Source organism: Bacillus cereus (genome assembly GCF_007678085.1).
Classification (GTDB): Bacteria; Bacillota; Bacilli; order Bacillales; family Bacillaceae_G; genus Bacillus_A; species Bacillus_A cereus_BE.
Genome location: NZ_VEDW01000001.1, coordinates 115,344 through 230,686, shown reverse-complemented (window position 1 = coordinate 230,686; position 115,343 = coordinate 115,344). Strand labels below are relative to the sequence as shown.

Sequence of the window (115,343 nt, the reverse complement as noted above, 5' to 3'; positions counted from 1 at the left end):
CTGTAATCGGTCCGTATCCTCTTTCAAAGCGTGTACTAACACCGTATGTTCTGGTAATAATGTATTTAACATCTCTTTCACGTCTCTTATACTTTGGTGAACTTTATACGGAACTCGCTTCACCTTACATTCTTTATCTACACATTCTTTCAAAACTTTTTCTGCAAAACTCCCTTTAGCAATATGTCCAGTAAATATAATGGAATTTCGTTCTTCATGCTGGAGTTGTTCATAATATAACTGCGCTCGCTGCGTTTGCATATTCGCATCACTCATTACAACTATTCCATAACTATTTTGCGTACGGCTGTCATGATCCATAACGATTATGTTTCTCTTTAAATTCTCCATAAGCCGTTCAAGTTCTTCATTGTTTTTGATCCAATCTTTATATACGAACATCTCTTGGAATCCATCCAAAATTTCTTGATCTACTATAATGGGAAGTTCTTTATATTTTTCATATAAATACAATACGATATCTTGCGCCCTACCTAGCGGTGGCAATGGTAGTAACGCTATTCCTTTCTTTTGAACAACTCGTTCAATTTCTGTACACAGTTCGTTTACTCGTTCATATTGCGAAACATCATCAGTATGATAAGCAGCATCTACAATTGCGACTTTTATATCGCCGCGCAATTTCTCAGGTAAATTAGCTCGCAATATGTTAGACTCCGCTGAATAATCTCCAGAATAAAATACATATGTATGGCTCATATCCACTAAAAACCAAACAGCCCCTAATACATGCCCACTATACCCCCATTGAAAACGCAATGTAGGTGTAATCTGTATCCATTCATTCGGATTACTAATCTCATCAATATATACATAATTTAAATCTTTAACATTTTGGTCGTTATAAGGTAAATGCCATCCTTGTACCAAATTGTAGTTTCTCCATTTTTCATAATAAGCGGGAAGTTGCTCCTTCGTATAACGAGTCGTCCAAATTTTTTTCTTATATCCATACTTCGCTAATAAAGGTAAACCCATCGTATGATCTTCATGAATATGTGATAAAAATACTGCATCTAAAAACGGTACAACTTCCCTATCTATTTTCGGATAACTATCCTCATATGATCGATTAATACCACAATCAAACAATATTTTCGTCTCTTTATTTTTTACGAAGTAACAGGAACGACCATATTCTCCCGCTCCTCCCCATACTTCTATCCTCATCATGCTACCCCTTTTCGTTTTTGCTCCATATGTTGCAGAAGTAATAAACATATTGTTGTAAGTCCAACTGAAACGACAGCCATCGCCATTCCGATAGATACTTCTCCTTGTTCAAATTGAGCAAAAATAAATGTTGCTGACGTTTCTACTGATGGAGGTAATACGAGAAGCGATGCTACTAACTCTCTAATCGAGATTGTAAATGTCATCGCCCATCCAGCGAGAATACCCGGAATAAGAAGAGGTAATATTATTTTTCTAAAAATATAAATATAATTTCCAGAAAGAATACTTCCTGCCTGCACGAGAGAATCATCAATTTGCCCGAGCGACGCTTTTACATACTGCACCGTATAAGGTAAAAAAAGAACAACGTACGTTACGATAACCATGACTGGTGTATTGTAAATTGACAGGGGCATATAGGGTGAATTCCAAAATAAAATAAGCCCTACAACCATCACGATTCCTGGTACCATATTCGGTAACATACCGCACATATCAAGCCATTTTTCATAGGACTTTTTCCCTTTTCGAATCATAAGCGCCAAAAAGACTCCAATCATAGCGGCAATAATTGCTGTTATAAGTGAAAAGAGAAAACTATTCCATAAAGCTTCTAATCCTGGAGAGCCAATTGTAAACAATGCCTCATAATGACTCGTTGTAAAGTTATTTACATGTAAGCCGCCGCCTCTTAATTTCGATAATGAAGCAATAAGTATAGAAAAATACGGGATTCCAATTGATACGATTAATAAACCAATTACATAAACCCATGCTACAATGCGCGTAAAGATAGACAATGTATACCTTTTAGATTTCACACCTTTTCCACTAACCATTGCATATGAGTACTTTCGGTTCAATACATTTTGCATATACCAAATGAGCATACATGCGCTAAGTAATAAAGAAGATAATGCTGTTGCACTACTAAAATCAATCGGCCAACTCGAAATAAATTTATGAATCTCTGATGTTAACACATGAAACCCTATTCTTCGTCCGAATGTAGCCGGTGTTCCAAATTCAGCAATCGTCTTTACGAAAATAAGTAAAGCACCCATTACATAACTTGATACTAATAACGGCAATATTATTTTTCTTAGACGATAGAAAAAGCTTCCACCATGAACTGCTGCAGCTTCTTCTTTACTACTCCCAATTTGAAGTAACGTATTCTTCAACATGAAGTAAAGGAATGGGAATAAATGCAGACTCATAATTAAAACCATACCTCCTAAACTAAAAAACGAAGATGAAATCGTCTTTAGCATCGGAAAAAACTGTTCGAAATATCCGTTCGGCTGCATGAACAAAATCCAGCCCATCGATCCAATATACGGCGGTGTCATAAATGGAATCATAAAAACAATATCTAACTTACTATACTTTCCAACGTCTGTTTTGCTCATAATAAACGCTAATGGAAATGCAAATAGAGTTGCTCCTATTACTACGAGTACACCTAAAAGCATCGAGTTTAGAAAACTCCCAGCTAATCCACCACTCTGCATCACTTCAAAAGGCTTTAAAAAATTCCAACTACTATTTTCATATACACTAGAAAATAAAATGAGAAAAAGCGGAATGACGATTAACATCGCCACAAGTAACAACGCTACCGTCATTCCAACTTGTCTTACTGATACGAATCGATTTACCATGTAATCACCATCTTATTGAAATACTTTCTTAAATTGTTTTCCGATTTCATCTTGTTCTTTCTCAACTGTTTTCCAATCAATATTTAATACTGGAATCTCTTCTACATTCGGTCTATTTTCTGCTTTTATATCTGTTCTACCCGGTAATAAGTACGCTTTAGAAACTTGTTTTTGCACATCATCTGATAATAAATAATCAATAAACTCTTTTGCACCTTCTACATTTTTACTTTCCTTCATAATACCTGCTGCACGTGGGCTAATAACTGTTCCGCTTTTTGGATAAACAATATCAACCGGTTCACCCTTTGCTTTTGCGCTGTAAGTCATATAATCAACACCAGCAATGACCATGTCTTTCGCACCCGTTACTACTGGATCTAACGCTTCTTGATTTGCCCCTGCTACTGTAACTTCATTTTTCTTAAGCTGTTCAAATAAATTCCATCCATCTTTTCCATTCTTTTTCACATATCCTGTTACAAAGTCTAAAGCTGAACCTGAAAGTGCTGGATCTGGAAGATTCACTTTTCCTTTCCATTCCCCTTTCGTTATATCACTCCAATCTTCAGGCGCTGTCTTCACACTTTTTGTGTTATACACAATTCCTAACGCTGAAGCACTATATCCAAAATAATGTCCTTTATCGTCCGACCATTCAGAACGAAGCTTATCAGCTTGTTTCGCTTCTTTATAAGCTAACATTTGTCCATCCTTTTTTAATCCTTCCATCGCTGGTAACGATGCAAGTACGACTACATCCACGACTGGATTTTTCTTTTCAGCTTCCATTCTCGCTAAAATCTTACCTGTTGTTCCTTGAAACATTTCTACTTTTATACCTGTTTTCTTTTCAAAGTCCTTTTGAATTTTTTCTGCTAATCCTTTTGGTCCTGCGCTATATACAACAATTTTCTTTTCATTCGTAGTTTTACTTTTTGCATCTGCATTGCCTGTCTTTGAACTACACCCTGTTACTACAACCGAAAATAATAACGTACATACAAATAAAGACTTAAGCGAACTGAATTTCTTCATACGATTCTCCCCCTATATGATGAATACATTTTTTTGGTACATATAACGATACTGGTTTACCTATGCTTAATTTACTATTGTGATAAGCTGTCCATATTCCAAGTGCACCCATATTTACTTTTATTTCATACCGTTCTCCTACATATGTAACGTGCTGAATTTCACCTGTATACATTTCGCACACTTCATTTTTTGTCCAGCTCACATGCTCTGGACGAACCATTTGTTTCCCCTCTACAAGCCAATTTGCCTTACCAACAAATTTTGCAACAAATTCATGAGATGGCTTCACATAAATATCTTCTGGTGTTCCTTTTTGTAATACTTCTCCTTGTTTCATGACAATAATTTGATCTGACATTGACATCGCTTCTGTTTGATCGTGCGTGACATACAATGCCGTTAATCCAATCGAATGAACGATATCCATAAGCTCTAATCGCATTTCTTCTCGCAAAATTGCATCGAGTGCACTCAGCGGTTCATCAAACAAAATAAAATGCGGTTTCGTTACAATCGCTCTAGCAAATGCGACACGTTGCTGCTGTCCACCAGAGAGTTCATGCGGATATCTTTTCTCCATCCCTTGCAAGCGAACTCGCTTTATTGCATCTTCTACTTTTTCCCGTAATTGATTCGTTTGCTTTGTAGCTCTTAAACCAAATGCAACATTTTCAAATACAGTCATATGCGGCCATAAAGCAAAATCTTGAAATACCATGCCGATATTACGTTCATGAGGAGATGTTTTAATTTTTTTAGCAGAAGAATACATGCACTTATCCCCAAAATATATTTCACCTTTATCTGGCTCTTCAAGTCCTGCAATCATTCTAAGTAAAGTCGTTTTCCCGCATCCCGAAGGTCCTAAAAGTGTGGTGAATTCACCTTGTTTCATAACAATTTGTAACGGTTTTAACGCCTGCGTTTTTCCAAAGTTCTTTTCTAATCCATGAATTTTAATATCCATCGTATCACCTCTCTCCCCTCACTCTTAACCTGCTTTCATTCTATCTGGAAGATTTATACTGAATGTTAATGTACTGTAAAGATTAAATTAAAAAACCTCTAATAAACTATTTATTTCTATTGATTTTTTCTATAGTTAAAAGAAAAAGGGGCAACTTGCCATGAATCTCTTAAAATTAGAAATCGTAGTACTTATTAAGAAATATAAAAAACTTACGATTGTTGCAGAAAAACTTGGTGTTAAACAACCTACTATTACATTCCATATAAAAAGCTTAGAAGAAGAACTCGGTGTTCCTTTATTTGAATTACGTTCAGGAAGGTATTTCTTAACAGAGGCTGGTGAGGCACTGCATCATTATGCTTGTAAAATAGATGCACTGATGAAAGAAGCTAGGCGGGTTACGCAAGAGTTTAAAGATTTTCATAAAGGCGCTATAACAATTGGTGCTAGTTATGTACCAGCGACTTATCTCTTACCAGAAATTATTCACCAATTTCAATGCAAATTTCCAAATATAAAAATAACACTTATGGTAAAAACAGCTCCTGAAATTCGAACGATGCTACAAAACCATGAAATTGATCTCGGGGTAATTTCTGCAGCACCGTTTGACGAATCACTTTTAAAACAGACGACTGTAATGCCTGATACACTTGTTCTCGCTTTCTCAAAAGAGCATCATTTTTCAAAAAAAGAAAATGTATCATTACAAGATATCGAAAAAGAACGTATACTATTGCATCGTAATCCATCTACAACGAGAGATTTACTTACAAAATGGATGTTAGAACACAACATTACGTTCCAATCTGAAATTGAATTAGATTCATTAGAAACGATGAAACAAATTTTAAAATATGGTAATGGAGTTGCTTTTATTTCTAAACTCGCTATTGAACAAGAAGTACATCGAAATGAACTATGCTATATATCCATCCCTGGATTTGAATTTCAACGTAACATCTATACGATTCATCATGAGGACAGATGGAATTCTAAAATTATTTCTTTTTTACTACATAGCATCACTTCTTATGCAACAAAAAATTAAAAGGCTATCGTTATACACGACAGCCTTTTAAACTATTACTCTATTTATTTTTCTTCGCTTCAATTTTTGCTTTTGCCTCTTCAGCCTTATCTAATGCTTCTGAAATTTTTTTCTCTTTTTCTTTCACATCATCTATACTATCGACCGCTTTAATGAGTTTATCGATTCCTTCTTCTTCTACTTTTCTCCGCTTTGCTACTCTTTCATTCACTTTCTCTTCTACATCTTTTGCTTTTTGAAGCATATTCTCTGCATTTGATGTTACAGCTGTTGCAAGTACATCATCTTTTTTCATTTGTAACACTTCATTTGCAATGTCTTTCGCTTCTAAATACTTACCGTCTTTTAATGATGTAGCTCCGTGATCCATTTTCTCGGAAACTTCTTTATATGATTTCGCTTCATTTCCTGATTTTTCTTTTTCCGCTTTTTCAAACCACATCGTTGCATCACTATATTTTTCATCTTTCAATGATTGCATACCTGTACCAATATACGTGCCATAATTACTACATCCAGCCATTACGGCTAACAGAAAAAGCATAACAAAACTTAATTTTTTCATGATGTTTTCTCCTTTTCTTTGCCTGCTCACTTTACTGTAACATACATGAAAAAGAGTTTCAAAAACTAAAATACTAATTCGGTCATTTTTATGATGATAAGTCAAATTTTTATTATTTTCTTATTTTTAAGCCGACACATCCACTTGTTTTTTCGCCATATGTTGCTTTACTCCAACTAATACAACTAACAATAATCCTCCACCTATCGTCATCATAACAATGCTAGTTGGCAACATATCTAATAATAATCCATATACAATCATACCGAGTGGCGCGATTGCAGTAGCAATTGTTTCAAGTAGACCAAACACACGTCCTAAGTAGCTCGGATCTGTCGTTTTTTGCATATGTACTTGCATCGGAATATTTACAATCATAATTGCTATACCCGTTAACATCATAAAAGCAATATAGTAAATAAAACTTGCCACTTTTGGAATCGTAACTAGCAACGGGAAGACTGTACATAAACTTAAACCTGCAAACAAGAACAGTCCCGTATAAATAGAACGAAACGGATTATTCACTTCTTTACGCACTGATAAAGCAATCGCCCCCATTAGCATCCCGACCGCTAACATTCCCTCTACAGTACCGAGTTGCCTTGAAGATAAATGCAATGTATGGACGATAATATATGGAAGTGCAACGGTTAGCCCACACGCAAAAAAGTTTACCCACAGTGCTATTTTCATTAAACCATATATTTCATGTTGTCGTTTTACATATGAAAAACCTTCTTTTATACTCGTCAAGAAGTGCTCCTTACTTTCAACCACTTCTTTTTTAAATAAATCAAATACGATAAATAATTGCAAAATAACCGCTAAAAAGAACGTAATACTATTTAATAAAAAAAACAACTTAATAGAAAAGAAACCAAATACAACTCCGCCAATAATCGGCCCTAAAATATTTGATAAAGAAGCTGCCGTTTGATTTAAAGCACTCGCTTTTTGAATACGTTCCTCATTTACTAAACTCGGAATAGACGAAGTTAATGCAACAGAATAAAAACTTGCACAAATTGACAATAATGCTGCTGAAACATAAATAAAAAGAAGTGATGGTCCAAATATAGTAGCAAGAATAAACATAATCAGCATCGTTAAGCTACTTAATAAATCTGTACCAATGACAAGCCACTTTCGATTCACACGGTCAGCTACAGCACCCGCAATCGGCCCACAGATCATCCTTGGAAGTGATCCGCAAACGAGCGTAGTTGCAAAACCTATTCCTGAACCAGTTGTCTTTAAAACGTATAACCCCATGGCAAATGTATAAATTCCTGCCCCTAATAAAGACGTCATCTTTCCAATCATCATTAAAATAATATTTCTCGTTGCAATCTTCATTTTCCAATCATTTTGACCTATACTTATATCTCCCATAACGACTCTCTCCCCTTAAAAGTTAAATTGTGTTAAACTTATTATATAATCGACTTTCCAATTTTTACAACAAAAAGTTTAATTGTATTTAACTTTTTAAATTATAAAGGAGCAATAATATGGCAACTCTCGGTGAAAAAATTAAAGCGTTACGTAAAGAAAAAAAACTTACACAAACAGAGCTGGCAGGTTCGAAACTTACAAAAAGTATGCTTAGTCAAATTGAAAATGGAAAAGCTACACCTTCTATGAAAACATTACAATATATCGCTGAAAAACTTGAATGTGAAGCTAGTTTTTTATTAGAAGATGATGATGGAGAAATTGTGGAACTCATTACAAAAATGGAGCAACTCATAAAAGAAAACAAATGTGATGAAGTGTACGAGACTTTACTACCTATCGTTCAAAAAGAGCTCCCTTCTACTTTAAATACGGCTCGTATATACAAACAATTCGTAACTGCTGCGGTGATTGTGAAAGATTACAACATTGAATCTTACGTAGAAAAAGCTGTTTCTATTTTCGAAAAATATAAGTTATACCGCGACAGTACGGAAACAAAATTAAAATTATCTTTTGCGATATTCACACGTAAAAAGTATGCAGAATGTTTACAACTTATATCTAATATTAGAAATGATTATGAAGAGAAACATTTAGAAATGGATCTTATTATACATATTGATTTATGTTTATATGAAGCCATCATATTACTAGCATGTGGCGATTATGAAAAATGTGAAGAAACGATATTAGAGACACTCGCATTTTCAAAAAAACATCAAGTGTATTATAAAACAGATGTATTTTACCGGATTTTATCTTACCAAAAAGTCATTACAGTTGATAAAGAGCGTTATTTATATTACATAAAAAAATCTGAGCAATTTGCCATTTTTACAGAAGATACTCTATCCATTGCGATGACTAATATTTTAAAAGCCTACTATTACAACACGATTACTAATGAATATACAATCGCATTAAAACATCTAGAACAATATCGAGAAAAACTAAAAGATCAGCCCATTTTTCAAGACGACGGATTGTATTATCTTGAAAAAGGAAAATCTTTATACGGATTAAAACGTTACGAAGAAGCTTTAGAAGCATTGGAACGTGGTATTATACCAGATTATATGAACCATCCACTTGATCAATCGTGGCTTACAACAGCAGGTGCATATCGTGCACTTTGTTACGTCAAACTGAATGATAAAAAAAGAGCTCTTGAAGAAGCCACAAAAGCAAATGAAATGATACAATCGTATCCGGATTCTATTTTCTCTGCATTTATTAAAGAAACATTACAAATAATACAAAAACTTTAAGAATGTCTCGAAATGGTATATTATTCCTCTTTTTTAGCAAAGATAATAATGATGGGAGGAATATAAATGAATATTCAACGTGCAAAAGAGCTTTCTGTGTCATCAGAACAAGCGAATGTCAGTTTTCAAGGCATGCCTGTTACCATTCAACACGTCGACGAAAGCAACGAAACCGCCCGCATATATGAAGTTAAAAATCCAGGACGCGAATTAACGGTTCCAGTTAATAGCTTAGAGGAAATATAAAAAATGCCACTTCGATTTTGAAGTGGCATTTTTCTTATGAAGCACAGATGCCACTATCATTTCTTCATCTTATAATAATAAAATGTAAATTTTATACTCTTGTTCTATATTTTGTGATATTGTATAATTTGGAAATAATTAAATCTTTATAGATAAATATTATACACTTCTGAATCTTTCATTTCCCACTTTATGCATGAAGGAGGAATTTTATGAACCTTTCTATATACGAAGGTTTAGGTATTATTTTTTTCATAATCATTATTACATACGCTCTCGCCCACAAATATTTATGGTCGAAGAAACTGCTCATTATTCTATTTCTCGTAAGTAATGCCATATACCTTATTTGGCGAACTTTTTACTCGCTACCAACTATTAACCTGATAAGTATGATTGCTGGCATTATATTGTTACTTACAGAATGGGCTGGTTATTTACAATCTATCGTTTTTAGCATCATTTCATGGAAGCCGTATAAACGGAAAGAAGTCCCGTTATCTGCTTTCAAAAAATTGCCTACCGTCGATATTTTTATCGCAACTTACAATGAACCACTCGATTTATTAAAACGAACTGTCGCAGGTTGTACAATGATTACTTATCCGAAAGAGTTACTCAATATTTACATTTGTGATGATGGCCGACGGGAAAGTGTTAAAAATCTTGCTAGTGAATTTTCTGTTCACTATATGACTCGTACTGAAAACAAGCATGCAAAAGCAGGAAACTTAAATCATGCCATGGCCCATTCGACAGGTGATATTATCGTTACAATGGATGCTGATATGGTACCAAGAGCTAACTTTTTAGAGCGAACGATTGGCCATTTTTCTAAAAATAATGTTGTATTTGTTCAAGCACCACAAGTGTTTTATAATGCTGATCCATTCCAATATAATTTGTTTTTTGAAAATAATATCGCCAATGAACAAGATTTCTTTATGCGTCAATTAGAGGAAGGAAAAGACCGATTTAACGCTACGATGTATGTTGGTAGTAACGCTCTATTTCGCCGTACTGCGCTAGAAGAAATCGGAGGATTTGCAACTGGCGTTATTACTGAGGATATGGCAACTGGTATGCTACTACAAGCGAACAAATGGGAAACTGTATTTGTCAATGAAACATTAGCAGTTGGATTATCCCCAGAAACTTTTAGCGATTTATTAAAACAACGTGATCGCTGGTGCCGAGGAAATATTCAAGTCGTAAAAAAATGGAATCCTTTCACTATAAAAGGATTATCCTTTATGCAACGGATTTTATATGCAGACGGAATCCATTATTGGTTTTTCGGCATTTATAAAATGGTATTTTTACTAGCACCGCTATTATTTTTAGTATTTGATATTTATAGTTTAGAAATTAACTTTATGCAATTATTTATGTTTTGGGCTCCCGCCTTTTTAACATCACAGCTTATTTTCAAAGCTGTTTCTAATAAAAAACGAACAACTACGTGGAGTCACGTATATGAAGTAGCTATGGCACCTTATATGGGATTTGCTATTTTATCAGAAACCTTCTTACGCAAAAAGTTTCAATTTCATGTAACAAGAAAAGGTGTTCAAAACAACACGAGACATTTTTTATGGATTGCAAGTGTCCCTCACCTCGTGCTACTTATACTAACAATTATTGCACTGATTCGGGCAACACTTATGCTCTTATATCCTGAGCAATATCATATTGAAAGAGAAAGTTTATATATTAACATTTTCTGGGTACTGTATAATGGGGTAGCTATTGTCACTTCATTATTTGTTGCGTTTGAAAGACCGCGTTTCCGAAACTCTGAACGATTTTTCGTTAATTTATCAGGGACTTTATATGCAGAAGATATGACCATTTCTTGCCGCGTTCTTGATATTAGTGAAACTGGTGCACGTTTTGAGGTGGATTCATCTATTCCATTTGAAACTTTATCAAGCATATCTTCCTATACATTATCTTTTGGTGAGGTAGAAAAGATTCATAGTACAAAAAAATGGATCCGGAGACAAGCAAATTCCGTGCAAGTTGGCATTTCATTTAATGATGTATCCCATGAGCAATATTGTAAACTCATTCTTCATCTATTTAGTAAACCTGTTAATGACCGTGTTGAAAAGGTGTATGATAAAGCGTATCTTATTCTTGCAATTGCATCTTTCGTAAAAAACACAAAAAAATCACCAAGGCAATTTCGCAGGCAACATATACGTGAAGAACTGATGGCTCCTGGGACATTGCATATGAACGGGTTGCCAATTGAAGCGACCATTATTGATTATAGTTCCGGTGGATGCCAAGTACAAACGAACACCCCACTCGCCATTGACCAAATTATACAAGTAACAATGAATGAGCGTAATATTCAAAAGAAAAAAGCTCAAGTATGTTGGATTCAAAAAAAGGGTCGTAAAATATATGCTGGATTAAAATTTACAGCGTAAAAAAGAAAAGAAGCCTCGTGCTTCTTTTCTTTTTTTATATGCTAAACTATGTATTAAAAGGGGGAAATCATATGAAAAATGCTCCACAAAAAACGAGCCAGTATTATGCAGTTATATTCACTTCTCATTTATCAAATGATACAACAGATTATAGCATCGTTGCCGACAAAATGGAGAAACTTGCAAAGCAGCAACCTGGATTTCTAGGTGTAGAAAGTGCACGAGATCATTCGGGACTCGGAATCACAATTTCTTATTGGGAATCACTTGAAGCAATTGACAATTGGAAACAGAACGCCTTACATAAAGAAGCGAAAAAAAGAGGCCGCGAGCAATGGTATGAAAACTTCCACTTGCGCATCTGCCTTGTTGAGAAAGAATTTAAGTTTCATAGAGGTACATTGTAACGATGAAGAAAAAATTAGTTCTCGTTGCTGTTCATGAAATATATGGTGTGAACGACCATATGCATCACGTTACCCACTACTTCACTTCATCTCATATAGATGTATTTTGTCCTAATCTTCTACAATCGCAACCTGCATTTCATTATAGTGATGAAGAAAAAGCATATCATTTTTTTATAAATCATATTGGATTTGATAATGGAAAAAAGCAAATTGAAAAATTCATTACCCGTCTCTCTAGTAGTTACACACATATTGGACTTATTGGCTTTAGTGTTGGCGCTACGATCTCATGGCTATGTAGTAACAATCCAAAAATAGATTTTATTATCGGATGTTACGGTTCCCGTATACGTGACTATATTCATATAAAACCAACATGTGCTTCCCTACTTATTTTCCCTGAAAAAGAAGCTAGTTTTTCAGTACCCTCTTTAATTCAAACATTGCAGCAACAAAAAAATCCTTTACTAGAAATACAACAACTACACGGTGAACATGGATTTCTAAATCCGTACACGGAAAAATATAACGGGCACTCTACAAAGCAAGCATACAATTTCATAAATGCATTTCTTGTAAAAAACACTTTTATAAAGGAGATCTAAATGACCCTTACATTACTCTTACTTCTTTTCATACTCATTACCTTTATCTCAGCGTTAACTAGCATTTTTATAACCGTAAAAAAAGGGGCGTTTGAAAAACGCCCCAACTTACAATCTATTATCGTTTGCATTTTATTCTTTACAAATTGGATTTTATATTTAACATCTTTTTATACGTTACTTCCAGAGAAAGTTAGTGAGTTCATATTCTTGCCCATTTGGTTTTTTCTTTGCATTTTAGGTTGTATCGTTATCTGGCGCGAATGGAGAAACAATCGTGTGTTCGCAATATGTATCGGTTTTCTTTCCTGTATTAGTTTTCTATTTGGGTTATTGTTGTTAGTTCTTTCGGGGATGTAATAACAAAAGGAAGAAAACCAACTTTCAACTTTTCTTCCTTCTATCTTTACCTTTAGCTTCCACTGTCACTGATTCACAAGGTGTATAATATATTTGAGGTGTCGCCTTATCAACAAACATCATAAACGTGATGAAACCGATAATAAAGAAAATAAACAACGTTAACAAAATGGCTCCTATCGTTAAAAGTATCATAACACCACCCCTATATTTTTCATGTTATTACACTTTTCGCTATTATATGAGCGTAATCCTTTTTAGAAAAAGAAACGTAACAAAATAATCACAATCACTCCTGTTAATACTGTACCTAATAAACTACGAGTATATATCGCAACAAGAAATGTTGGAATTGCTGCGATCAGGTAATCCCATTGCATCGTCTCATGCATAAATAATACTTGTGCTAAAAGTGCTGCTAATATCGCAATTGGTATGTAATTTAACCATTTTAAACCCCAGTCTGGAATTTGTAGTTTGCTAAATACGAGTAGAGGTAAAATACGTGGCACGAGTGTGACAGCTCCAGCTGCTAGTAAAAGTAATAGTACGTCCAATCTCATTTCCATTTTTCAATCACCACTCCAATCGTCGCAGCTAGTAATGTTGCGAGAATAACTGCTATACTATCTGGCATAAATAAGTGTGAAACGTATGCAATCATAATTGCTACAATTGCAACAGTAAGATGAATTGCTAGCTTCGGTTTACTACTTATGAGCTGAAGGACAAATAATCCGATAAACATTGCTGGTAATGCATAATCCATACCGTATGTATGCGGATCAGGTATCCACTCACCAAATAACCCGCCAATAATAGTAGCAAGAATCCAATTTAAATATGCTGTTACATTTAACCCCATCATCCATCTGTCGCCTACATATCCTTTTTGCGCTGCGTGTTGCACTGCAACGCCGAACGTTTCATCTGTAATTTGAGAACCGATCACTACGTTTTTTAATAGAGGTAGTTTCGTAAAGTACGGCGCGAGCGCAGCACTCATTAAAAGGTGGCGTAAATTAACAAAAAAGACGGTGAAAATGATTGCTGAAGCAGGAGCACCGGCTGCATACATACCAGCTAATATAAATTGGGCAGAACCTGCATAAATTAAAGTGGACATAAACGCAATTTCAATGATGGAGAAACCTGCTGTTTTTGCAATTACACCAGCTGCTATACCGATGCTCAAATAACCAAATACAGTCGGTAAACAATCTTTTACTCCTTGCTGAAATGTATCATCGCTCTGCAAAGCTACATGTGCCTGAGCTTTACTCATCCATATCATCCTCCATTCCTTTCATCATTCGTTTTCCTGTTACGACATGAACTAAATCAATATTTTCACGCCATAACGTATCTAGCTTATCAGCTCCAAATTCCTTTGTGATTTCTTCAATCATAATATCGTGCCGCACATACTCTGTAGCAACGAGAACTAGTGCTGGGTCATATGTTGTAACGGCCCATGAAGTACTATCATTTGAGAAGTTCGCAATTAATACTTCTTCTCCATCACGAGCAATAACAGTTAAATGACCACCCATTCTCTTTTCAACAACGTGGGGCGTCATATAATTATGGTGAAACGTCGCGCCTATTTTTGTATTTGGAGCACCAAATAAGATTGAAAATATATGTACACCTTCCTTTTCTTTTTGATGAATATACGGTTCAATTTCATGCACTTGATCCTCCCATACAGAAATCCATAACTCTTCCTTTGCTCTATTAATTATATTGCATATTTCTTTTACAACACGATCATTTGAGCGAATATGCGAAATTACATCTATTTGTCGTTCTTGTTCTAAACAATTTAATTTTCGGTCTAAAAATTCAAAGGACTTTTCGAAATCTTTTCGCATTCGATCCATTAACTCCGTAGCTGGTACTGGTACATATTTCACTGGTTCAGTAGGAACAATATGCACTGCTCCTTTATCCATTAGCTTACCGAGTACCTCATAAATCATCGAACGAGGTACTCCTGTCTGTTTACTCACTTCATACCCAGTTACTGGGGAATGTTTTAGTAGCCCAATATATGCTTTACATTCATACTGGGAAAAACCTAACTTTTGTAATTCCTTTATAATTTCATCCATCGGCAATCCCTCACATTCTATATAACTCCCATTTCAAAACGATACAAATATATTAGTAGTTATTAGTATACCTACTAATATAGAAAAACAGACACATAAAGTCAATTGATAATTCTGAAATTTTAACCATAAATAAAAAGCCTTCTTATGAAAGGCTTTTTATACATATACTCTTATTTTAACTGCAATGATTTTGATGTATTTCCCTCCAAGTGCTCCCGTAAAGTAGAACCTGTATATTCTTCCCTAAATACACCGGCCTTCACGAATAAAGGAATAACTTCACTAAAGAATAGATCTAGTGACTTGGGAGGTCCTCCTGGGATAGCAATAAATCCATCTAACGCTCCTGCCTCAAATCTATCCATAATTTGTTTCGCAACGTCTTGCGCTGTACCAACCGCAACCCAATGAGCCGAGCCAACAACTTCTGGTCGTTCTAGTATTTGTTCAACAGTTGGTTCATTTTTAATAATATAGTTGCGTAATAATTCTGCGTGTGTTTTACTTCGAACAGTTTGATCACGACTTGGTAACATCTCTTCCGTAATCTTACTTTCTAGCGGAATCCCTCTCGCGTCTAGTCCGAGAACCATTTCGAGTAACGAGTATCTCTTCTCTTTTGTGAGATGTTGATGTGCTTGCCTATGCATTTCTAACGCTTCTTCATATGTATCACCGATAAAGAAATATAACCCAGGCAATACGCGTATATCATCTTGCTTTCGACCATGCTGTTCTGCTCTTCTTCTTAAATCTTGACGCAGTTCCATTCCTGACTCTACATCTGGCGTTGCAGCAAAAATTGCATCCGCAACAGAAGCAGCAAAATTCCGCCCTGACTCTGAAGCACCAGCTTGGAATAATGGCATTTCCCCTGAAATATGCTGCGGAATATTAAGTGGACCTTTCACCTTAAAGTATTCGCCATTATGCTCAATAGGCTTTACCATCTCTCTAATCACATCAGGATTATCTACTTTCAAAACTTCATTAGGATGACTTCCCCAAAGTTTTCTTACTAACGCTGTACATTCTGCCGCTTTCGCGTATCGTTCCTCTGATGATGGCATCCCTTCCTCACCAAAGTTTTCAGCGCCGTCAATGGATGTAACAATATTCCAACCAACTCGGCCGTTACTAATCCAGTGTAAAGATTGTAATTGCCTCGCTAATATATATGGTGGGTAAAACGAAGTTGAAGCAGTCGTAACGACTCCAATTTTTTCTGTTGCATACGCAATAGCTGTAAACAATAACGTCGGATCTAAAATGACATTTCCCTTATTACGAGCAATTAAATCTGGGTGCGCCACTAAATAATCTGCTTTAAAAACAAAATCTAACTTAGCCTTTTCTGCCTGTAGTGCCAACTCTACTTGCTCTTCAATTCCCGAATTAAACTCACTCTCTTGCTCTTTCTTTCTAGAAATTAAACATAATCCAATGCAAAGTTGTTTTTTTGTAGACATACACACCATCCCCTTATTTTTAATTCACTTAGTTAAACAAATATCGCTTTCATGATGAAATTCCATTCTTATGAAAATAGATAAAATGATATTGATAATCATTATCATTTTATGACGTAACTGTAATAAAAGCAATAATAAAAAAAGACTTCCACTATGGGAAGTCTTTTATCTTAATATTTCATTTGCTTCTTTTTCATAAATTTTATCAAATGAAGTCATAACGCGTTGTGACGCTGAAATCATTTTTTGATCTGTCATAAGATCAGCCATCTCTTTCGTCATATCTACATTTGAATTTTCTAGCATATGGTTTTTTACTAATCCTGTTCCATTCGGTAAATCAGCAATGTTCCCTTCTGCTAGTGCAAAGCTTTTGTTCTCTCTTTGCATTAGACGGGCATTCGTTTCTGTGTCTACTGTCTTCGTTTGCAAGCGGGCAATATTATTTTGTGTCACTTCATCATATAATGTACCATCTGCTTGTACAGCGACCTTTGCTCCTTCTGGAATACGAATACGTTCATTATTCTCTCCCATTACAAAAGCACCTGAAGATGTTTGTAAATAACGATCACTATTTAATGTAAAACTACCGTCTCTCGTTAAAAATGTTTCATCATTTTTAGATGTCACGAAAAATGATGATGTGCCGGCCGCACCGTCATCTAAAAAGAAATCCGTAGCACTATTTGTCATTTGTATATTTCCTTGTACTAAGTTCACATGCGTTGCGGCTGGTACTACAGCGTAATCAGTTGAACCGATATTTGTCACAGCCCCATCTCCGCGGCGATATGTGTCTTGTACATCAAATACTTTAGAAGTCATATTTTCTGCTTTAAATCCCGTCGTTTGAGCATTTGCAACGTTATTCGAATGAACATTAATACGCTGCATGTAATTCATCATACCCATAGAACCTATATAAAGACCGTTCATACTCGTTTGAATAAGGCAGTTGCCTTATCCTTCACCTCTTTTCTATGATGTTTGCAACATTTGTTTCGCTAAATGTTCAGCTGTAGCGATATGTATATGTTGCTTCACGTCTTGTCCGTCTGTCATTAATACAATTGGAGCTGATGATACTGCTGGAATTTTCAATAATTCACCACTACTTGCTGTTTCATCAAATTTCGTAAATACGATACCATCAATATGAATATCTTTAAAATTCGTAATGATTTCAATCATATCTTTACTTTTCATCGAAGCTGATAACGTTAAACAAATATAATCTGGCTCTACTTGTCCCATCGTTTCAATCATTTCTTCCACTGTTTCTGACGCACGATAATTTTTTCCGGCTGTATCAATTAAAATATAATCGACGCACGCTTCTTCTTTAAAATACGTAAGCGCTCTTGTCATTGCAGCCTCATCACGTACAGCGATTACTTCAAACCCCATTGTTTTTACGTAATCTTGCAGCTGCTGTACTGTTCCAATACGCGAATGATCTGTCGTAATAAAACCGACCGTTTTTTTCTTACCGTGAAACTGCCATGCCATTTTCGCAAGTGTCGTCGTTTTTCCAACTCCAGTTGGACCGATTAATGCAATTGTTTGTACTTCTTTTTCAAAAACGTTTTCTGTGTTGAAATGAGATCTCATATCTTCCAATATATATCCGATCACTTCTTCTTCTGTAATCATCGTTGCATTCTCAAACTTCACTTTTAACTTTTCAGCATATGCATGAATGAAGTATTGTTCTACATCGTTTTGCTCTAGCATGCGAATTACTTTTTGAATAATAAACGGTACAGATTCTTGCTTTTCTTTTTTTACAACCACTTCTTCTTTCTTGACAGGAACGACTTTTTTCACAGCTTTTTGCTGTTTCGTTACTTTCGTTTCTTCCGTCTGTTTCACAACGACGATACCTTTTTCAAACAACTTTAATAGTTTCTCTTTCTTTCTTGTCCATTCTTCACTATTTCCTGTTTGCATCGCCGCGTATGACATAGCAGTCGTCACGTTTTCTAAATTGTGCAGTACCGATTGAATTCCGTTCGCCTTCACAATTTGTTCTGAAGGATCGTTCACAACTTCCATTAATTGTTCATGAAATTGAGCTGTGTCTTCATTCACTTCTTCCTGTTTATCCTCTGGAAAAGCAACTAACATTTCATAATTCTTTTTCCAAAAAAACGGGATATTACGTTTTACACTTTCATCGACAACGTAATAATAATCTGTACCATATTGGTCAAATAACTTTCGATACAATTCATTTTTCGAAGCTGCTTTTATTCGCATTAACGCTTCTTTCTTTTCTGTATTTTCCATTACTTCACCCCCTACTATTCAATGTAAGCAATTTGATCTACAACAATTTCTGGAGCTAATTCACTAATACAAAGTACTTGTGCTTCTATTTGATAACGCTCTAGCAGTCTTACAATCGCAAACCTGAAATCTTTTCTACGCGTTAATAATACTGGTTCTCTTCCCATTAAGCGGGCTTGTTTAAATACGCGTTGTACTTGCTCAACGACTCGCGATTCTAAATCTAAATCCCAGTTTAATAAATAACCTTGATAAGAATTGTTCACAACGTCCGCATCTAACTCGATTGAATCTGAGAAAAGCGCCGCATAAATTTTACCGTCAGGATTTTTCGCATTTTCACAAATAACTTTTGAAATACATTCACGGACGAATGACGTTACACCGTCAACGTGGTTTTGATAAATTTCTTTTCCGTCAATAATCCCTTCAATAATGGTCGGTAAATCACGAATAGAAATACCTTCTTTTAGAAGTTGTTTAATAACATTTTGAACGAGTGATAAGTCGATTTCTTTCTTCTTAATCTCCTCTAATAAAACGCCGTTATCATTTTCAAGCGAGTTAATTAAGTCTTTTACATGTTGACGCTGAATTAACTCATGAAGATTACGTCTAACGACAACATCTAAATGCGTAATTAATATGCTAAGTGGCTCCAATACTTGATAGCCTTTCATCTGCGCATCTTGTACCATATGTTCTAAAATCCAATATCCATCTTCACCGAAAATCGGATCTTTCGCTGGCTCTGCATCTAAATCGGCCATTACATTCGGTGTTTTCAGTGCTAATAAATACCCTGATTTTAAAACTCCTTCAGCTGCCTTCGCACCTTTAATACGAATAATGTAACGTCCGCGTGGTCTAAAACTCGTATTATCTTTAAAGTTAATGCCAGGAACGTTAATACCAAGATCGGTAATAATCGACTTCCTCATGAGAACAACTTTATCACGAGCTGTTTCTCCGTTAATTTTCTGCTTTACAAGTGCTGCTAAATCTAAACCGAGTTCTACTATAATTGGATATTTATCTGTAAATACTCCGAATGAATCTTCCACTTGTTGCAGTTGTTCATCTTCGCCTTGAATCATTTCTAATTCTTTTTGAAGCTCGTCTTCTTTTTCTTTCTTTATTCGGGTTTTATTACGAATTCCTAAGAAGATAATTGTTCCACCAACGAGTGCGAATGGTAGGAATGGTAACGGAGTAAAAATACCCATTGCTATAAATAAACCACCAAGCGCATATACAACGACTTCATGCGCTAATAACTCTTTAAAGATTCCTTCTGTTACTGTATCCGGTGAACCGTCAAATACACGCGTTACGATAATACCAGTTGAAATCGCAAGCATTAACGAACCAATTTGGTTTACGATTCCGTCACCGACAGTTAACTGTGTATAGTGAATAGCTGCTTCTGCAAAGCTCATGCCCTGCTGCATCATGCCGACAATTAAACCAAAAATAATGTTTACGAATAAAATGACAATCCCGAAAATAACGTCCCCTTTAATGAACTTCCCGGCACCGTCCATCGCCCCGTAAAACTCTGTTTCCATATTTAACTTTTTTCGTTTTGCCTGTGCATCTTTTTCAGTAATAATACGCTGGTTTAAATCTGCATCGATTGACATTTGTTTCCCGGGTAAAGAATCAAGTGTAAAACGAGCCGCAACTTCAGCAGTACGAGACGCACCGTTTGCAACGATAAACTGGAATATGATTAATACTATGAAAATAACGATACCAATTAATAAGTTCCCGCCAATTACAAACTGACCGAACTCTTCAATAACATGCCCCGCATTTCCGTCTGTCAAAATCGCTCGCGTCGTCGATACGTTAATCGATACGCGGAAAATCCCGATTAATAACAACATCGTCGGAAATGACTTTAATTCATCCCACTCGTTAATACTTGTTGCTCGCATATAAATAAGCACTGACATACTTAGTAGAAAAACGATAACGATATCAAGTATAAATGGTGGAAGTGGAATTAAGAGCGCCACTACGAATGACGCTGCTAAAAAGATAGAAAAATAGGTTCTTGCAGAATCTATCTTAAACACAAGAGATCTCCTCCAACCGCGCTATTATACTTCAAGTTCATTCGTTTGAATTAAATAGCGCATAACTTCAATTACAGCTACGTATAAATCTTCTGGAATCGTCTCATCTTCCTCGACTTGATAATATAAAGAACGAGCAAGCGGACGGTTTTCCACCATTGGTATTTCTTGTTCACGGGCAAGCGTTCGTATATATAATGCGAGCTCATCTTCCCCTTTTGCAACGACAATTGGCGCCGCATCAACCTGTTTATTGTACCGAAGTACGACCGAAATATGAGTCGGGTTGTTTACAATAAACGTTGCGCCATCCATTTTCTTCGCAATTGTCCCTTGCAAGATGGCATGCATAAAGTTTTTTCGTTTTCCCTTTACTTGCGGGTCCCCTTCATTATCTTTATGCTCTTGTTTTACTTCTTCTTTTTTCATCTTAATATCTTGCTCGTACTCCCATTTTTGATAAATAAAGTCAATAATAGAAAGAACGATTAATATAATTAAAATAGCTAAAAAGATAAATTTAATTTGCCTAATAATTTCAGTAAGTGACGCAGTCCAGTTAAATCCAATCATACTTACGATTTTCTCTAAATTCTTTTTAAAGAGAACGTAAGAAACGTAACCGATTAATCCCATATAAAACAGTGATTTCAAAATATCTACTAAACTTTTACGACTAAACAATCTCGTAAAATAGTTTTTTGGGTTAATACGGGACGCTTTCGGCTTAATGACTTTAGAAGAAAATAAGAAACCGACTTGAATCATATAGTTGAATAAATGAAAAGCGTATACGAGTATTAATATCGGAGCTGATACTTTTAGTAATAAAATACCCATTAAATAAAAATAATCGGTTGAATCTGTATTTTTTCCAATTTGATCAAACAGCACCGCTACAGAGTTTGCAATCTCAAACCCTAGCCAATCTCCGAAAAAATAAACGACAACTGCTAACACAAGTATGGAAAATAAATTATTTAAATCTTTACTCCGGGCAATATTCCCTTCTTCACGCGATTTCTTACGCTTCTGCGGGGTGGCCTTTTCTGTTTTATTATCCTTTGCCATGCGCGTCCCCCTACTTCGTTAAGAAAAAGTTAAATAGTTTCGTATATTCCTCAAGCAATACGTCCGTCATATTTTTAAACACATAACCGAGCATCGGTACACTCATCGCAATAAACAAAATACCACATGTGATTTTAATGACATATGCATTCATAAAAACGTTTAATTGCGGAGCGTTTTTTGCGATTAAAATTAAAACAAAGTTAATGATGAACAAACTTCCCATAAGCGGAAGAGCAATTTCAACCGCTGATGTTATCGCAAATAATAACGTTGCGAGTAGACTATCTAGAAAACTAGTCGTCAGCAATTTTGAAATCGCCTCTGTATATTGAAACGACTTTAAAATCGTGGCAACGAAATAATTAATGCCGCCAAGTGAAATAAAAATAATGAGAAAAAATATATCAAAAATGGTTGAAAGTAAAGTAGACTGTGAACCTGCATTTACATCAAACAAACTTGCCTGTGATAAACCGATATCAAAGTCTAAAATATGCCCTGCCATTTTTGGAATATTCCACAGCATTTCTACAATTTTTGAAAGTGATAATCCAATTACAATTTGCGTACCTGCATAAGCTGCAACGTCCCAAGTTGTCTTTATGTGAGAGACATCAACTTGATCGGCAACTGTGATCGAAAGAGCAAGTCCAACTGTAACCTTCGCCATTGCTGGAATGGATCGACCTGAGAAAAACGGTAAAAAATATAAAAATGAAGTAATACGGCAAAACGCAAAAAACGTCGCCGCCCATAATTCCATATTCATTTCATTCCACCTATCTTAGTACGAACGCAATAGCGATGGGATTTTATCAAATAAATCTAAAATGAGCGTCGTTAACTCTTGAAACATCCACGGACCTAAAATGATAATAACGAGTACAATACTCGCCATTTTCGGTAAGAACGTCAGCGTTTGCTCTTGAATTTGCATCATCGCCATAATGACAGCGATGATAATAACGACAATCATACTTACGCCGGCAACCGGCATTAAAATCATAACCCCTTTATAAAAAAAGGTTTGAAAAATATCTATAATTGGTGACGTATTCATTTATATGACTCCTATCACATAGCATCAAACGCTTCAGGCGACCGTTTTAAACATAATGTCGACGATTTTTGTATATCCACCTAAATATACGAAAACGAGTATTTTAAATGGTAAACTTAAAATCATCGGCGGTACCATCATCATTCCGAGGTACATTAAAAGTGTACTAATAATCAAATCTATAAATACAAACGCTAAATAAATGAACATCCCCGTTAACAATCCTTTTTGAATTTGCGTTAACGTAAAGGATGGTACGAGCGTAAATAAAGAAAGATCTTTCAAATCTTTCGGTAACTCTTCTCCGCGCACTTTCAGCATCATCTTTAAATCATGCTTATACGTATGCTTTGACATATACTCTTTCATAATCGGAGCTGTCGTCTCTGCAGCTTGACTTACTGTTATTTTCTCTTTCGTCATCGGATCCCACACATCGCTCTTCAGCTGCCCGAGTACAGGCTGCATCGTAAAGAGTGATAAAAATAAGGCAAGTCCAACGAGCACTTGGTTCGGTGGTAAATTCATTACCCCAAGTCCTTGACGTGTAATCCCAAGAACGATCATAAAATAAGTAAAATGTGTAAATAATAGAACGATAGAAGAAGATAATGACAAAAGGGTAACGAGTGCAAATAACTGTACACTTGAATTACTCGTAAACTCTTTTCCATTTTCGAAATTAATAAAACCGTTTTGGGCCGCATACGCTGGATTTACAAAAATAATTGAAAAAACGATAGAAAATACGAAAATAACGGCTAATAATGATAACTGTTTCTTTATTCTCATGATGGATCCTCTACTTTTTTCGTTTCACTCTTCACCGCGTCTTCTAGCGCTTGTTGAAACTGATTTCCTGTTCCTGTTAATTGCACAGATTGTACACCGTTATTACTAATAACAGTGAACACTTGCTTGCCGTCTACTTCAAATAAAAAGGCGCTCGTTTGATGATTTAAATACACGCCATCTTTCACTTGAATATGTCCATTTTCACCTTGTTTAAAAAACTGCTGTTTGCGCGTCTTTTTCGTCATATAATATGCACCGTAGCCGAGCGCGCCAAACAGTAAAACGACTTGAAATAAGGTCGTCATATACGACATATGACTCCTCCTCTACTCTTTATCTAGCATTTGACTTTGCGCTTTCATAAGCGCAGCTTGCTTCTTGTCAGCTTCAATTTCAGAAATGATAATACCGAACTTCTCGTCCATTACGATCGCTTCCCCAATGCCGACTTTCATATTACTTAAATACACATCTACTTTATGTCCTAAGTTTTTCTCTACTTCAAGAACATCGCCCACTTTTAATTGCTTCACATCACCGAGCGTAATAGATGACTTTCCAAGCTTTACACCAAGTTCAATCGAAATATCCGAAACAGTTTCAATATGTGCTTTACCCGCTTCATTTCGCTTTCCTGCAAATTCTTCTAATCCCATTAATGACACAGGAGATACTTCATGCTTCATATGGATCCTCCTACTCTACAAAACTTTTAAATAGGAGCGCCTTACGCGTTCCATCTTTTCCAATAAAACAATTAAATTTATGTTTTCCATCTACAAAACCAAGCAATTCATCCGAAACTTTCGTATGAAGCGGAATAATATCGCCTTCTTCAATTTGTTCAATATCACCCATTGTCATCTTCTGCTCACCAATCGCAACGTGAACAGGTTTATACACTTGATTTACTTTCGCTTCCACTTCAGACGTATACTTTTTACGCTTATCCGAAGAATGTTCGACAATATTTTCAGACGTTAACTTATCCATAATTTCTTCAACAGATAAGAACGGAATACCGATACGCACCGTCGTATTCCAAAAATCCGTTTTCATATTTACGTTTAATAATGAAATGATATCACTCGCTGTCGTAATCTTTAATGCATTCGGATCTGTCTCTGTCGTTACAAATTTCGGTTTAATTGCCACAACACTTTCAAACGATTGCTCTAAATTTTTACATAGAAGTGCAAAAATATTATCAAGCGTTAAAAACTCGAATGCAGTTAACGGTCTACGCATCGTAAAATTACGCTTACTATCTCCGCCGAGCCAACACTCATGAATGTAAATAACAAATGCTAAATCAATCTCAATAACAATTTCTCCAAGCTCTGGAAGTCCGAGGTCAATGACGCAATATAAATAGTAATCTTTCGGCATTTTCTCCACATACTCACTCGTAAATGGAACTTGCTCTACTGTCGAAGGCTCTAAGTCAATTGGAATACGCATACGCGCTGACAACGTCTGTGACGTCTGTTTACCAAACGTAGAAGCAATCGCTTGCAAACTACGTAAATGTTCCACACCGAACTTCTCCGGTCTATTAAAATCATACTCTTGAAATTTATCTTGCTTCCCTGCTTCTTGTGCGAAAGCTGGCATTTCTTCACCTTCATTTACCGCCTTCAGCAGGGCATCAATTTGCTCTTGGCTTAATTTATCGCCACTCATGAAAATCCCCTTCCCTACCTTTTCAATTCAACGATTTCAACGTACATCTTTCCATTCTTCGTCAAAATCTTTCCGGTTCCAATCTCTTCATTCTCAAGCATAAGACGCACCGTATTTTTCGTTGAATTTTCAAGACGATACAATGTACCTTTCGTAATATGAAGCAGATCTTCAATCTTCTTTTTCGTATTTCCGATTTCAAAATAAATTGTTAACGGAATATCATCTTGTAATTTCAAATCTAGCCAACTCCCATATCATGTTCACGAAAATTTCATGTTCTCTCTATATAATGAAATCTCTTATTTTGAAACGTCGATATTTAATATTTTTTTAATATATCCTTGCGTTTCTTTAAATGGAGGTACGCCTCCGTACTTTCTCACATTACCAGGACCAGCATTATAAGAAGCAAGCGCTAATACTAAATCACCATTATTTTTCTTTAAATAACCGCTTAACTCTTTCACGCCGCCTTCAATACTTTCAGCTGGTGAAAATGGATTTTTTATACCCATCTCTTTCACATTCGCCGGCATAAGCTGCATAAGACCCATCGCTCCTGCATGCGACACCGTTTTCGGATTAAAATTAGATTCTACTTCAATCATTTTTTGAATTAACGTTTTCGGAATTCCGTATGAACGGCTAACACGATCAATAATATCCTCATACTTCCCTTCATTTGAAGAACGTATTTTTTGAATATTATACTTCTTCGTTAATCCCCACGTATCAGCAGCCTCATTTTTCGTTTCCGGGAAACGTCGTTCGAACTCTTTTTGTGCAACTTGCACTTCATCGACTTTCTTCGTTTCAGGCTTTTCTTCTGGCTTACTTACTTCCTCTACTTTATGAATAGATTCTGCCGGTTTATTCACAACCGCTTCTATTTTCGTAGATTGTACCGGCTGACTCATATCCTCTACTTTTGCCGGCTGCGTAGTAGCCCTCGTCTCCTTAGCAGGCTCGCTTTGCAACTTTTCTTGAAACCTACTACTAACGAACGCCTGCGGACTACTTAACTTTTGTTGAAACTGTCCCTTTTTATATGCAAGTACTTCTTTTACTATATTTCCAACTACCATAATATCACCTTTTCGGTAAACAAAGATAATCTAATATTAGAGTTTTTTCGTAAAGTTTGCAATAATCCTTTGCAATAAAAAAATGAATAGATTGTTAAACTGCTATTTTCCCATATTCATTAATTACAATTATTCGTTGACACGATATATACCACGGATTACAATTAATTCGAAATTGATTTTTTTGCATATTTACGTTTATTAATTAACAGAAAAATCAATATAAAAAAATGGGGGTTCTTGACATGAGAATTAATACAAACATTAATAGCATGCGTACGCAAGAATACATGCGTCAAAACCAAGACAAAATGAACACTTCTATGAACCGTTTATCTAGCGGTAAATCAATCAACAGCGCTGCTGACGATGCGGCTGGTTTAGCTATCGCTACTCGTATGCGTGCAAAGGAAGGCGGATTAAACGTTGGAGCGCGTAACACACAAGACGCTATGTCTGCTTTACGTACTACTGACTCTGCTTTAAATTCTATTTCTAACATCTTACTTCGTATGCGTGACCTTGCTACTCAATCTGCAAACGGTACGAATGGTACAGACGACCAAAAATCTTTAAACTTAGAATTTGCAGCACTAAAAACAGAAATTGATCATATTGCTGGTGAAACTAATTTTAATGGTAAAAAATTACTAGGCGGCACAGGAACTGATATTGCCATTCAACTTTCTGATGTATCTGGTGATAACCTTACGATTTCAAGTGTTAATGCAAAAGCTGCTGGTCTTAATATTACAAAAGATATTACTAATGCGAAAAACGCTAGTGAAGCTATTACTGAGCTTGACAAAGCTATTCAAACAGTCGCTGATAATAGAGCTACTTTCGGTTCTCAATTAAATCGCTTAGACCATAACTTAAACAACGTGAACAGTCAATCTACTAATATGTCAGCGGCCGCTTCTCAAATTGAAGATGCTGATATGGCAAAAGAAATGTCTAACATGACGAAGTTTAAAATCTTGAACGAAGCTGGCATCAGCATGCTTTCTCAAGCTAACCAAACTCCTCAAATGGTTTCTAAATTATTACAATAATTCATTTGATGGTTAATTACTCTCTGTAATACAGAGAGTAATTATATATATTTAAAAACTATTGGGGGTTCTTAACATGAGAATTAATACAAATATTAATAGCATGCGTACACAAGAATACATGCGACAAAATCAAGACAAAATGAACACTGCAATGAACCGTTTATCTAGCGGTAAATCTATTAATAGTGCGGCTGACGATGCGGCTGGTTTAGCTATCGCTACTCGTATGCGTGCAAAAGAAGGCGGATTAAACGTTGGGGCTCGTAACACACAAGACGCTATGTCTGCTTTACGTACTACTGACTCTGCTTTAAATTCTATTTCTAACATTTTACTTCGTATGCGTGACCTCGCTACTCAGTCTGCGAACGGTACGAATGGTGGTAAGGATCAAGATTCTTTACAATTGGAATTTAAGGAATTAAAAGAGGAAATTGATCATATTGCTGGTAAGACTAACTTTAACGGAAAGCATTTATTAGCTGAGGCTGATGCAACTAAGAATATTAACATACAACTTTCTGATGTATCTGGCGATAATCTTACAATTACAGCTGTTGATGCAACAACAGGTGTTAAAGGATTTAACCTTACGAAAACTATTGGTGATGCGACAAAAACCGCTGATGCTGCGGAATCAATTAAAGAGCTTGACGCTGCTATCCAAAAAGTTGCTGACATGCGTGCAACATTCGGTTCTCAATTAAACCGTTTAGATCACAACTTAAACAACGTGAACAGCCAATCTACTAATATGTCAGCGGCCGCTTCTCAAATTGAAGACGCTGACATGGCGAAAGAAATGTCTAACATGACGAAATTTAAAATCTTAAACGAGGCTGGTATTAGTATGCTTTCTCAAGCTAACCAAACTCCTCAAATGGTTTCTAAATTATTACAATAATTCATTTGATGATTAATTACTCTCTGTAATACAGAGAGTAAATTTTATATATTATCAACTATTGGAGGTTCTTAATATGAGAATTAACACAAACATTAACAGTATGCGTACGCAAGAATACATGCGACAAAATCAAGACAAAATGAACACTTCTATGAACCGTTTATCTAGCGGTAAATCTATTAATAGTGCAGCTGACGATGCAGCTGGTTTAGCTATCGCTACTCGTATGCGTGCAAAAGAAGGCGGATTAAGCGTTGGAGCCCGTAACACACAAGACGCTATGTCAGCTCTACGTACTGGTGACTCTGCTTTAGGATCTATTTCTAACATTTTACTTCGTATGCGTGACCTTGCTACTCAGGCATCAAGCGGGACAAATAACCTTACAGATTCAGCTTCTTTAAACAAAGAGTACCAACAGTTAGCTACAGAAATTGACCATATCGCTCAAAAAACTAACTTTAATGGTAATTCTTTCTTAAATTCAAACGGTGACGATAAGGATCCTTTGAAGGGGCCAAAGGGTACAGACATTAAAATTCAACTTTCCGATGCAGCAAATGACAATCTTGAAATTAAAGCTATTGATGCAACTACAACCGCACTACTTGGTAAGGCAATTGGAAGTTTAACAGACGCTACTGATCCAGCAGCTGCTATAGCTGCTGCAACAGCCGAAATGCAAAAAATTGATACAGCAATCCAAAATGTTGCTGACGCTCGAGCTACTTTCGGTTCTCAATTAAACCGTTTAGACCATAACTTAAACAACGTTACAAGCCAAGCTACTAATATGGCGGCAGCCGCTTCTCAAATTGAAGATGCTGACATGGCGAAAGAAATGTCTAACATGACGAAGTTCAAAATCTTAAACGAAGCTGGTATTAGCATGCTTTCTCAAGCTAACCAAACTCCTCAAATGGTTTCTAAATTATTACAATAATTCATTTGATGGTTAATTACTCTCTGTAATACAGAGAGTAATTATATATATTTAAAAACTACTGGAGGTTCTTAATATGAGAATTAATACAAACATTAATAGCATGCGTACACAAGAATACATGCGACAAAATCAAGACAAAATGAACACTGCAATGAACCGTTTATCTAGCGGTAAATCTATTAATAGTGCGGCTGACGATGCGGCTGGTTTAGCTATCGCTACTCGTATGCGTGCAAAAGAAGGCGGATTAAACGTTGGGGCGCGTAACACACAAGATGCTATGTCTGCTTTACGTACTACTGACTCGGCTTTAAATTCTATTTCTAACATCTTACTTCGTATGCGTGACCTTGCTACTCAATCTGCGAACGGTACGAATGGTAGTAAGGATCAAGATTCTTTACAATTAGAGTTCAACGAATTAAGCACAGAAATTGGTCATATCGCAGGAAAAACTAACTTTAATGGTAAGAATTTATTAGCTGCAAAGGGAGCAGATATTGATATCCAACTTTCTGATGTATCTGGCGATAAACTTACAATTAAATCAGTTGATGCAACAGCAACTGGGCTCAATCTTAAGGAAACTATTGGATCTACCGGGAAGGCTGCGGAATCAATTAAAGAACTTGATACAGCTATCCAATCCATTGCTGATATGCGCGCAACATTCGGTTCTCAATTAAATCGCTTAGATCATAACTTAAACAATGTCAACAGCCAATCTACTAACATGGCGGCTTCTGCTTCGCAAATTGAAGACGCTGACATGGCAAAAGAAATGTCTAACATGACAAAATTTAAAATCTTAAACGAAGCTGGTATTAGCATGCTTTCTCAAGCTAACCAAACGCCTCAAATGGTTTCTAAATTATTACAGTAATCTATTTTCTAATTAATTACTCTCTGTATTACAGAGAGTAATTATATATATTTAAAAACTACTGGAGGTTCTTAACATGAGAATTAATACAAATATTAATAGCATGCGTACACAAGAATACATGCGTCAAAATCAAGACAAAATGAACACTGCAATGAACCGTTTATCTAGCGGTAAATCTATTAATAGTGCGGCTGACGATGCGGCTGGTTTAGCTATCGCTACTCGTATGCGTGCAAAAGAAGGCGGATTAAACGTTGGAGCGCGTAACACACAAGACGCTATGTCTGCTTTACGTACTACTGACTCTGCTTTAAATTCTATTTCTAACATCTTACTTCGTATGCGTGACCTTGCTACCCAATCTGCAAACGGTACAAATGGCGGCAACGATAAAGATTCCCTAAACTTAGAATTTACAGCATTACAAGAGGAAATTGGCCACATCGCAGGAAAAACTAACTTTAACGGAAAAAGTTTATTAGCTGCGCCTGGAGCAGCTAATAATATTAGCATTCAGCTTTCTGATGTGTCAGGCGACAATCTTACACTTACAGCTGTTGATGCAACAGCTACTACAGGGCTTGGTCTTACAAAAACTATCGGAGCGCCAACACCGCCTGTAACACCACCTGTAACACCGCCTGTAACACCTGCACCACCTGCTACAGATAACGACGCTGCAGGTGCCATTGTACAACTAGATAAAGCTATCCAAACAGTTGCTGACATGCGTGCAACTTTCGGGTCTCAATTAAACCGTTTAGACCATAACTTAAACAACGTGAACAGCCAATCTACTAATATGGCAGCGGCCGCTTCTCAAATCGAAGATGCTGACATGGCGAAAGAAATGTCTGAAATGACGAAATTCAAAATCTTGAACGAAGCTGGCATTAGCATGCTTTCTCAAGCTAACCAAACTCCTCAAATGGTTTCTAAATTATTACAATAATCCATTTGAGTTAGTTTCATGAATAAACCTCTCTGTATGCGGAGAGGTTTATTTTTTCTATATAGATGAATTATTTGTAAGTTCCTTCTTTTTAGGTAGAAGAGAGCGTTCGTGTGGCACAGAAGTGATCAATGCCTATCTCTATTCCCCCTCTCATGTTAAAACAAGATTAGAAGATTAGAAGATAAGCATAAGTCCCTTTTTCTTTTCGCAATTATTTATTGACTTTAAGACCATATAAAAATCTATAAGATAAGGAGTGTATATTATGTGTATTAGTACGAACGTTTTAAGTATGAATACTAGGCAATCGTTGTATGAGAATGAAAAATGTATGAATGCTACGATGGGGTATTTAGCAACTGGTAAGAAGTTAAACCATACATCTGATAATCCAACAAATGTTGCGATTGTGACTCGTATACATGCAAGAGCGAACGGTATGTGCATTACGATTCGAAATAATAAGGATGCAATATCAATGCTTCGCATAGCGGAAGCTGCTCTTCAAACTGTTACGAATATTTTACAGCGTATGCGTGATTTAGCTGCACAATCTGCAAACAGTACAAACTCAAACCATGATTCACTAAATAAAGAGTTCCAGTCTTTAACAGAGCAAATTGACTATATTGATGCTAAGACTGGTTTTAATGATTTATCTGTATTTGACGGACAAAATCGTCCTGTTTTGTTAGATGATATTGATCATACAGTAAATATAACAAAACATATTCCCCCTTCCCCTACACAACATGACATTAAGATTTCAACTGAACAAGAAGCAAGAACGACGATTCACAAAATTGAAGAGGCACTACAAAATGTATCACTTCATCGTGCCGATCTTGGCGCTATGATTAACCGTCTGCAATTTAATATCGAAAATTTAAATAGTCGAAGTATAGCACTAACAGATGCATCTTCTCAAATAGAAGATGCATCTATGGCGCAAGAAATGAGTAGCTTTATTAAGTATAATTTATTTACCGAAGTTGCACTTAGTATGGCTTCACAATCAAATCAAATTCCGCAAATGGTTTCTAAGTTACTGCACTCATAATTACCATTTGCTCCTTCACTAAGCTTCCATACAGAACAAAAGGGAGATACATATAAACTATGTATCTCCCTTTTGTTCTGTACCCAATACTTCTATGGCGCTATCGTCATAACTTGTCCTCTACGGTCGATCCTTATTTTCATCTTTCCGTCTTGTGCGTTATATAATCCTAGTTTATGTAATTCTATTTTACATTCTTGTACGAAGGTTGGTAATTTACGAATTTGATCGACATCCGAACTTTTAATGAAATAAGTTAAATGTTGCGTCATATCTTTCACATCTTGCACAAGTTCTTCTTTTTCTCGTTTTAACCTTTCATTTTCCAATTGTAGCGCTCGCAATTCACTTTCTAGAATACTCCTACTTGATTCCTCTTTGAAGTGCCCTGCGGCCATGCTAGAAAGCTTATAAATACCTTCCATAAACTGATGTAATTCATTTTCTTTTCTTTCACTATGTTGACTAATTGTTTCAAAGTTATCAACGATACCAGATATAACTGTTACAAGGCTTTTTTCATTCTCTTTATGCTGTACTTCCTCTATTAATACGTGATTGTTTTCTTTTTTCATTTCAACGATTGCTTCTTTTACAGGTGTATATTTTCGCTTTCGTCCAGGTTTTTGCTTTTCAATATTTTCAAACGGTATTTCGCATTTTTTTAATTTGTAATACGTATTTTGTAATTGACTTTCTGTTTTCGGGAAAAGATTTAGTTCGTTTTTACTAACGTATTTTGAAATATTAATAATGTTTAAACCGTGACGTTGGCAAAATTGATACACTTCATACAGTAACTCTAGTTCAGACTTCAGCCATGTAATCGCTGACTTTTCATATACTCGCATCCCGCCATGTTTTTCTATATCTATTTGAAATAATACCATTCTATTATGTAAATCAACTAGTTCTTCATACTTTACTTGGAATTGTTTTTCTATTTTTTTTAATTCCGCTTCTAGTTGCGTATCGTTCATTTTATTATTTGACATGTTTTGTAAGAGACTTAATACATTGATTGCTGTGTGGTGATACATAATCTGTGCCACTCCCCCTCATCCTTTCGCAATTCTCATCTGACTCCCATGTCTTTTCAGAAAATAGCAATTTTTACATATCCATATTATAACATTTCGAAATTATCTGTCAAATAATAAACATACAAAAATGTATAGAAAGTATAGAAATAGAAAAAAGGATTTTTCAATTAATATGTATAATTGCATATTAATCACATTTAATTATATTATATGGTATTTAGAATGTATTTTCACCGAAAAAGTTTGCGTTACCACGAAATATTTCTAAAATAATCCAAAGATACGTTTTCTTATATTTTCAAATAAGAAAAGCCTATTACTTATTCATTACACCACTTGAAAATCCCAAAATAAGGACTATACATACAGCTACAAACACTCCAGACACCTTTTATGTTTTTGCCTGTACAGCGTATAGAATAAGAAAAAGGAACTAGCCAATACTACACATGGCTAGTTCCCTTCTCTCCACTAAAAGAATAGAGTTGTAAATAGAATCTGCAAATCCTCACTTCTTCTACTTACCTAAAACTACTCCATATCTCTGGTCTCACATCGCTCAGGGCTCTATTAAGCACTAAGCGCTCCCACACATGCTAGAGCTTCTATTCAAGCAAAAATAACGCTTTTAAACCTCTTTTACAACACTAACTTATCTACTAAGCCGATTAACTCTTGAATATCTGGCTTACTTACTTGAGCATTTGCTCCTACAGCTTCGCCTTTATGGAATAATTCATTTGTAATTAATGAAGAGAAAATAACGACTGGTAAACGATTCATTATTTCACTATCTTTAATTACTTTCGTTAAATGGTGTCCATCCATTTTCGGCATTTCAATATCCGTAATTAGCAAGTGAATATGTTCAAACATTTTTTCCCCTTGCTCTTTCGCTAGCTTTTCAATTTGCGCTAACGCTTCTGCACCATTGCTGAAGAAGTTCATTTTCGTATATCCAGCTGATGATAATGTTTCTTCTAATATTTGACGAAGCATCGCTGAATCTTCCGCAATATAAATAACTTTTTCAGCACGATCTGTTTTTTGCTCTAAACCTGCAAGTGATTTATTGTCATAACCAGTGTTGCTAATTTCGCAAACAATCTTTTCATAATCTAATAGTAAGATGATTTTTCCATCTAGTTTTACAATACCAGATGTCGTTTCTTCTAGTCCCATAGACAATGAAGCTGGTTCATCAATTTGTTCCCAAGAAATACGTTGAATACGATGCACTTCATCCACACGGAAAATAACTTTCATTTGGTTTAATTCTGAAATGATAAATTTCGTTTGATCAAGCGGCTTTGTCGATTTTAAATTAAGAGCTGTCGCTAAGTTAATAACAGGTAAAATTTCACCACGTACTTGAACAACACCTTCAACTGCATGATGAGATTCTGGAACAGTTGTAACAGGGAATGGATTAATGATTTCACGTACTTTCATTACGTTAATACTAAATAGGTTTTCACCAACAGTATATGTAACAATCTCTAATTCATTTGTTCCGCTTTCTAATAAAATACTTTGTGCTTGTGACATAAAGGTGTCGCTCCCCTTTCATTATTTCCGTATATCTAATTATTAAGCTTTATTAAAACGAAAAAGTCAACTACCTATACGAAAAATATAGATAGTCGAACCATTCATTTCTTTATTTAAAAAGTCGATTAATCTTGTATAAACGAAGCAAGCGCCTCTAATAACACTTCTTGTGCTCCTACAATTTCTGTCGGCATTGCTTCCCATTTTTTCGAAAGCTCTGTTTCTACTCTTATTCTTAACTCTGCGTTCATTTCTTCTAGCACATATTCTTTCGTTGCTATATCAACATCCAGTAGCGCAAGCGCATATAGTTCCGGATCATTTATTTTTTCAAATAATCGTTTTAATACTGCCGGTGCTATATGTTTTAATTTTTCAATATGAATTTCTTTATCCGAAAATAGTAACTCATATTGAATAAACGTAACATTTTCTTTAATTACTTTAAAATAGCAATTATTTTTTTTATCATTTACAAAATAACCGTTCGAATCTGCAATAATACTCTCTACTTTACGAATTAAATCCGGCAAACTACTCGCCGCCATTACAGTCCGCTGCTCAACCTCACTCGGCGAAATGAATGTAACGCGATACTTATTCTGCGCCATCCTCCTCACCTCTCCTTTTATAGAAATTCAGTCTAATTGTATATAACTTAAACGTATTTTATACCACTGCTTCTAGACTAGGATAAATCCTATCTTCAACCGCTTTAGAACCAATCGATATCTCCGGCCTTACATACCAGTCAAGAATCTATTAAGTACTAAGCGCCACTACACTTCGCTTACCTCTTCTTCAACTATCCTAGCAACTCTACATATCTCTGGTCTTAAACACCGGTCGAGACTCTATTAGGTACTGACCGCTCCAAAACACCGCCAGGACCTCTCTCAAAACCTAAAAAAGAGCTTTTAAGATCTTTTTAAGAGCTTTTCAGTAACTCGATGTTATTGAACCAAAACGCTATCTGCTGATCCGCAATATCCGGCAACGTAACAAAAAACTCACGACACTTCATCTCATCTTTAAACAGTTGATACTTCCAAACCTCATCGCTACCAACACTTAAGAAATAAAATTCGTGAATACGACCAATGATTGCTTGTTTTTCACCAAATGAGTACGGAGGTACTTGCTTAATTTCAAATTGATCTGGTAAATATACATGCTCTTCTCGTTCCATTTTTAACACTTGCTCGGCAAGTTCACGTTTATTTTCGAAAAAAGGCAATTGTAAAATTCGCTCTTGTCTTGTCATACGAATAAAAAACCCTTTCTACTACATTACAATTTTTCTTTATTATATATTATCGAATTAAGTTTACAACTTCATTTAATACTTCATCTGATACTTTAATTACTTTCGCATTTCCTTGGAATCCGCGTTGGTATAACATTAAGTCAACGAATTCTACAGATAAATCTACGTTTGAACTTTCTCTCGCACCACCACGTACATTACCTGCACCATTCTCACCTGCAACCCCTACTCCTGGGATACCTGCTGATGGTGTTGCAATATAATTACCGTTTCCTGATTTCATTAGCCCGCCTGCATTCGGGAATGTAGATACTGCTAATTGTCCTACAACTTTCATACTACCGTCTGAATATCTCATCATAATGAAACCACCGTCAGAAATCGAGTAATCATTTGCAATAGCTGCTGGACGTCCCGTTACTTCTGTCGCTGCAATTGTTTTTCCAGTTGGGTAGTTCGTTAAACCACTTAAATTTAAATCCAACTCACCAGCCCCAAAAGGAATTTTAACAGTTCCACCATTTATAATTTCATCTGTTTGAGGATCCCTTTGTACATCCACATCCAGTTTTTCTAACTTACCTACTTTATCGAATTTAAGCTCTTTTATTAATGGCGTACCACCAGCCCCATTAATAGGCGAAAATTCTTTTTCATTTTTGGAATTATTTCTTAAAGATAAAGTATAAGTATATTCCCCAGCAATTGGTGTTTCTACTGTTTTATCTCCTACCGTCTCTGTTCTTGTTTTTTGTTTAATATCCATACGTAATGTTAATGAATTTCCTTCATCATCATATACTGTAAAATCTTTTGATGCTGTTAATTGATTACGAGATAAGTTCCCACTAATTGACGCTTTGTCAGTTTGAATACCACCAACAGCTGTTCCGACTGGAATTTTAATTGGATTTGGTTGTGAGGAGAAATCTATATCTTGTGTTCCCGGTTTTACACCATATCCTAATACGTATTGACCACCCGTAGTCGTTACAAAGTTATCCATCGATACACCGAATGTACCTTTTCTTGTATATTCTACATTTCCACCATTTCTATCACCGACCATAAAGAAACCAGTTCCTTCAATTGCCGTTTCCATTTTATCGCCTGTTAAAGAAATTGAACCATCACTGTAATCTGTAGCTGTCCCACTAAATTTCACACCATTACCAATACTTTTTGGATTCGTACCAGCATAAGAACCATCACCACGAGAACCGACAGTGTTATTATATAGTAAATCATCAAATATAGCTTTTTGCTTCTTATATCCTGTTGTTTGTGCATTCGCAATATTGTTTGAAGTAACACTTAATGCATTTTGCGTCGCATTCATTCCTGTAATACTTGTATATAGCGCTTTAATCATAACTTATGTACACTCCTTATTTATTTTCTGAAACCTCTTCCGTTTCTCCAGTCGTTTCTGTATTTTCTTTTTTCTCGTCTTCTGGATTTGTTTCTGCTATCGGTTTATCTGAAACTCTTTCTACAAAACGAAGTGAGACAACTTGATTATCAACTATAAGTTGCACATCGTTATTTTCGGCAAGTCGAACTGTTTCCACCTGGCCAGTCACTTGCTCTCCCTTATCATTTACACCTCTAACGTACTTTCCTAAAAACTTCATCCCTCCATCAAGAGCTGTCGAATACATCGTTGATTGCAGTTTATCTACTGCTTTCGTCATATTCTGTACTTGCTCCATAAGAGATAGTTGTGCTGTTTGGTTCATCATTTGGTTCATATCCATTGCATTAAATGGATCCTGGTGTTGAAAACTAGCTAAAAACAGCTTTAGGAAGTCATCTTTATTCATAATACCGGGTGTTTTTTGATTACTTTCTGCTACCCCATTTGTTTGTTGCACTGGTGATTGCACACCGTTACTAGACGTATTATTATTCTGTGCTCCTGCTTGCAATGGAATATGATTTGTACTCGTTGTATTTAATCCAACTGTTGGCACGCTTTATTCCTCCAATAATCCCGCAAATTCTTTTGATTCTTGTTTCTCATGTTTCGTACTTGCTAATTGTTGTTTTTGCCTTTGTTCTTGCTCTCGCTGTTCTTTACGATTTTCATCTTTATCTGAATAGCTAATTTGAATATTGATTTCTTTTTCTTTTAACTTCAATCTCAATTCATCAAAAATGATTTCCACACGTTTTTTCGCATCGTGTTTTTCCATTTCCACATGAACATCAATTTGATCTCCATGTTTTTTCATAAACACTGTTAATGTACCAAGTTTTTCTGGATTTAACTGAAATAAAACACGTTCTTGTTTCACTACAAATTTTTGTAGTGCTTCTACTTGTGCTTCCATTTTCTTTCCTAAGTCAGGCAATGAAACTTTCTCACCGCCACTATTGGATTTTCCTATTTGATTGGTACTCGTCGCTTTATTTAATAACTCCGCACCCGCAGAATTCGAATCGTTGAATACATCGCCTTCTGGCAACTCTATCTTTACATCCTCGCTCTCAGCTGTCGGAAGATCTACATCTTTAGAATCTTCTTGTTTCTTTGCAATATTACAAGTCTCTGTTTCTACAACTTTCAATACTTGCATCATTTGCTCCGGCATCTTCACTTTATCTAATGCCATTTGCATTGTATCTTCTAAACATATAGCATTTTTGATATTCATATTAGAAAGGAGTTCTTGTAATTGTTGTAATTCACCTGCGGGTAATTCGTTAAGTTTTATATTTCCATATTCTTTATATAGCTCTTGTATTTTTTGTATGTATTGATATAACAATTCTGGCTGCACACGTAATTGCTCAATTGCAACCATTTGCTCAGATACAGCTAATAATAACTGTTCTGTCTCTTTTTTTTCTTCTTTCTTTACATTAGGCTCTTCTTTCGTTGCCGATTTTTTAGAAAGAATGTTTTCTTTTCTATCTTCTGGTGCATCTTCTCGCTTTGTTTTCTCCGTTTTCGGCTGCTGTTTATTTTCCATCCTCATCGCACGATCGAATGAAGAATCTTCACTTTTGGATTGTACTTCTAGCCCTTTTTCTTTTTGCGGAGGTAAACTTTGTTGCACCGGTAATACAGACTGTATCACTACATTCACCTCATCCATTCATACACATTTTCAAATCAAGAAGCATTTTTTCTTCCTGCTTTTCTCGTACTTTTGCAAGCTTTCTACAATCTTCTTGATACATCTCATCAATGACACGTTCTTTTTCTTTTACTTGTTCTAAAAGGCTTTCATTTTTTCGAATAAAATCTTCTGTTTTTTTAATTTTCCGATTCCATTCTTCTATTCTTTCAGGTGAAAACGTATGTGAGGAAAGCATACCAGCCATAATACGTTGCCCAGTTTGTACGACTTTACTACGCGATTTTACAACATATAAATCATATTCTTTTTTTTGTTCTATTTTTCTTTTTTCAGCTGTTAATTCATACACTTCTTTCAAAATCTGTTCTTTTTCTTGATTTATTTGCAATTTTATCGTGTCGTACTGCTGCTTATCCACCTGTTTTCATAGCCCCTTCCTATTATAACGCTCTCTTTTTCTATTATATAGTTTTTTTACAAAAAAATCTGTGAAATATTAAAAAACAAAAAAATAAGACCTGCAGGGCGCGAGGTCTTATACAATATGGTGCACCGCTTGAACAATATCGTCAAATTGGAAACGATCTGATCGACCTTGTTTTAAAAATGAATTTATACCTTCTACTTTATTTTTGCATTCAAAAACATAAGCATTTTCTTCATTTTCTTGAATCGTTCCTAATTTGAAATATAATTCATTTTCTTTATAAATTGATAAAATTTTTCTCATTTCATTTGCCAGTTGCCAATGGGTTGGCGAAACGATTTCTTCCATAATCCTACTTACTGAATCTAACACCGAAATAGCAGGATAATGACTGAGAGTTGCAAGTTCACGTTTTAATACAATATGTCCATCTAAAATACCACGTGCTAAATCTGGTACAGGACCGTTTAAATCGTCTCCATCAACGAGTACAGTGTAAATACCTGTTATAGACCCCTTTTGCGTTTTCCCGGATCGCTCTAACAGCTTTTTCATATAACTTTCCATTAAGAGTGTTTTACCACCAATCGGTAACTCTTTAACGGCAATATCAACACTCCTACGCGCATCAGCAAAACGAGTAACAGAGTCCATCATAAGTAGTACGTTATTGCCTTGGTCTCGGAAGTATTCAGCGATAGATGTTGCAAGCTTAGCTGCGCGAAGTTGCATAAGGTGACTTTCATCTGACGTCGCTACGACAACGACGCTTTTCTTCATGCCTTCCTCACCTAATTCTTTTCGAATAAAGTCTTTTACTTCTCGGCCACGCTCTCCTACTAAACTAATAACGTTTATATCAGCTTTTGCATTTTTGGCAATCATTCCGAGTAAAGTAGATTTACCAACACCTGATCCAGCGAAAATACCAATCTTTTGACCGATACCAATTGTTAGCATAGAATCAATAGATTTAATTCCTGTTTCAAATACGTCGGTAATCTCCTCACGTTCAAATGCATGAATAGGCGGAGCATCTAACTTTATTTTTTGCACTGGAATGTTTTCAGCATTTTCATTTAATACTTCGCCATTTGCACTTAACACTTTTCCGAGTAAATGATTCCCACGAGGGATAACAACATCTTCAGCAATTAATGTAACGGAATCTCCGTAACATACCTTTTCTGTCTGTTCAAATGGGAGTAACATATTGTTTTCTTTTTCAATCGCAATTACTTCACATAAGACGCTATGTTCTCCAACGAGACAAACATCTCCGATTTTCGCCTTTGGCCCCTTCGCTACGAAAAACTGCTCTTGTACACTATGAACTTTACCGACTTTCGTATAAAACGGCGTTTCAATAAATGTATTCCATTTTTGGTTTTCATTCATTAACAGTCGATTCATACATTTTGCTCCTCAAACAACTTCTCTTCTTCCCATTTCTGGCGAAGTTTCGCGAATATAGGTGCAAATTTAAATTCAAAGAACTCTTTCTCTTCTTCCAGAACAAATTCACCGAACTGTAAGGAAAAATCGTATTTCCATTCTACTAATTGTAGTAACCAATATTCTTTCGTATTTTCCTTCTCTTCTTGAATACGTTCAAATGTTTCTGGATGTACGGTAATGACTAATTTTTCAAAAGAAGTAGGCAATGTTTGAACGATGCCAGTTAAAATAGGTAACACATCAAGTAATCTAGCATCTACAGCTTGATTCACAATTTTTTCTGCTAGTTGAAAAGATTGATCCCATAACAATTCCGTCCATTCGTATGCTGTTTCTTGTTGATCTTTTTGAAACTGCATATGTGCTGATTCTATCTCTTGCATCTGTTGCTGAACATGCATTCGAAATTGTTCTTGATCCTGTAATAATTGTTGACGCTCTCGCTCTAACATTTGTTGTTCTTTCCTTAGCTGATTGAGTTCAACATGTAATGATTGTTGCTGCGCAAGAAGTTCTTCATGATCTACTTGGATTTCTTCTTCTACGTGAGCTACTATTGGTTTTGGAAATTGTAATTCATACGTTTCTTCAGAAAAAGAAACAGAATTCTTCGGAATTCTGTTTTTAAATAAGGACATCATCTTCACCTCTTTGAACGATAATTCTTCCTTCTTTCTCTAGCTTTTTCACCGTACCTGTAATTGTTTGCTGTGCTTTCTCAGCATCCGTCATCTTAAGCGGTCCTAAGCCATCTAATTCTTCTAGAATCATCTCTTTACGGTTTGAAGACATACATGTAAATAGTTTCTCTTTAATTTCTTCTTTTGCAATTTTAAGTGCTTTCGCAATGACACCGTTATCTGTAATTTCCTCTAATACACGGCGAAGCGCAAGATCTTCAAGACCAAGTAAATCTTCAAAGACAAACATATTTTCTTTAATTTTCTCAGATAACTCATAATCAACTTCATCCAGCTTTTGAAAGACTGTTTTTTCAACGCCTCGTGAAACGTTATTTAAAATGTTCACGATTGTTTTTAAGCCATCTGTTTTATTGATTGCACTAAATGCCATATTATTTAATTTCGCTTTTAATAACTCACCAATTTGATTAATGAGTTCACCGTCAACTTGTTCTAGTTTCGCAATGCCCATTACCGTTTCTACTCGCTTATGGTCTGGCAATCTCTCAATTAACTGCGAAGCAAGCTGCGGTTTAATGTAAGAAGCGATAATTGCAATTGTTTGTGGTGATTCATCATTAAGCACTGTAAGAAGTGGCTCTAAATCTGTAAGTGAATTTAAGAATTCAAATGGATTATCTTTGTTATACCAAAGGTCTTCCAATAATTTTTCAAGCTCATCTTCTGGCATATTTTTAAATATGCGACGAATGTACTCTTTATCTGGAGTGACTAAGTTCAATTCTTTTACATTAAGTTCATATAAGAACTCCCCTAGTACATTCTCTAACGTTTCTGGTTTATATACACGAAACTTCGCGATTTCACGAAGTAACACTTCTTTTTCCTCAGCCGTCATATATTCAATGACTTTCGCTGCCACCTCTTCATTTAATGTACGAATGAGGATGGCAGCTTTTTCTTTGGAGGAGATTTCATCTAACATCGTTGTTCCTCCCTTACTGTCCGTTTAACCATTTTTTAATTACTTTTGCAGTACCTTCTACATGTTCCTTCGTAGCATCCTGTACTTGTTCATCTAACGTCGGTTCTTTCGGCTCTTCTGGTTCAAGTTTTACTTTTGGCTCTGGTACTATTTTCTCTTCAGGAATTTCCATAATACTTTCACTACTTGCAGCAACTTCCTCTTCTGCTAAGTATTCTTCATATTCCTCTTCTTCTTTCTTTCTCTTACGTCTTGCTAAGAAGAACCATATTAGTCCAACAAGCGCTAATAAGCCACCTGTAATTCCACCGATTAACCACCAATTCATACCACTTTCTTCTGGCTCTTTCTTCTTCTCTTCTTTCGGTTGATCAAATTGAACAGTTACAACATTAACTTGACCATTTGTAAAGTTGCCATTTGGATCAGCTTGAAGTCCAGCCGCTGTACCAATTGCTTCTTTGAAAGTTGTCATATCAATTCTTCGTTTTACTAACGTATCATTATCTACCCATACAACAACATTTGTTTTCGTTAATTCTGGATGCTTCTTAATCGTTTCAACTGTTTTATCTATTTCATAGTTTTCGATTTTGTTGCCATTTTTATTATCGTAGACGATTTTGCCATTTTGATTATTGTTCGTACCGTAGTTTGGCACTTCTCCATTTGCTGTAATACCAGCACCTTGCTTCGTATCAGCTCCTTCTTGCGCAGTAGAGCTTTCTTCTTGCTCTTGCTTACTACGAAGTACACCTTTATCGCCATACTTTTCAGACTGACGTGTAACTTCATCGTAGTTTACAGATACTTTCGTATTCACTTTATATTCATTCGGCTTAAACATCGTCATTAATGTTGCATCGATATCTTGCTTTAATTTACCTTCAATTTGGTGTTGCATCTCTACTTCTTTCTCATAAGAAGAAGAACTACTAGAATGTGCTTCATCTGCCCCTTTTGAGATAACACCTTTTTTGCTATCGATAACACTCACTTCTTCGGCTTTTACACCAGGAACTGCCGCACTAATCATTTGCTGTACACCCGCAACTTGATCAGCTGTTAATAGTTGACCACGTTTCACACCAACCGTAATCGCCGCTGTCCCCTTTGCTTTTTCTTCATCAAAAATTGTCTCTTTTTCAGGTAATGTAATTTGAACATTTGCTGTTTCTATAGCCGCAAAGTTCCGTACAATATCTTGCTCTAATTGCTTTTTCGTACCGACAATTTGCTTCATTTTTTTATCTTGCTCACTTGAACCGAGCGAGCTTTCTAATAAAATTTCCTCACCGCTTTTTGAATTAAACGGTAATCCCATTCCATTCATTTCTTTTCGAACCCATGGAGCATCATTCTTTTGCACACGAATCGAACCATCGGCTGCTAATTGGTAATCGACACCTAGCTTCGATAATTCTGCTGTAATCTCTTGCTTGTCTGCATCATTTAAATTTTGATATACAACAACATATTTATCTGGCAAGGTGAAGTATAAAAGTGCTCCTGTTACAATTGCTAAAAGCGCAGCACCAATGACTAACTTATGCCACGTTTTTAACGATTGGAAAACATTTTTTAACTTTTCCATTTAAACACACCCGTCCATTTTCCTAAATTTGCATATTAATTAGTGACTTATAATTTTCAATAAGATTATCACGTACAAGAGCAGCCGTTTTCATTTGAGACTCAGCTTTCTTTTGCTGAATTAAAACGTCATGTGTTTCTCCTACCCCTTTTGTTAGTAAATCATAAACCGCTGTTTGCGCATTGTTTTGTGTTTGATTCATATCTTCCAATAAATCGATAAACTTCTTCCCTTCGACTACAGGTGTTTCTGAAGTTTTCGGTGCGCCAATTGACTGAATCGCGCCAAATGGCTGTGTATGTAACATTGGTTGGATTTTCATCTTCCCCTATTCCCCCTCTATCCTCGACCGATTTCTAAATCTTTATCAAGCATTTTTTTATTCGCATTTAATACACTTGTATTTGCTTCGTACATTTTTTGAGCAACCATTACATTCGTCATTTCAGCAGTCACATCTACATTCGGATAACGTACATATCCTTCTTCATTTGCATGCGGATGCGTCGGATCATACACTAAGTTTTCAGTTTTGTCCGCTTCAATACTTTTTATTTTCACTCCGTTAGTAGGTGTACCGTCTAACATATTTGCAAAACTATTATTTGATTCAAGTACTACACTGCGGCGCTCATACAAATCTGCCTCCGGAGCTGCCGTTGTATTTGCATTTACAATATTATTTGAAGTAACTTCCATCCACTTTCTCGCTGTTGTCAGCCCTGATCCACTTGCATTAATTGCCTGAAACATCGTTGTCTCTCCTTCTACTATTAACGTCCACGCGCTGCTTGGTTAATTGCGTATTGTGTATTAATCGCGTTAATTGAAACACCATATAATTGGTTTGCTTTCATTAAATCTAGCATTTCCGTCGTTACATCCACACTATTTCCATCTTTATTCGTTTGCATTGATTTCGTTTGAATCTTTGCATAAGTATTTTTCGTATTTACTGTCGGTAAGTGCATTTCATTCGTTTGATATAAATCTGGATTGCTTTTTAAATCCGCAGCATTGCTCTTATATAATGCACTACTCTTATTCATTTGCTCAGCAAATGTAACGTCTTGTGCTTTATAGCCAGGTGTATTCGCATTTGCAATATTACTAGAAACGGTATTACGTTTCGTCACTAAATAATTCATATAATGGCTTACATCACTCACTAAATCTGGCATATTCCACACCCTTCCTTTTTAACTTACCATTTTGAACATAATGTGATCCACTGATGGAAGTTTCACTTCATTATTTAATTTTCTATATGTATTTATTAAAATATTAACTATTATGTACCCTTACATATTTTATTCCATTTTTACATTGTTGTCTTTAGAAAAATACAAAAATATAAAAAAGAATACAAAAAACTGTACACGCGTAGGAATCTATATAACATTTCAATATATTTACGACTAGTCGAATCTTATTTTTATATTATTTAGATTACTCCTATTTTTTACAGTCATAAAATGAAACCTCAACCAGCGGAACTCTTTATTTACACAGAGGAATGGATCCCCTTTTAAAAAGGGGGATCCGTTCTCGCACATTATTATTAATATTTACCGTAAAATGAATTTGCTTTCATTCGCCCATCATTTGTCATAATCATTTCTTCCAAAATCTTTTGCTTATCACGAATATGCTGTGCTGCCTTAATAATAAATGGACTTACTTCTGCCGCAACTCTCTCGCGTGTTTCTTCATCCAATGTCATCATCCAACGATTTAACATCGCACTCTTCTCAGCAAACTCTTCATCTGACACTTGCAATTCACCGATTTCATTAAAACAACCGACAAACGCTCGATAAATGTCATTGTTCATTTTCGAGTGCTCCGCGGTAACCATCGATTAAATCTTGTAATACTTGCACAATTGCATCAATGTCTTTTGCTTCACGCGTTACTTTCATTGTCTGAATTTGAATGCTAATCCAATCGTATAATCCATAAAGACTATCATATAAATCTTTTGTAATATCTGGATTTAATTGAAGCTTTAATTCTTCAAAAATACGTTCGAGCTTCTCAAGAAGATCGTCGCCTTCTTGTAGTTTAAAAGCATTTAAAAGTTCTTCTACTTTACGAAATTCAACAATACATCTCTCATAAATAAAAATTGTATTTTTAATCGGATTACTCGTCATAATATCATTTTGCATATAACGTTGCCATGCTTGCATACGATCACTTCCTCATTTTTCATTAATCATCATTTTTTGTTTTTGTCATTGCCTGAATTGTTTTCAATTGACTATCTAGCAATGCTAACTGGCTTTCTAGTTTTGCATATTTATCAATAATTGTTTTTTGTTTTTCCTTATTAACCGTATCTATATCTTGAATTTTTCTCTCTAAGTCTGTTACTTGCTTTTCAATACTTTTAGAACGTTTTCCAATAATCCCCTCATCACCAAATATTCCCTCAAATTTTTTCTCTGTATTATGCCCTAAACCATTGAGGCCAAAGAAAAATTGTTTCGTAGATTCCGGATTCTCTTTAAACGCCGCTTTTAATTTTTCTTCATCTAGGTTCATATTCCCAGATTTATCAATTTGAACCCCAAACGAAAATAAAAATTTATCATCTTGAGAAAAGCTAAAAATACTTGTCATTGCATTTTTGATTGCAAACGAAACATTATTACCTTGCATCACGCCATTTTCACCAGCAAATAAATCTAGACTTTTAACAGCCTTATTATACTCATCTTTCATTTTTTTAATTAAATCTATCGAATTTTTTATATCAGAATCTTCGATAGTTAATGTAATTGACTCTGTAGTCACCTTGTCTAAATTAATGGTTAATCCTGGAATCGCCTCTATTTTATTTGTCTTACTAGTCCCCTTGATTCCGTTTATTGTATATTCAGCGTTTGTCGCTGCTGTCACCTGATGCGCAATGGTATTCACTCCATCCTTACTTTCAGAAGTAACCAGCCCGATTTTTTGTAAAAATCCATTTGGACCATCAGATAATTTTAGCTTACCTTCTTCTCCGGCAGTAGTAGCTGAAAAAAACAGTTGATCTCCCAATGTATATACTGATGCACCATAATTTCCATTATTAATTTTATTGACAAAATCTTTATACGTCATGTCTTTCGTGATTGTAATTTCTTTTCCATTTATCTTAAATACATCGTCTACTCCAAGTTTTAAATCTAAACTAAATTTTTGTTGCATACCTTCAGGAGTTTTTGTTGGAGTAAGTGACGCTGTAGTTATTTGATGCCTTTCCGCTAATCGTTCTACTGTAATTGTATGAGTTCCAGGAATAGCAGTAGCATCCGCATGTGCTGTCATAAAACCATCTTTCGATAGCATTGTTTTCTTTTCGTCACCTTTAAATGTGTGCAAATCTTTAAATACTTGCATCAAGTTTCCAAATTCTTTTTTCATGCTTGCATACACATTTTTTTCATTTGTTAATGTTTGACGTTGTGTAGTATATGGTGATTTTTTCATCTCCAAAGCTTGTAGCTCTAAATCTACTAACTTAGATGTATCTATCATGTTATTTCCTAAATTCCATATTTGTTGTCTTCCGCCATAATCAGATATTGTTCCTGCCATAATGTCCCACTCCTTATCTTTTACATGTAGTCTAAAATACTCGTTTTACTCATCGTGCTAACTGCTTTAAGCGTCGCTTCATATGTTGCGTTTATGTATGCTAACTCTGAAATTGCTGCTGCTAAATCAACATCTTCAATCTCTTTACGATTTTCTTGAAGTGCTAGATTTTGTTCACTTAAAATCGTTTTAAACGTATCAACCGTATTCATCGTTGAACCAACTTCCGTCGTACGGTTAATAACACCATCTAAATTTTTCTTATTTTCTTCTAAAAATGGTTGTAATGCTTTTTGGTCACCACTTTCCAAAGCATCTTTCATCTGTACTAACGTTTGAATTACAGGTGTTAATAAATCATCACCTTTACGAAACGCTTTAATTTCATAGCCATCATTCAACTTCCACATTACATCTTTTTCTCCACCTTGGTATGTTCCATCTTTTGTAAATGGCGGTTTTTCAGCACTATCTCCACCAAAGAGGTAGCGCCCTTGTTCCTTCGTATTCGCTAAATAAACGACATGTTCTAAGATTTGATCAATTTCTGTTCCAATGGATTTTAATTCTTTTTCACTATTCGTTCCATTTAATGCTTGTATCGTTAATTGATCCACTCTCGTTAAAGACTTCACAATACCTTGCAATGTATTTTCTGTCTGACTTAACACATTTCTAGAATCCGCTATATCTTTTTGCATTTGTTCAATATTCGCCAATGAATGTTGAATCGCAAATGATTTACTTGCTGCAAGCGGATCTTCACTCATAAGAAGATTTTTCTTGCCTGAAGTTACTTGATTTCGATGATATTGCTGTTGCACATTCAAATCCATTAACTGATTCTTTGCCCAGTTTGCATTTTGAAACGTAGATACTCTCATCTCTATCTTCTCCTTTATCTATTTTAAATTGATTTGAAGAAGGAACAGGAACGATTTCCGGCTCTCTTCTTCCCTAACTTATCCTGCAACCGTTCCATATCTCTTGTCTCACACCAATAGGTCCACTATTAGGTACTAACCGCTTCTACCCTCTGCTGACCCTCTCTTCAAACATAAAAGAAAAAATTCCTTTATCTAATAATCGAAAACAGACTATCAAACACTTCATTCATAGTTGTAATAGCTTTAGAATTCGCTACGAAATATTTTTGGAAGGCCATTAAATTAACCATTTCCTCTTCCATATTCACGCCTTCGACACTCATCTTTTCTTGCTGAATACCTTCTAATAAGTCTCCATGAATTTTTTGATACGCATTTACTGAACTTTTATCAGAAGCTACCCCTACTAAAAGTTGATCTAAAGCCTTCTTATATGTAAGCCCAGGTTTAAAGTCTTCCTCAGTAATACCTGCAAGTCTGTTTGCAGTTTCAGCTGAAATTTTCATTTTCGAAATATCTTTTGTAAAATCAGGGTTTATTTCAAGCTTTTTCGCACCTTCTCCAACAAAGAAATCTTTATTCATAACTGTATTCACTTGTTTTTTTAATGAATTTACAAATTCATTTAGATTATCTTTATAACTAGTAATTTTTGCTTTCGTATCAATTGCCGATTGAATTGCTCCGCCATTTAATGGGATATCAGTTCCGTATATTTGTACCGACATAGGCTCCTTATCCTTCTGCAATTGAAGTGGATATGTATCTTGTCCATTTACTGTTAAAACGCCATTCATTCTAACGCTTGCGATATTAGGATTTGTAGATTCATATGATACTTCTATATCTGCATACTTAGCCATTTCTGTCATAATACGATCACGTTCATCTAATAGTTGATTCGGTACTTGTGTGCCAGCTTGTCCAATTTTTTTATTCGCTTCTGCTAAACTACCAGCAAGCCTATTAAACTCATCCACGTGAGCTTCTATATCTGCCGTGGTTTGCATTTCTATTTCTTCAAACTGTTTCGCAAGTCGATTTACTTGATTCGTAAACTTCCCTGTTTCAGCAATTAATGTATCGTAATAGTTCGATTGCTCTGGATTTTTTGCCACTTCACGAAAGGCATTAAAGAATCCATCCATTAAACTAGATAATGAGTTTTTGCTTGTCGTTCCTACCATAGACTCTACTCGTGACAAAGTAGAATTCATATATGCATAGTAAGAGAACTGTGACATTTGATCGTTAAACTGTTTCGTCTTAACTTCATCTGTAATACGATCAACACCTAACGTTTGTACACCATAACCAATTCTCTGCTCCGGCGTATGACCATTACTTGCTCCAGCAGAACCGAAATTCACTGCTTGACGCACATAGCCCGGTGTATGAATGTTAGACAAGTTTTGTTTCGTCGTTTGTAATCCCATTTGTGCTGCTAGCATGCCCGATAACGGGGTATTATAATCAGATAATCTCATAATGCTTCACTTCCCCTTTACAATAGTTCGTTCATAAAGATTTGCGAATTATTGTTTCGTTCTAAGTTATATTCAGAAACGGAATCCACAATACTTTCTGTAGTTTTTAATAGTACGTTTAAGTAATATTGATTTTTCAAAAGAAGCATTTTTACATTCTCTTCTAATTCAGTTAAGTTTTTTTGTAATTTTTCTATTTTTTCAATTTCTTCTTGAGAAAAATACGAAAATAACGCACTTACGCGAAATGATTCCACTCCCTGTTCTTTACAAAATTGAACAACCATTTCTTCAAATGAATTTGATAACGTTTTTAAACCATCAATGTATTGCAATTGCTCTACTTGCAGTTTTTGAACCACATTTACATTTTTATGTTTTACATTCTCATATATTTGTTCTCCAAGCGTTTGAATGTTTTCATATGCTTTTTGAATAATAACGAGCTTTTCATATAATTGTATATACATATAGCTTCCTTCCCTTTTACAAGACTAAATTTACAATTAAACCGTGGATTTCTCCAATTTGATTTAACATTTCTAAATGTCCCGTTTTTGTATTAATTAAATTCATTACATCTTCTAACTCATTTAATCCCATTTCCGCCTGCTTCACAATCGTCATTTTTTGTGAATATCCATAACGCGGATGACGAGACATGACATCTTTGTATTGCAATACATTATCAACGTAAAAATTCAAAAATGATTTTACTGTATTTTTGTATTCCATTACGTTATCAAGTGTTAATTCCATTTCAATTTTCTCTTTAATTTCTCCAATATTATCAACGAACGCTTCCATTTGTTCTAACAATTTATCTTTTTTCGGATCTGCATGCAAATTATCCGAAAATGCAAGTCCTGTCCTGACATTTGCTTCTTTCGGCATTTGAGTAGCAGGCGGTATATGCGATAAGATTGGATTATGCGAGATAGAACGTAGCATATATATCACCTATTTATTTTTTTATTTCTTCCTAAAGTTAATCGTAAAATCTAGTTATTTATAATTATACTCTGAACACTAATATTTTGCAGTTATTTTTTATAGAAGATATGTTACAATTTAGCATGAGGTGGCACAATTCTATGAATATTTTTCTTTGTGGTTCAAATCAATTAACAGCATTAGATCAAGAAGAAATTAAAAAATTTTTAACTGACTATGCTCACAAACATAAAATTTACATATTATGTTATAAATCTATTGAAAATGAGGTACTTCGTTTTTTCGTCGAAAACGAAAGACTCGCTCAAAATTTATGCCTTTACACGCTACAACCGTTACAAGCAGCAACAGATGAATTTCAAGAAATCGTTGATTATTTAAAAAAACACGGAGCCGATTATGTTGCTTTTGATCATCCTTCCGACTCTATTTACCGATCAGATTATATGTTTTTTGTTAAACAAATTATTGAAGATACCGATTTAGTTCTCTGTTTTTATAATGGAGACAAACATACATCTGTCATTCCCGTTGATATTGCAAAAGAAGCTGGGATTGATGCTGTTATTTATGATTTACCAGGTTTACATGAAAAGCAAATGAAAAAAAGCTTTGAACAAAAAATTCGTATGATGTAAAGGGGGCGGCACAATATCATTATTGTGCCCAGTGTAAATATGATAATTGAACAAGATTATGATCATTTTATCGCGAGTTTTAAACAACAATTCAATATGGATATCGCTTCGTATAAACAAGATAGAATGCGCCGTAGAATCGATGCTTTTATTTCAAGAAAAGGCTTTGAAAACTACACTACTTTCTTAAGTACTTTACGTGCTGATCAAAGCTTATTTTTAAGTTTTATTGACTATATTACAATAAACGTTTCAGAGTTTTTTAGAAATAAAGAACGTTGGCAAACGTTAGAATCGAAAGCACTGCCAAAATTACTCGAACAAAATAACGGAAAATTAAAAGTATGGAGTGCCGCTTGCGCTGCCGGTGAAGAGCCATATACACTCTCTTTAATTTTATCGAAACATCTATCTCCATTTCGCTATGAAATACTAGCAACGGATCTTGATTTTCATATTTTAGAGACTGCAAAACGTGGTCAATATACGGAACGTTCTTTAAAAGAATTACCTAGCGATTTGAAAGAGCGCCATTTCACAAAAGAGGATGATATATACTCATTGCATCAAAACATGAAGCAAAACGTCACTTTCAAACAACATGACCTGTTAATGCAGTCATTCGATACAAATTATGATTTGATTATTTGTCGTAACGTAATGATCTACTTCACAGAAGAAGCAAGAGTCAAACTTTACGAAAAGTTTAGTCGTTCTTTACGAAAAGGCGGTGTGCTATTTGTTGGTAGCACAGAACAAATTTTAACACCCGAACGATTCAATCTTCAGCGCTTTGACACATTCTTTTATATAACTCGAATTAAAATAATACAAACAACCCATATAAAGAGAAAAAGAAACGTTATTGACCATTTATGTTCTTGCATCGTTCGTTTCAACGCCTGCGATAATTGCGTCATATTCATTTCTGCAAGTGCTCTCCATACACTTGCATCCCGCTCTTTAGCCGTGCGATCTGTAACGCTAATTAAAATGGTTTCGTTAGACAATTTCGTTATATAAGCAGTAATAACTGTTACCATTAAATTTATATTTCCTTCTGAAGAATCACTTTCAACTCTAGAGATAAGTGCACTTACATCTAGTAATGGAATATGTACCTTTCTACCAAATGATAGTTGTACTTCAGCAAAATCATATGTCCCATCTAACAAAGGAAGCTCTTTTATATGCGCCTGCTTAACAAGTCCTTGCAAGCTTCTCATTACTTGTTCAAATATTTTTTCTGTTTGCTTTCCTTCTCCAGATAACGTATGTAACTTTTTAAAGAGTTGTAACACTGTATCCATCTCTTTAGAAAGCATTTCCTTCATAACCTTTCCATCACCTAAACTCGCAAGTAAAATTCCTATTTCATTATTTTTCGAAATAATCTTAGACTGTCCAGTAAACACTAGATTACTATGCTTTCGTTCTTTCTGGATTTCATGTTCTGAAATTGCTGCAGGCTTTTTTAATGGTTGTAGCGTCTTATTTTCAATTGTCGTACGTTTAATCTCCATCTAAGCGCCTCCACTACTATGAAATTATTAGCCCCATTCTTTATTACTCTTTAAAACTAAAAACAGTACGAATAACCCTGACATAATAGCAAACACATTAGAAGCTTGTACTCCTTGATCACTATTATCTTCTTTTTTCTTTTGCGGTTCTTCTATTTGTTCTTTCTTTTTCGAAACGACTCCATTGTCATTTCTACTTTTTTTCTCTTTTTGAGCCTTTCCATCACTTACTTCCTTATGAACTGCTAATGGCTCTTTTATAAAGTAAGTAATTTCTTCTTTCTCTTTCAGCGGCTCTTTTATAAAATTGTTTATTTTCTCTTCTTGCTTCGGAATTTGGACAACTGGCTGTTTTTCTTCCTGTAGCGGAACCTCTTCTTTTGAGTCTTCCTGCTTCTCAGGTTCTTTCTTCTCTTCTAATTTGTCTTCATTCTCTCGTTCTTCTACCTTTTTATTCTCTTCTGTTTTTTTCTCCAAAACAGAAACGATATACGCACTTGCCTCAACCAGTTTATTGCCGGCCGCATCTACTACTTCTACAAGTAGCTCGTATGTGCCAATTGGCAACGCATCCGTTATTTCAAATACTTTTTGCCATTCCATGTCGCGCTTATTGTAATCTAATAAAATTGTAATCTCTTTATTATCTTTCCCTTTTAATGTAACTCGAACTTCTTTCACAACCGATTCCACGTCTGCCGCCTTCACTCGTACACGTATAGAATCGCCTTGTTTTCGTTCAATTACGTTCTCCTTCGCTTCGTCAACAGTAACTTTATGCAACTTCGGCAACTCTTTATCTATTGTTGGCGTTTCATTATTTATACGAATAAAAGGCACTTTTACTTCATTTTCTATAAGCTCCTCTTGCTCATTTTCTTTATAACTTTGAATGAGCTGCAGGTTCCAATCACCTTGCAAATCAAAAGTCCCGACCTTATAGTTAGCAATCCATCGCTTCGTTTCTTCTTCATAGTCAAAAGATATCATTCTTTCTTGCTCATACGGATTGCTGTTTTTTGGCAACCGCAACATACCTTTTATACTTTGAATATTTTTCTCTTTTGGCTCTACAATAATCCGCACTTCTTCGCCAACCTGTAATTCTTGCTTATTTACTGTAATAACCTCTTGATCTGTCTCTATCTTTTTTTCGGTTTCTTGTTCATTTTTTGCTTCTTGTTGTCCCTCTTTATCTTGCTTCATTTCCACTTGTTCTGGCTGTTCTTGAACTTCCTTGTTTTCTTCTTGCACATTCACTTCATTTATTTTTTGCTCTGGCACATTTTGCTCTTCCGCCTGACTTTGCAGCGGGAAGAGCAAGCACACATGTATGCATAGCCAGCAAATTAGAAAAAACTTTACGTTTTTCATCCGCCTGTTCAAACTCCTATTTCAACGCCTTATAGTGATTTCGTCACTTTCACTCCGAAAAATCCATCTACATTTACAAGTTCACCATATGCCACCAATACATCATTTACATAAATTCGAATTGGTTCATCAATATCTTCATCTAAAACAACGGCTTCATTTTCTTGTAAACTTAATATATCTTGAATTGTTTTCACTGTACTTCCAAATACAAATTTCACGTTCATTTCTACATTTTGTAGAATGGATGTATCCATATACACTGGCTCAATTTGTTTCACTTCTTTAAATTCAATCGGTTGTACAACAGGTTCTACAACCTCTTCTTCTATTTCTTCCTCAGCAATCTCTTCTTCTGCTTCCACCATTGGATATAGCAGTCGTCTTACCATTTCTTTCGCTTCTGAAATTGGTAAGATTTGATACATTTTTGATTGAAGCAGGTCACCGATTTCAAGATTGAACGTAATTTGAACGAGCTCGTCCACTTCCATTGCTTCTCCCAAATATTCCATTTCTTCTTTTAACGTAACAAATTTTACGTCTGGCGGTGTCATGTCCATCTTCTCTTTAAACATTTCTGACATCGCTGTTGCAGCATGACCCATCATTTGGTTCATGATTTCTTTAATACCGCTCAGTTCTAATTCACTAAGCTCTTTCTCTGGGTCAATCTCCCCTGTTCCCATCATCATTAAATCTACCATTGTCAACGCAACATCTTTCGTAAACACGAATACGTTCTCATTCTTTAAACCTTCAACAAAATCGACATTTAAAATAACAAAAGGAACTGGTACTCCGTCATAATGACGCACATTAATCGCTTCTACATTTGGTGTACTAATCGTAACCGGTTGATTTAAAAGCGTTGATAATACAGTTGAGGCTGAACCGATAGAAATGTTTGCAATTTCCCCAAGCACATCTTTCTCTTCTTGCGTTAACTGCTCTTTTTCAACATGTTCTTCTACAATCTCAGCTTCCACTACTTCTGCCGGCTCGTCTTGCTCTTCCGCCTCACCAGACAATTGTAATAATTTATTTATCATCTGTTTCGTATGTTCAACTGAAACAATTTGTACGAGTTTAGAGTTTACAAGATTATCTATTTTAAGGTCAAACGACACTTTAACAATCGTATTATTTCCAGTTATTCCAGAGATTTTCTCCATCTCTTCTGATAGCTTTACAACTTTAATTGTCGGCGGAGACATGTCTACTGTATCTTGGAAGAATTCCGACATAGACGTCGCTGCGAATCCCATCATTTGGTTCATCGCTTCTTGTACAGCACTTAGCTCTAATTCGCCAAGCTCTTTCCCTTCTTCCACTTCACCTGTCCCCATCATCATTAAATCAGCAATCGATAAAGCAACATCTTGCTGAAGGACAAGTAAATTCTCCATATCTAACCCTTTTGTAAAATGAATGTTTAATACAACATGAGGAACCTCAACATCACTTGTATCATATAAGTCCACTAACTCTACATGAGGAGCAGTTATACTTACTTGCCTATTTAAAATTGTTGATAATACTGTCGAAGCTGAGCCAAATGATATATTTGCGATTTCGCCAAGAATATCACATTCTTGAGGCGTTAAAAGCTCCTTTTCTTTATCTAGCACAATTGTGCTCGTATCCCCTTTTGTGTGTTGCTCAGGCATTTTCCCTGCCTCCTCATTTTTGTTTTTCTATCAAATGAATACACTTTAACTCATTCTATTTTAACAAACTTCCTACACTAATCGTGAATATGTATTTATTTCCATTTATATATAATTTTTCTTATATTTGCATAGTTAACAAAAAGCTCCCCAATTGTTTACAAGTGGGGAGCTTTCCTTCATTCCTATTATAAACCTTCTGGGTTTAAAATGAGGACCACTCGTCCATCGCCGAGAATCGTCGCGCCAGAGAAATAGTTCGAACTATCTGCAAAGAAGTCGCCTAATGACTTTAACACTATTTCTCTTTGACCGATAATTGTGTTTACAATAAGTCCATAGCTACGATGTGTATTACGAACAATTAACACAGGAACCATTTGACTATCATATGACCCAAACGCCTCATCTACTGTTTTTTCACCAAATACAGTACTTAAATGCTTCACTTCAATAATTTGATCACGATAGTTTAACACATCTTTTCCTTGTACGGATTGGATGTCTTCTCTCTTAATTCGAATCGCTTCGACAATGTTACCAAGAGGTAGAGCATAGCGCGTGTCATTTGTTTGAACAAGCATTGATTGAATAATAGATAATGTTAACGGAAGCTCAATTCTAAATGTACTTCCTTTTCCTTCCTCTGAATCAATAATTAAATGCCCACCTAGACTATGAATTGTATGTTTTACAACATCTAATCCAACGCCACGTCCTGAAAGATCCGATACTACTTCAGCTGTACTAAATCCCGGTTGGAAAATGAGATCATATACTTCACGATCTGTTAATTTATTTGCCTCAGATTCTGTTACAACACCATTTTTAATCGCTTTTTCTAATACTTTTCCTTTATGAATACCATTTCCGTCATCCGTAATTTGAATAACGACATGATTTCCACTATGAAACGCTTCTAACTTAATCGTACCTGTCTCATTTTTTCCTGCATCACGACGTTGTTCAACAGTTTCAATCCCATGGTCAATCGCATTACGAATTAAATGAACGAGTGGATCACCGATTTCATCAATAACAATTTTATCTACTTCAGTGTCTTCACCTGTAATTTGTAAATCAATTTTTTTCCCTAAATCTTTCGCTAACATACGTACCATACGAGGGAAACGATTGAAAACAGTTTCTATCGGTACCATACGCATATTTAATAGTACATTTTGAATATCTTTTGAAATATCGCCTAATCGATTTAAATGCTCAATTAACTCCTTGTTTTGAATCGTTTGTGCCAATTCATCAATACGCCCACGTTCAATTACACTTTCTTCAAACATGTTCATTAATCGTTCAATTTTCTCTAATTGAACACGAATGGAACGATTCTCACCTTTAGCATTTTTCGTTTTGGCAGCGCTTTTCGTTGTCGTAGCACTCGCTGGTTGCTTCGCTGCCTCCATAGGCGCTTCGACTTGCGTAACTACATCCGGTTGTATTATTTCTTCTACTTGCACAGCTTCCTCTATAGCAAACTTCGAATCTACTTCCTGTAAAGATTCTCCTTGTTTCACTACTACTTTCTCAATTTCAGAAACGTGAAGCACTACCTGTTTTAATTCTTCTACACTACGATCCGTATTCATAAATACTGTGAACTCAAATCCGAAAGCATCCGCTTCGATTTCTTCAATACTCGGAACCGTTTTTTGTATATCACCTATATTTTGCAGTGCTTCAATACACATAATGGCACGTACTGCTTTTAAAATAGCTTGCTGTTCAACGGTTATATGCACTTCATGCGAAACTACATCATCTATGCTTATAGACTCTTGTTCTACATGTTCCGCAATAGTTTCTACATTTCCGTTCAATAAAGCTTCTAATTTATTTTTCGTTGAGACTACATCAATATTACCCATTCCGCCTTGTTGCACATCTGCAACCATTTTCTCTAAATTATCAATGCACTCAAAAATCACATCAATAATCTCTGCATTTACAACTATATTCCCATGACGAATTTCATCTAAAACATTTTCCATTTTATGCGTTAAATCCGCCATTTCCGTAAATTCCATACTCGCAGACATACCTTTGAATGTATGGGCTGAGCGGAATATCTCTCCTACTACACCCATATCAGCAGGATTCTGTTCTAAAATTAGCACATTTTCATTTAGCGACTGCAAATGTTCTTCCGATTCCTCAAAAAATATATTTAACAGATCTGTTTGCATTTTCATCCCCTACCTGTCTAACAAACATTTCATTCATGTATAACAATTTAGTGTTTTAAAACGAGAAAAAAGGGGGCCACACATCTTTCCGTTATCACTGTTTTGATTCCTTGTGGCGCCCCTTTTATATTAGCTGTTTGCTACTTTTGTTAAAGCTTCGATTACACGATCTGCTTGGAATGGCTTGACAATAAAGTCTTTTGCTCCGCCCTTAATCGCGTCTAATACCATACCTTGTTGTCCCATTGCTGAACAAATAACAACCTTTGCACTTGAATCAATTTTCATAATTTCTTTTAACGCTTCAAGTCCGTCCATTTCCGGCATAGTAATATCTAATGTTACAATATCAGGTTGAAGTTCTTTATATTTTTGAATCGCTTCCACCCCATTCTCTGCTTCTCCGATAACCTCAAATTCAGAATTACTTTTTAATAGGTTTTTAATCATCGTTCGCATAAACATTGCGTCGTCTACAACTAAAATTTTATGTGCCATTCTATTTAGTTCTCTCCTTCTATGTATAAATATATCTTAATATTTCACCTTATCATTCTCACTCATTATACAAAATAAAACGATAAAATTTAATATTTTTTTAAAAGAATTTCTGTATTTTTATTATTTTATTACTAAAATAAAAATATACTATTCTTTAATATAAATGACAACGCGACGGTTTTTCTCCCAATTTTGCGGTGAATCATTTGGTACAACTGGCTTTGTGTCTGCATATCCTACCGCAGCTAGCCTTTTATCCTCCACATTATACACTTCAATTAAATGGTGGATCATATTCGCTGCCCTTGCTGAAGATAATTCCCAATTGGAAGGGAACTTTTCGTTATGGATCGGTCTACTATCCGTATGTCCTTCCACAACAATCGGGTTTGGTACAGATTGAAAAAATCCGACTAATTGACTAATGATCTCTTTTGCTTCAGGTTTAACGTTCGCATCACCCGTATCAAATATTAAATTATCTACTATAACGACGCTTACCCCTGTATCCTCTCGATATACATTCACTTGACTAATACCGTTATTGTCTACATATGCTTTTAACTTTTTGTACAAGTCATCCATTCGCTTTTTTGAAATCATTTTTTCATCATTTTTTTCATGTGAAATATCTGGTATTGTATTTTCCATTACTTTCCCATCAACTTGCTCCGCGTCACTAAACTTTTCAAGCATCTTTGATAATTTTACTGTATCTTGCTTTGATGTAGCAACTAGTAATACAAAGAAAGTTAATAATAACATCGTTAAATCTGTAAAAGTCGTCATCCAACGAGGCGATCCCTTTTGCGGTCGTTTTATCATCACCATACCACTCCTTGCAATATTAGGCTGCTCGTTTTACTTTTTTTATTTTTGTTTCGTATACGTATGTATCCAGTTTCAACTTTAATTTAGAAGGAATTTGTCCACGATACAATTCTGAAATGGCTTCAATAACAAACTTCTTCTCTGTATATAGATCCTCAATACCACGATACACTTTTTCAGCAAGAGGGATCGCAATCATATTTGCAAGTACTGATCCATACAATGTCGTTAACATCGCAACTGCCATCCCTGTACCAATTTGCGACGTGTCTTGCAAGTTTTGAAGCATAATAATAAGACCGATTAAAGTCCCTATCATGCCCCAAGCTGGAGCGAAATCACCAATTTTATCTAATAGTGTCGCTCCCTTTCTTAACTCATACACTTCCGTTTCAACATCTTTCATTAATACTTCTTTTAATTCCTCTTCATCATAACCACTTAACATAAGTTGAATTCCTTTTTGAATAAAAGGATTGTCAACTTGCTCTCCATCAACTTCTAAAGAAAGCAACCCGTGTTTTTTAGATTTTTTTGAAAAATCAACAAACAAATCAGTTAACTGTTCTAAATCTTCTTCTCTTCTATGTAAAACAGTAAAAATACTTTTCGTATATTTTTTTATTTCTCCAAATCGATATGCCACAACAATTGTCGCTGTAGTTCCCCCTATGACAATTAAAATAGATGAAACATCTAAAAAGTTTTTAAAAGCTTTTATTCCGCCGCCGCCAAGCATAATTGCCGCTATTACTATGGCAAAACCTACTATAATGCCAACTGGGCTAGAAATGTCAAACTTCCTTTTCCTTCTTTGTGGTCTAGCAAATCCTTGATTTTCGTCTCCCATATTCCTGCCCTTTCTTTTTCATTTTTATAAAACATTTTTTTATTTTAATAATACGTTTTCACATATAATGTTTATTATACTCTCGTCATCTATTTATCGCAATATACTCATAAAATTGACACATTTCATTTCCATATTAGAATTATAGTATGGAAATATGAGGAGGATCACGATGGAACATAACATTTTACAAGTCATTGCACTAGCAGAAAAACTAAAATATGAAATGCGACATAGCTGGCTTTCTAACGGACGTCAAGAAAGCGTTGCTGAACACACGTGGCGCATGTCTCTAATGGCCATTTTAGTTGAGCCTTATTTAGATCAAAAAGTAAGCATTGAAAAATTACTTAAAATGGTTATTATTCACGACCTAGTCGAAGCTGAAGCTGGTGATATTCCTGCTTTTGATACAATGAATAGTCATGAATTACAATTACAAAAACAAAAAAATGAGCAAGAAGCCATTTTAAATATTAAACGAACATTAAAAGGTTCTCTCGGTCAGGAATTATATGATTTATGGATGGAGTTTGAAGCGAAAGAAACGTACGAAGCAAAAGTAGCTAACGCACTTGATAAGCTTGAGGTGAAAATTCAGCATAACGAAGCTGATATTGATACGTGGCTACCAATTGAGCATAAAATGACATTCCAAGTAGCAAAGCATACTAACTTTGATTCTTTCCTATCTAAATTACAAAAAATCATCGAGCAAGATGGAGAAAAGAAATTACTAGCTGCCGGCATTGACGTCGAAGCTTGCAAATAATAATGAAATAAGACACTCATATTGAGTGTCTTATTTCATTATTGTTGATATAGCCTGCTTATATATAAGTTGTTGTTTTCCATCAACTAACATTAAAACGGTAAATTTGTCTATCGCAACAACTTCTCCTACTATTCTAACGCCACTCTTTAAAAAAATTGTAACAATGCCTTTTTCTTCTTTTATTTGTTTATATAGCTCTTCTTGTAAATGTTCCAAATACTGTTCTCTCCCTTTTTTACAAAATATCTTAATATAAAAAACTACAAATTACTTATTTATGTACTTTATCTTTTACATTCATAAACTTATTAATAAGTATATCTAAATCTCGGCTAAATAACAAAACTTTATCATGATCCAATCCGTGTCTAGCAACAAGTTGAATTAGCTCTTTCTTTTTGTTTTCTATTTTATTGTGTAATTTTCCCATCTCCATCTCTTTACTAAAACTCCCTTTTCCCATAATATTACTTGTAAAATTATAGTACAAATTCTCTCATAAAAAAATATAAAAATGGTTTTTTTTACAATTTTTATATTTTTTTATGCACAAATTGTAAAATATGTAACGATTCATTCACATATCCCTAGCACAATATACAATCAAAATGACCATACAGGCGTTTGTCTAATTACTCAAGAGACTGGCTCCTTTTCCATACAAAAAACATACTGTATACAGTAGTCCATGAATTATATAGATTTAACTTACTCAAAAGGAGGAAAACATATGAGCTATGGTGGAAGTTGTGCTGGTTTCGGCGGTGGATTTGCTTTGCTTATCGTACTATTCATCCTTCTAATCATCATCGGATGTAGCTGTTGGGGTGGCGGCGGATACGGATACTAATATATCCTATCCTTAACAAATGAACGAAAAACTATACGAAAACAGCTCATATTTGAGCTGTTTTTTCATACTTTCGTATGAAGTGATATCCCTCTTTTTTATGATTTCAACTAATAAAAAAAACGTTTACCATGAAATTAGAAATATTTTAATAAGGAGGATTACAATGATTAAAGGTCTTTACGAAGTACATTTACCTGTCCGTAACTTAGAGATATCAATATCTTTTTATGAATCACTTGGACTGAAATTATATAAAAGAGGAGCTGATATTGCTTTCTTTTGGATTAAAGAAAATGAAAGTTGGCTCGGCCTTTGGGAAGGCACAGAATACAAAGTTAATTATCACCCCTCTTTACGACACATCGCCTTTCAAGTAAGCTTACATGATTTAGAAAATGCGATACACTGGCTAAACCAAAAAGGCATTTCAGCACGAAAAGATTTTGGAATGGAACCAATTGAACCGATTGTTTTTCCAGAATTAGCACATGCCGCCGTATACTTTAACGATCCTGACGGAAATAGTTTAGAATTGATTGCACAATTACCTGTTGGACTTCCTACAGAGGAGAAAGTGTACTTAAGCGAATGGAAAAAACAAGTTCAAGCATCATTATTACATAAGGATTAATCTTTTATGTCAGTTTCTTATTCTGCGCTTCTTAAAACAAATAATGACTTCAAAAAACTATTTTACGGGCAAACATTAAGTGTACTTGGAGATTGGTTTCATACTGTAGCTCTATTAACGTTCGTCTATAGCATAACGGAATCTCCATTTATGATCGCACTCACCTTTATAAGTAAAGGTTTACCTCAGCTTCTGCTTAGTCCTTTCGTAGGCGGAGTTGTAGATCGTTTTTCTAAAAAGAAGATTCTGATTTTTACAGATATTTTACGAGGTATAATCGTCCTCACTTACTTATTTGCACTATATAAAATTGAGATTATTTTCATTTCTAATATATGTTTATCCGCACTTTCTTGTTTATTTGAGCCGGCTAAACAAGCAACCTTAAAAAATGTCGTACACCAACATCATTTCGTAACTGCTAACTCTCTTTCTAGTACAATGAATGGTTTTATGTCTATTATGGGGGCTTCTTTAGGCGGGATTCTTGCACAATCTTTACATATTGAGTTCGCTTTTTTAGTAAATAGCATGTCATACTTTATTTCAGCCTATTTTATTTATAATATGAGTGTCTCTTCTCATGATACTTGTAACAAGAAAAAAGCATTTTTTACTGATATAAAAGATGGTTATACATACATATTACAAACAAAAATCATTTTTACATTAATTCTAGTCGGCATTTCATGGGGTATGATTGGAGGTGCTTATCAGCTACTTTTAACGATCTATGCAGAAAAAATTCTCCACACGAATATTGGAATTTTATATACGGTTCAAGGGGCTGGGCTTATGATTGGGAGCCTCCTCGTTACTCTTTATATGTCTTATAATAAAGAAAAAATGAAACAAGCATTTGGCTGGGCCTATTTGCTACAAGGAATTTTCTTTCTCGGATTCATTTTATCCGATCAACTTATTATCGGTATCATTACATTATTCTGTATGTGCATAGCAGGAGGAGTCATCGTTCCACTTGATACGACATTACTTCAAATTTACACGAAGGACAATATGATGGGTAAAGTTTTTTCATTCCATTATTCCATTTACGGATCTCTTATTCAGTTATCCATGTTTTTTACAGGGGCGCTTTTAGAAATTCTTTCTCCGCAAGTTATTGGTACCTTGCTAGCTATATGCTGTATTTTTGTTAGTTTTATATGGCTGTTCTTGTATTATCGCGGGAAACTTAATGAAGAATCTACTATTACTTAATAGCATGTTTATGTACATGCTATTTTTATTTATGTCGAAATATAAAGAAAAAAGGCGATTTATTTCCCTTACGTTCTAATTTTTTAGAATGTACAATAATTTTAGATTATAAGAAAGGAGATGTCATAATGTTTGACGATAGACTTACTATTTCAGCTGAGCAACAGAAGCTCATTTCCAACGCAACTCGCATTCAAATTCTTCACCTTTTAAAAGACGAAGCACTCACTGCAAAGCAAGTAGCTACTAAACTAAATAAATCTGCTGGTAGCGTACATTATCACGTTCAAATTTTATATGATGGAGGGTTACTTGAATTAGTAGACACGAAAGAAAAACGAGGAATTATTGAAAAATATTATAAGGCAAAATCTGCTCATTTCTATATTGAAGAAAGCGGCACAGAAGGAACGAATACAGGTAGTCATATTGTATCTCATTTATTTTTAACTCCAGAGGAATTACAACAGCTTACTTGGGAAGTTTCACAAGTTTTATTACGCTGGGAAAACAAAACCGCTCGTCAATCAAACTCCGAAGAGGAATACGCTATTTCCTGCAGGATTAAAAAACAATGAAAGAAAGGTCCAGCTGCTCATGAAAAATAAATTATTATTATTGTCGGGAACAGGAATTTCTCGTTTAGGTGATTTTATGTATCTCATCGCCCTAAACGTAATGGTGTTAAATAGCACAAACTCCCCTGCTGCTGTAGCAGGATTATGGATTGTAGGTCCAATTGCGACCGTTGTTACAAAAATATGGTCTGGTAGCATAGTAGATCGATTAAACAAACGGTCCATTATGCTCAGCACAGATATAATTCGGGCAGCTCTTATTGGCTGTATTCCACTATTTGATTCTATTTGGGCCATTTATATTTTTATCTTTTTAACTCGCATCGCTACATCATTTTTCGATCCAGCATCATTTTCTTATAAAACAATTCTCATACGAGCTGAAGAACGCGCTCAATTCAACGCTTGGAATAACTTTTGTACAAGTGGGGCTTTTATTATCGGTCCAGCCCTTGCTGGAATACTTCTCACCACGTACTCAGCATCCTTTGTAATTTACTGCAACTCACTTTCCTTTCTACTTTCTACTATTCTCATTTATTTCTTACCAAACATTACACTACAAACAAAGCAAAACGAAGAAGTGGCAAATACTTTCGTACAAACATTACGAATTGATTGGAAACAAGTTTTTTCATTCGCTCGAACTGAAACTTACATCATTCTCATATTCGTTTTATTTCAAGCTACTATGCTTGTTTCTATGGCACTCGATTCACAAGAAGTTGTATTCACAAAACAAGTACTGTTTTTATCCGACATGGAATATAGCATGCTTGTTAGTATAACTGGTGCTGCATATATTTTTGGTTCATTTCTTGTTTCTCTCTTTGCTAAACGATTACCGATTCAACATTGTATCGGATTCGGTACGATATTCACAGCAGTAGGTTATGTAATATTCGCCTTTTCAAATTCATTTATAGTCGCAGCAGGCGGTTTCATTTTACTTGGCATTTCTTCATCATTGGCTGGTACTGGCTTTATCACATTTTATCAAAATAACATCCCGGTTCATATGATAGGACGTATTGATAGCGTATTTGATTCTATAAAAAATTTCATCCAAATCTTTTTCATTTTAGCAATTGGAGCATCCGCACAATTTCTTTCCGTTCAAATTACTGTAATCAGTAGCTCGTTACTCATTCTTTTCCTTTCCTGTTTATTAGCACTCCGGGTAATGCCCCCTTCACGTGAAAAATATTTTAAGACTACAGGATCGTCATTGGAATATTAAATGCAACATAAAAAGCGGCTATTTAGCCGCTTTTTTCCCGTATTAAAGAACAGTAAGCCTCCCCACTGATTAAAGTTTCACTTTATGTTAAAATATGTATTGGATTTAATTACGTAGGAGGGCTATTTTGGATATTATATTCATTTTCATATGTATTATATTAGTAGCTTCTATTTTACAAACGAGTACCGGTTTTGGCTTTTCTATTATGGCAACACCTTTCTTACTCATGTTATTTCTACCACAAGAAGCTATACAAATAAATATCATTTTATCATTAATTATTTCCATATCACTCATCTGGAAAATAAGAATGGACATTGATTTTATTCTACTGAAAAGATTAATTTTCGGAAGTATAGTTGGTGTTCCTTTTGGTATTATCATTTTCACTTCTATTAACATCAACACATTTAAATTAGCAATTAGCATCCTACTCTTACTATTAACGTTGATGCTAATATGCAACTTTAAGATTCAATCAACAAAATCTAGGGATTTCATAGTCGGCGGATTATCCGGTCTTTTAACGACAAGTATCGGTATGCCAGGACCTCCCCTGTTACTTTATTTTACAGGAACTGATACAAAAAAAGAGAAATTAAGAGCAACTACTTTAGCTTTTTATCTATTTATATATTTCATTAGTCTACTAACTCAAATACTCTTTACTGGCACAAACAAAACAATTTGGGAATCAAGTTTTTATGCTATTCCAATCGTATTTCTAGGTTTGTATATAGGTCAAATTATTTTCAAATGGCTTAATCAACGGATCTTCAAAATATTTACGTATATCCTTTTAAGTTGTACGGGTATGTATCTTCTTATTGAAAGTTTGCATTTGTTATAAGTAAACTTTTCAAGATAATAGATGCTTTAAATTGTACAAAAACTCATAGATTTAAACGGTAAAAAGCGGCTATTTTGCCGCTTTTTATATTCACTTACACTAACGTTTCATCACAAACCTCTGTTATATTTTTAAAGTACTGCAAGTTCTCCTTCACTTCAGTTTCATTAAATAAATTAAGCTGCTTCATTATTTCAGCAGCAAATTCAACGTACGCAGACCCTACCGCTGTTATAATTTTTCCATCAACGGTTACATCTTTATTTTGTTGATATTCCCATTCATGTAAATGCGCTAATTGTTTTTCATCTGGTGTTAATGATGTTGAGAATTTCTTCTTATTAAGTACTCCTGCCGCATGTAGTAAAGATGTCCCTGCACAAATACCTGCTATCCATTTATTTTGCTTATGTAATTCGTTCAAGATAGTTAACAATTGTTCATTTTCTAAATGGTCAAAAATATGTCCCCCTGGTACAATAAACACTTCATAGTCTGCCACTTCAATACGCTCGATAGAGACATGTGGTTGACACAAAAAACCACCTTCTCCTGTAACTGTTTTTCCATCTATTGTTGCTGTTATTATTTCAAATTCCTTACTTATCAAAAATAAACTCGCTATATTCACTTCAAATTCTGCAAATCCATTAAATAAAAAGATTAAAGCTTTTTTCATAGTATCTCCTCCCCCTATACTTATTCGAAGACAATCCTATTTCTCCTCCAAAAAAGGCAGACCTGCATGCAGGTCTGCCTTTTTACTCATTTCTTATTTAATCCTTTTTCACTTAAAAACTCTTTCATATGCATTCTTTTTTCTTTAGACATAAACGAACTCATTGATTCCGTCCATGTTACGTTTTTCTTATTTGATGATCTTGCTTTGTAATACGAACCCATCGTTTCATCGTATTCGTTTAATAATTTATCATATTTCTTTTCATCATAACCATTTTCATGAAGGATTGCTGCTACTGGTAAACGTGGTTTCACTCCATGATTTTCATCTGGTACGCCAACTGTCATTCCGAATACAGGGTATACTTTATCTGGTAAACGAAGCAATTCACTTACTTCCCTCGGATTATTACGAATACCACCAATATAACAAATACCGTATCCTAACGATTCTGCTGCTAGTGCTAAGTTTTGCGCGAAAAGTGAAGCATCTACCGTCGCAACGATAAAGTCTTCTACTCCTTCATGCTTTATTTCTGTACCATGCTGTTCACATGCCATTTCAAGTCGTTTTAAATCCGCACAACAAACAAAGAATGCTGCGCAGTCTTTCACGTGACGATTTCCGGATAACTCTGCTAGTTTAGCCTTTAGGTCTTGATCTGTTACATATATAACAGAATACGCCTGTACAAAATGTGAGGAAGCGGCATGCTGCGCAGCTTGTACCATCCTTTCTACTACATCTTTCGGGATTAATTCTTCTTTATATTTACGAACTGAAACGTGTTGCTCCATTTTATGTATAATCTCATTCATGAAAAACACTCCTTTTTTCTCTTCATAATGAAAAATTAACATATCTTTTTCAATATTCACAACTTATAAGCACAAAAAGAGCAATTCTTTTTGAATTGCTCTTTCTAAAACGTCTATCAATACGGTAAATGAAATTATATAGACGATAATTTAAATATATCAGCGATTTTTCAGATATATCGACTTACCGACAAATAACGACAAGCTTACATTGAATTATTCCTTATTTTATTACGCTGTTTTCAAAACTTTAATACCTTTTACGATATTCCAAATGAAGTAATAAATTCCTACAAGTATGAACACCGCATATGTGATCATCATTCCAATTCCAGCACCATCAGATTGATTGAAGCTTAAGCCATATATGCCGGATACTGCTAATCCACCAAATAAAACCGCATACGGGAAAATATGTGACCAAAATGCTTTTTTCGCGTGGTATTTCACTTCATCCTCCGCAACGAAGTATACGATAATTGGCAGTAAAAATGGTGCAAAAAAGATACTAAAGTAACATAGTGAAGATAATATATTATTTCCTTTCATCCGATTCACCTCTAAATAGTTTTTGTTATCTTCATTATGTCAGGAATCCATTCTAGAAACTATCGCTTTACCTTTCATAAACATGACATCTTTGTAAGATTTTTATCAAAAGTAATCCCGCCTAGATTTCCAGGCGGGATTACTTCTCTCTATATTCGATTCATAAACCAATATTGCGTAATGGCTAAATACTCTCGTATATTCGATGGAATGACAATTCGCTTCGGTGTTTCGGCCGGAAGACCTTCTAATTGTAATCCTTGTTTTGCTGCTATTTTTTTCGCTCTAAACATATGGAAATCGTTTGTTACGATCATTCCTTTTTCCATATTGTCTGGAATTAACGGTTTTGAGAATGTAATATTCTCATCTGTACTTGTTGACTTATCTTCCATAATAATGCGGTCTTCTGCAATTTTTAGTTTCATTAATCCATTTTTCATTGCTAATGCTTCTGAAATATCTTCGCCTTTTCCTTTCCCTCCAGACACAATCGCAATTGTTTTTTCATGTGATTGTAAATACTCAGCTGCTTTATCAATACGATATTGCAATGAGTACGACGGTTTCGTTCCGTTTACTTTCGAGCCTAATACAATTATATAATCCGCATCGTAGGTAGCATTCATTTGCCCATGCTTATAAATGTTATATTGTAAAAATCCCGCATAAACGGCACAAACCATTATAATTCCTATTATATACTTCATTATTTTCTTCTTTCTCATATCCATATACCCCTATGTTCTTTTCTTCTTTCATGATAATATCCATTTATTTGTTTGTATACAGACAAATTCCAACTCACCCTAATTTATCCTCCGGAAAGTAATATTTATATTTTCTTTCGGGAACAGTAAGTACAACTTTGCACGAAGGAGTGTCTCTATTGCTTCTCTTTTTATGTAACGTATCGTTCTTTTTTATCTTATTTTTACTATCACTTAAGATGCTCGGTAAATCTGCTTTAGCACAACTAACTCCTCATGATTTTGGTGCTATTATCTTTTTATCTTATTTAGCTTTTCAGGCCATACCAGTCTCTGGTGCTTTGCAAGCTTTTCTCGGTATGGTCGTTATTACATGTTTGCATTTACTTCTTACAAAATTAAGTTTACTAAACAAGCTAAATCGTTTTATTCTTGGACACCCTATCATTTTAATTAAACATGGTGATATTATTTTTGAGAACTTACAAAAAAGTAGATATCCAATTGCTGAACTACTGTCTAACCTTCGCGTCGCAGGATACCCAAGTGTTCATGAAATTGAATACGCTATTTTAGAAGCGAATGGAGCCATTAGCATTTTACCAAAGCGTGAACTTGTACCACTAACTCCAAAAGATTTGAACATAGATGTTACGTATGCCGGATTACCAATTGCCCTTATCGTTGATTCACAAATTCAATACGATAACTTAAAGTTAATTCATAAAGATGAAAAGTGGCTATATAAAGAATTAAAGGAAAAAGGCATTACAAATATTAAAAGCGTTGCTTTCGCATCTGTTCAAGAAACAGATGGATCTTTTGCAATTAGTTTAAAGGAATAAAAAAATCCCATTAATTGCTTAATGGGATTTTCTTCATTATATCGCTTCTTTCTTTCCTGCCATATTTAATGGAACAGGATGTTTCATACGATTCATCGTAAATACGATAATCGCTGTCAATACTTCAGCTACTGGCATCACGAGCCAAATTCCGTTTATCCCAAATAATTTTGGCATAATCCATAATAATGGAATAATAAATAGTAACCCTCGGCTCATTATAATAAGCACTGATTTCGTCGTTTGTCGCACTGATTGGAAGTACTCTCCATACACAATGTTATAGCCTAAAAATACATATTGGATAAAGAACAAACTAATACCCGTTAATGTTAGCTCTAATAACTCTGGAGATTGGACATCAAATAGACCAATAATATATTTCCCGAAGAATAATCCGATAACTATTGCTACGCCTCCAAGTACAACTGCAATTTTTACAGCAAACTGCAATCCTTCACGTAATCTTTCTGCTAAATTTGCACCGTAGTGGAAACTAGCAATTGGTTGCAATGCTGCGCCAACACCAAAGAATAATAGTAATGTCATCGCATGAATACTATTCACCATCGCATAGGAAGCGACTCCTACTTCTCCTGCATATTGAACGAATGCAATGTTAAAACCGATTGTTACAATTGCAACTGTACTTTCTGCTGTAAAGCTCGGGAAACCGATTATCATAATTTGTTTAACTGTATCCCATTCAAAATGGAATTTCGTCCACTTTAAAATACTACTTTTTCTAAAGAAGTGCGTTAATAATACAAGGAAACCAATTGCTGCCGAAAGAATAGTCGCTGAAGCAGCACCTGTTACGCCCCATCCAAAAATGAAAATAAAGATATAGTCAAACACTATATTTAATAGAGCAGTTACAACTAGACCTGCCATTGCTAAATTAGGATTTCCATCATTTCGTATAAATGTACTTAAAATATTTTCTAACACATATATCATTCCAAATGTTAATAGCACGTGTAAATAGTCTAACGCATACGGCAAAATCACTTCGTTTGCACCGAATAAGTATGCTATATCTTCTATTCTCCATAAGCAAATTGCTGCTAAAACACCTACGATAATTACTGCTACCGTCATGGATTGAGTAAAAATAGACCTTGCTCTTTCTACTTTATTTTCACCTAGTGCAATGGAATATAACGTTGCCCCGCCCATTCCAATCCATAATGAAATTGAAAAGAAAATTGAAAACGCTGGAATAGCCACGTTTACTCCTGCTAATCCGTTCGCTCCAACTCCCCTACTAATCATAACCGCATCAATTACAATGTTAACTGACATTAATACCATTCCTAGAACGGCTGGTATTAAATATGAAATAAATAAGCTTTTTATCGGTTTTTCTCTTAACTTTTCTGTTGCTTCCATACTATTATGCTCCTTTTTTCAACTCTCTTTCCTTAGTTTAAACCTTCAAGTAACTTGAAGGTCAATAGAGAATTTAAAAAATAGGTAACTTAATTATCGAGGTTAATGCCAATTTGTAATGATACGAATCCTACAACTTATTGCTTTGTTTTTTCATGATAGGAATTTGAATTTCAGTTACTTGCTCCTCTGGATTTTCTGTTACAGACCAATCAATTAATGCAATCTCAATCGCATCTCCACTTACTTCGTACCCTTCTTGATCAATATATTCCATTAACTTCTTATATGTTTCATCAGTTTCTTCATATGGTCCATGATGATATACACAGGCAAATATGCCTTCTTTAATTTCATCTGAACTATGTATTTGAAAAGGCATGTAATCCAAAAGAATAAACACACTGCTATATGCTTGAAACTCATTTTGCAGTAATCCTTTTTTCGCAACTGTTACACCAATATCTCCAGAAAATAAGCTATCATCCATTTGCCTCATATTTTTTTGTAACGAATGAATGTAGTACTCAAACATATCATCCGTCGTATCCGGAGCAACAGCAATTGCTGTAATTTTTCGCTGCGGGATCACTTTCATTACCATTTGTTCAGCTTTTGCTTTTGTCGCTTCCTTAATTAAATGAATTTTATGCTCCATTTTCGCCAAAGCGTACTCAATTTCTCTTTGTTTTTTCAACATCATTTCTTGTTGTTTTTCCAGCAAATTGAGTGCGTATGCTGGATTTCTTTCATCAATATATTTCTTAATTTCCTTTAATGGAATATTTAATTGGCGTAAAAACTTAATCGTATCTAATAGTGAAAATTGATCGATTGTGTAATAGCGATAATTTGTTTGCGGGTCCACAATGGACGGATGAAAAATCCCCTTTTCATCATAATAGCGTAAAGTAGATTCCGCTATATTATGCATTTTTGCCATTTCTCCAATTGTAAAACGTTTATTTAATAACATCTTTTATTCCCTTTCATTTCTATTTATTTCATTATATGTTCATTCTGTCTTCAAAACAAAAAAGAATTCCCATACGAGAATTCTTTTTACTAATTATTAAACCTCTATTATTATAGGAAGAATCATCGGTTTTCTTTTCGTACTCGTATATATGTACTTCCCTAAAGCTTCTCTTACTTCTCTTTTCAAAATACCCCAGCTATTCACATTTTCTTTCTTTAAATTATTAATCGTAATAACAACTAATTTATTTAATTCCTTCAAAAATTCTTCTGAATCACGAACATAGACAAATCCACGAGAGATAATATCAGGACCTGAAATAATTTCCCCATCCACTTTATTAAAAGTAATAACTATAACGAGCATTCCATCTTCTGAAAGTTGTTTTCGATCACGTAATAAGGCATTTCCAACATCACCAATTCCTAATCCATCTACATATATATTCCCCGCCTGTATTTTTCTAGATTGAACGGCCACTTCGTTACTTATATCTACAACATCTCCATTCTGAACGATAAAGATATTCTCTTTTTCAATACCTATTGATTCTGCTAACAAACTATGATGATGTAGCATTCTAAACTCTCCATGAATTGGGATAAAATATTTTGGATTCATTAAAGTGAGCATCAATTTCAATTCTTCTTGATATGCATGACCGGATACATGGACTCCAGTAGAACTACCTGATCCATAAATTACTTTTGCTCCTAATGCAAATAAATTATCTATAATTCGTGAAACGTTACGTTCATTTCCTGGAATAGGAGTTGCGGCTATAATAACCGTATCTTCTGGTAAAACGTCGACTTGCCTATAGTTTCCACTAGCTAAACGTGCTAAAGCTGCCATCGGTTCTCCTTGGCTTCCTGTGCAAAGTATCGCAACCTGCCTTGGATCTAAACGATTTATCTCATTCGCCTCAATTAACATACCGTCTGGAATATGTAAATAGCCTTTCGCTAGAGCAACTTCTACTACATTTACCATACTTCTCCCAAGCAAAGCCAGTTTTCGATTTGTTTTTATACAAGCTTCAACTATTTGCTGAACGCGATTCACATTAGAAGCAAATGTAGAAATAATTACTTTTCTATTTGCTTTCATAAATATTTCTTCTATTCGTTCTCCTACTGATCTTTCTGATGGAGTAAAACCTGGTCGTTCTGCATTTGTACTTTCAGATAGTAAAGCTAGTACACCTTCACTACCTATTTTAGCCATTTTATGAATATCAGGATGTTGGTTATTTACTGGTGTTAAATCAAATTTAAAATCCCCGGTATGCACTACAGTACCTTCTGGTGTATGAAACACAATACCGAGACAATCTGGAATACTATGATTCGTTTTGAAAAATGTCGTCTTAATAGAACCGAGATCGATTTCTGATTCAGCGTGAATAACAATTAATTCTGTATCATTTTGAAGATTATGCTCTTTTAATTTAATTTCAATTAAACCTAACGTTAACTTCGTCGCGTAGATTGGTACGTTTAGTTGTTTTAAAAAATATGGTATTCCACCAATATGGTCCTCATGTCCATGTGTCACGACTAACCCGCGAATTTTTTCTTTATTTTCTTGTAAGTATGTGATGTCTGGGATTATTAAATCAATTCCTAATAAACTTTCATCTGGAAATTTAGATCCACAATCAATAACGACAATATCATTTTCATATTGAATAGCATACATATTTTTCCCTATTTCATTTACTCCACCTAAAGCAACAATAGACAAGTTTTTCTTTAATGAATTCAAAGGATGGCCCTCCCTTTCACAATTATAATTCTTGAAATAGCATTTAGGCTTTATTATTTGTAATGAAAAAGGACTTCATACTATTTTATACATATAAAAATTCACACACTACTCTTATATGTATATCCCCAATAACACAGTCTCTCTCTAAAAAAGCTCCCATTTTTTCATTGATTTTTTGTAAAATCTATTATATATTAATTACAGGTTCAAATTACGAGTTCAAAAGAACTTGTAATCAGACCCTTTGTTTAATGGGTTTTACATATTTTCATTAGGCAAATTCCGAGAAATCGTATGATAAAAATAAAAATGATGAGGAGAGGATCCGATGGAATTCGAATTTTTCTTTCAAATTGCACTTATTTTATTAAGTACAAAGCTTGCTGGTGATCTTAGTGTTAGACTAGGTCAACCTTCTGTACTAGGTAAATTAATTGTCGGTATCGTTATCGGTCCAGCTGTATTAGGTTGGATTGAAAATTCAGAGCTTCTAACACAATTAAGTAATGTCGGTGTTATTCTTTTAATGTTTATGGCAGGACTTGAAACAGATTTAGAGGAATTAAACGCAAATCGTAATTCTTCTTTAGCTGTTGCACTTGGGGGTATCATTCTTCCATTCGTAGGTGGTTACGTTTCTGGTCTTGTTATGGGAATGGAACAAGGAAATGCTGTATTTTTAGGACTACTTCTATGTGCGACAAGTGTTAGTATTTCCGTACAAACACTTCGTGATTTAGGAAAGATGAAAACACGTGAAAGTACAACGATGCTGGGTGCTGCTGTATTTGATGACATTCTTGTTGTTATTTTATTAGCATTTGCAATGAGCTTCTTAGGTACAGACGATGTTAACTTAACAATGGTTATCTTGAAGAAAGTTGTATTCTTCGCTTCTATTATTTTAATCGGATGGAAAGGTGTTCCTGCGATTATGCGCTGGTTATCACCACTACGCGTATCTGAATCTATCGTGAGCGCGGCTCTTATCATCTGTTTCTCATTCGCATATTTCGGCGAATTATTAGGAATTGCTGGTATTATCGGTGCTTTCGCAGCTGGTATCGCTATTTCCCAAACGAACTACAAACATGAAGTAGAAAAGAAAGTAGAACCAATCGCTTACGCTATGTTCGTTCCAGTATTCTTTGTAAGCATCGGTATGAATATTACATTTGACGGTATTGGCGATCAAATTTGGTTCATCCTAGCATTAACAGTAATCGCTGTATTAACGAAACTAATCGGGTGTGGATTCGGTGCACGAATGACTGGATTTGACGCTAAGTCTTCTGCCATTATCGGTGCTGGAATGGTTTCTCGTGGTGAAGTTGCACTTATCATCGCAGGAACAGGACTTTCTTCAGGTCTACTAGCACAAGATTACTTTACAGCTATCGTTATTGTCGTTATTCTAACTACAATGATTACACCACCAATGTTAAAATACACTTTTGGTGCTAAAGATAAAGCAATGAAAGCAAGTAAATAAGCTTTCTACAATAAAAAGAGATTACTATCTTATAAGATAGTAATCTCTTTTTTCATTTATCTTTACACAATCTCGTTCTTTTTTAACCATTTTTCAAACATAATGCGTGCTTCTTCATCATCCAAATCATTACTAAATGAATATACCATAATGCCGTAATCATCTATATATTCACCTAGTTTCATTTCCTCCACTTTTTTATAAAAGTCGTCTGCCTCATAGTGCGGAATATAAGCATCCCAAACTGGTTCATTTATTCTTTTATACGCTGTCACTTCTAAATCATACCCATCTTCATAATATCCGATATGATAATGTTGACTAGGATCATATTTCTCCATAATAATTCCCCACCCTTTGAAAATTTACCATACTTCACCTAATAAACAAAAGTGAGCTGTAATCTACAGCTCACTTTTGTTTATTAAATACGTTCCATCGCTGTCTTCAACGTTCCAACAACAAAGGCAATTTCTTCACTTGAAATAACAAGCGGTGGTGCTAATGTTAAGACGTTATTATATCCTGCTGTTGTCATGCCGTTTCGTCCTATAATTAATCCTTTTTCTTTACAAGCATTTACAACACTTGCAATTTTGTCGTTATCAATTGGCTCTTTCGTCTCTTTATCATTTACTAGTTCGATTCCAACTAATAGACCTTTTCCTCTAATATTCCCAACAAGTGGATGCTCTCCAATTTCTTCTTTTAATTGCTCTAATAAAAACGAACCCATTTGTGCAGATCGCTCAATTAAATTTTCATTTTCCATAATCTCTAAGTTTTTAAGTGCTAATGCACAAGCCGCTGGGTTTCCACCAAATGTATTAATATGACGGAAGAATTCATATTCTCCCTTCCCTTTAAATGCTTCATATATTTCTTTTTTCACAGCTGTTGCTGATAATGGTAAATACGCGCTCGTAATCCCTTTTGCCATCGTAATAATATCAGGCTTCACATCATAATTCATAAATCCAAATGCTTTTCCTGTACGTCCGAAACCACAAATTACTTCATCGCTAATGAGCAAGGCACCGTGTTTTTGACACGTCTCATGAACGGCTTTCATATAGTCGTGTGGAGGCATTAAAATGCCTCCGCCCGTAATAATTGGTTCCATAATAAAAGCTGCAATCGTTTCACTTAATTCCCATGTCATAACACGATCTACTTCTTTCACACATTCTACATCATAAATGTTCTCTCTTTCTATTCCAGGCATACGATAACAATCTGGCGGTGTTACATGTAAAAATCCTGAAGCAAATGGCTCATATTGATATCTACGCTGCGCTTGCCCCGTCGCTGCCATCGTTGCCATTGTATTTCCATGATACCCGCGGTAACGTGACATAAATTTATAACGATGTGGTTCACCTTTTTGCGCATAGTATTGCCTTGCTATTTTAAAAGCTGTTTCGTTCGCTTCCGAACCACTATTAGAGAAGAAAATAACATACTCTCCTCCAAGCCACTCATTTAATTTTTCAGCAAGCTTTATAGCCGGTTCATGCGATTGTGACATCGGAAAGTATGATAATGTTTGTAATTGTTTATAAGCCGCCTCTGCGAGCTCTTTTCTACCGTATCCACTATTCACACACCAAAGACCACTCATACCATCTAAATACCTTTTCCCCTGTATATCTTCAACCCAGCACCCTTCTGCTTTTGCCCCTACCATTGTACTATTTGGACTAAAGGGACGCATTCCGTGCCAAACATATTGCTCATCTTTTGCTAATAATTCATCAGTCTGTTTCGTTTTCATCATTTCTTCCACCTTCCATAACAACTTATTTTTCACAAAAGCTGCGCTGGTGCCATGATGATTTAATTTTCTCCCTGCTTATTTTCATTCCACAAAATTAAGACAAAATCCTACTTACAAAGCAGTATTATTTACAAGAAAATGACAAAAGAAAAGGAGCTTTTCTTATATATCGAAAAGCCCCTCTTTTTTAATGTGAAGACGCATCACTAATACCATGACCAGTATTAGATTTCACAAGAATTTCATCAAACTTAGCAGCATCTTCTTTTTTACTAGATAACACCGTTCCTAAATATGCTGCAAGAAATCCGAGCGGAATTGAAATAATTCCAGGTGTCGTATATGGGAATAGCGCTTCCCCAACAAATATAGCTTTTCCAGCTACAGGGTTCCAGACATTTGGACTTAACACTACGAGAACAATGGCTGATACAAGACCAACAACCATACCCGAAATGGCACCTGTCGTATTGAAGCGCTTCCAATATATTGTGAATAATATAACTGGTAGATTTGCACTCGCTGCAACTGCAAATGCTAATGAAACTAAAAATGCTACGTTCAATGTTTGCGCAAATAACGCTAGTATAATGGATAATACCGCTACTCCAATAGACGCGTAGCGAGCCATTGACACTTGCTCTTTTTCCGTTGATTTCCCCTTGCGAATAATTTCATTATAAAAATCATGTGCGAATGCTGATGCTGCTGTTAATACAAGACCTGCCACTACAGCTAAAATCGTTGCAAAGGCGATTGCTGATACGAAAGCAAATAAGAAATCTCCACCTAATGCTTTCGCTAATAAAGGTGCTGCCATATTACCAGCAGGATTTGCTTTAATAATTGCCTCATTCCCTACAAATGCCGCTGCCCCAAATCCTAAGAAGATTGTCATAATATAAAATGCGCCAATTAACCACGTAGCGTATACAACGGATTGCCGTGCCGTTTTTGCATCACGTACTGTAAAAAAGCGTACAAGAATATGTGGTAATCCAGCAGTACCAAGGACTAGTCCTAAATTTAAAGAAAGCGTATCAAGACCATCTTTATACTTTACTCCTGGATTTAAAAACGAATCTTTTAATGGTGTAGCTGTTTTCATTTGCGCGAACATTTCAGTCACACTAAAATTAAATTTTGCGAAAACGATAATAGAAATAATAAATGTACCAGCCATAAGTAGTACAGCCTTAACAATTTGTACCCAGCTCGTCGCAGTCATTCCGCCAAAAATAACGTACACTGTCATTAATGTACCAACGATTAAAACTGATGTCGTATATTCGATTCCTAATAATAATTTAATAAGTGCACCAGCCCCAACTAATTGTGCAATCATATAAAAAATCGAAATTGTCATTGTATTAAGCGCTGCAACTCCGCGAACTTTTTTCGCATCAAAACGCGCCGCAATCATATCTGCTAACGTGTACTTCCCTAAATTTCTAAGTGGCTCTGCAACTAAGTACAATACAACTAAATAAGCAACTAAGAAACCTATACTATAAAAGAATCCATCAAACCCAGTTAATGCGATCGCTCCGGCTATACCAAGAAAGGACGCAGCAGACATATAATCTCCCGCAATGGCCAGACCATTTTGCCAACCAGTTAATCCCCCTCCAGCTGTATAAAACTCACTCGCATTTTTCGTTTTCTTCGATGCAAAATAAGTTATGACGAGTGTACCAAGAACGATGATTAAAAATAGTGCGAAAGCCGTTATATTCAAAGTCAGCCCCTCCCTTTTTGCATATCTTGTAGAATTTTTTGCGAGATTTTATCAAAGGATTCTGCTTTTTTGCTATACATCATACATAATGACCACGTCATGATAAATTGCGCAAATGCAAACACCCATGCCCACGTAATATCCCCAAATGCTGGTGTATTGAGCACCTTTGAATACGATGTTAAAATAGGTAATGCAATAAAAAAGCTTAAAAAGAAAATACTCATCGGAACGATAAACTTCTTTTTCGTATTTAATAGCAATTGAAATTCTTCTGACTGAACAACCTCTGTATAATTCACCTCATTTTGTAACTTACGTGCTGACGTATCATCTCGTTTCATTCTCCGATCCCCTCTCTTACTAGAAATACAATTCCCCCTTGCATACCTAAAGAATAAATTTTATAAATATTCAGAAACTTATTTCCGTTTTAGACAATCCATACATTCCTGCAAAGATTTTTCGATAGACATTTTTCGGCATTTTCCCCTAAGTTTTTAATATACTTTTTCACCATAAAAATTACGCACTTCAATTCCGTACCAATCAAACTTTCACAGGAAGTTAGGCGGTAGTTTTGCCGTCCTGCAAATATCTGAATAAAAAAAGTAGTGCTTATCGCACTACTTCTGTCTTTTTCTCTTTTTCTAAATTACGAGCTGTTTCGCTTAATTCAACGTCTTTTCCATCTTTAAGCGTTCCAAATATGAAATCGAATACTGGATTTGAAACACCAAACCAAAACTTTTCATTTTTATAATGGTGTAATATGTGCTGTTTTTTGAGCCATCTTCCAAACTTAGTGACGGGACGAATTGGCTTATGTGCAATATAATGTTTCCATTCATAAACGAGAAGCATAATAATCATTCCGATTCCGAATGAAAGTGTAATAGTAACACTTTTTGCTATAGCGTATGATATAAGTAAATATATAGTAAAGCTTGGTATGCTAAACCATACTGGCAAAAATAAAAGTTTTAAATCATCTGGATACACGTGATGATCATAATGTAATCTTCTTAACATTTTTAATAAAAAGACGTTTTTAGGCGGTTTTAAGTGAAATAAAAACCGATGTGTCATATATTCGTTAAGCGTATAAAAAACAATTCCAAACAAACATGCCAACATACCGATCCATGTGAAAAATTGCATTTTTAAAATAATGATGAAAATAAATAAAATACTATACATAATAACGATATCATGTTGTAAAAAGAACTCTTTCCCCACCCTCTTCATCTTCCTTCCCCCTTTTCCAAAAAAACAGCCGCAACATATCGTTACGACTATTTCTTTTATTTTTTATTTTATTCTATTCTATTCACTTTACAAATTTGCCTGCTGCTCTATTGTCGAGAAAAAATTGTTCGATCCAAATATATTTTGCTTTGGAATAATATGTTCCACCGCAAACACTGTTACTTCTCCTCTTTGTACCTCTCCAATAATGAGCCCAAATACTTCATGATTTACCGCAAACGTTGGTTGCTTTGTTTGTAATAATCTTGCTGCAGTATGAAATACCGCTTCATATAGTGGATTCCTATCAGTGATTTCTTTTCGGATTTTTGGTGCTAACGTAATAATAATTTCTTTTCCGTCAATAGTGGTTCGATACATAAAAATCTCCCCTTCAATCTTATGTGAACAACTGTAAAGCTTTGTATGCAAAATGGATAGAATATCCTACTAAAATAATACCTGCTCCGGCTGTTATATAGCCAAGTGCTTTTTGCTTTAATAAAGTTCTGCCATAATGGACAGAAAAAGCAATATTTAAATTCCATAAAATAATACCAACGATAATACAAAGACTGTACAAAAAGGCTTCTTGTTTCGTTACCTTCGTAAGCAATGAGCTAAGTGTACTTCCGTATACACCAAACCAAAAAACAAGATTTAATGGATTGGATATCGCAATTAAAAAACCTGCCATAAACGATTGTTTAAGGCCACCTACCTCTTCTTTTTTATATTCCATATTCGAGTGGGAAATTCCTTGTTTTACACTTTGAAATCCTAAATAAAATAATAAGAAAAACCCTATGCAATACATAAAAGCTTGTACATATGTATACATAAACACAGAAGATAAACCGAAGTAGATGAGAAGCATAAACAAAATATCTGCAGTCATTCCACCAATTCCAACAACCCACGCATGCCAAAAACCTCGTTCAATTCCACGTTTTAACATTTCAATATTAATTGGACCTACTGGTGCAGCTAATGAAATACCTAATACAATTTGTTGTATAATCGCTCCAAACATCGCTCTATCCTTTCTACTTCCTTTACTATTAAGTAATGATGTAATGATTAAAAATAGACTAGCTTTCATCAAAATATTTACTACTAAAATACCCTTTTTTATCCAAAATATGCAAAAGAGCCATCTAGAGGATGGCTCTTACTTTTCTATCTTATGAAGAAAAGGACATTTTCCTTTTATCGGTTCTACATCGTCTCCTATGAAGTATTGTTTCCATTCGCGATGATCTGGATCACCATAATGACTAATGTTAGGATGTTTCGGCAGCTGATCCCACTTTTCAACTCGCTCCCGGACCGTTTGTCTTGAATATGCCCCTTTAGGACGATCCCCTTCTAGTCCATCAAATATAGTACGTGGCTGAAATCCAATAACGAGAGAATTTCCTAAATGTCTCGTTTTTCGTTGTTTATAAGCTGGTGCATTTCCAAATGCGAATATCGGTTCCCCACCAAATGAAAATTCCCATAAGTAATGGTCTGGGTCTTCTGGAATTTGCTTCGGCCATATTTGATCATCGTTTTCATGTAAATATTGTAGTACTTTCCAAAAGTAATCACGATAATATTCTAGTGATTGTTCTTCACACTCCGGTTCTACAAAAAGAAAAAATCCTCTTCTTACAATTGGCCGCTCTTTCATCAACTCTAAAAAAGATAGCATTGTATGTGGCAAATGACTCCAATCATTATGAGAAAGAAATGAATAACGAAGTTCATTCTTTTTCAAAGCCGTTAAACCGAAATAGCACGGGAAAGTTGGGTCTAACACGACACTCGAAAAATTTTGAAATTCTTTTGCAACCCAATTCGGTATGTCAGTTCTTGTTCTCATTCCTTCATTATCTAATAAATAAGACTCATTCATTCTTTCTTTCACCTCATTATGTATAGCATTCAATTAAGAATATTACACACTCGGCCTGTCCTATACCTATTTAAAAATTCGGCCGAAAAATTATTTAAAAATACAAAAAAATAAAATCGCTTACTTGACTAATTTCTACCAATTCGTGTATATTTGAATTAATCATTTAGCAGAATATTCAAGATTATAGCATTTTTAGTTTATATTATCTTTCAAATGAATTTCACTAAATGAAAAAAGCAAATGTTTTTAGGAGGAATTGTAACATGCAAGGAAAAGTAAAATGGTTTAACAACGAAAAAGGTTTTGGATTTATCGAAATGGAAGGCGCTGACGATGTATTCGTACATTTCTCTGCTATTCAAGGTGATGGCTACAAAGCTTTAGAAGAAGGTCAAGAAGTATCTTTCGATATCACTGAAGGAAACCGCGGACCTCAAGCTGCTAACGTAGTAAAACTTTAATCCAACATATGACAGGAGGTTACCTTACTTGGTAACCTCCTTTGTTATTCCTTTGTATATTTCCGTTTTACAGAGCAAAAACTATATGAAATGCGCAATATACAAAGGAGGAATTATCAATGGGATCAGAAGTAAATGATTTTGAAGAAGTAAAATTCCGTGTAGAAACAGCACAAAAAATGGTAGGATCAGCGACAATTTCAATGGATCCAGATACATTAGAGCATGCTACTACTGCTGTAGAAGCCGCTCGCTCTCAGCTTGAAATTATGAAATCTGTTGCGACAGATTTAGATGAACCATTTCTAATGAATGAGGAAAAGAAATTAAGTAAATGCGAGCATCAATTAAATGAAGCGAAGCACTAAAAAAACATCCAGAGAATTTTCTCTGGATGTTTTTTATGATAACTGTTCTCCATACTTTTTCAATGTTTCTCCAACTGTACATTGCCTAATACAAAAGGAATGAGCATAATACTTACTATTTGTCTTTCGATTATGTTCTCGCAAGAAACATCCTTCACAATACGTTTCTAATAAGTCATTTACCTCTGTAATGAGTTGCTTTTTATCCACCTTTGCACCTCTCTATTCGGTTATTTCTTTATGACTATCAATGACTGTTCCTTCTAATGCTTGCGTAGCTAATTGGTGTGCTTCTTTGTTTTGTTTTCTAGATATCGGCTCACATACAAGTTTTAATTTCATTTGCTTCGCCTTTTGTTCAATTTGATCTAAGTAATGATTTAAATGCTCATCATAACACGGCCATTCTCCAGCCAATTGCTGCAGTACAACTTGAGAATCACCGCGAAGCGTAACTGCTTCATACTTAATCCCTAATTCCTCGAGTATATTCATTCCGTATAGTAATGATGCATATTCCGCTTCATTATTATCATATATACCTTCTATATATGCATTACGGCGAATTCGGTATTTGGTATTTCCTTTTTTATAGTATACACATATACCTACTCCAGCTTCTTTCGTCTGAACATCATATCCCCCATCAAAATAAACGAGTATTTCTTGGGGCTCTTCCTCCACTTGTTTACTCAGCTTTTTCATTTCCTTTAATGACCATTCTGCATCCATTTCATCATAAAATGATAGTTCTTTCACTCTTCCTGTTTTCTCGAAATCATCTGCAAATTGTAGTACATCTTCTATGTTCATATAATCTGTCGTTAATTCCGTCTGCAAACCGCGCTTCGTTTTATACAACCAATGAATTTTATATTTCATACTAGATTCCCCTTATATAAGACTTCTTATATGTAGCCAGCTAATGAAAGCCTCACTTTATTTTATTATATTGTATCAAGAGTTACAGCATTATATTCAATGTGATTACATACAAAAAGAGCTATCCCTTTAGGAATAGCTCTTTCATCTATTGCATAAATCTTTCAAATTGTACTCGCTTATTAATCCAGTACATTACAGGCATACCGATCGCCATGACAACAAATTCACCGACTGCACATGTTAACCAAGACAACATAAATGGTAAACCCAATGCAAGATGAAGTTCAATTGCAATCATAAACATTGTAATCGTAAAAATAACTGTATTAAAAATCATACGAGCCCAAACACCTTTAATAAATCGCATAGAAATAATCGTTGCAACTAATGCAAGAATAGATTGCCCTACTCCAAATACTAAATCGTAAGCGATCATTGGTGAGAAAAAGAGATTTGTTAAAAATACACCTAATACAATCCCGTAAATTGCTTTCTTATTAAATACAACAAGATGATTAAACATCTCTGAAATACGAAACTGTACATTCGTAAAGCCAAATGGCTGAATAAGCATAGAAACAGCAATATATAATGCCGCTAAAATACCATTACCGACTAAAGTTCTAATATTCATGACAAAATCTCCTTAGTTTTTTTACGTGGGATGGTTTCGAACCACGTTATTCGTTTTTTAAGCAACAAGATTATATTCTACGCAATACACACTCTTTCGTCAATAGATTCCTATCATTAACTACCTTTTTTCTTTTAGACAACGTATAATAAAACATATGAAAGATTTAGGAGGTTTCACTTCATGACAGCAACAATTCAAAATGAAAAAGTGATCGTTTCCATTTCTGACAAAGGTGCAGAATTACAAAGCGTTCGCTTAAAAGAAGATAACACTGAATATTTATGGCAAGGCGATTCTACTTATTGGGGGCGCCGCTCACCTATTTTATTCCCAATTGTTGGCCGATTAGTAGATAATACCTACTACGTAGATGGTAAGCCATATTCTTTAACACAACACGGCTTTGCTCGTGATCTTACATTCTCTGTAAAAGAACAAAGTGAAACGAAAATCACTTATATTGTAACTAGTAATGAAGAAACATTAAAAAAATACCCATACGAATTTGAATTACTCGTTTCTTATGAGCTAGACGGACAAATCGTTCATGTAATATATGAAGTACATAACCCTACTTCAAAAGAGATGTTCTTCTCAATCGGAGCACATCCTGGTTTCAACTTCCCGTTACTAGAGGGTGAATCATTTACAGATTATCATTTATCATTTAATGGTTCTGAGCGCTTAGAAACAAGCGTATTAGAAGGACCTTACCTTTCAAGTAAAAAGCAATTAATTGCTGAAAATACGAATGAATTACCACTTACATACGATTTATTCAAAAATGATGCACTTATTTTTGAAAATATGAATACGGATGAAATCTCTATTCGTTCTCATAAACATAATAAATTTGTAAAAGTAGAATTTGATGGCTTCCCATTTGTCGGCGTATGGACACCAGGCGAGAACGCACCTTTCTTATGTATTGAACCTTGGTACGGTATTGCTGATGAAGTAAATCCGGCAAAAGATTTCAAGGAAAAAAAAGGAATTCAATCTTTACAAGCGAATGAAACATTTACATGTCGTTATAGTATTACAATCGGCTAAGTTACTCTATCCCCTACTCCAAGAAAACATATAAGTAGGGGATCATCTTATAATTTGGAGGTTTCTCATTTTGATTGAAGTATATATTGATGGTGCATCAAAAGGAAATCCTGGTCCTTCTGGTGCAGGCGTGTTTATTAAAGGGGTTCAACCAGCTGTACAATTATCATTGCCCCTTGGGACAATGTCCAATCACGAAGCAGAATACCACGCTTTACTTGCGGCATTAAAATATTGCACAGAGCATAATTATAACATTGTCTCTTTTCGTACAGATTCGCAACTTGTCGAGCGAGCTGTTGAAAAAGAATACGCGAAAAATAAAATGTTTGCACCACTATTAGAGGAAGCACTGCAGTACATAAAAAGTTTCGATCTCTTTTTTATTAAGTGGATTCCAAGCAGTCAAAATAAAGTTGCTGATGAATTAGCTAGAAAAGCTATCTTACAAAATTAACGGGGGTATGAGTGTGAAAAAAGATTGGATTGCTCCTCTTGCGTTATTATTCGTCTCTTTTATTTGGGGAGCTACGTTTGTTGTCGTTCAAAATGCAATGTCGTTCGTTGGTCCATTTACTTTTAATGGTATTCGCTTTTTATTCGCTGGAATTATTTTATTATTCGTTCAAATGATTTTCTCAAAAAACACTTCAAAACAACATATAAAACAGAGTAGCCTCGCTGGATTAATCGTTGGATTCTTTTTATGTGTTGGCTATGTATTACAAACATTCGGCTTACTTTATACAACTTCTTCAAAAGCAGGCTTCTTAACAGGGCTTAGTATCGTTATGGTACCAATTCTATCTTTTATCTTTTTAAAACAAAAAGCTACTATTTTTATCGTACTTGGTATTGCTGTAGCAACAGCAGGTTTATACTTATTAACGGCTGGTGATTCTTTTCAATTAAACATCGGCGATATACTCGTTCTCGGTTGTGCAGTTGCTTTCGCTGCTCATATTCTCGTTAACGGCTTCTTTTCTAAGAAAATATCACCTTTATTACTAAGCACATCACAAGTATTAGCTGTCGGTATGTTTTCTTCTATTTGCGCCTTTTTGTTTGAAGATTGGGAAAAATTATTTTCAATAGCACTATGGACGAATTCTTCCTTTTTATTCGCCCTATTTCTAACTTCCCTATTCGCGACATCTATTGCTTTTTTCATTCAAACATCAGCGCAAAAACATACGTCTCCAACGAGAGTAGCAATTATTTTCGCAATGGAGCCCGTTTTTGCTGCATTAACAGGCGTTCTCGTTGCAAACGAACAACTTTCTCTTTCTGCTATTATCGGATGCCTATGTATTTTCCTAGGCATGGTTTTTGTTGAATTACCTTCCAAAACAAAAAAAGAAGCGCAGGCTGCGTGAAGTTACGCTTGTAACTTCCGCATAAAAGCCTTAGCGCTTTTTTTATCCGTAATCTCTTCTTCTTTCAATCGTTCTAATAACGCAACAAAATAACTCCCATCAAACTGTAATTGATGTTTAATTGTCGCTTCTATTGCTGCGTTCACAATTCCATCAGATGCACCAGTATATCCTTGTCCGAACATAATAAATCCTTGTGCTTCCTCTGATAATTTAAATCCCTTCGTATGTAAGAATGAAAGATAATCTTCTACTGTTTGCATGTTATTCCCACCTACTCAAAAATTCTCCATCTCCTATCATACATGTTTTTACATGCTATGAGAATGAAATTTCTTTGACAACTTTGTAAATCTATCGTCTACTTCGTAGACAATAGAGGATTTCCCTACAATCTGAATGAATATGTATAATAGCACTTATTTCATATTAAAGGGGAGACACGATGAAACAAGCACTATTAATTATCGATGCGCAGCAAGAATTAATGGATGGGAATGAACAAGAAAATGAAGTTTTTCGTAAAACCGAGTTATTATCTACACTAAATACAGCCGTACAAAAAGCAATAGATGCAAATGCCCTTATTGTTTTCGTAAGAGATATCGATGTTGCTTCTGGCAGCGGAGAAGGATTTGAAGTACATAATCAAATTAAAGTACCTCAGTCTGCAATCCTTATTAATAAAGCAGCAACAAACTCATTCTATGGCACTTCTCTACTCGAACTTTTAAAAGAAGAAAAAATTAACCATATCGTTATCGGTGGATGTAAAACAGAACATTGTATTGACACTGCTGTTAGAACTGCTACTGTACAAGGATTTGACGTTACATTAATTAAAAACGGGCATTCCACAACTGATTCTAGCGTATTGTCTGCAGAGCAAATTATTGGTCATCATAATAAAACTTTACATGGCCATTATAACGTTGATCATTTTTCTATGGTGAGAGATATCGAGGAAGACCTCTTTCAACCAACTCACAATCAGTATCGTGATTAACGAAAAAGAATCCTTCGTTCAGAAGGATTCTTTTCAGCCAAAAATTTGCGCTGCAATGCTATATAACTCATTATTCCTTTTTAATAATTGATCGCTATTTTTCAACATAATTGGTGGTATATTCGCCTTTTTAAAACCAGCAATCTCTAACTCTTTCAGAAAATCGTCCTTTCCTTCTGGTACATCAATTCTCAATTTACCATTATGATCTCTTGCTAAATAATGTACAATTCTCATTGCCATTGCATCATTTTTAGCAACGACTGGACCTATTATTTTATTTTCGGGTGTTTGTACACTCAAACCATATCCTAATGCATTTTGTTCCTTATCCTTTACAACGATACACTGTTCACTTTGCATAATTCTTTTCGTTAAAAACTCTTCTCTATTTGTTCCAAACGCATATTCATCTAATTTTATTATTTCTTGTAAATCACACTCTTTATAATTCATTATATAATCTTCATTTCCTATACAATAATCATTCACATTGTACGAGTTACATATGTATTTAGAAACATAGCTTACTGCTCTAAATCCTAATTTTTCATATAAAGGTTTTCCCTCGTCCGTAGCAATAAGCATAATGGAAGTTTGATCCGATACGCTCTTAATACATGAATTCGTTATCGCCTTCCCAATCCCACTTCCCTTATAATTTGGATGTACAATCACCATTCCGATAGACGCTACTTTCTCCCCATATAATATTATTGCCGCGCTAGCAATAAGTTCCTTCCTCCCATTCCACACACCGTATACAATACCTGAGTCAAAAATAGTCTCAATTTCTTCTTTGTTATAATCCCACCCAATATAAGAAGATAATGCTATAATATCATCAATATTTTCTTTTCTAAGACGCTCCACGCTAAATGCCAATTCACCCATTCTCCACCTCATTATTTAGACGTTTACATCAATCTTCCCTATTCAACTCGTACATGTTTCCCTTTATTTGTCACATACATATCCTATTTTGACCAAGACTATATTGTAAATGAGGTGAAAACATGCCCATTACGAATCGATTTTCTACCACCACTAACGGGGCACTCGCTATTACAGGAAATACACTAGGCTTAAGTAAAATTAGTAATCAAAATCGTGCTGGTACAATCGGGGCAATTGGTGCATTCGCAACTACGAATACCGCTTTACAAGTACCTACTTTTCCTGCTGGTACAACATTAAACTATACACAAAATAGTTCTACCGCTATATTAAATATACCTGCTGGTAGTACTATTCTTTACGCAGAACTTGTTTGGGGGGGAAACTATTTATCTCGTGATCAAAACATTACGAGTGTATTAGGAAACCCTGTTTCTTTTACAACCCCTGTGTCAACATACTCGATTACCCCTTCAGCTGTTACAGCTTCTAATCAAACATTCGTTTCTGGTTCTGTCACATTTGGATTCTATACACGATCCGCAGATGTAACCTCGCTCATTCAAGCTGGAGGATCTGGCTCTTATACAGCCGGCTCTGTCCCTGGACTTGTAGATCCTATAGATGCTTCTAATGGAACAATTAATTCAGCTGGCTGGACGCTTATCGTCGCTTATCAAAACGGGACATTACCAGCAAGAAACTTAACAATTTACGTAGCTGGAAACCGTGTTTCTGCTGATACTGGTAGTGCAGATGTAGCTGTTTCTGGATTCTTAACACCTTCAGGAGGACCTGTAAGCGGGAGATTATTTTTAAGTTCTATTGAAGGAGATGCAGATATTACAGGGGATCAAGCGTTATTTGGACCAAATTTCAGTTCATTAAATGCTTTATCCGGGCCAAATAATGCTATAAATAATTTCTTCGGTTCTCAAATTAATAATGCGGCTGGAAACTTAGATACAACTGGGACATTCGGAACACGCAATCAAAGTGCCGCTACAAGCACAAATATCTCCGCAGGCCGGCAAGGTTGGGACATTACTTCTATTGATATTTCTCCTTATTTAACAAATTCCCAAGTCTCAGCTGCAATCCGTTTAACAACTAACGGAGATGCATATATGTTAAATACAGTCGGGTTACAAATTAATATAAACTCACCTAACATACAAGCAACGAAAAGCGTGAATAAAAGCGTCGCTGCAATTGGAGATGTCCTCACTTATACCGTTACTATCCCTAATACCGGCCTTCTGCCTGCTAATAACGTTACTTTTACAGACATACTCCCTAACGGCACTTCCTTCATACCTGGCACTGTAACAGTAGATAACATACCACAAACAAATGCAAATCCGGCTGCTGGTATATCTCTTGGAACAATTAATAACAGCGCTTCTCGTACAGTAACTTTCCAAGCAACTGTCGTTTCTCTTCCAAATCAAAATCCAATTTCTAACACTGCGAATATTACATTTCAATATACACCAATTGCCGGTGGAACTACTTTTAACGGTCTTGCAACAAGCAACTCTGCTGGAACACAAATTAACCTGGCAGATATTAATGGTACAAAATCAGTTAACAAAATCTTTACTGATATTGGCGAAACGTTAACTTATAGTATCGCCTTAGCTAATATAGGAAATATTGCAGCAACGAACGTTATATACACGGATCCGATTCCTAGCGGGACTACTTTCATTCCAGGAAGTGTAACTGTTAACGGAGTTACTCAAGCTGGCGCAAATCCCGCTAATGGTATAGCAATTGGATCTATTGCTGCTAATTCTACGACTACTGTTGCATTTCAAGTACTCGTTCCTTCTATCCCACAAACAAATCCAATATTAAATAGTGGCACGACAACATATCAATACATTCCTGTACCAAATCAACCTGCAGTAAGCGGGACTGATACGACGAATATTGTCTCCACTCAAGTGAATAACGCTACTGTCACAATGACGAAAGCAGTAGATAAATTTTTTGCAGATATTGGTGATACACTAACTTACACAGTTTCCTTTACTGGCACAGGGAATACAAATGCAAACAATGTTATTTTTACAGATATCATTCCTACCGGAACAACTTTTGTCCTTAACAGTTTAACAATAGATGGCACGACACAAGTGGGCGCAAATCCCGCTAACGGTGTGAACATTGGATCAATCCCAACTGGTACAACAAAAACTGTTTCATTTCAAGTAGTAGTAAACACAATACCCGCGTCAAATGTCGTATCTAATGGTTCAAGCGCTTCTTATCAATATACCGTCAATCCTAGCCAATCACCCGTTACAAAAAACATTTCTTCGAATCTCGTTTCCACTCAAATTAACAATGCGAACTTAACATTAACAAAATCAACAAATAAACAATTTGCTACAATTGGCGAAACGATAAGTTATACAATCCTCATTACAAACAGTGGAAATACAGCTGCTACGAACGTACAACTAACAGATCCACTTCCAAATGGAACGATATTGACTCCTGGTACTGTAACACTAAACGGAGTTTTACAAAATGTAGATTCTCTCGTTGCTTTACCTATCGGAACAATTCCTGGCGGAGCTACTATTACACTCTCTTTCCAAGTAACAGTCATCAATATTACCGCCCAAAATCCTATCATTAATAATGCTTTCGCTTCTTATCTATATACTGTAAACCCAAGTCTGCCACCAACTTCAAAAACAGCAAATTCTAATTCTGTTACATCAACAATTAGACTAGCAAACCTTCAAGCTACTAAGTCTGTAAATCAAACGTTTGCAGAAGTTGGTGACATATTAACTTATACCTTTTCTCTTACAAACGATGGAAATGTTGCGGCGAACAATGTAGTACTATCCGATTCAATTGCGAATGGTACTGCCTTTGTGCCAGACAGTGTTACGATTAACAATGTTACTCAACCAGGCGTTACACCAACTAGCGTTACTATTGGTAGTATTAATGCCGGTACTACAATTACAGCTTCATTCAAAGTATTAATAACTAGCATCCCAAATCCAAACCCTATTTCAAATAGCGCTTCTATTTCCTATAACTTTATCGTTGATCCAAATGCTCCCCCTGTAAGTAAGAACACAACTTCAACCACTATATTTACTCAAGTAAATGACGCAAATGTCATTTCAGCAAAAACAGTGGATCGAGCATTTGCTACTGTTGGGGATGTATTAACTTATACCATTCTTTTAACGAATGCAGGAAGCGTTACAGCTGATAGTCCAACTTTCGTAGATACAAATCCAGATGGCACTACCTTTATTCCAAACACTTTCCTTATTAATGGTGTGCTACAAAATAATGCAGATCCGAACATCGGCGTTCCGTTACCTTCCATTCTTGCTAACGGTGAAATTACTGTTTCTTATCAAGTAACTGTCACCTCTTTACCAGCGCAAAATCCAACAATAAATTCATCTAGTACACAGTATAGTTTTATTTTAAACCCAGGAGATCCACCAACTATAGAAACCTCTTTAAGTAATACTGTAAGTACACAAATTAATTTAGCAAATGTAATTATTTTCAAGGATGTAGATTTAACTATCGCCAATGTTGGGCAACCAATCACGTATACAATTGCCCTAGCTAACCCTGGAAATACTCCAGCAAATAACGTAGTCGTTACCGATATACTCCCTCCCGATACGACACTCGTACCAAATAGTATTTTTATAGGCGGCGCTTTACAACTAGGTGCGGATCCAAGTGTTGGTCTTCAAGTTGGTACGATTCCAGCAGGCGGCATTACAACAATTGTTTTCCAAATTAGTGCAAATAGTTTACCTTCACCAAATCCAGTTCAAAACAGTGCTGCACTTCAATATAGCTTTATCGCAGATCCAAATTTACCTGCTGTTGTTAGAAATGCTACTAGCAATATAGTAACGACACAAATTAATACCGCTAATATTGTTGCTACGAAACTAACAAGCACAAATTTCGCTGATGTTGGCGATATCATAACGTATGCTACAATTTTAACGAATAACGGCAATATCCCTGCCTCTAATGTAACGTTTACAGATATCATTCCAGCTGATACCATCTTCCTTCCTAATACTGTAACGATTAACGGCGTCCCTATAGCCAATGCAAACCCTGCTAACGGCATTCTTATCGGTACGATAGGAGCAAATTCATCACGTACTGTTGCATTCCAGGTTTTTGTACCAACTATTCCTAGTGAAAATCCAATTACAAATCAATCAAGCACTACATTCCAATACACATATGATCCATCCAAACCAACCGTCATGCAGATGGTTGCCTCCAACACCGTACAGACAACTATTAATAACGCTACGATTACCTCTGTAAAATCTGCAGATAAACAGTTTGCGAACGTAAATGATATCATTACGTACACGACTACTTTAACGAATAACGGAAACACACTTGCATCAAATATAGTGTTTACCGATGCCATTCCAAGCGGGACGTCTTTTATTCCAAATAGTGTAACAGTAAATGGGAATATACTCTCTAATGTAAATCCAGCGAATGGAATAGCGATTGATCCAATAAATCCGAATGCAAATACGATAATTTCGTTCCAAGTGCAAGTAAATTCCATCCCGAATCCGAATCCAATCCCTAATCAAAGTAATACAACGTACCAATATGTTGTAAATCCTAACTTACCTCCTATATCCTCTAATGCGCTAAGTAACGTAATAACAACCCAAATCAATAATGCTACGATTATCGCTACCAAGTCAGTGAATACACCGAATGCTGCAATTGGAGATATCGTTACTTATACGATTGCAGTTACAAACACAGGAAATATCCCTGCTAGTGCTACAGTTTTAACAGATGGACTTGGACCAGGTGCATCCTTCATCCCAAATTCCGTTACGATAAATAACGTATCTCAACCTGGAGTAGACCCTTCACTAGGTATTCATTTAGATGATATTTCACCAGGAGACACTACTTTCATTACATTCCAAGTGAAAATCCTTGCTATTCCACCTAATGGCACTTTAACGAATAATGCTCTAGTAAACTACGAATATACAGTGAATCCAACTGAAACGCCAGCTGTTGGAAGTACCGTTACAAACACGACAGTTACACCGATTGTTGACGCTACTTTAGTAATAAATAAAAATGCTAGTACAACTTCCGCTACAATTGGTGATACGATTACATTCACTTCATCTGTTACAAACACAGGAAATACTACTGCGAACAACATTGTATTTACAGATACAATTCCAAACGGTACCGCCTTTGTCCCAAATAGCTTTAAGATAAATGGTGTAACAATCCCGAATGCAAATCCACAAAACGGTATTACTATTGGTAACTTGAATTCAAATGCATCGGTTACACTTAGTTTTCAAGTAAATATTACAACTCTTCCAAAACCTAATCCAATTCAGAACAAATCATCGCTTCAATATAGCTTTATTGTTGATATAAATGAGCCGCCTGTTTCACGAACAGTTCAATCCAATACAACTTTTACACAAGTAAATACTGCCTCCGTTATCGCAACAAAAACTGCAAGCAGTGCATTTGCTGCTGTTGGAGATACAATTACGTATACAACTACACTCACTAATAACGGAAATACTACCGCTAACACACCTGTTTTTATCGATATATTACCCCCTGAACTTTCATTCGTGCCTGATAGCGTACAAATTAACACTATCCCACAACTCGGCTTTAGACCAGATAGCGGGATTTCTTTAGACGCAATTCCAGTTGGAGGAACGACAACAATTAGTTTTCAAGCGATCGTCGGCTCAATACCAACTACAAACCCAACATTGAATCAATCTAGCACAACTTATTCTATCATTGTGGATCCTACCGAGCCGCCAGTAACAGAAACGGCTACAAGTAATCCAACTTTAGTGCAAATTAACGAAGCAATCATCCAAGCAACGAAAAGTGTAGATCGTCTATTTTCTGACATCGCACCTGGAAATTCATTTTTAACGTATACAGTTTTATTAGAAAATATCGGGAACACAACTGCTACGAATATCATTTTTACAGATCCAATTCCAAATAACACAATATTCATAGAAGATAGCGTTCGAGTAGGCGGAGTTTTATTACCTGGAGTAAATCCAGCGAACGGGATACCGATTGGGGATATTATTGCAGGAGATTTTACAAACGTCACCTTCCGCGTGCAAGTAGTTAGCATCCCAAATCCTATTTTTACAATCGGACCTGGAGGACCAAACTCGCCGGTTGTAAACGGTGCTTCCATTGATTATCAATTTATGACAGGACCTAATTTACCACTTGTTTCACGAAGTACGACATCTAATGCTGTTTCAACACAAATAAATTCTGGGGAAATTGTGGCAGTTAAATCTGTAGATAAAACTTTCGCTACAATCGGGGATACACTTTCTTATACAATTTCATTAAGTAACCCTGGAAATGTCACTTCCCAAAATATAATTTTCACGGATATTTTACCTGAAGGAACAACATTTATTTCCGGAACACTTACAAACGATTCTGGTACACAGCAAATTGGAAATCCAGCTAGCGGAATTCAGATTGGAAATATAACCCCCGGTAATATAGCTACTATTACGATAAACGCACTTGTAACAAACATTCCAAGCATAAATCCTATCTCTAATTTTAGTTCCGTACAATTTGAACATGTGGTTGATCCTAGCCAACCTTCTGCATTACAAACAACTATATCTAATACAGTTTCAACGACCATTAATAGTGCAATATTAAATACAACAAAAACTGTTGATAAATCTATTATTTCCGTCGGTGATACACTTACGTATACGACTACGATTACGAATACAGGAAATACAAACGCTACAAATATAACTTTTACAAGTGCCATTCCTCCTAGCACTACTTTCGTACCAGATTCGGTCACAATAAATGGTATCCAACAGCTTGGTGCACAGCCAGCACTTGGAGTAACTATACCAAATATCGCTCCAGGTGAAACAGTAACTGTTACTTTCCAAGTAAATGTTATTTCTGTTCCCCCTTCAAGCTCGATTATGGGTAACGATACGATTTTATACTCTTATACTGTTGATCCAAACGGAGCTCCTGCTACTACTTCTACTTCAACGAATATCGTTACAAACCCTGTATTAGATGCTATGTTAACGATGGTAAAATCGGTCGATCAAACACTTGTAACGCTAGGTGATACTATTACCTATACGACAATCTTAACGAATAACGGTAATACAAACGCTACGAATATTACGTTCACTGACCTTATACCAGATGGTACAACGTTTATTGCTGATAGCGTTACAATTGATGGCATCACACAAATTGGACTTAATCCTAATACAGGCATAACAATTGGAGCAATTGCTCCTAACAGCTCAATAGCAATAGCATTTCAAGTTACCGCTACTTCTACTCCTGTTCAAAATCCTATTTCCAATTCCGCTAGTGCTTCTTACACATTTATCGCTGATCCTAATGCCCCTATTGTTTCAAAGAATGTCAATTCAAACACAGTGTTTACTACAATTAACACAGCTACCATTCTTTCATTAAAACAAGTCGATAAATCCTTTAGTCGTATTGGAGACACACTCACCTATACCGTCACTCTATCAAACAATGGAAATTCCGCCGCACAAAATGTCATATTCACTGATACAATGCCAAGCGGAACCACATTTATTACAAACTCTTTTTCTATTAATGGCATTCCCCAAAGCGGTGCGGACCCATCGAACGGTGTAAATATTGGGACTATAATAGGTGGGACTACAGTAACAGTTTCGTTCCAAGTTACTGTAACGTCATTACCAATCGAAAATCCAATTGTAAATTTCTCATCAACATCGTATCAATTAGTTTCACCGCCTGATGCAGAAACTTCAATTAGTAATCCTGTTTCAACACAAATTAAAGAAGCTATATTATCCATGACGAAAAATGAAAGTGTCTCCTTTGCAGATATTGGGCAAACTGCTTTTTACACTACTTCTATTTCGAATATAGGAAATACAGATGCAGCCAACATTGTATTCACGGATGTATTACCGAGCGGACTCACATTTGTTCCTAACACATTAACTGTTGATGGTGTTTTACAACTTGACGCGAATCCAAATACCGGTGTATTACTTGCAGCACTTCCGCCTAATGAAATATATAGTATCGTCTTTCAAGTTGCAGTGAACAACATTCCACCTATTAATCCAGTACCGAATACCGCATCCACGAATTATGAGTTTACTGTTGATCCAAATAATCCTCCCGTTTCAAGTACAGCTAATTCTAACACGACCCTTCTTCAAATAAACAATGCAACTATTATTAGTACAAAAGCAGCAAATCTTACTTTTGCGGATGTTGGTAATACAATAACATTTACACTTAACCTTCCTAATTCTGGGAATGCAGCTGCAACTGATGTTACCGTTATCGATATACTTGATAGCAATTTAAGTTTCGTTCCAAACAGTTTCACAGTTAATGGGCAAACTATTCCAAACGCTGATTTATCTACTGGTGTAAATATCGGCTCAATTAATGGTGGAAGCACATCAATTGTCACATTCCAAGCCATCGTTTCAACCCTCCCAATCAACAATCCGATTTCTAATTCGGCTCTTACCACTTACCGTTATATTGTTGATCCAGATCAGCCGTTCATTTCAACTTCTAATCAATCTAATACAACGACGACACAAATTAATAGCGCTATCCTTACTGCACAAAAAAATTCAAATGTGTCAACAGTAGATATTGGGCAAGATATTATCTACTCCGTTACGATTACAAATAGTGGAAATGTTAGTGCGACGAATGTTATTTTTACCGACCTAATTCCAGACGGAACTTCCTTTGAACCAAATAGCTTTACACTTAACGGAACTACCATCCCAAATGCATACCTAATTACAGGCGTTCCAATTGGTGATATTGCCCCAAACGAATCTGTCATTGTAGCATTTCATATTAGTGCCGATGAAATTCCGCCTATAAATCCAATTTCTAATCAAGCTAGCGTTAGCTTCCAGCATATCGTTAATCCAGCTAATCCTCCTGTTTCAAAAAACATTACTTCAAATAGTGTTACAACAACAATTGAAAGTGCTATTTTAACTACTACTAAAATCGGAGATAAAGCTTTTGCAACGATTGGTGATACGATTACGTATACAACTACGATTACGAATACTGGAAATATTCCTGCTAATAACGTTATTTTCTCAGACCCGATACCATCGTGGACACAATTTGTTGCAGGATCAGTTATTGTTGATGGCACTCCATTAGCATCCGCTTCTATCATTGACGGTATTGGCATAAATACGATCATTCCAAATCAAACTGTAACAATCGTATTCCAAGTTCAAATTGTAAGCAATCCAACAACATTTACACCGGAACTCCAAAACTTAGGGTTTGTAAACTTCCAATATAACGTAGGAAATGCATTACAAGCTCAGCCTGGCAACGTGGAAACGAACGTCTTCGTTACTTCTATTAATTCAGCAATACTTTCAGCTGTAAAAACTGCTAATGCTGCCTTTGCAAACATCGGAGACACGATCGCTTATACAGTTTTAATTCAAAATAACGGCAATACAGATGCTACGAATGTAAATTTCTCAGATTCAATTCCAGCAGGAACAACTTTTGTTGAAAATAGTTTTACTGTAAATGGAAGTACCATTCCAGGTGCAAATCCAAATAGCGGCGTTAATATTGGAACCGTGAACGCGGGTAGTTCCTTAACTGTTACTTTCCAAGTCATAGTTACATCTACTCCACCTTCGAACCCAATTACAAACGTTGCATCTATTCAATACGAATTTATAGTTAATCCGGCCTCTCCTCCTGTTACAGGTACAATAACTTCTAATAGTGCTTCCACACAAATTAATAACGCTACTGTTACAACTGTTTTAGAAGCAAATCGATCAATCGTATCTATCGGAGATATCATTACGTATACAGCAACATTAACGAATACTGGAAACTTCCCTGCAAATTCTGTATTACTCATTAATGGCGTTCCTGAAGGAGCATTATTTGTTCCAAATAGTGTTACGCTTAACGGGATTCCACTTCCAGATGCAAGTCCAACTCTCGGTATTCCAGTTGGCATTATCGCACCAGGTGATTCCGCTACGATTACGTTCCAATTTCTTGCAAGTTCTATTCCACCGCAAGGAGCGATTATAAATCAAGCACTTACAAGTTACACGTATATTGTCGACCCAAGTCAACCTCCAGTTACAGCAACATCTTCATCTAATACGGTGAATACAGCTGTCGTTGATGCATCGCTATCTGTAATTAAAAATACAGATTCCCTCGTACAGTCTACTGACGGTACAATCACTTACACTATAGTCGTTCAAAATAACGGGAATACAACTGCAAATACAGTTACTTTAACAGATTTAGTCCCAGAGGGAACCGCATTTATTCCGAATAGCGTGACCATTAATAGCGTTTCAGCTCCAGGTACTGATCCAAACGTAGGAATCCCCTTAAACGCCATTGCACCTTCAGAAATCGTCACCGTCACATTCCAAGTTATCGTTCAATCCATTCCAAGCGTGAATCCAATTTCTAATATAGCTCGTATTGACTATACTTTTATCGCCGATCCAACTGCTCCTATCATCTCTCGAACCATTACGTCTAACCCTGCTTTCACACAAATTTCAGATGCAAATGTTCTTTCTTTAAAAGCAGTCAATGCACAACAAGCAACAACAGGTGATATTTTGACCTATACGATAACGCTAGAAAATACCGGAAATATTCCAGCTACTAATCTCATATTTTCAGATACGATTCCAGAAGGGACTACATTCGTAGAAAATAGTTTTACACTTAATGGAACAGCTATACTTGGTGCAAATCCAAATGCAGGTGTTACTTTGCCTAACCTAGCAGCAAACGCTACTCACCTTATTTCGTTCCAAATTCTTATTAACGATTCATTCTCGCAACAATCGATTACAAATCAATCTAATACAACATATACAATTCAACCAGACCCAGGACAACCGCCTATTACTGAAACATCTTCAAGTAATATTGTCATTACAAATTTCGTGCTAGCACAATTGACAATTACAAAAACGTCCAATCCAATAACTGTAGATATTGGCGGAACTATACTTTATATTTCTGAAGTGAAAAATATCGGCAATGTTGATGCAATAAATATTATTTTTACAGATGTTATTCCAGCTGGGACTACATTCGTTCCAGACAGTGTCACAATTAACGGTGTACTTCAGCCTGGTGTAAATCCAGAAAACGGCATACCACTTGGAACGATTCCACCAAACAGTTCCAAAACAATACTATTTCAAGTACAAACAAATAACACACCAACTGAAACCGAAATTGTAAATCAATCATCTGTAACTTACCAATATGTAAGTATTCCTACAGCTCCACCAGTGAATCGCACTGCAAATTCTAATATCGTTACAACATCACTTCAAAATGCAAATATTATTTCTGTTAAACAGGCGGATGTTACTTTCGTATCCACCGGGCAAAATATCACCTACACAAATACACTACAAAATATAGGAACTGTTCCAGCTAACAATACGGTGTTCATTGACAACATTCCAGAAGGTACTATATTCATTGAAGATAGCTTATCAATAAATAATGTAATTCAGCCTGGTGTGAACCCTGAAAATGGAGTAACTCTTGGCACGATACAACCAGATGAAACAATCACTATTTCATTCCAAGTACAACTTATAAGTATACCAGAGGGCAACACAGTCATTAACATTTCAGACACTTCGTATGAATACCAAATTGATCCTAGTTCTCCTATTATTCAGCGCAGATCGTTATCAAATGCAGTAAATACTGAAGTGCGGACGGCAAATGTAAGTGCAATTAAATCCGCTAACAGAGCTATTACACGCATCGGTCAAATCATCACATATACAATCGCAGTTACAAATGCTGGTACAGTACCTATTACAAATACTCTCCTAATTGACGCAATTGCTGCTGGCACCATATTTGTTCCAAATAGCATACTTGTAGATGGCATACCAAGGCCTAACGAAAATCCAACTACCGGTATCAATCTTGATATAATTCTTCCAAACAATACGATTATTGTTACGTTCCAAGTAAATGTAGTCTCTATACCTTCTCAAAATAACATTAATAATATTGCTGTCATTCACTATGAGTATCAACCAGCCCCAAGCTTACCACCAATTTCAGAAACGATCACTTCCAATACTACAAATATACAATTTATTGATGTTATTCTTATCGCTACAAAATCCGCTAATACAGTATTAGCAAATATTGATGACACCATTGAATATACAGTATTCATTCAAAATAACGGATCTACTACAACTAACTCCATCTTTTTTACAGATACTATAGAAGATGGAACAATATTTATTCCAGGAAGTGTAATAGTTAACAGTACTGTACTCCCTGCAGCAGATCCAAATATAGGCTTTTCCATTCCTAATATCGCACCAGGTCAATCGACAACAATAACATTCCAAGTTGTCGTTGCGAATTTACCTTCTATAAATCCAACACCTAATACTGCAAACATCGTCTACGACTTTATTTTCAATCCTGACTTTGCACCAATTCAAAAATCTACTACTTCCAATACTACTTTCGTCCAAATAAATGATGCTGATATCGTTTCACTGAAAACTGTTGATTTAACTTCTGTAACGATTGGTGACATTTTAACTTATACAACAACTTTAACGAATACAGGAAATACGGATGCTACTTCTGTTGTATTTACAGACAATATCCCTGATGGAACAACCTTTATAGACGGTAGTGTTTTAGTAAATAATATCCCTCAGCTTAACGCGAATCCAAATACTGGTATACTTGTAGGAACGATTGCTCCTAACACTTCTATCCCAGTCACGTTTTCCGTTACTGTGGTATCTCTTCCAGCTAGCAGTCGTATCCAAAACCAATCAACTTCTCGTTATACAATTAATGGCGAGGAACAAATATCAACTAGTAATATTACCTTCACTGAAGTTATTTCTGCTAATGTACTCGCTATAAAAACAACGCCTATCCAATATGCTGACCTACAAACGATTATCCCTTACACAATTGCCATCACAAACAATGGGAATATACAAGTAGAAAACATTATCGTTACAGATATCATCCCAGCAAATACGAGCTTTATAGAGAATAGTGTTATTGTGAATGGCACCGCTCGTCCAAATGACAACCCACTTAACGGGATACAACTTGATAACATTCCACCTAATACGACAGCAACTATTCTATTCCAAGTACGGGTTACTTCAATTCCGCAAACAAATCCAATCTCTAACACGAGTACAATTGAATACCAATACACGATACCGAATCGACCACCTATTACCGAAACTATCATTTCGTCTGCTGCTACAACAGAAATTAATCACGCAAATTTGAATAGTAATAAAGCTGTGGACCTTGCATTTGCAACAATCGGTGATACGTTAACGTATACGATTACGCTCAATCAAACTGGTAATGTTGCAGCAAATGATGTAGTTATTCAGGATACTATTCCTCAAGGTACTACATTTATAGAAAATAGCGTCATTGTAAACGGAGAAACTCTTCCGGGAGTTAATCCAATAAGTGGTATACCAATTGGTACTATAACTGTCGGCGGAGATGCTAGTGCTTCATTCCAAGTTTCTGTAACTTCTATCCCAACACCAAATGAACTGACCAACCAAGCCATTACTACCTTTAACTATATAGTCAATCCAAATAATGTACCTGTTACAAACACAACTACAACAAATACTGTCACAACAACTGTCCAAAATGATAATGTCGTTGCGATAAAAGCTGTTGATTTCACGAGCGCCTTGCCTGGTCAAACTTTAACGTACACTATTACCATTACGAATAATGGTAATATCACAATTGAAGATCTTCTTCTAGTAGACACGGCACCAGTAGATACAACTTTCGTTATTGGTAGTGTAACGATCAACGGAATCAATCAACCTAATGAGAATCCTGAAAATGGTATTACATTAGGAAACCTTGCTCCTAATGATTCTGTTATTATTACATTCCAAGTGACAATATCTTCTTCTACTCTTCACCCTACAATCAATAACGATGCGACTATTTCCTATACGCCTATTGTCGGTCCAATCGAACCACCTATTACGATTACAAGGCAAATAAATACCGTTACAAAGCAAACAAATACTGTTACAACGATAATCATTGATCCAATGGTTCATATTGAAAAAACAGCTGATAAATCTATGGTCATGATAGGAGATATTATTACGTTCACATTAGAGATATTTAATGACTCTCCAATTCCTACAATAAGTACTTCCGTTATAGACAGTCTTCCAGCTGGTACAACATTCATAGAAAACAGCGTAACAATTAACGGTACCCTAGTTCCAAATGTTCGTCCAGATACAGGTATTAATATCGGCGCTTTACCTGCAGATGAGGTAACAACGCTAACATTTCAAGTTCTCGTCACTTCTATTCCTTCAAACAGTACAATTATCAATTCTGCAACAGTTACAGCCGCATTCCAGTTGACACCACAAGATCCAATTGTTACTTTTATTGTTAATTCAAATATCGTTCGTATACCAGTTCAATTTATAACTGCGACAGTAGTAAAAAGCGCTTCCGTCAGCTCAGCTTATTTAAACCAATATTTTGATTATACGGTGCGCATTACGAATACTTCTGATATTTCACTTTCAAATGTTTCGTTACAAGATACCATTCCAGCAGGTTTACAATTTATAAACGGCACTGTCTTTATTAACGAGGAACGCTCTCCACTAGCGAATCCGAATATCGGTTTCCTAGTCGCTACTAACTTGGAACCAGACGAAACAATTATCGTGTTATTTACAGTACAAGTGATAAGTCCACCTGTTAATAATGAATTTAAAAATACTGCCAATATTTCATTACAACTTCAAGTCTCGCCTACCGATCCACCAATTACAGTAACCATTACAAGCAATGAAAACATCGTCACCTTTATCTCAGACAATCCAAATGAAATACTTCCAAATTTAAATTGTTTCTTTGATGGGGAACGTTTTATACACATTACTCCTCGAAATATACGAAACTACTTTTGGGCTTGGATATGGTGGCGTTAATGTAAACAAAAAGAGATTGTAGTTTGGTTGAAACCAAATTACAATCTCTTTTTCATTCCCTTTATCGTACTACCTAATAACTCGTCCAAGCATTTACAACCAATCATCATCTCAAGTTATTTTAGTCGTAATAAGTTGGCCAGCCTCATTAATCGTTACTTTCCATTTCGCTCCACTAGCAGTCTTCATAATAATACCTTTACTTGCTTCTATTTCAATATCTCCAAACATTCTTCCTCCAGATGTCGCTAACCAAGCATTCCCATTCTCCATAGAAGACCTCGCAAACATACGATTAATCCGAAAACGCTTATGATCTTGAACGTAACCACTCAGTGTAATTCTCAATTTAAATAGTTGACTCGCCTTCATATTCGATATAATTGTATCGCCTACATTTAATGGAACATCCGATGCAACAACCCAATTTCCAGTTGCACTTAATGCATATTCAATTTTAATTTTCTCCGGGCTCTCTCCCCAGCCAAAATACATTCCAAAACAATTCAACATTTTGATTGGATTTTTCGTGAAATCTAGTTCAATCACAACTGGATTACTATCTGGAACATCGATATAGTTTACACTTTGTTCATCTATTAAATTAAAACAATTTGCAAGATTCCCCCCGTAAGGTAATTTTCCACTTACTTGCTTAACAGTATACTTCTGCTGAGCGTTTACTAAAATATCATCTTGGTTCCCTATTAAATGTGGTTTATTTAACATAATCGGCAACTGAATACGAAGAGATTCTTCATAGGTAGACTTACAAACATTGTATTGTCCTTTATCGACAATAGTTGTGGAAAGTAAATTCGAAAAAAGGTAATTACGATGCGAATTAGAAGAAAATTCAATGACAATCTGTTCACTACTCATCCGGTACGTATCCCAAATCATACAATCAAATGTATTATAGGCACCTGTACAACGAATGACTTTTTTCGTTTGCTGTCTACATTGCACTTGAATATCATGAAACGTATTCCCTGAACTTTCATTTGGTAAATCACTGTTTCCATCAACCTCTATCCCATACTGACATCCATCAATAAATATAGATTGAAATACATTTGCGTTAATCCAGCAAGGTGTATTTATATCATCTATATATTCTGTCTTTAAATGGATCGCTGTTTGAAAGTTTTTAATTTGAACAAAGTTAACTTGAAAGAAACTAATATAATCCCATGCTTTTTGACAATAAAAGTGTATAGCCTTACCTTTATATGACGACGTTGCATTTATTATATTTATATTTGATATAAGAGAGTGATTAGGAACTTCTATTTGTTGTGAACCGGAAACATAAATAACCGTAGATTGAAACACTGGATTTATAACTTGAACTGTACCACCTGTAATAGACGCATTTTGTTGCAGTTCAAACGCATTAAAATCTCCATCAATTTGCAATATAACAGTAGGATCTAGCTCTAACCTGACATTTGATTTAATAACAATTGGCTTTACAATTTTGTACGTATTTACCCCTGTAATTCTAACCGTCGAAATTCGGTTCGCTACACAATAATTTATAGCTTGCTGAATTGCTAATGAGCTATCATTCCCTGAGTTCGGAACTGCTCCAAAACAATCAATATGAACGCTATTTTCTGGTGCACAATCTTCTTGGGAAGAAATATATTCTGACAAAATAAATTCACTCCTCATATTACCTTTTTCATATAATATGTGAGTTTTCTCTTAAAAGTTTCTATAATAAAAAAAACAAACGACTTGCACGGTCATTTGTTTAATTCATATATACCTTTCGTTTCTTCTATCATTTTAGTTAATGAGAAATATCTCTCTGCTTTCTCTCGTGCTTTCAGTCTAATACCATTCACCTTTTCCTCATTTCCTTGTAGTTCCTCAAGCGCCCTTGCAAATTCTGATTCACAATATTCAGATAGCAAAACACCTGATTCTCCATCTATTACTGCTTCATTTATTCCGCCAACATCTATTGAAACAATCGGTGTTCCTGTAGCCATTGCTTCAATTACCACCATTGGAAACACTTCACGAAAAGATAATAAAAGTAGGGCATCCATGTTTCCTATAAACCTATGCGGCTCTGAAATATTCCCTAACATCTTTACACTTTGCTGCAATCCATACTTTTCTATTTCTTTCATAATAGATTCTTTCTCTGGTCCATCACCAGCAATATAAAACAAAAAGTCATCTCTTTTTTTCAACACATTTGCAATTTTTACAAATAATTGATGGTTTTTTTCCTTAGATAGTCTTGCTAATATCCCTATTTTATAAATAGATTCTGTCTTTTTCTTCTGGAATAAAAATTTTTCAATATCCACACCGTTATAAATTGTCTTTATTTTCTCTTCTGCTACATGCATTGAAATTAAATTATTTTTTTCAAACTCACTTACTGTAATAATATTATTCACATATTTATTTATAAAATAACGAAAAAGAGTTGGCATTTTCTTTTCTAATATTGTTACATTATGTTTCGTATACACAATTTTCATCTTTTTTTTAATAAACTTTTGAAGTAGAAAAGCATATAATACCATCCGCAAACTATTCGCATGGATAAGTTCTATCTTCCGTTTGCAAATTTCGTTTCGTAAGTAATAAATATTTCTCAAATGATTCCATCGACTAAGTAACATAAAATTTTCTTTTCTAGTAAGAGATTCATATAGTTCTCCATCACCTGCAGCTGTATAAACCTTAAAATCCTCATAACGCAAATTGCTTTCCAATTTACAGAAATAACTTTCGGCTCCTCCAGTTATCAATTTATCTGTCATCAACAGTATATTCATAATTGCGTCTTCCCAACTACATTGATTTTATTTTTTCTATAGGCATGATAAGCATACTTACTAAAATAGTAAAAGATTTGTACTACATTAAGTCGTTTTTGTTCCCTTAGTAAATTCCAATACCGAAAAGCCGCTCTAATTTTATTTCTTGAAACAGAATTTGCAACAATTCTATACTTCGCTAACACTTGCTGTATCCCTTTCGCTTCATGCCCTTCATGTAATAAGTTCAGCCATAATGCTGTATCTTCTGGCTGTACACTAGGCATTTCAATATGCGGAATTTTTTCACGATCAATCATTACTGTTAAACAACCAATAATTGTATTCCCAGCCAAACAATGATAGTCAACAAATTTTGGTACATTCACTTCTCGATTTAGTTCATTACCGTTTTCATCTATTAAACTATACGATGTATACGAAAAGGCCGCATTCATTTCTTCCATAAATGACAATTGCGTCTCCAATTTATTTTGTAGCCAAATATCGTCACTATCTAAAAAAGCAATATATCTTCCTCGCGCTTCTTTAATTGCTATATTCCGAGCTCTAGCAGCACCAACATTTTCTTTTAACGATATTAGTCTAATACGTGAGTCCCCTTCTATTATCTCTTTAATTTTTGCAAAAGATTGGTCAGTTGAAGCGTCATCAACGATAATCATTTCCCAATTTTCATAGGATTGATTCTGTACTGATAAAACCGTCTCTCCTATAAATTGTATACTATTATAAGAAGGTGTTATTACGGAAACATGAGGCGCCTTATTATGTGCTAATAGACATTTTACCATCTATCTTTCCCCTTCCTTCATATATTGAAATGTACTTCACAACAATTGCTAAAAATAAAAAGAACGCTTCGTTAATAATGAGTGACAATGACATCATCTGAAATAAAAATGCAATCATAGTTAATAAAAGATACGGTTTTTCGCGAAATAAAGTATACTGCGTTAACTTGAACATTAATATGATTAAAAACGCGCTATATAAAAGAAAACCAATTGTACCTGATTCAGACAAAATTTCTAAAAATGTATTGTGCACATATAATTTTTCATTAAATTGAAACTCATAATAATTCGAAAAGTTAAATGCACCGATTCCGATATATGGATTGGATACATAATATTTAAATGCAGCTTCCCATAATGTAAATCTACCACTTCCATTATCATGCGAAAAATCAGAAATTCTTTTATTCAATATATCATCTAATTGACCACCCATTACACTATTCGATAAACTAAAAATTACTACACTAAACAATAGTAAACTCATCATTATTTTTATTTTTTTTGCAAAACTAGATATACATACATATACAAAAACGACAAGCACAAGTGCTAATATACCTCCCCTTGAAAAAGTTAATAAACTCGTCGTAACACATAAAATCAATCCTATAATGTTCGGCATATTATGTAAATTTGTCATATAATACATTAAAAATATTGTATTATAAAAAATAAAAATGTTAGGATCATCCAGCAATCCAATTAATCTTGGATACCCTCTATCAACTAATAGTCCAGCAAAAATTTCTCTCTCTTCTCCACCATATAATCCAAAATACTGTAAACCGACTATATAAAGGATTAAACTTACAATATTAAATACTAATCCAACATAGACAATGGATGATTCAAGTGTTGTTATTTCAACATTTCCTACTAAATTTCTCATTATAAAATAACACCCTAAAACAAGTAGCACACCAAAAATCATACGAATACTAGCATTTAAATATATAGAAAGGATTCCACTCAAACAATAGATGAAATAAAAAAGTAAAAATACAACTTCATGAAAATATAGCTTTTGAATATGAAAGTTTTTAACTGTTAAACAAAAATATATGACTAAAAAAATCATATATATCTTCAGCGAAAATCCAATATATATGTTGTATTTACTTAACATGACAAATAATATTAAGAGCACAATCCATTTCATCGATATTTTCATATTATTTTCCATAGGCTATATCCCCTGTTTCGTAATATAATCCTTTTTGCGTGTTTTTCTTATAAACGAAAGAAGAAGTTTTTTTAGCTCATAATCATATAGGAATATACCAACTACTACGATTAATGTATTCAGAACGAGCGCAATGAAATGATATGTATGCAATATATATTGCACTCCAATAAAAGTTACGCCAAAATAAATTGTATAAGGTATGACAATTTGAAATACAATTTTCCCCTTCACTACACTTACTGCTATATACCCAACTAAAGCTACAATTTCAAATAAAACCATAGCATACGCTGCTCCTATTACTCCACCAATACTACTAAAACTATAAAGCATAATCCCACCTATTACTAATGCTATACATTGCACAGCCGTTCTTTTATTTTGACGTCCACTCGTTGTTAAGCCATCAGCTATAGCAATATTTAAACTTTGCAGCACAATGAGAAATGATAATATTTGGAGTGGCTCTACTGCATTTCTCCATTCCTCATGAAAAAATATTGAAATAAAGTATGGTGCTAAATGATATAAACCTATCGTCATACATATTCCCACAATCGCCATTGATTTTATTTGAAGTAAGTTTAATTTCGTATGCTCTTCTAAATTATTCTGATTATAATGCTTAAACAGTACTGGATAAAATGCACCTGCAATCACCCCTGGCACTTGATATAAAGCTGCTGGCATCCGATACGCCACTGCGAAAACACCTACCATACTTAATGGCAATGTATAGTTAAGTAAGATAGGTGCTAATTGTGGCGTACTCATTATTAAAAAACCACTAATAATAAACGGTGTCAATTGCCAAAATAACGATTTATGAATTACGACTTTCATATTCATACTCGTCTTTCTTTTCATTACATACATGCTGAATAAACCACCAATCGTATAACCAAATCCATATAAACGAGCAGTTATATAAACTGGTAACTCTCCGAAAATACAAAAACATGTAATGATAATGACAACTGCCGCTGATACAACTTTGATAAGCGCTATATACTTCATACGCTCCGTCAGCTGAAAGTAGGCAATCCCTATATTTTGCCAAGTTAATCCTATTAACATGAAAAACATTACGTTTATCATCATATAAATCAAATTTCTATCTGCATACATATAATGAATAGCAATATAGCCGATTATAGAAATAAAAATAAGTAGAATCATCCTTACTTTTATATACGACGATAAAATCGTCTCTAAGTCTACTCCATCTTTTGCCCCTTCTCGAAGAAACGTATTCGTAAGTCCTAAATCTGTAAAAAATAACATAACAAACGTCACTGCTATAGCAACACTAAACATCCCATAATTTTGTGCATTAAAAAAATTTGCTAAAGCAATTAAACTCACAGCCTGAAGAAGGTTAGCTAAAATCGTGCTATAAAATAGATGGATAATATTATTTAAAATAGATTTACCCATACCTGCTCTCCTTTGCAAGCAACCTACTTACATATATTTATCTTGCACCACTACCGTTCAATACGATTAAAACGGTTTTACATAAAATATGAATGTCCATCTTAATCGTTTTCATTTCAATATACTCCATGTCCCATTTCAACTTTTCTTTCGGATCAAGATTATATCCTCCATTTATTTGTGCCCATCCTGTTAACCCTGGCTTCACAATTAAACGATCCTTGAATTCTGGAATATACGCATCAAATTGTTTATAAAAATACTCTCTCTCTGGTCTAGGTCCAACAAAAGACATATCACCTTTTAAAATATTTAAAAGTTGCGGCAACTCATCAATTCTCGTTTTTCTTATAAATGATCCCACTTTAGTAATTCTTGAATCATTTTCATCTGCCCATTGTGGTCCGTTTATTTCAGCATCTTTTACCATCGACCTTAATTTTAGTACATTAAATTTCCTCCCATTAATCCCTAAACGTTCTTGAAAATAAATTGGAGCTCCTGCTGTTTCGAAAGCAATCATAATACAAAAGAACAACATAATTGGTAGCGTTAATAGTAACAATATGAGTGAAAATATAATATCAAACAAGCGCTTTATACTTCGATTCAAAATACTGGTCTTTTCTTGAGCCGGAATCGTATACAACTTGGCTTGATTTGTTTCACGAATCATAGATCGTTACCTCCACATTCAAGAATATAAAACTATACCTATTAATTCACATTCTTTCCTCTTTATATTTGCTATCACTTTTTGCACGGTACGTAAGGAATCTTTTCTCTTTTTGACTGCTAAAACCACTCCATCACATTTCCCTGCAATCATGTGCGTAGCAGGAAGCTCAAATACTTCAGAGGAATACAAGAAAATGTAATCAAAATCTTCTTTCCACTTCGCAATTACATAATCAAATTCATCCGTAGCAACTAAAGGCGTACCGGTGTGTACTGTTTTTTTGGCAGGAATACAATATAAGTATTTAGATAAATTACTAGAAAAATTTTCATAACTACAGGAGGAATTGCTTATTATATCATTCACTGTTTTCGTATGATTACTTTGTAATAGTAGATGTAGCTTAGGATCAGAAAAATTCACATCGATAAGTAACACTTTTTTTTTCATTTCTGCAAACACTAGCCCTATATTTACTATAAGCGAGGCAACAACACCTCTATCCTTCGTTGAAGTAACTGTGAACACTTGTTTCCCCGATTTTTTCAACTCGTGATACATCGTATAAAACTGCTCTTTCATTAAAGCATCATGCGGATCAAATGAAAGCTGTTTCTTTGTCTTAAACATCGACATGGTCACCTCGATATATAGATGATTGCGTATCAACTTCTGTAGATTTCTTTTTTCTTTTCGGTTTCATGTTTATGTAACCAATAACAGGGACTGTTGTTATTTTCTCTAAATCTTGTTCCACGTATATACGTTCATCAAAATAATCTCGAAATACAGCTAAACCTATCCCAACAAAAAAACTAACAATTAGAGAGATAGGAATGATAAGTTGAAATTTTGGAAACAACTTTTCAGCTTTTTCCTGTAACTCAGGGTCAGTTAATATTTTTATCCCCTGTACATTCGTATACTGTTGAAAGCTTTTTTGAGATTGTTCTGCCAGTGACTTTACAATTTCTTTGACAATTGTAGGATCCGAATCTTTTACTGTGACAGTAACGATTTGCGAGTTGTCCATATTCATCACTGAAATTTTTTGTGCTAATTCATAAGTTGATTGCTCTAATTTTAAATTTTTTTTAACCGTTGAAATAATGAGTGGGCTTTTTAAAATATCAACATACGAAGTTACGAGTTGCTTATTTTCTTGTGTTTTATTCACTGCATTCTCCTTATTAAACCCATCTAAATTCCCAACGAGAATTTGCGTTGAATATTGATACGAAGGCTTTAATACATACATAGAAATAAGAATTAAAGATACTGTTACACAACACATCGTTAAAATTATTGTTACTACCCTTCTTTTCAATAGCTGCTGAAAATCCTTCATGCTAATTTCTTGCTTCAATTATTTCACCGCCTTTGTTTGAACGACACCCTGCAACTCACTTTCTACAGATAGTCTTTTCTTTTCTAAATTCGATTGCTTTGTTATATACTTTCCGATCCTGAATGCAAATTTTTCTACAAACAAATAAGAAATTATTGCTAGTATAAACGAAAGAATGAGCGATAAAATTAAAACAATAGGTAACGGAAATATTTCATGAAGCATATACACTAGGGAAAATAAAGATATGATATGGTATAAATAAAGACTGTAAGAAATCTTCCCCAAATATAACAAGTATTTATTACGTAGCAAGGATGACAAAGTTGATACCGATAAGCTTAATATGACAAATAAACATGCACTTATCGCTACTACGTAGTCTCGAAATATAAAATTATTGAGCAAATTAATTTCCCCAATAAGCCCTTCATACATATAAAGTAAAACCGCCAATAAAAACCATGCAATTTTCTCATTTTTAATACAATTACTATAAAAAACTATTAAATTATTTTTATATTTCGCAACTAGTGCTCCTAGTAAAAACAGTACTGTGTAGTGCAGAGTTAATGCATAACTAGTTAATGTTAAACTTGAATGAAATAAAAATAAAATCAAGACAGAACATACACTAAAACTAAACAATGACAATAATGAATACCTCAACGTTTTTCGTAAACAAACCATCATAACTAACGGGAAAATTATTGATATTCGCATTTCATGAACAAGTGACCAAATTACGCCGTTATATGCATCTGTATTATATTTCCCAATCAATAAAACATGTTGCGCTATTAAGCTTAAAGAACTTTCGATCGTCCATGAGCGATTAAACCATTCACTTAAATTAGAAATACCATATTTACTCATTGTAGTCTGGCATAAAATAGCTATACTTATTGCTACGATATATGGAATATAGATTCTGGATATACGCTTTAAAAGGAATGTTCCATAACTATCGTAGTTTTTTTGAATGGATTTATACAAAACAAATCCACTCAAAACAAAAAAAATAATAACAGATTCGTTACCACTACTAAAAATTATACGAGCAGGCGTTTCTTTTAATAGATACATAACAAATGGTTTATTATCTTCATAACTGTAATTTTGAAATACTGAAAAAATCATTAAATGATGGCCAATCATTACTATCAATGAAGAAATTCCTCGTATAGAATCCAGTTCTTCATACCTATCCATCGTTTTACATCAACTCCTACTGAAATGATAATAATCATTTCAAAGCGACACCATTATTCATATTCCTCTCCTTTCTTTTCATTCCAATTTTTCATATTAAAATGATTTTATAGCGTAATTTTGAATGTATTGTAACATTTTTTGTAATATTATGAATAGTGAATCTTAAGAATTGGTATATACCAATTTCAACCTCGAAAAATGAATAATATTGATAGAAAAACACTATAAAAATATCTTGTATATTTACAAAAATTAAAGACAGAAATAGAGTTGTTTCCATATAAAATAAAAAAGATAGCCTTTATAGGCTATCTTTTTTATTTTATTTAATTATTGGCACCACTATATGCTACATGTCGTTTCTCAATTCGTTCCTCAATTTCTTTCATATTTTCTTTATTATTTAATAGTGATTGTTTATTTTCAATTAATAATTGTTTAAAAGATTTTCTCACTTTTTTTCTCATTTTCATTGTCCTCCTTGGGGGATGGTTTATATAAAAGATAAAGAATTATCTGGTTGTTCTTATAATAATTGATTGTTGTGAATTCCATTTGAACTTCATATGAAAATTCCGTTTATTTTCTGACAACTTTGTGAACACGAAAAAAGGGATCCCCCTAAAACAGTTTTGTAGTTGCTTCATTTCAT

At 35.0% G+C, this 115,343-nt stretch carries 114 protein-coding genes, 1 pseudogene and 1 riboswitch (1 of these 116 only partly in view); of the genes and pseudogenes, 31 read left to right on the top strand and 84 right to left on the bottom strand.

Going from position 1 to position 115,343, the window contains the following annotated elements; all coding sequences use genetic code 11:
- The 4 genes in view from FS742_RS01200 to FS742_RS01185 are tightly spaced (at most 12 nt apart) and all read right to left on the bottom strand, a layout consistent with a single transcriptional unit that may run on beyond the window.
- A protein-coding gene (locus FS742_RS01200; protein WP_144610825.1) for an MBL fold metallo-hydrolase crosses the window boundary here: on the bottom strand, positions 1-1,194 show its 5' portion. 69 nt of this gene lie to the left of the window's left edge; the window shows 1,194 of its 1,263 coding nt (coding positions 1-1,194); it begins with the start codon at positions 1,192-1,194; its stop codon lies off the left edge, out of view.
- Positions 1,191-2,861 carry an ABC transporter permease gene (locus FS742_RS01195; protein WP_144610823.1) on the bottom strand — a complete coding sequence of 557 codons (1,671 nt, stop codon included), beginning with the start codon at positions 2,859-2,861 and terminating at the stop codon, positions 1,191-1,193. The genes FS742_RS01200 and FS742_RS01195 overlap by 4 nt, the downstream gene beginning before the upstream one ends.
- 12 nt (positions 2,862-2,873) lie before the next feature.
- On the bottom strand, positions 2,874-3,899 hold the full coding sequence (locus FS742_RS01190; RefSeq protein ID WP_144610821.1) for an ABC transporter substrate-binding protein: 1,026 nt from the start codon (positions 3,897-3,899) through the stop codon (positions 2,874-2,876).
- Complete coding sequence (locus FS742_RS01185) at positions 3,877-4,869, bottom strand: ABC transporter ATP-binding protein (RefSeq protein ID WP_144610819.1); 993 nt, start codon at positions 4,867-4,869, stop codon at positions 3,877-3,879. Before FS742_RS01185 ends, FS742_RS01190 begins: the two co-directional genes overlap by 23 nt.
- 160 nt (positions 4,870-5,029) lie before the next feature.
- Here FS742_RS01185 and FS742_RS01180 point away from each other — a divergent pair, with 160 nt between their 5' ends.
- Positions 5,030-5,923, top strand: a complete 894-nt coding sequence (locus tag FS742_RS01180) for a LysR family transcriptional regulator (protein ID WP_144610817.1) — start codon at positions 5,030-5,032, stop codon at positions 5,921-5,923.
- Between the two features lie 40 nt (positions 5,924-5,963).
- Here the strand turns inward: FS742_RS01180 and FS742_RS01175 are convergent, their stop codons facing one another.
- Together FS742_RS01175 and FS742_RS01170 are read right to left on the bottom strand one after the other, a co-directional pair.
- Positions 5,964-6,488 (bottom strand): DUF4398 domain-containing protein, encoded by a 525-nt coding sequence (locus FS742_RS01175; protein WP_144610814.1) that lies wholly within the window; start codon positions 6,486-6,488, stop codon positions 5,964-5,966.
- Between the two features lie 126 nt (positions 6,489-6,614).
- Positions 6,615-7,883, bottom strand: a complete 1,269-nt coding sequence (locus tag FS742_RS01170) for an MFS transporter (protein WP_144610812.1) — start codon at positions 7,881-7,883, stop codon at positions 6,615-6,617.
- A gap of 119 nt (positions 7,884-8,002) precedes the next feature.
- On the opposite strand from FS742_RS01170, the gene FS742_RS01165 reads away from it, so the two are divergent.
- The 6 genes from FS742_RS01165 to FS742_RS01140 all read left to right on the top strand — a co-directional run bounded on the left by FS742_RS01165 (position 8,003) and on the right by FS742_RS01140 (position 13,276).
- The gene (locus FS742_RS01165) at positions 8,003-9,217 is read left to right on the top strand and encodes a helix-turn-helix domain-containing protein (protein WP_144610810.1); all 1,215 of its coding nucleotides are present in this window, start codon (positions 8,003-8,005) and stop codon (positions 9,215-9,217) included.
- Positions 9,218-9,283: 66 nt separating this feature from the next.
- Positions 9,284-9,463, top strand: a complete 180-nt coding sequence (locus tag FS742_RS01160) for an H-type small acid-soluble spore protein (RefSeq protein WP_071723071.1) — start codon at positions 9,284-9,286, stop codon at positions 9,461-9,463.
- A 212-nt stretch (positions 9,464-9,675) separates the two neighbouring features.
- Entirely contained in the window at positions 9,676-11,901 is a 2,226-nt protein-coding gene (locus FS742_RS01155; RefSeq protein ID WP_144610809.1) for a glycosyltransferase, read from the top strand.
- Positions 11,902-11,972: 71 nt separating this feature from the next.
- Positions 11,973-12,308 carry an antibiotic biosynthesis monooxygenase family protein gene (locus tag FS742_RS01150; RefSeq protein WP_144610807.1) on the top strand — a complete coding sequence of 112 codons (336 nt, stop codon included), beginning with the start codon at positions 11,973-11,975 and terminating at the stop codon, positions 12,306-12,308.
- Positions 12,309-12,310: 2 nt separating this feature from the next.
- On the top strand, positions 12,311-12,916 hold the full coding sequence (locus FS742_RS01145; protein ID WP_144610805.1) for a dienelactone hydrolase family protein: 606 nt from the start codon (positions 12,311-12,313) through the stop codon (positions 12,914-12,916).
- Entirely contained in the window at positions 12,917-13,276 is a 360-nt protein-coding gene (locus FS742_RS01140; protein ID WP_144610803.1) for a hypothetical protein, read from the top strand. It abuts the gene before it with no gap.
- Positions 13,277-13,300: 24 nt separating this feature from the next.
- On the opposite strand, the gene FS742_RS01135 is transcribed toward FS742_RS01140, so the two are convergent.
- The 17 genes from FS742_RS01135 to FS742_RS01055 form a co-directional block, all read right to left on the bottom strand.
- A complete protein-coding gene (locus tag FS742_RS01135) occupies positions 13,301-13,471 on the bottom strand; it encodes a DUF3951 domain-containing protein (protein ID WP_144610801.1) in 171 nt (56 codons plus the stop codon).
- Between the two features lie 62 nt (positions 13,472-13,533).
- A complete protein-coding gene (locus FS742_RS01130; protein ID WP_000425942.1) occupies positions 13,534-13,845 on the bottom strand; it encodes an AzlD domain-containing protein in 312 nt (103 codons plus the stop codon).
- On the bottom strand, positions 13,836-14,561 hold the full coding sequence (locus FS742_RS01125; RefSeq protein ID WP_144610799.1) for an AzlC family ABC transporter permease: 726 nt from the start codon (positions 14,559-14,561) through the stop codon (positions 13,836-13,838). The genes FS742_RS01130 and FS742_RS01125 overlap by 10 nt, the downstream gene beginning before the upstream one ends.
- Positions 14,554-15,390 (bottom strand): TrmB family transcriptional regulator, encoded by an 837-nt coding sequence (locus tag FS742_RS01120; RefSeq protein WP_144610797.1) that lies wholly within the window; start codon positions 15,388-15,390, stop codon positions 14,554-14,556. Before FS742_RS01120 ends, FS742_RS01125 begins: the two co-directional genes overlap by 8 nt.
- Positions 15,391-15,563: 173 nt before the next feature.
- The gene (locus FS742_RS01115; protein WP_144610795.1) at positions 15,564-16,862 is read right to left on the bottom strand and encodes an NtaA/DmoA family FMN-dependent monooxygenase; all 1,299 of its coding nucleotides are present in this window, start codon (positions 16,860-16,862) and stop codon (positions 15,564-15,566) included.
- Between the two features lie 168 nt (positions 16,863-17,030).
- Positions 17,031-17,804, bottom strand: a complete 774-nt coding sequence (locus FS742_RS01110; RefSeq protein ID WP_071721895.1) for a flagellar basal-body rod protein FlgG — start codon at positions 17,802-17,804, stop codon at positions 17,031-17,033.
- A gap of 42 nt (positions 17,805-17,846) precedes the next feature.
- Positions 17,847-19,157: a flagellar biosynthesis GTPase FlhF gene (gene flhF, locus FS742_RS01105; protein WP_144610793.1), complete on the bottom strand. Its 1,311-nt coding sequence runs from the start codon at positions 19,155-19,157 to the stop codon at positions 17,847-17,849.
- A gap of 14 nt (positions 19,158-19,171) precedes the next feature.
- Entirely contained in the window at positions 19,172-21,238 is a 2,067-nt protein-coding gene (flhA, locus tag FS742_RS01100; protein WP_144610792.1) for a flagellar biosynthesis protein FlhA, read from the bottom strand.
- A 24-nt stretch (positions 21,239-21,262) separates the two neighbouring features.
- Entirely contained in the window at positions 21,263-22,309 is a 1,047-nt protein-coding gene (flhB, locus tag FS742_RS01095) for a flagellar type III secretion system protein FlhB (protein ID WP_144610791.1), read from the bottom strand.
- A gap of 10 nt (positions 22,310-22,319) precedes the next feature.
- On the bottom strand, positions 22,320-23,081 hold the full coding sequence (locus tag FS742_RS01090) for a flagellar biosynthetic protein FliR (RefSeq protein WP_001055716.1): 762 nt from the start codon (positions 23,079-23,081) through the stop codon (positions 22,320-22,322).
- A 15-nt stretch (positions 23,082-23,096) separates the two neighbouring features.
- Entirely contained in the window at positions 23,097-23,372 is a 276-nt protein-coding gene (locus FS742_RS01085) for a flagellar biosynthetic protein FliQ (RefSeq protein WP_001098085.1), read from the bottom strand.
- Positions 23,373-23,405: 33 nt separating this feature from the next.
- Positions 23,406-24,164 carry a flagellar type III secretion system pore protein FliP gene (locus tag FS742_RS01080; RefSeq protein ID WP_001220586.1) on the bottom strand — a complete coding sequence of 253 codons (759 nt, stop codon included), beginning with the start codon at positions 24,162-24,164 and terminating at the stop codon, positions 23,406-23,408.
- On the bottom strand, positions 24,161-24,481 hold the full coding sequence (locus FS742_RS01075; RefSeq protein WP_000121176.1) for a hypothetical protein: 321 nt from the start codon (positions 24,479-24,481) through the stop codon (positions 24,161-24,163). Before FS742_RS01075 ends, FS742_RS01080 begins: the two co-directional genes overlap by 4 nt.
- Before the next feature lie 12 nt (positions 24,482-24,493).
- Positions 24,494-24,853 carry a flagellar motor switch protein FliN gene (gene fliN / locus FS742_RS01070; protein ID WP_144564718.1) on the bottom strand — a complete coding sequence of 120 codons (360 nt, stop codon included), beginning with the start codon at positions 24,851-24,853 and terminating at the stop codon, positions 24,494-24,496.
- 10 nt (positions 24,854-24,863) lie between these two features.
- Positions 24,864-25,850: a flagellar motor switch protein FliM gene (gene fliM, locus FS742_RS01065; RefSeq protein ID WP_144610789.1), complete on the bottom strand. Its 987-nt coding sequence runs from the start codon at positions 25,848-25,850 to the stop codon at positions 24,864-24,866.
- 14 nt (positions 25,851-25,864) lie between these two features.
- A complete protein-coding gene (locus FS742_RS01060; protein ID WP_000775712.1) occupies positions 25,865-26,089 on the bottom strand; it encodes a flagellar motor switch protein FliN in 225 nt (74 codons plus the stop codon).
- 63 nt (positions 26,090-26,152) lie between these two features.
- Complete coding sequence (locus tag FS742_RS01055) at positions 26,153-26,938, bottom strand: lytic transglycosylase domain-containing protein (protein WP_144610787.1); 786 nt, start codon at positions 26,936-26,938, stop codon at positions 26,153-26,155.
- A gap of 245 nt (positions 26,939-27,183) precedes the next feature.
- Here FS742_RS01055 and FS742_RS01050 point away from each other — a divergent pair, with 245 nt between their 5' ends.
- The 6 genes from FS742_RS01050 (at position 27,184) to FS742_RS01025 (ending at position 32,750) form a co-directional block, all read left to right on the top strand.
- Complete coding sequence (locus FS742_RS01050) at positions 27,184-27,993, top strand: flagellin N-terminal helical domain-containing protein (RefSeq protein ID WP_144610785.1); 810 nt, start codon at positions 27,184-27,186, stop codon at positions 27,991-27,993.
- A 76-nt stretch (positions 27,994-28,069) separates the two neighbouring features.
- Positions 28,070-28,900 (top strand): flagellin N-terminal helical domain-containing protein, encoded by an 831-nt coding sequence (locus tag FS742_RS01045; RefSeq protein ID WP_144610783.1) that lies wholly within the window; start codon positions 28,070-28,072, stop codon positions 28,898-28,900.
- A gap of 76 nt (positions 28,901-28,976) precedes the next feature.
- Positions 28,977-29,846 carry a flagellin N-terminal helical domain-containing protein gene (locus FS742_RS01040; RefSeq protein WP_144610781.1) on the top strand — a complete coding sequence of 290 codons (870 nt, stop codon included), beginning with the start codon at positions 28,977-28,979 and terminating at the stop codon, positions 29,844-29,846.
- A 76-nt stretch (positions 29,847-29,922) separates the two neighbouring features.
- Positions 29,923-30,732: a flagellin N-terminal helical domain-containing protein gene (locus tag FS742_RS01035; protein WP_144610779.1), complete on the top strand. Its 810-nt coding sequence runs from the start codon at positions 29,923-29,925 to the stop codon at positions 30,730-30,732.
- Positions 30,733-30,808: 76 nt separating this feature from the next.
- Positions 30,809-31,687 carry a flagellin N-terminal helical domain-containing protein gene (locus tag FS742_RS01030; RefSeq protein WP_144610777.1) on the top strand — a complete coding sequence of 293 codons (879 nt, stop codon included), beginning with the start codon at positions 30,809-30,811 and terminating at the stop codon, positions 31,685-31,687.
- 268 nt (positions 31,688-31,955) lie between these two features.
- On the top strand, positions 31,956-32,750 hold the full coding sequence (locus FS742_RS01025) for a flagellin N-terminal helical domain-containing protein (protein ID WP_144610775.1): 795 nt from the start codon (positions 31,956-31,958) through the stop codon (positions 32,748-32,750).
- A gap of 92 nt (positions 32,751-32,842) precedes the next feature.
- On the opposite strand, the gene FS742_RS01020 is transcribed toward FS742_RS01025, so the two are convergent.
- The 22 genes from FS742_RS01020 to FS742_RS00915 form a co-directional block, all read right to left on the bottom strand.
- Positions 32,843-33,790: a DNA-binding domain-containing protein gene (locus FS742_RS01020; RefSeq protein WP_144612042.1), complete on the bottom strand. Its 948-nt coding sequence runs from the start codon at positions 33,788-33,790 to the stop codon at positions 32,843-32,845.
- A gap of 642 nt (positions 33,791-34,432) precedes the next feature.
- The gene (locus FS742_RS01015) at positions 34,433-35,341 is read right to left on the bottom strand and encodes a chemotaxis protein (RefSeq protein ID WP_087985623.1); all 909 of its coding nucleotides are present in this window, start codon (positions 35,339-35,341) and stop codon (positions 34,433-34,435) included.
- A 128-nt stretch (positions 35,342-35,469) separates the two neighbouring features.
- Positions 35,470-35,955, bottom strand: a complete 486-nt coding sequence (locus FS742_RS01010) for a LysR family transcriptional regulator (RefSeq protein WP_144610773.1) — start codon at positions 35,953-35,955, stop codon at positions 35,470-35,472.
- A 317-nt stretch (positions 35,956-36,272) separates the two neighbouring features.
- A complete protein-coding gene (locus FS742_RS01005; RefSeq protein ID WP_144610771.1) occupies positions 36,273-36,608 on the bottom strand; it encodes a DUF3964 family protein in 336 nt (111 codons plus the stop codon).
- Between the two features lie 49 nt (positions 36,609-36,657).
- On the bottom strand, positions 36,658-37,983 hold the full coding sequence (flgE, locus tag FS742_RS01000; protein WP_144610769.1) for a flagellar hook protein FlgE: 1,326 nt from the start codon (positions 37,981-37,983) through the stop codon (positions 36,658-36,660).
- Positions 37,984-37,999: 16 nt separating this feature from the next.
- Positions 38,000-38,584: a flagellar hook assembly protein FlgD gene (locus tag FS742_RS00995; protein WP_144610767.1), complete on the bottom strand. Its 585-nt coding sequence runs from the start codon at positions 38,582-38,584 to the stop codon at positions 38,000-38,002.
- Positions 38,585-38,587: 3 nt separating this feature from the next.
- A complete protein-coding gene (locus FS742_RS00990; RefSeq protein WP_144610765.1) occupies positions 38,588-39,694 on the bottom strand; it encodes a flagellar hook-length control protein FliK in 1,107 nt (368 codons plus the stop codon).
- A gap of 10 nt (positions 39,695-39,704) precedes the next feature.
- Positions 39,705-40,115 (bottom strand): hypothetical protein, encoded by a 411-nt coding sequence (locus tag FS742_RS00985; protein ID WP_000360875.1) that lies wholly within the window; start codon positions 40,113-40,115, stop codon positions 39,705-39,707.
- Positions 40,116-40,232: 117 nt separating this feature from the next.
- The gene (gene fliI, locus FS742_RS00980) at positions 40,233-41,537 is read right to left on the bottom strand and encodes a flagellar protein export ATPase FliI (RefSeq protein WP_144610763.1); all 1,305 of its coding nucleotides are present in this window, start codon (positions 41,535-41,537) and stop codon (positions 40,233-40,235) included.
- Complete coding sequence (locus tag FS742_RS00975) at positions 41,534-42,220, bottom strand: FliH/SctL family protein (RefSeq protein WP_144610761.1); 687 nt, start codon at positions 42,218-42,220, stop codon at positions 41,534-41,536. Before FS742_RS00975 ends, fliI begins: the two co-directional genes overlap by 4 nt.
- Positions 42,207-43,211, bottom strand: coding sequence for a flagellar motor switch protein FliG (gene fliG / locus FS742_RS00970; protein WP_063263684.1), 1,005 nt, complete (start codon positions 43,209-43,211; stop codon positions 42,207-42,209). Before fliG ends, FS742_RS00975 begins: the two co-directional genes overlap by 14 nt.
- 13 nt (positions 43,212-43,224) lie before the next feature.
- Positions 43,225-44,805 carry a flagellar basal-body MS-ring/collar protein FliF gene (fliF, locus tag FS742_RS00965; protein WP_144610759.1) on the bottom strand — a complete coding sequence of 527 codons (1,581 nt, stop codon included), beginning with the start codon at positions 44,803-44,805 and terminating at the stop codon, positions 43,225-43,227.
- Between the two features lie 22 nt (positions 44,806-44,827).
- Positions 44,828-45,127, bottom strand: a complete 300-nt coding sequence (gene fliE / locus FS742_RS00960) for a flagellar hook-basal body complex protein FliE (RefSeq protein ID WP_063263686.1) — start codon at positions 45,125-45,127, stop codon at positions 44,828-44,830.
- A 17-nt stretch (positions 45,128-45,144) separates the two neighbouring features.
- Positions 45,145-45,558 (bottom strand): flagellar basal body rod protein FlgC, encoded by a 414-nt coding sequence (flgC, locus tag FS742_RS00955; RefSeq protein ID WP_144610757.1) that lies wholly within the window; start codon positions 45,556-45,558, stop codon positions 45,145-45,147.
- 20 nt (positions 45,559-45,578) lie between these two features.
- Positions 45,579-45,986 carry a flagellar basal body rod protein FlgB gene (gene flgB / locus FS742_RS00950; RefSeq protein WP_260869603.1) on the bottom strand — a complete coding sequence of 136 codons (408 nt, stop codon included), beginning with the start codon at positions 45,984-45,986 and terminating at the stop codon, positions 45,579-45,581.
- Positions 45,987-46,366: 380 nt separating this feature from the next.
- Positions 46,367-46,639 (bottom strand): flagellar biosynthesis protein FlgG, encoded by a 273-nt coding sequence (locus FS742_RS00945; RefSeq protein ID WP_144610753.1) that lies wholly within the window; start codon positions 46,637-46,639, stop codon positions 46,367-46,369.
- Positions 46,629-46,997, bottom strand: coding sequence for a flagellar export chaperone FliS (locus FS742_RS00940; RefSeq protein ID WP_144610751.1), 369 nt, complete (start codon positions 46,995-46,997; stop codon positions 46,629-46,631). The genes FS742_RS00945 and FS742_RS00940 overlap by 11 nt, the downstream gene beginning before the upstream one ends.
- A gap of 22 nt (positions 46,998-47,019) precedes the next feature.
- Positions 47,020-48,393, bottom strand: coding sequence for a flagellar hook-associated protein 2 (locus FS742_RS00935; protein ID WP_144610749.1), 1,374 nt, complete (start codon positions 48,391-48,393; stop codon positions 47,020-47,022).
- Between the two features lie 20 nt (positions 48,394-48,413).
- Positions 48,414-49,277: a flagellar hook-associated protein 3 gene (locus FS742_RS00930; RefSeq protein ID WP_144610747.1), complete on the bottom strand. Its 864-nt coding sequence runs from the start codon at positions 49,275-49,277 to the stop codon at positions 48,414-48,416.
- Between the two features lie 191 nt (positions 49,278-49,468).
- On the bottom strand, positions 49,469-50,767 hold the full coding sequence (flgK, locus tag FS742_RS00925) for a flagellar hook-associated protein FlgK (RefSeq protein WP_144610745.1): 1,299 nt from the start codon (positions 50,765-50,767) through the stop codon (positions 49,469-49,471).
- Positions 50,768-50,784: 17 nt separating this feature from the next.
- The gene (locus FS742_RS00920) at positions 50,785-51,237 is read right to left on the bottom strand and encodes a hypothetical protein (protein WP_144610743.1); all 453 of its coding nucleotides are present in this window, start codon (positions 51,235-51,237) and stop codon (positions 50,785-50,787) included.
- Between the two features lie 16 nt (positions 51,238-51,253).
- Positions 51,254-51,718 (bottom strand): YaaR family protein, encoded by a 465-nt coding sequence (locus FS742_RS00915; RefSeq protein WP_000946323.1) that lies wholly within the window; start codon positions 51,716-51,718, stop codon positions 51,254-51,256.
- Positions 51,719-51,861: 143 nt separating this feature from the next.
- Between FS742_RS00915 and FS742_RS00910 the strand changes: the two genes are divergently transcribed.
- Both FS742_RS00910 and FS742_RS00905 read left to right on the top strand, forming a co-directional pair.
- Positions 51,862-52,359: a flagellar motor switch protein FliG gene (locus FS742_RS00910; protein ID WP_144610741.1), complete on the top strand. Its 498-nt coding sequence runs from the start codon at positions 51,862-51,864 to the stop codon at positions 52,357-52,359.
- A gap of 39 nt (positions 52,360-52,398) precedes the next feature.
- Positions 52,399-53,169: pseudogene (locus tag FS742_RS00905) on the top strand (CheR family methyltransferase); the annotation flags it as partial.
- Here FS742_RS00905 and FS742_RS00900 read toward each other — a convergent pair.
- The 7 genes from FS742_RS00900 to FS742_RS00870 all read right to left on the bottom strand — a co-directional run bounded on the left by FS742_RS00900 (position 53,166) and on the right by FS742_RS00870 (position 61,309).
- A complete protein-coding gene (locus FS742_RS00900; protein WP_144610739.1) occupies positions 53,166-53,882 on the bottom strand; it encodes a hypothetical protein in 717 nt (238 codons plus the stop codon). The pseudogene FS742_RS00905 and the gene FS742_RS00900 sit on opposite strands and share 4 nt — an antisense overlap.
- A 27-nt stretch (positions 53,883-53,909) precedes the next feature.
- Positions 53,910-55,256 carry a transglycosylase gene (locus FS742_RS00895; protein ID WP_144610738.1) on the bottom strand — a complete coding sequence of 449 codons (1,347 nt, stop codon included), beginning with the start codon at positions 55,254-55,256 and terminating at the stop codon, positions 53,910-53,912.
- Positions 55,257-55,285: 29 nt separating this feature from the next.
- A complete protein-coding gene (locus tag FS742_RS00890; RefSeq protein ID WP_144610736.1) occupies positions 55,286-56,926 on the bottom strand; it encodes a flagellar motor switch protein in 1,641 nt (546 codons plus the stop codon).
- Between the two features lie 188 nt (positions 56,927-57,114).
- Positions 57,115-59,127, bottom strand: a complete 2,013-nt coding sequence (locus FS742_RS00885) for a chemotaxis protein CheA (protein WP_144610734.1) — start codon at positions 59,125-59,127, stop codon at positions 57,115-57,117.
- 129 nt (positions 59,128-59,256) lie between these two features.
- Positions 59,257-59,625, bottom strand: a complete 369-nt coding sequence (locus tag FS742_RS00880; protein WP_000940577.1) for a response regulator — start codon at positions 59,623-59,625, stop codon at positions 59,257-59,259.
- A gap of 150 nt (positions 59,626-59,775) precedes the next feature.
- The gene (locus FS742_RS00875) at positions 59,776-60,453 is read right to left on the bottom strand and encodes an OmpA family protein (RefSeq protein WP_144610732.1); all 678 of its coding nucleotides are present in this window, start codon (positions 60,451-60,453) and stop codon (positions 59,776-59,778) included.
- 22 nt (positions 60,454-60,475) lie between these two features.
- Entirely contained in the window at positions 60,476-61,309 is an 834-nt protein-coding gene (locus tag FS742_RS00870) for a flagellar motor protein MotP (RefSeq protein WP_144610730.1), read from the bottom strand.
- A 172-nt stretch (positions 61,310-61,481) separates the two neighbouring features.
- Between FS742_RS00870 and FS742_RS00865 the strand changes: the two genes are divergently transcribed.
- Positions 61,482-62,081 (top strand): HD domain-containing protein, encoded by a 600-nt coding sequence (locus FS742_RS00865; RefSeq protein WP_144610728.1) that lies wholly within the window; start codon positions 61,482-61,484, stop codon positions 62,079-62,081.
- A 30-nt stretch (positions 62,082-62,111) separates the two neighbouring features.
- Here the strand turns inward: FS742_RS00865 and hfq are convergent, their stop codons facing one another.
- Positions 62,112-62,300, bottom strand: a complete 189-nt coding sequence (gene hfq, locus FS742_RS00860; RefSeq protein ID WP_000400660.1) for an RNA chaperone Hfq — start codon at positions 62,298-62,300, stop codon at positions 62,112-62,114.
- A 55-nt stretch (positions 62,301-62,355) separates the two neighbouring features.
- Entirely contained in the window at positions 62,356-62,574 is a 219-nt protein-coding gene (locus tag FS742_RS00855; protein ID WP_002096752.1) for an aspartyl-phosphate phosphatase Spo0E family protein, read from the bottom strand.
- Positions 62,575-62,814: 240 nt separating this feature from the next.
- On the opposite strand from FS742_RS00855, the gene FS742_RS00850 reads away from it, so the two are divergent.
- The 6 genes from FS742_RS00850 to FS742_RS00825 all read left to right on the top strand — a co-directional run bounded on the left by FS742_RS00850 (position 62,815) and on the right by FS742_RS00825 (position 67,460).
- Positions 62,815-62,934 carry a YjcZ family sporulation protein gene (locus tag FS742_RS00850; protein WP_000120179.1) on the top strand — a complete coding sequence of 40 codons (120 nt, stop codon included), beginning with the start codon at positions 62,815-62,817 and terminating at the stop codon, positions 62,932-62,934.
- A 166-nt stretch (positions 62,935-63,100) separates the two neighbouring features.
- The gene (locus FS742_RS00845; RefSeq protein ID WP_144610726.1) at positions 63,101-63,568 is read left to right on the top strand and encodes a VOC family protein; all 468 of its coding nucleotides are present in this window, start codon (positions 63,101-63,103) and stop codon (positions 63,566-63,568) included.
- 6 nt (positions 63,569-63,574) lie between these two features.
- Positions 63,575-64,789: an MFS transporter gene (locus FS742_RS00840; RefSeq protein WP_144610724.1), complete on the top strand. Its 1,215-nt coding sequence runs from the start codon at positions 63,575-63,577 to the stop codon at positions 64,787-64,789.
- A gap of 128 nt (positions 64,790-64,917) precedes the next feature.
- A complete protein-coding gene (locus FS742_RS00835) occupies positions 64,918-65,367 on the top strand; it encodes an ArsR/SmtB family transcription factor (protein ID WP_063263704.1) in 450 nt (149 codons plus the stop codon).
- Positions 65,368-65,386: 19 nt separating this feature from the next.
- On the top strand, positions 65,387-66,607 hold the full coding sequence (locus FS742_RS00830; protein WP_144610722.1) for an MFS transporter: 1,221 nt from the start codon (positions 65,387-65,389) through the stop codon (positions 66,605-66,607).
- A 127-nt stretch (positions 66,608-66,734) separates the two neighbouring features.
- Complete coding sequence (locus tag FS742_RS00825; RefSeq protein WP_144610720.1) at positions 66,735-67,460, top strand: sulfite exporter TauE/SafE family protein; 726 nt, start codon at positions 66,735-66,737, stop codon at positions 67,458-67,460.
- Positions 67,461-67,554: 94 nt separating this feature from the next.
- On the opposite strand, the gene FS742_RS00820 is transcribed toward FS742_RS00825, so the two are convergent.
- The 4 genes from FS742_RS00820 to FS742_RS00805 all read right to left on the bottom strand — a co-directional run bounded on the left by FS742_RS00820 (position 67,555) and on the right by FS742_RS00805 (position 70,195).
- Positions 67,555-68,139: a DJ-1/PfpI family protein gene (locus tag FS742_RS00820; RefSeq protein ID WP_144610718.1), complete on the bottom strand. Its 585-nt coding sequence runs from the start codon at positions 68,137-68,139 to the stop codon at positions 67,555-67,557.
- Positions 68,140-68,225: 86 nt separating this feature from the next.
- Positions 68,226-68,960, bottom strand: a complete 735-nt coding sequence (gene nfsA, locus FS742_RS00815; RefSeq protein WP_144610716.1) for an oxygen-insensitive NADPH nitroreductase — start codon at positions 68,958-68,960, stop codon at positions 68,226-68,228.
- 231 nt (positions 68,961-69,191) lie between these two features.
- Positions 69,192-69,509 (bottom strand): magnetosome magnetite crystal formation protein family, encoded by a 318-nt coding sequence (locus tag FS742_RS00810; protein WP_000678049.1) that lies wholly within the window; start codon positions 69,507-69,509, stop codon positions 69,192-69,194.
- 149 nt (positions 69,510-69,658) lie between these two features.
- Complete coding sequence (locus tag FS742_RS00805; protein WP_313956649.1) at positions 69,659-70,195, bottom strand: YdcF family protein; 537 nt, start codon at positions 70,193-70,195, stop codon at positions 69,659-69,661.
- A 203-nt stretch (positions 70,196-70,398) separates the two neighbouring features.
- Between FS742_RS00805 and FS742_RS00800 the strand changes: the two genes are divergently transcribed.
- Positions 70,399-71,064, top strand: a complete 666-nt coding sequence (locus tag FS742_RS00800; protein ID WP_000923941.1) for a DUF421 domain-containing protein — start codon at positions 70,399-70,401, stop codon at positions 71,062-71,064.
- 36 nt (positions 71,065-71,100) lie between these two features.
- Here the strand turns inward: FS742_RS00800 and FS742_RS00795 are convergent, their stop codons facing one another.
- The 3 genes from FS742_RS00795 to FS742_RS00785 form a co-directional block, all read right to left on the bottom strand.
- Entirely contained in the window at positions 71,101-72,456 is a 1,356-nt protein-coding gene (locus FS742_RS00795; RefSeq protein ID WP_144610712.1) for an MATE family efflux transporter, read from the bottom strand.
- A gap of 130 nt (positions 72,457-72,586) precedes the next feature.
- Positions 72,587-73,432: a MerR family transcriptional regulator gene (locus FS742_RS00790; protein ID WP_144610710.1), complete on the bottom strand. Its 846-nt coding sequence runs from the start codon at positions 73,430-73,432 to the stop codon at positions 72,587-72,589.
- A gap of 96 nt (positions 73,433-73,528) precedes the next feature.
- Complete coding sequence (locus FS742_RS00785; protein WP_144610708.1) at positions 73,529-75,202, bottom strand: ribonuclease J; 1,674 nt, start codon at positions 75,200-75,202, stop codon at positions 73,529-73,531.
- Between the two features lie 331 nt (positions 75,203-75,533).
- Here FS742_RS00785 and FS742_RS00780 point away from each other — a divergent pair, with 331 nt between their 5' ends.
- Positions 75,534-76,697, top strand: coding sequence for a cation:proton antiporter (locus FS742_RS00780; RefSeq protein WP_098991726.1), 1,164 nt, complete (start codon positions 75,534-75,536; stop codon positions 76,695-76,697).
- A gap of 62 nt (positions 76,698-76,759) precedes the next feature.
- On the opposite strand, the gene FS742_RS00775 is transcribed toward FS742_RS00780, so the two are convergent.
- The 8 genes from FS742_RS00775 to FS742_RS00740 all read right to left on the bottom strand — a co-directional run bounded on the left by FS742_RS00775 (position 76,760) and on the right by FS742_RS00740 (position 83,360).
- Complete coding sequence (locus tag FS742_RS00775) at positions 76,760-77,038, bottom strand: DUF3986 family protein (RefSeq protein ID WP_144610706.1); 279 nt, start codon at positions 77,036-77,038, stop codon at positions 76,760-76,762.
- A gap of 83 nt (positions 77,039-77,121) precedes the next feature.
- Positions 77,122-78,471 (bottom strand): aspartate aminotransferase family protein, encoded by a 1,350-nt coding sequence (locus FS742_RS00770; protein WP_144610704.1) that lies wholly within the window; start codon positions 78,469-78,471, stop codon positions 77,122-77,124.
- Between the two features lie 190 nt (positions 78,472-78,661).
- Positions 78,662-80,212 carry a solute symporter family protein gene (locus FS742_RS00765; RefSeq protein ID WP_144610702.1) on the bottom strand — a complete coding sequence of 517 codons (1,551 nt, stop codon included), beginning with the start codon at positions 80,210-80,212 and terminating at the stop codon, positions 78,662-78,664.
- Between the two features lie 2 nt (positions 80,213-80,214).
- Positions 80,215-80,556: a DUF485 domain-containing protein gene (locus FS742_RS00760; protein WP_144610700.1), complete on the bottom strand. Its 342-nt coding sequence runs from the start codon at positions 80,554-80,556 to the stop codon at positions 80,215-80,217.
- 274 nt (positions 80,557-80,830) lie between these two features.
- Positions 80,831-81,460 (bottom strand): sterol desaturase family protein, encoded by a 630-nt coding sequence (locus FS742_RS00755; protein ID WP_144610698.1) that lies wholly within the window; start codon positions 81,458-81,460, stop codon positions 80,831-80,833.
- An 87-nt stretch (positions 81,461-81,547) separates the two neighbouring features.
- Positions 81,548-81,841, bottom strand: a complete 294-nt coding sequence (locus tag FS742_RS00750) for a cytoplasmic protein (RefSeq protein ID WP_144610696.1) — start codon at positions 81,839-81,841, stop codon at positions 81,548-81,550.
- 19 nt (positions 81,842-81,860) lie between these two features.
- Positions 81,861-82,493, bottom strand: a complete 633-nt coding sequence (locus FS742_RS00745) for a LysE family transporter (protein WP_144612041.1) — start codon at positions 82,491-82,493, stop codon at positions 81,861-81,863.
- Positions 82,494-82,631: 138 nt separating this feature from the next.
- The gene (locus tag FS742_RS00740; RefSeq protein WP_144610694.1) at positions 82,632-83,360 is read right to left on the bottom strand and encodes a YqcI/YcgG family protein; all 729 of its coding nucleotides are present in this window, start codon (positions 83,358-83,360) and stop codon (positions 82,632-82,634) included.
- A 266-nt stretch (positions 83,361-83,626) separates the two neighbouring features.
- On the opposite strand from FS742_RS00740, the gene cspB reads away from it, so the two are divergent.
- Together cspB and FS742_RS00730 are read left to right on the top strand one after the other, a co-directional pair.
- Positions 83,627-83,824, top strand: coding sequence for a cold shock-like protein CspB (gene cspB, locus FS742_RS00735; RefSeq protein ID WP_001161731.1), 198 nt, complete (start codon positions 83,627-83,629; stop codon positions 83,822-83,824).
- 119 nt (positions 83,825-83,943) lie between these two features.
- Positions 83,944-84,192, top strand: coding sequence for a DUF2564 family protein (locus FS742_RS00730; RefSeq protein WP_000534394.1), 249 nt, complete (start codon positions 83,944-83,946; stop codon positions 84,190-84,192).
- Between the two features lie 33 nt (positions 84,193-84,225).
- Here FS742_RS00730 and FS742_RS00725 read toward each other — a convergent pair whose 3' ends face one another.
- The 3 genes from FS742_RS00725 to FS742_RS00715 form a co-directional block, all read right to left on the bottom strand.
- A complete protein-coding gene (locus tag FS742_RS00725; protein WP_000358801.1) occupies positions 84,226-84,402 on the bottom strand; it encodes a zinc-finger domain-containing protein in 177 nt (58 codons plus the stop codon).
- A 12-nt stretch (positions 84,403-84,414) separates the two neighbouring features.
- Positions 84,415-85,074 (bottom strand): ribonuclease H family protein, encoded by a 660-nt coding sequence (locus tag FS742_RS00720; protein ID WP_144610692.1) that lies wholly within the window; start codon positions 85,072-85,074, stop codon positions 84,415-84,417.
- A gap of 148 nt (positions 85,075-85,222) precedes the next feature.
- A complete protein-coding gene (locus FS742_RS00715; RefSeq protein WP_001026476.1) occupies positions 85,223-85,711 on the bottom strand; it encodes a QueT transporter family protein in 489 nt (162 codons plus the stop codon).
- 6 nt (positions 85,712-85,717) lie between these two features.
- A riboswitch (PreQ1 riboswitch) is annotated at positions 85,718-85,762 on the bottom strand.
- 132 nt (positions 85,763-85,894) lie between these two features.
- Between FS742_RS00715 and FS742_RS00710 the strand changes: the two genes are divergently transcribed.
- From FS742_RS00710 to FS742_RS00700, 3 genes are all read left to right on the top strand, one after another.
- Complete coding sequence (locus tag FS742_RS00710; RefSeq protein ID WP_144610690.1) at positions 85,895-86,767, top strand: aldose 1-epimerase family protein; 873 nt, start codon at positions 85,895-85,897, stop codon at positions 86,765-86,767.
- A gap of 70 nt (positions 86,768-86,837) precedes the next feature.
- Complete coding sequence (locus FS742_RS00705; RefSeq protein ID WP_000573873.1) at positions 86,838-87,224, top strand: reverse transcriptase-like protein; 387 nt, start codon at positions 86,838-86,840, stop codon at positions 87,222-87,224.
- Positions 87,225-87,237: 13 nt separating this feature from the next.
- Positions 87,238-88,143, top strand: a complete 906-nt coding sequence (locus tag FS742_RS00700) for a DMT family transporter (protein WP_144610688.1) — start codon at positions 87,238-87,240, stop codon at positions 88,141-88,143.
- 2 nt (positions 88,144-88,145) lie between these two features.
- Here the strand turns inward: FS742_RS00700 and FS742_RS00695 are convergent, their stop codons facing one another.
- Entirely contained in the window at positions 88,146-88,406 is a 261-nt protein-coding gene (locus tag FS742_RS00695; protein ID WP_001195212.1) for a DUF6123 family protein, read from the bottom strand.
- A gap of 182 nt (positions 88,407-88,588) precedes the next feature.
- Here FS742_RS00695 and FS742_RS00690 point away from each other — a divergent pair, with 182 nt between their 5' ends.
- A complete protein-coding gene (locus tag FS742_RS00690) occupies positions 88,589-89,149 on the top strand; it encodes a cysteine hydrolase family protein (RefSeq protein ID WP_144610686.1) in 561 nt (186 codons plus the stop codon).
- A gap of 33 nt (positions 89,150-89,182) precedes the next feature.
- Here the strand turns inward: FS742_RS00690 and FS742_RS00685 are convergent, their stop codons facing one another.
- Positions 89,183-90,043: a GNAT family N-acetyltransferase gene (locus FS742_RS00685; protein WP_144610684.1), complete on the bottom strand. Its 861-nt coding sequence runs from the start codon at positions 90,041-90,043 to the stop codon at positions 89,183-89,185.
- Between the two features lie 122 nt (positions 90,044-90,165).
- Here FS742_RS00685 and FS742_RS00680 point away from each other — a divergent pair, with 122 nt between their 5' ends.
- Positions 90,166-105,219: a DUF11 domain-containing protein gene (locus tag FS742_RS00680; RefSeq protein ID WP_144610682.1), complete on the top strand. Its 15,054-nt coding sequence runs from the start codon at positions 90,166-90,168 to the stop codon at positions 105,217-105,219.
- A gap of 111 nt (positions 105,220-105,330) precedes the next feature.
- Here FS742_RS00680 and FS742_RS00675 read toward each other — a convergent pair whose 3' ends face one another.
- From FS742_RS00675 to FS742_RS00630, 10 genes are all read right to left on the bottom strand, one after another.
- The gene (locus FS742_RS00675; protein WP_144610680.1) at positions 105,331-106,878 is read right to left on the bottom strand and encodes a glycoside hydrolase family protein; all 1,548 of its coding nucleotides are present in this window, start codon (positions 106,876-106,878) and stop codon (positions 105,331-105,333) included.
- A gap of 92 nt (positions 106,879-106,970) precedes the next feature.
- Complete coding sequence (locus FS742_RS00670) at positions 106,971-108,023, bottom strand: glycosyltransferase family 4 protein (protein WP_144610678.1); 1,053 nt, start codon at positions 108,021-108,023, stop codon at positions 106,971-106,973.
- Positions 108,020-108,820 carry a glycosyltransferase family 2 protein gene (locus FS742_RS00665; protein ID WP_144610676.1) on the bottom strand — a complete coding sequence of 267 codons (801 nt, stop codon included), beginning with the start codon at positions 108,818-108,820 and terminating at the stop codon, positions 108,020-108,022. Before FS742_RS00665 ends, FS742_RS00670 begins: the two co-directional genes overlap by 4 nt.
- The gene (locus FS742_RS00660; RefSeq protein WP_144610674.1) at positions 108,795-110,009 is read right to left on the bottom strand and encodes an O-antigen ligase family protein; all 1,215 of its coding nucleotides are present in this window, start codon (positions 110,007-110,009) and stop codon (positions 108,795-108,797) included. The genes FS742_RS00665 and FS742_RS00660 overlap by 26 nt, the downstream gene beginning before the upstream one ends.
- A 3-nt stretch (positions 110,010-110,012) precedes the next feature.
- Positions 110,013-111,449 carry an oligosaccharide flippase family protein gene (locus tag FS742_RS00655; protein ID WP_144610672.1) on the bottom strand — a complete coding sequence of 479 codons (1,437 nt, stop codon included), beginning with the start codon at positions 111,447-111,449 and terminating at the stop codon, positions 110,013-110,015.
- Between the two features lie 37 nt (positions 111,450-111,486).
- A complete protein-coding gene (locus FS742_RS00650; protein WP_144610670.1) occupies positions 111,487-112,125 on the bottom strand; it encodes a sugar transferase in 639 nt (212 codons plus the stop codon).
- Between the two features lie 18 nt (positions 112,126-112,143).
- Positions 112,144-112,764: a CpsD/CapB family tyrosine-protein kinase gene (locus FS742_RS00645; protein WP_144610668.1), complete on the bottom strand. Its 621-nt coding sequence runs from the start codon at positions 112,762-112,764 to the stop codon at positions 112,144-112,146.
- Positions 112,751-113,494, bottom strand: a complete 744-nt coding sequence (locus FS742_RS00640; protein ID WP_144610666.1) for a YveK family protein — start codon at positions 113,492-113,494, stop codon at positions 112,751-112,753. The genes FS742_RS00645 and FS742_RS00640 overlap by 14 nt, the downstream gene beginning before the upstream one ends.
- Entirely contained in the window at positions 113,495-114,688 is a 1,194-nt protein-coding gene (locus FS742_RS00635) for an acyltransferase family protein (protein WP_144610664.1), read from the bottom strand.
- A 329-nt stretch (positions 114,689-115,017) separates the two neighbouring features.
- Positions 115,018-115,158, bottom strand: coding sequence for an FbpB family small basic protein (locus FS742_RS00630; protein ID WP_046955196.1), 141 nt, complete (start codon positions 115,156-115,158; stop codon positions 115,018-115,020).
- Between the last annotated feature and the right edge of the window lie 185 nt (positions 115,159-115,343).

What these genes read in the sequence shown, in the direction of transcription:
- FS742_RS01165 (WP_144610810.1), top strand. Translation starts at nt 8,003, where the DNA reads ATGGCAACTCTCGGTGAAAAAATTAAAGCGTTACGTAAAGAAAAAAAA.
- fliG (WP_063263684.1), bottom strand. Translation starts at nt 43,211, where the DNA reads ATGTTAGATGAAATCTCCTCCAAAGAAAAAGCTGCCATCCTCATTCGT.
- FS742_RS00790 (WP_144610710.1), bottom strand. Translation starts at nt 73,432, where the DNA reads ATGTTATTAAATAAACGTTTTACAATTGGAGAAATGGCAAAAATGCAT.
- FS742_RS01045 (WP_144610783.1), top strand. Translation starts at nt 28,070, where the DNA reads ATGAGAATTAATACAAATATTAATAGCATGCGTACACAAGAATACATG.
- FS742_RS00655 (WP_144610672.1), bottom strand. Translation starts at nt 111,449, where the DNA reads ATGGGTAAATCTATTTTAAATAATATTATCCATCTATTTTATAGCACG.
- FS742_RS00930 (WP_144610747.1), bottom strand. Translation starts at nt 49,277, where the DNA reads ATGAGAGTATCTACGTTTCAAAATGCAAACTGGGCAAAGAATCAGTTA.
- FS742_RS00650 (WP_144610670.1), bottom strand. Translation starts at nt 112,125, where the DNA reads ATGATTCGTGAAACAAATCAAGCCAAGTTGTATACGATTCCGGCTCAA.
- FS742_RS00680 (WP_144610682.1), top strand. Translation starts at nt 90,166, where the DNA reads ATGCCCATTACGAATCGATTTTCTACCACCACTAACGGGGCACTCGCT.
- FS742_RS00720 (WP_144610692.1), bottom strand. Translation starts at nt 85,074, where the DNA reads ATGAAATATAAAATTCATTGGTTGTATAAAACGAAGCGCGGTTTGCAG.
- FS742_RS00820 (WP_144610718.1), bottom strand. Translation starts at nt 68,139, where the DNA reads ATGAAAAAAGCTTTAATCTTTTTATTTAATGGATTTGCAGAATTTGAA.
- FS742_RS01135 (WP_144610801.1), bottom strand. Translation starts at nt 13,471, where the DNA reads ATGATACTTTTAACGATAGGAGCCATTTTGTTAACGTTGTTTATTTTC.
- FS742_RS00880 (WP_000940577.1), bottom strand. Translation starts at nt 59,625, where the DNA reads ATGGCACATAAAATTTTAGTTGTAGACGACGCAATGTTTATGCGAACG.
- FS742_RS00750 (WP_144610696.1), bottom strand. Translation starts at nt 81,841, where the DNA reads ATGTATCGAACCACTATTGACGGAAAAGAAATTATTATTACGTTAGCA.
- FS742_RS00755 (WP_144610698.1), bottom strand. Translation starts at nt 81,460, where the DNA reads ATGAAGAGGGTGGGGAAAGAGTTCTTTTTACAACATGATATCGTTATT.
- FS742_RS00760 (WP_144610700.1), bottom strand. Translation starts at nt 80,556, where the DNA reads ATGAAACGAGATGATACGTCAGCACGTAAGTTACAAAATGAGGTGAAT.
- FS742_RS01055 (WP_144610787.1), bottom strand. Translation starts at nt 26,938, where the DNA reads ATGGTAGTTGGAAATATAGTAAAAGAAGTACTTGCATATAAAAAGGGA.
- FS742_RS00920 (WP_144610743.1), bottom strand. Translation starts at nt 51,237, where the DNA reads ATGTATATACAATTATATGAAAAGCTCGTTATTATTCAAAAAGCATAT.
- FS742_RS00630 (WP_046955196.1), bottom strand. Translation starts at nt 115,158, where the DNA reads ATGAGAAAAAAAGTGAGAAAATCTTTTAAACAATTATTAATTGAAAAT.
- FS742_RS00710 (WP_144610690.1), top strand. Translation starts at nt 85,895, where the DNA reads ATGACAGCAACAATTCAAAATGAAAAAGTGATCGTTTCCATTTCTGAC.
- FS742_RS00745 (WP_144612041.1), bottom strand. Translation starts at nt 82,493, where the DNA reads ATGTTTGGAGCGATTATACAACAAATTGTATTAGGTATTTCATTAGCT.
- FS742_RS00895 (WP_144610738.1), bottom strand. Translation starts at nt 55,256, where the DNA reads ATGAAAAACGTAAAGTTTTTTCTAATTTGCTGGCTATGCATACATGTG.
- FS742_RS00935 (WP_144610749.1), bottom strand. Translation starts at nt 48,393, where the DNA reads ATGGCAGGAACAATATCTGATTATGGCGGAAGACAACAAATATGGAAT.
- nfsA (WP_144610716.1), bottom strand. Translation starts at nt 68,960, where the DNA reads ATGAATGAGATTATACATAAAATGGAGCAACACGTTTCAGTTCGTAAA.
- FS742_RS00915 (WP_000946323.1), bottom strand. Translation starts at nt 51,718, where the DNA reads ATGCTACGTTCTATCTCGCATAATCCAATCTTATCGCATATACCGCCT.
- FS742_RS00945 (WP_144610753.1), bottom strand. Translation starts at nt 46,639, where the DNA reads ATGAACAATGACATTTATCGAGCGTTTGTCGGTTGTTTTAATGAAATC.
- FS742_RS00695 (WP_001195212.1), bottom strand. Translation starts at nt 88,406, where the DNA reads ATGCAAACAGTAGAAGATTATCTTTCATTCTTACATACGAAGGGATTT.
- FS742_RS01030 (WP_144610777.1), top strand. Translation starts at nt 30,809, where the DNA reads ATGAGAATTAATACAAATATTAATAGCATGCGTACACAAGAATACATG.
- FS742_RS00975 (WP_144610761.1), bottom strand. Translation starts at nt 42,220, where the DNA reads ATGTCCTTATTTAAAAACAGAATTCCGAAGAATTCTGTTTCTTTTTCT.
- FS742_RS00890 (WP_144610736.1), bottom strand. Translation starts at nt 56,926, where the DNA reads ATGCCTGAGCAACACACAAAAGGGGATACGAGCACAATTGTGCTAGAT.
- FS742_RS00910 (WP_144610741.1), top strand. Translation starts at nt 51,862, where the DNA reads ATGAATATTTTTCTTTGTGGTTCAAATCAATTAACAGCATTAGATCAA.
- FS742_RS01140 (WP_144610803.1), top strand. Translation starts at nt 12,917, where the DNA reads ATGACCCTTACATTACTCTTACTTCTTTTCATACTCATTACCTTTATC.
- FS742_RS01160 (WP_071723071.1), top strand. Translation starts at nt 9,284, where the DNA reads ATGAATATTCAACGTGCAAAAGAGCTTTCTGTGTCATCAGAACAAGCG.
- FS742_RS01195 (WP_144610823.1), bottom strand. Translation starts at nt 2,861, where the DNA reads ATGGTAAATCGATTCGTATCAGTAAGACAAGTTGGAATGACGGTAGCG.
- FS742_RS00645 (WP_144610668.1), bottom strand. Translation starts at nt 112,764, where the DNA reads ATGTCGATGTTTAAGACAAAGAAACAGCTTTCATTTGATCCGCATGAT.
- flhB (WP_144610791.1), bottom strand. Translation starts at nt 22,309, where the DNA reads ATGGCAAAGGATAATAAAACAGAAAAGGCCACCCCGCAGAAGCGTAAG.
- cspB (WP_001161731.1), top strand. Translation starts at nt 83,627, where the DNA reads ATGCAAGGAAAAGTAAAATGGTTTAACAACGAAAAAGGTTTTGGATTT.
- FS742_RS00870 (WP_144610730.1), bottom strand. Translation starts at nt 61,309, where the DNA reads ATGGGAGACGAAAATCAAGGATTTGCTAGACCACAAAGAAGGAAAAGG.
- flgE (WP_144610769.1), bottom strand. Translation starts at nt 37,983, where the DNA reads ATGATTAAAGCGCTATATACAAGTATTACAGGAATGAATGCGACGCAA.
- fliI (WP_144610763.1), bottom strand. Translation starts at nt 41,537, where the DNA reads ATGAATCGACTGTTAATGAATGAAAACCAAAAATGGAATACATTTATT.
- FS742_RS00885 (WP_144610734.1), bottom strand. Translation starts at nt 59,127, where the DNA reads ATGCAAACAGATCTGTTAAATATATTTTTTGAGGAATCGGAAGAACAT.
- FS742_RS01010 (WP_144610773.1), bottom strand. Translation starts at nt 35,955, where the DNA reads ATGGCGCAGAATAAGTATCGCGTTACATTCATTTCGCCGAGTGAGGTT.
- FS742_RS01170 (WP_144610812.1), bottom strand. Translation starts at nt 7,883, where the DNA reads ATGGGAGATATAAGTATAGGTCAAAATGATTGGAAAATGAAGATTGCA.
- flhF (WP_144610793.1), bottom strand. Translation starts at nt 19,157, where the DNA reads ATGGAAAATACAGAAAAGAAAGAAGCGTTAATGCGAATAAAAGCAGCT.
- FS742_RS01130 (WP_000425942.1), bottom strand. Translation starts at nt 13,845, where the DNA reads ATGGAAATGAGATTGGACGTACTATTACTTTTACTAGCAGCTGGAGCT.
- FS742_RS00810 (WP_000678049.1), bottom strand. Translation starts at nt 69,509, where the DNA reads ATGAAAGGAAATAATATATTATCTTCACTATGTTACTTTAGTATCTTT.
- FS742_RS00830 (WP_144610722.1), top strand. Translation starts at nt 65,387, where the DNA reads ATGAAAAATAAATTATTATTATTGTCGGGAACAGGAATTTCTCGTTTA.
- FS742_RS00775 (WP_144610706.1), bottom strand. Translation starts at nt 77,038, where the DNA reads ATGGAGAAATATGATCCTAGTCAACATTATCATATCGGATATTATGAA.
- FS742_RS00875 (WP_144610732.1), bottom strand. Translation starts at nt 60,453, where the DNA reads ATGATAAAACGACCGCAAAAGGGATCGCCTCGTTGGATGACGACTTTT.
- FS742_RS01125 (WP_144610799.1), bottom strand. Translation starts at nt 14,561, where the DNA reads ATGAGTAAAGCTCAGGCACATGTAGCTTTGCAGAGCGATGATACATTT.
- FS742_RS00770 (WP_144610704.1), bottom strand. Translation starts at nt 78,471, where the DNA reads ATGAAAACGAAACAGACTGATGAATTATTAGCAAAAGATGAGCAATAT.
- flgB (WP_260869603.1), bottom strand. Translation starts at nt 45,986, where the DNA reads ATGCCAGATTTAGTGAGTGATGTAAGCCATTATATGAATTATTTAGTG.
- FS742_RS01080 (WP_001220586.1), bottom strand. Translation starts at nt 24,164, where the DNA reads ATGAGAATAAAGAAACAGTTATCATTATTAGCCGTTATTTTCGTATTT.
- flgC (WP_144610757.1), bottom strand. Translation starts at nt 45,558, where the DNA reads ATGTTTCAGGCAATTAATGCAAGTGGATCAGGGCTGACAACAGCGAGA.
- FS742_RS00670 (WP_144610678.1), bottom strand. Translation starts at nt 108,023, where the DNA reads ATGAATATACTGTTGATGACAGATAAATTGATAACTGGAGGAGCCGAA.
- FS742_RS00795 (WP_144610712.1), bottom strand. Translation starts at nt 72,456, where the DNA reads ATGGAAGCAACAGAAAAGTTAAGAGAAAAACCGATAAAAAGCTTATTT.
- FS742_RS01075 (WP_000121176.1), bottom strand. Translation starts at nt 24,481, where the DNA reads ATGTCGTATATGACGACCTTATTTCAAGTCGTTTTACTGTTTGGCGCG.
- FS742_RS01120 (WP_144610797.1), bottom strand. Translation starts at nt 15,390, where the DNA reads ATGGATGAAATTATAAAGGAATTACAAAAGTTAGGTTTTTCCCAGTAT.
- fliN (WP_144564718.1), bottom strand. Translation starts at nt 24,853, where the DNA reads ATGAAGCATGAAGTATCTCCTGTGTCATTAATGGGATTAGAAGAATTT.
- FS742_RS01085 (WP_001098085.1), bottom strand. Translation starts at nt 23,372, where the DNA reads ATGAATACGTCACCAATTATAGATATTTTTCAAACCTTTTTTTATAAA.
- FS742_RS00685 (WP_144610684.1), bottom strand. Translation starts at nt 90,043, where the DNA reads ATGGGTGAATTGGCATTTAGCGTGGAGCGTCTTAGAAAAGAAAATATT.
- FS742_RS01115 (WP_144610795.1), bottom strand. Translation starts at nt 16,862, where the DNA reads ATGTCTACAAAAAAACAACTTTGCATTGGATTATGTTTAATTTCTAGA.
- FS742_RS00665 (WP_144610676.1), bottom strand. Translation starts at nt 108,820, where the DNA reads ATGGTAAAATGTCTATTAGCACATAATAAGGCGCCTCATGTTTCCGTA.
- FS742_RS00835 (WP_063263704.1), top strand. Translation starts at nt 64,918, where the DNA reads ATGTTTGACGATAGACTTACTATTTCAGCTGAGCAACAGAAGCTCATT.
- FS742_RS00780 (WP_098991726.1), top strand. Translation starts at nt 75,534, where the DNA reads ATGGAATTCGAATTTTTCTTTCAAATTGCACTTATTTTATTAAGTACA.
- FS742_RS01185 (WP_144610819.1), bottom strand. Translation starts at nt 4,869, where the DNA reads ATGGATATTAAAATTCATGGATTAGAAAAGAACTTTGGAAAAACGCAG.
- FS742_RS00900 (WP_144610739.1), bottom strand. Translation starts at nt 53,882, where the DNA reads ATGGAGATTAAACGTACGACAATTGAAAATAAGACGCTACAACCATTA.
- FS742_RS00845 (WP_144610726.1), top strand. Translation starts at nt 63,101, where the DNA reads ATGATTAAAGGTCTTTACGAAGTACATTTACCTGTCCGTAACTTAGAG.
- FS742_RS01175 (WP_144610814.1), bottom strand. Translation starts at nt 6,488, where the DNA reads ATGAAAAAATTAAGTTTTGTTATGCTTTTTCTGTTAGCCGTAATGGCT.
- FS742_RS01025 (WP_144610775.1), top strand. Translation starts at nt 31,956, where the DNA reads ATGTGTATTAGTACGAACGTTTTAAGTATGAATACTAGGCAATCGTTG.
- FS742_RS00840 (WP_144610724.1), top strand. Translation starts at nt 63,575, where the DNA reads ATGTCAGTTTCTTATTCTGCGCTTCTTAAAACAAATAATGACTTCAAA.
- FS742_RS00940 (WP_144610751.1), bottom strand. Translation starts at nt 46,997, where the DNA reads ATGCAAGCATGGCAACGTTATATGCAAAATGATATTATGACGAGTAAT.
- FS742_RS01040 (WP_144610781.1), top strand. Translation starts at nt 28,977, where the DNA reads ATGAGAATTAACACAAACATTAACAGTATGCGTACGCAAGAATACATG.
- FS742_RS01050 (WP_144610785.1), top strand. Translation starts at nt 27,184, where the DNA reads ATGAGAATTAATACAAACATTAATAGCATGCGTACGCAAGAATACATG.
- FS742_RS00660 (WP_144610674.1), bottom strand. Translation starts at nt 110,009, where the DNA reads ATGGAAAATAATATGAAAATATCGATGAAATGGATTGTGCTCTTAATA.
- FS742_RS01155 (WP_144610809.1), top strand. Translation starts at nt 9,676, where the DNA reads ATGAACCTTTCTATATACGAAGGTTTAGGTATTATTTTTTTCATAATC.
- FS742_RS00730 (WP_000534394.1), top strand. Translation starts at nt 83,944, where the DNA reads ATGGGATCAGAAGTAAATGATTTTGAAGAAGTAAAATTCCGTGTAGAA.
- FS742_RS00690 (WP_144610686.1), top strand. Translation starts at nt 88,589, where the DNA reads ATGAAACAAGCACTATTAATTATCGATGCGCAGCAAGAATTAATGGAT.
- FS742_RS01110 (WP_071721895.1), bottom strand. Translation starts at nt 17,804, where the DNA reads ATGAACGGTCTTTATATAGGTTCTATGGGTATGATGAATTACATGCAG.
- FS742_RS01180 (WP_144610817.1), top strand. Translation starts at nt 5,030, where the DNA reads ATGAATCTCTTAAAATTAGAAATCGTAGTACTTATTAAGAAATATAAA.
- FS742_RS01005 (WP_144610771.1), bottom strand. Translation starts at nt 36,608, where the DNA reads ATGACAAGACAAGAGCGAATTTTACAATTGCCTTTTTTCGAAAATAAA.
- FS742_RS00635 (WP_144610664.1), bottom strand. Translation starts at nt 114,688, where the DNA reads ATGGATAGGTATGAAGAACTGGATTCTATACGAGGAATTTCTTCATTG.
- FS742_RS00805 (WP_313956649.1), bottom strand. Translation starts at nt 70,195, where the DNA reads ATGGTTTGTGCCGTTTATGCGGGATTTTTACAATATAACATTTATAAG.
- FS742_RS00715 (WP_001026476.1), bottom strand. Translation starts at nt 85,711, where the DNA reads ATGAATATTAGAACTTTAGTCGGTAATGGTATTTTAGCGGCATTATAT.
- fliE (WP_063263686.1), bottom strand. Translation starts at nt 45,127, where the DNA reads ATGAAAATCCAACCAATGTTACATACACAGCCATTTGGCGCGATTCAG.
- FS742_RS01015 (WP_087985623.1), bottom strand. Translation starts at nt 35,341, where the DNA reads ATGTCACAAGCACAAAGTATTTTATTAGAAAGCGGAACAAATGAATTA.
- FS742_RS00865 (WP_144610728.1), top strand. Translation starts at nt 61,482, where the DNA reads ATGGAACATAACATTTTACAAGTCATTGCACTAGCAGAAAAACTAAAA.
- FS742_RS01190 (WP_144610821.1), bottom strand. Translation starts at nt 3,899, where the DNA reads ATGAAGAAATTCAGTTCGCTTAAGTCTTTATTTGTATGTACGTTATTA.
- fliM (WP_144610789.1), bottom strand. Translation starts at nt 25,850, where the DNA reads ATGAGTGGCGATAAATTAAGCCAAGAGCAAATTGATGCCCTGCTGAAG.
- FS742_RS01145 (WP_144610805.1), top strand. Translation starts at nt 12,311, where the DNA reads ATGAAGAAAAAATTAGTTCTCGTTGCTGTTCATGAAATATATGGTGTG.
- FS742_RS01150 (WP_144610807.1), top strand. Translation starts at nt 11,973, where the DNA reads ATGAAAAATGCTCCACAAAAAACGAGCCAGTATTATGCAGTTATATTC.
- flgK (WP_144610745.1), bottom strand. Translation starts at nt 50,767, where the DNA reads ATGAGATTATCTGATTATAATACCCCGTTATCGGGCATGCTAGCAGCA.
- FS742_RS00740 (WP_144610694.1), bottom strand. Translation starts at nt 83,360, where the DNA reads ATGAATGAGTCTTATTTATTAGATAATGAAGGAATGAGAACAAGAACT.
- FS742_RS01035 (WP_144610779.1), top strand. Translation starts at nt 29,923, where the DNA reads ATGAGAATTAATACAAACATTAATAGCATGCGTACACAAGAATACATG.
- FS742_RS00850 (WP_000120179.1), top strand. Translation starts at nt 62,815, where the DNA reads ATGAGCTATGGTGGAAGTTGTGCTGGTTTCGGCGGTGGATTTGCTTTG.
- fliF (WP_144610759.1), bottom strand. Translation starts at nt 44,805, where the DNA reads ATGGAAAAGTTAAAAAATGTTTTCCAATCGTTAAAAACGTGGCATAAG.
- FS742_RS01090 (WP_001055716.1), bottom strand. Translation starts at nt 23,081, where the DNA reads ATGAATATGGAATTATGGGCGGCGACGTTTTTTGCGTTTTGCCGTATT.
- FS742_RS01020 (WP_144612042.1), bottom strand. Translation starts at nt 33,790, where the DNA reads ATGTATCACCACACAGCAATCAATGTATTAAGTCTCTTACAAAACATG.